Origin of the sequence: Xanthobacter variabilis (genome assembly GCF_043831965.2) — a bacterium.
Taxonomy (GTDB): Bacteria; Pseudomonadota; Alphaproteobacteria; order Rhizobiales; family Xanthobacteraceae; genus Xanthobacter.
Genome location: NZ_CM195533.1, coordinates 1,639,896 through 1,755,238 on the forward strand (window position 1 = coordinate 1,639,896; position 115,343 = coordinate 1,755,238).

Annotated in this window: 95 protein-coding genes and 1 tRNA gene (2 of these 96 cut by a window edge); 39 read left to right on the plus strand and 57 right to left on the minus strand. The window is 68.4% G+C overall.

From position 1 onward, the window contains the following. Positions 1-1,134, minus strand: partial view of an oligosaccharide flippase family protein gene (locus V5F26_RS07190; RefSeq protein WP_234051620.1) — the 5' portion only. Its footprint begins 183 nt before the window's first position; the window shows 1,134 of its 1,317 coding nt (coding positions 1-1,134); it begins with the start codon at positions 1,132-1,134; its stop codon lies off the left edge, out of view. Positions 1,135-1,423: 289 nt separating this feature from the next. Between V5F26_RS07190 and V5F26_RS07195 the strand changes: the two genes are divergently transcribed. Beyond that, entirely contained in the window at positions 1,424-1,798 is a 375-nt protein-coding gene (locus V5F26_RS07195; protein WP_394055129.1) for a hypothetical protein, read from the plus strand. Positions 1,799-2,374: 576 nt separating this feature from the next. On the opposite strand, the gene V5F26_RS07200 is transcribed toward V5F26_RS07195, so the two are convergent. From V5F26_RS07200 to V5F26_RS07225, 6 genes are all read right to left on the minus strand, one after another. Continuing rightward, entirely contained in the window at positions 2,375-2,620 is a 246-nt protein-coding gene (locus V5F26_RS07200; protein ID WP_234051618.1) for a hypothetical protein, read from the minus strand. A gap of 479 nt (positions 2,621-3,099) precedes the next feature. Further along, positions 3,100-3,885: a succinate dehydrogenase iron-sulfur subunit gene (locus V5F26_RS07205; RefSeq protein WP_234051617.1), complete on the minus strand. Its 786-nt coding sequence runs from the start codon at positions 3,883-3,885 to the stop codon at positions 3,100-3,102. Between the two features lie 110 nt (positions 3,886-3,995). Then, a complete protein-coding gene (sdhA, locus tag V5F26_RS07210; RefSeq protein ID WP_394055125.1) occupies positions 3,996-5,831 on the minus strand; it encodes a succinate dehydrogenase flavoprotein subunit in 1,836 nt (611 codons plus the stop codon). Positions 5,832-5,834: 3 nt separating this feature from the next. Next, positions 5,835-6,233: a succinate dehydrogenase, hydrophobic membrane anchor protein gene (gene sdhD / locus V5F26_RS07215; protein ID WP_234051615.1), complete on the minus strand. Its 399-nt coding sequence runs from the start codon at positions 6,231-6,233 to the stop codon at positions 5,835-5,837. A gap of 11 nt (positions 6,234-6,244) precedes the next feature. Beyond that, the gene (sdhC, locus tag V5F26_RS07220; RefSeq protein ID WP_394947028.1) at positions 6,245-6,646 is read right to left on the minus strand and encodes a succinate dehydrogenase, cytochrome b556 subunit; all 402 of its coding nucleotides are present in this window, start codon (positions 6,644-6,646) and stop codon (positions 6,245-6,247) included. Positions 6,647-7,095: 449 nt separating this feature from the next. Next, entirely contained in the window at positions 7,096-7,785 is a 690-nt protein-coding gene (locus V5F26_RS07225; RefSeq protein ID WP_234051613.1) for an OmpW/AlkL family protein, read from the minus strand. A gap of 341 nt (positions 7,786-8,126) precedes the next feature. Between V5F26_RS07225 and V5F26_RS07230 the strand changes: the two genes are divergently transcribed. Continuing rightward, positions 8,127-9,128: an extracellular catalytic domain type 1 short-chain-length polyhydroxyalkanoate depolymerase gene (locus tag V5F26_RS07230; protein ID WP_394947029.1), complete on the plus strand. Its 1,002-nt coding sequence runs from the start codon at positions 8,127-8,129 to the stop codon at positions 9,126-9,128. Here V5F26_RS07230 and V5F26_RS07235 read toward each other — a convergent pair. Continuing rightward, the gene (locus V5F26_RS07235) at positions 9,104-10,153 is read right to left on the minus strand and encodes a MaoC family dehydratase (protein ID WP_234051611.1); all 1,050 of its coding nucleotides are present in this window, start codon (positions 10,151-10,153) and stop codon (positions 9,104-9,106) included. The genes V5F26_RS07230 and V5F26_RS07235 overlap by 25 nt on opposite strands. Before the next feature lie 202 nt (positions 10,154-10,355). On the opposite strand from V5F26_RS07235, the gene V5F26_RS07240 reads away from it, so the two are divergent. After that, a complete protein-coding gene (locus V5F26_RS07240; protein WP_394947030.1) occupies positions 10,356-11,252 on the plus strand; it encodes a cation diffusion facilitator family transporter in 897 nt (298 codons plus the stop codon). A gap of 126 nt (positions 11,253-11,378) precedes the next feature. Here the strand turns inward: V5F26_RS07240 and V5F26_RS07245 are convergent, their stop codons facing one another. The 11 genes from V5F26_RS07245 to smc all read right to left on the minus strand — a co-directional run bounded on the left by V5F26_RS07245 (position 11,379) and on the right by smc (position 22,263). After that, the gene (locus V5F26_RS07245) at positions 11,379-11,582 is read right to left on the minus strand and encodes a DUF1737 domain-containing protein (RefSeq protein ID WP_234051609.1); all 204 of its coding nucleotides are present in this window, start codon (positions 11,580-11,582) and stop codon (positions 11,379-11,381) included. Between the two features lie 36 nt (positions 11,583-11,618). Next, positions 11,619-12,308 carry a DJ-1/PfpI family protein gene (locus tag V5F26_RS07250; protein ID WP_394947031.1) on the minus strand — a complete coding sequence of 230 codons (690 nt, stop codon included), beginning with the start codon at positions 12,306-12,308 and terminating at the stop codon, positions 11,619-11,621. Between the two features lie 5 nt (positions 12,309-12,313). Then, on the minus strand, positions 12,314-13,192 hold the full coding sequence (locus V5F26_RS07255) for an HpcH/HpaI aldolase/citrate lyase family protein (RefSeq protein WP_394947032.1): 879 nt from the start codon (positions 13,190-13,192) through the stop codon (positions 12,314-12,316). Positions 13,193-13,937: 745 nt separating this feature from the next. After that, positions 13,938-15,101 (minus strand): SGNH/GDSL hydrolase family protein, encoded by a 1,164-nt coding sequence (locus V5F26_RS07260; protein WP_394947033.1) that lies wholly within the window; start codon positions 15,099-15,101, stop codon positions 13,938-13,940. A gap of 78 nt (positions 15,102-15,179) precedes the next feature. Further along, the gene (locus tag V5F26_RS07265; protein ID WP_394055115.1) at positions 15,180-15,314 is read right to left on the minus strand and encodes a hypothetical protein; all 135 of its coding nucleotides are present in this window, start codon (positions 15,312-15,314) and stop codon (positions 15,180-15,182) included. Continuing rightward, positions 15,314-15,805: a F0F1 ATP synthase subunit B family protein gene (locus tag V5F26_RS07270; protein WP_234051605.1), complete on the minus strand. Its 492-nt coding sequence runs from the start codon at positions 15,803-15,805 to the stop codon at positions 15,314-15,316. Before V5F26_RS07270 ends, V5F26_RS07265 begins: the two co-directional genes overlap by 1 nt. A 223-nt stretch (positions 15,806-16,028) precedes the next feature. After that, on the minus strand, positions 16,029-16,745 hold the full coding sequence (locus tag V5F26_RS07275; RefSeq protein WP_370640680.1) for a F0F1 ATP synthase subunit B: 717 nt from the start codon (positions 16,743-16,745) through the stop codon (positions 16,029-16,031). A 77-nt stretch (positions 16,746-16,822) separates the two neighbouring features. Beyond that, positions 16,823-17,050 carry a F0F1 ATP synthase subunit C gene (locus tag V5F26_RS07280; protein WP_234051604.1) on the minus strand — a complete coding sequence of 76 codons (228 nt, stop codon included), beginning with the start codon at positions 17,048-17,050 and terminating at the stop codon, positions 16,823-16,825. A gap of 75 nt (positions 17,051-17,125) precedes the next feature. After that, positions 17,126-17,878, minus strand: a complete 753-nt coding sequence (locus V5F26_RS07285; RefSeq protein ID WP_234051603.1) for a F0F1 ATP synthase subunit A — start codon at positions 17,876-17,878, stop codon at positions 17,126-17,128. 273 nt (positions 17,879-18,151) lie between these two features. Next, a complete protein-coding gene (locus V5F26_RS07290; RefSeq protein ID WP_234051602.1) occupies positions 18,152-18,541 on the minus strand; it encodes an AtpZ/AtpI family protein in 390 nt (129 codons plus the stop codon). 269 nt (positions 18,542-18,810) lie between these two features. Further along, positions 18,811-22,263 carry a chromosome segregation protein SMC gene (smc, locus tag V5F26_RS07295; protein WP_394947034.1) on the minus strand — a complete coding sequence of 1,151 codons (3,453 nt, stop codon included), beginning with the start codon at positions 22,261-22,263 and terminating at the stop codon, positions 18,811-18,813. A 537-nt stretch (positions 22,264-22,800) separates the two neighbouring features. On the opposite strand from smc, the gene V5F26_RS07300 reads away from it, so the two are divergent. The 5 genes from V5F26_RS07300 to V5F26_RS07320 all read left to right on the plus strand — a co-directional run bounded on the left by V5F26_RS07300 (position 22,801) and on the right by V5F26_RS07320 (position 27,567). Continuing rightward, complete coding sequence (locus V5F26_RS07300; RefSeq protein WP_394947035.1) at positions 22,801-24,600, plus strand: acetolactate synthase 3 large subunit; 1,800 nt, start codon at positions 22,801-22,803, stop codon at positions 24,598-24,600. Positions 24,601-24,690: 90 nt separating this feature from the next. Beyond that, positions 24,691-25,206, plus strand: a complete 516-nt coding sequence (gene ilvN, locus V5F26_RS07305; RefSeq protein WP_234051599.1) for an acetolactate synthase small subunit — start codon at positions 24,691-24,693, stop codon at positions 25,204-25,206. A gap of 97 nt (positions 25,207-25,303) precedes the next feature. Next, the gene (gene ilvC, locus V5F26_RS07310; RefSeq protein WP_234051598.1) at positions 25,304-26,323 is read left to right on the plus strand and encodes a ketol-acid reductoisomerase; all 1,020 of its coding nucleotides are present in this window, start codon (positions 25,304-25,306) and stop codon (positions 26,321-26,323) included. Positions 26,324-26,719: 396 nt separating this feature from the next. Continuing rightward, positions 26,720-27,202 (plus strand): flavodoxin FldA, encoded by a 483-nt coding sequence (fldA, locus tag V5F26_RS07315; RefSeq protein WP_394055107.1) that lies wholly within the window; start codon positions 26,720-26,722, stop codon positions 27,200-27,202. Continuing rightward, positions 27,181-27,567, plus strand: coding sequence for a DUF2023 family protein (locus V5F26_RS07320; RefSeq protein ID WP_234051596.1), 387 nt, complete (start codon positions 27,181-27,183; stop codon positions 27,565-27,567). Before fldA ends, V5F26_RS07320 begins: the two co-directional genes overlap by 22 nt. Positions 27,568-27,682: 115 nt before the next feature. Here V5F26_RS07320 and V5F26_RS07325 read toward each other — a convergent pair whose 3' ends face one another. After that, positions 27,683-28,042 (minus strand): hypothetical protein, encoded by a 360-nt coding sequence (locus tag V5F26_RS07325; RefSeq protein ID WP_234051595.1) that lies wholly within the window; start codon positions 28,040-28,042, stop codon positions 27,683-27,685. 226 nt (positions 28,043-28,268) lie between these two features. On the opposite strand from V5F26_RS07325, the gene V5F26_RS07330 reads away from it, so the two are divergent. From V5F26_RS07330 to V5F26_RS07340, 3 genes are all read left to right on the plus strand, one after another. After that, on the plus strand, positions 28,269-29,018 hold the full coding sequence (locus V5F26_RS07330; RefSeq protein ID WP_234051594.1) for a transaldolase family protein: 750 nt from the start codon (positions 28,269-28,271) through the stop codon (positions 29,016-29,018). Positions 29,019-29,245: 227 nt separating this feature from the next. Beyond that, a complete protein-coding gene (locus V5F26_RS07335; protein ID WP_394055102.1) occupies positions 29,246-30,340 on the plus strand; it encodes a Ppx/GppA phosphatase family protein in 1,095 nt (364 codons plus the stop codon). Continuing rightward, positions 30,337-31,104: an RlmE family RNA methyltransferase gene (locus V5F26_RS07340; protein ID WP_394947036.1), complete on the plus strand. Its 768-nt coding sequence runs from the start codon at positions 30,337-30,339 to the stop codon at positions 31,102-31,104. Before V5F26_RS07335 ends, V5F26_RS07340 begins: the two co-directional genes overlap by 4 nt. 353 nt (positions 31,105-31,457) lie before the next feature. Here V5F26_RS07340 and V5F26_RS07345 read toward each other — a convergent pair whose 3' ends face one another. Next, positions 31,458-32,894, minus strand: coding sequence for an MFS transporter (locus V5F26_RS07345; RefSeq protein ID WP_394055098.1), 1,437 nt, complete (start codon positions 32,892-32,894; stop codon positions 31,458-31,460). Between the two features lie 298 nt (positions 32,895-33,192). Between V5F26_RS07345 and V5F26_RS07350 the strand changes: the two genes are divergently transcribed. Further along, the gene (locus tag V5F26_RS07350) at positions 33,193-33,441 is read left to right on the plus strand and encodes a hypothetical protein (RefSeq protein ID WP_234051590.1); all 249 of its coding nucleotides are present in this window, start codon (positions 33,193-33,195) and stop codon (positions 33,439-33,441) included. A gap of 342 nt (positions 33,442-33,783) precedes the next feature. On the opposite strand, the gene V5F26_RS07355 is transcribed toward V5F26_RS07350, so the two are convergent. From V5F26_RS07355 to uvrC, 5 genes are all read right to left on the minus strand, one after another. Further along, complete coding sequence (locus V5F26_RS07355; RefSeq protein WP_234051589.1) at positions 33,784-34,332, minus strand: hypothetical protein; 549 nt, start codon at positions 34,330-34,332, stop codon at positions 33,784-33,786. 335 nt (positions 34,333-34,667) lie between these two features. Further along, on the minus strand, positions 34,668-35,162 hold the full coding sequence (locus V5F26_RS07360; RefSeq protein ID WP_234051588.1) for a molybdenum cofactor biosynthesis protein MoaE: 495 nt from the start codon (positions 35,160-35,162) through the stop codon (positions 34,668-34,670). Positions 35,163-35,165: 3 nt separating this feature from the next. Then, positions 35,166-35,417 carry a molybdopterin converting factor subunit 1 gene (gene moaD, locus V5F26_RS07365; protein ID WP_234051587.1) on the minus strand — a complete coding sequence of 84 codons (252 nt, stop codon included), beginning with the start codon at positions 35,415-35,417 and terminating at the stop codon, positions 35,166-35,168. Continuing rightward, a complete protein-coding gene (gene pgsA, locus V5F26_RS07370) occupies positions 35,414-36,040 on the minus strand; it encodes a CDP-diacylglycerol--glycerol-3-phosphate 3-phosphatidyltransferase (protein ID WP_234051586.1) in 627 nt (208 codons plus the stop codon). Before pgsA ends, moaD begins: the two co-directional genes overlap by 4 nt. A 93-nt stretch (positions 36,041-36,133) precedes the next feature. Next, a complete protein-coding gene (gene uvrC, locus V5F26_RS07375; RefSeq protein WP_394947037.1) occupies positions 36,134-38,359 on the minus strand; it encodes an excinuclease ABC subunit UvrC in 2,226 nt (741 codons plus the stop codon). A 763-nt stretch (positions 38,360-39,122) separates the two neighbouring features. Between uvrC and V5F26_RS07380 the strand changes: the two genes are divergently transcribed. Continuing rightward, positions 39,123-39,821, plus strand: a complete 699-nt coding sequence (locus tag V5F26_RS07380) for an outer membrane protein (RefSeq protein WP_394055093.1) — start codon at positions 39,123-39,125, stop codon at positions 39,819-39,821. A 292-nt stretch (positions 39,822-40,113) separates the two neighbouring features. Here V5F26_RS07380 and panD read toward each other — a convergent pair whose 3' ends face one another. Continuing rightward, the gene (panD, locus tag V5F26_RS07385) at positions 40,114-40,569 is read right to left on the minus strand and encodes an aspartate 1-decarboxylase (protein ID WP_234051583.1); all 456 of its coding nucleotides are present in this window, start codon (positions 40,567-40,569) and stop codon (positions 40,114-40,116) included. Positions 40,570-40,869: 300 nt separating this feature from the next. Between panD and V5F26_RS07390 the strand changes: the two genes are divergently transcribed. The 9 genes from V5F26_RS07390 to V5F26_RS07430 all read left to right on the plus strand — a co-directional run bounded on the left by V5F26_RS07390 (position 40,870) and on the right by V5F26_RS07430 (position 54,548). Further along, positions 40,870-41,850, plus strand: coding sequence for a Gfo/Idh/MocA family oxidoreductase (locus V5F26_RS07390; protein ID WP_394055089.1), 981 nt, complete (start codon positions 40,870-40,872; stop codon positions 41,848-41,850). A 50-nt stretch (positions 41,851-41,900) separates the two neighbouring features. Further along, positions 41,901-43,049, plus strand: coding sequence for a DegT/DnrJ/EryC1/StrS family aminotransferase (locus V5F26_RS07395; RefSeq protein ID WP_394947038.1), 1,149 nt, complete (start codon positions 41,901-41,903; stop codon positions 43,047-43,049). A 170-nt stretch (positions 43,050-43,219) separates the two neighbouring features. Further along, positions 43,220-44,770: a murein biosynthesis integral membrane protein MurJ gene (gene murJ / locus V5F26_RS07400; protein ID WP_394947039.1), complete on the plus strand. Its 1,551-nt coding sequence runs from the start codon at positions 43,220-43,222 to the stop codon at positions 44,768-44,770. Between the two features lie 265 nt (positions 44,771-45,035). Next, entirely contained in the window at positions 45,036-46,310 is a 1,275-nt protein-coding gene (locus tag V5F26_RS07405) for an efflux RND transporter periplasmic adaptor subunit (protein ID WP_394947040.1), read from the plus strand. Between the two features lie 12 nt (positions 46,311-46,322). Then, positions 46,323-49,502, plus strand: a complete 3,180-nt coding sequence (locus tag V5F26_RS07410; protein ID WP_394055083.1) for an efflux RND transporter permease subunit — start codon at positions 46,323-46,325, stop codon at positions 49,500-49,502. A 1,323-nt stretch (positions 49,503-50,825) separates the two neighbouring features. Further along, positions 50,826-51,425: a TetR/AcrR family transcriptional regulator gene (locus V5F26_RS07415; RefSeq protein WP_394947041.1), complete on the plus strand. Its 600-nt coding sequence runs from the start codon at positions 50,826-50,828 to the stop codon at positions 51,423-51,425. Beyond that, a complete protein-coding gene (locus tag V5F26_RS07420) occupies positions 51,425-52,405 on the plus strand; it encodes an HlyD family secretion protein (protein ID WP_394947042.1) in 981 nt (326 codons plus the stop codon). The genes V5F26_RS07415 and V5F26_RS07420 overlap by 1 nt, the downstream gene beginning before the upstream one ends. Further along, the gene (locus V5F26_RS07425; protein ID WP_394947043.1) at positions 52,402-53,388 is read left to right on the plus strand and encodes an ABC transporter ATP-binding protein; all 987 of its coding nucleotides are present in this window, start codon (positions 52,402-52,404) and stop codon (positions 53,386-53,388) included. The genes V5F26_RS07420 and V5F26_RS07425 overlap by 4 nt, the downstream gene beginning before the upstream one ends. Then, positions 53,385-54,548, plus strand: a complete 1,164-nt coding sequence (locus V5F26_RS07430; protein ID WP_394947044.1) for an ABC transporter permease — start codon at positions 53,385-53,387, stop codon at positions 54,546-54,548. Before V5F26_RS07425 ends, V5F26_RS07430 begins: the two co-directional genes overlap by 4 nt. A gap of 96 nt (positions 54,549-54,644) precedes the next feature. Here V5F26_RS07430 and V5F26_RS07435 read toward each other — a convergent pair whose 3' ends face one another. After that, a complete protein-coding gene (locus tag V5F26_RS07435) occupies positions 54,645-55,181 on the minus strand; it encodes a L,D-transpeptidase family protein (RefSeq protein ID WP_394947045.1) in 537 nt (178 codons plus the stop codon). A gap of 117 nt (positions 55,182-55,298) precedes the next feature. On the opposite strand from V5F26_RS07435, the gene V5F26_RS07440 reads away from it, so the two are divergent. Continuing rightward, positions 55,299-55,985, plus strand: coding sequence for a response regulator transcription factor (locus V5F26_RS07440; protein WP_234051573.1), 687 nt, complete (start codon positions 55,299-55,301; stop codon positions 55,983-55,985). Positions 55,986-56,215: 230 nt separating this feature from the next. Next, positions 56,216-56,722 carry a Crp/Fnr family transcriptional regulator gene (locus tag V5F26_RS07445; protein WP_394947046.1) on the plus strand — a complete coding sequence of 169 codons (507 nt, stop codon included), beginning with the start codon at positions 56,216-56,218 and terminating at the stop codon, positions 56,720-56,722. Positions 56,723-56,839: 117 nt separating this feature from the next. Here the strand turns inward: V5F26_RS07445 and V5F26_RS07450 are convergent, their stop codons facing one another. From V5F26_RS07450 to V5F26_RS07490, 9 genes are all read right to left on the minus strand, one after another. Next, complete coding sequence (locus tag V5F26_RS07450) at positions 56,840-57,661, minus strand: exodeoxyribonuclease III (protein ID WP_394055072.1); 822 nt, start codon at positions 57,659-57,661, stop codon at positions 56,840-56,842. Between the two features lie 140 nt (positions 57,662-57,801). Then, complete coding sequence (locus tag V5F26_RS07455; RefSeq protein WP_394947047.1) at positions 57,802-58,302, minus strand: GNAT family N-acetyltransferase; 501 nt, start codon at positions 58,300-58,302, stop codon at positions 57,802-57,804. Position 58,303: 1 nt separating this feature from the next. Then, on the minus strand, positions 58,304-58,567 hold the full coding sequence (locus V5F26_RS07460) for a YjhX family toxin (RefSeq protein ID WP_394055068.1): 264 nt from the start codon (positions 58,565-58,567) through the stop codon (positions 58,304-58,306). Positions 58,568-58,788: 221 nt separating this feature from the next. After that, positions 58,789-59,499, minus strand: a complete 711-nt coding sequence (locus V5F26_RS07465; RefSeq protein ID WP_234051568.1) for a L,D-transpeptidase — start codon at positions 59,497-59,499, stop codon at positions 58,789-58,791. 194 nt (positions 59,500-59,693) lie between these two features. Continuing rightward, a complete protein-coding gene (locus tag V5F26_RS07470; RefSeq protein WP_394055065.1) occupies positions 59,694-60,527 on the minus strand; it encodes a LolA family protein in 834 nt (277 codons plus the stop codon). 259 nt (positions 60,528-60,786) lie between these two features. Then, a complete protein-coding gene (locus tag V5F26_RS07475) occupies positions 60,787-63,234 on the minus strand; it encodes a DNA translocase FtsK (RefSeq protein WP_445329473.1) in 2,448 nt (815 codons plus the stop codon). Between the two features lie 60 nt (positions 63,235-63,294). Further along, positions 63,295-64,536: an aminotransferase class I/II-fold pyridoxal phosphate-dependent enzyme gene (locus V5F26_RS07480; protein ID WP_394947048.1), complete on the minus strand. Its 1,242-nt coding sequence runs from the start codon at positions 64,534-64,536 to the stop codon at positions 63,295-63,297. Positions 64,537-65,252: 716 nt separating this feature from the next. Then, positions 65,253-66,206, minus strand: coding sequence for a bifunctional riboflavin kinase/FAD synthetase (locus tag V5F26_RS07485; RefSeq protein WP_394055061.1), 954 nt, complete (start codon positions 66,204-66,206; stop codon positions 65,253-65,255). Between the two features lie 183 nt (positions 66,207-66,389). Further along, a complete protein-coding gene (locus V5F26_RS07490; RefSeq protein ID WP_394947049.1) occupies positions 66,390-67,286 on the minus strand; it encodes a TIGR01459 family HAD-type hydrolase in 897 nt (298 codons plus the stop codon). 252 nt (positions 67,287-67,538) lie between these two features. Between V5F26_RS07490 and V5F26_RS07495 the strand changes: the two genes are divergently transcribed. From V5F26_RS07495 to V5F26_RS07505, 3 genes are all read left to right on the plus strand, one after another. Further along, positions 67,539-67,613, plus strand: a tRNA-Gly gene (locus tag V5F26_RS07495). Positions 67,614-68,667: 1,054 nt separating this feature from the next. Then, the gene (locus V5F26_RS07500) at positions 68,668-78,936 is read left to right on the plus strand and encodes an autotransporter outer membrane beta-barrel domain-containing protein (RefSeq protein ID WP_394947050.1); all 10,269 of its coding nucleotides are present in this window, start codon (positions 68,668-68,670) and stop codon (positions 78,934-78,936) included. Positions 78,937-79,096: 160 nt separating this feature from the next. Further along, a complete protein-coding gene (locus tag V5F26_RS07505) occupies positions 79,097-79,270 on the plus strand; it encodes a hypothetical protein (RefSeq protein WP_394947051.1) in 174 nt (57 codons plus the stop codon). Between the two features lie 3 nt (positions 79,271-79,273). Here the strand turns inward: V5F26_RS07505 and V5F26_RS07510 are convergent, their stop codons facing one another. Beyond that, positions 79,274-80,185, minus strand: a complete 912-nt coding sequence (locus V5F26_RS07510) for a LysR family transcriptional regulator (RefSeq protein WP_394947052.1) — start codon at positions 80,183-80,185, stop codon at positions 79,274-79,276. A gap of 225 nt (positions 80,186-80,410) precedes the next feature. Here V5F26_RS07510 and V5F26_RS07515 point away from each other — a divergent pair, with 225 nt between their 5' ends. The 4 genes from V5F26_RS07515 (at position 80,411) to V5F26_RS07530 (ending at position 84,131) form a co-directional block, all read left to right on the plus strand. Beyond that, positions 80,411-80,713 carry a DUF485 domain-containing protein gene (locus V5F26_RS07515; RefSeq protein WP_234051561.1) on the plus strand — a complete coding sequence of 101 codons (303 nt, stop codon included), beginning with the start codon at positions 80,411-80,413 and terminating at the stop codon, positions 80,711-80,713. After that, on the plus strand, positions 80,710-82,212 hold the full coding sequence (locus V5F26_RS07520; RefSeq protein ID WP_394055052.1) for a sodium:solute symporter family transporter: 1,503 nt from the start codon (positions 80,710-80,712) through the stop codon (positions 82,210-82,212). The genes V5F26_RS07515 and V5F26_RS07520 overlap by 4 nt, the downstream gene beginning before the upstream one ends. A gap of 100 nt (positions 82,213-82,312) precedes the next feature. Continuing rightward, positions 82,313-83,797, plus strand: coding sequence for a CoA transferase (locus V5F26_RS07525; protein WP_394947053.1), 1,485 nt, complete (start codon positions 82,313-82,315; stop codon positions 83,795-83,797). A gap of 199 nt (positions 83,798-83,996) precedes the next feature. Continuing rightward, positions 83,997-84,131, plus strand: coding sequence for a hypothetical protein (locus V5F26_RS07530; RefSeq protein WP_394947054.1), 135 nt, complete (start codon positions 83,997-83,999; stop codon positions 84,129-84,131). A 367-nt stretch (positions 84,132-84,498) separates the two neighbouring features. Here the strand turns inward: V5F26_RS07530 and V5F26_RS07535 are convergent, their stop codons facing one another. Both V5F26_RS07535 and V5F26_RS07540 read right to left on the minus strand, forming a co-directional pair. Beyond that, a complete protein-coding gene (locus tag V5F26_RS07535) occupies positions 84,499-85,332 on the minus strand; it encodes an amino acid kinase family protein (RefSeq protein WP_234051558.1) in 834 nt (277 codons plus the stop codon). Positions 85,333-85,343: 11 nt separating this feature from the next. Next, positions 85,344-86,156, minus strand: a complete 813-nt coding sequence (locus V5F26_RS07540; RefSeq protein WP_234051557.1) for an amino acid kinase family protein — start codon at positions 86,154-86,156, stop codon at positions 85,344-85,346. A gap of 427 nt (positions 86,157-86,583) precedes the next feature. Between V5F26_RS07540 and V5F26_RS07545 the strand changes: the two genes are divergently transcribed. Next, positions 86,584-87,093, plus strand: coding sequence for a MarR family winged helix-turn-helix transcriptional regulator (locus V5F26_RS07545; protein ID WP_394055048.1), 510 nt, complete (start codon positions 86,584-86,586; stop codon positions 87,091-87,093). A gap of 52 nt (positions 87,094-87,145) precedes the next feature. Here the strand turns inward: V5F26_RS07545 and V5F26_RS07550 are convergent, their stop codons facing one another. Beyond that, complete coding sequence (locus tag V5F26_RS07550) at positions 87,146-88,768, minus strand: gamma-glutamyltransferase family protein (protein WP_394947055.1); 1,623 nt, start codon at positions 88,766-88,768, stop codon at positions 87,146-87,148. Positions 88,769-88,799: 31 nt separating this feature from the next. Further along, positions 88,800-89,504: a TetR/AcrR family transcriptional regulator gene (locus V5F26_RS07555; protein ID WP_394947056.1), complete on the minus strand. Its 705-nt coding sequence runs from the start codon at positions 89,502-89,504 to the stop codon at positions 88,800-88,802. Positions 89,505-89,650: 146 nt separating this feature from the next. Here V5F26_RS07555 and V5F26_RS07560 point away from each other — a divergent pair, with 146 nt between their 5' ends. Beyond that, positions 89,651-90,880, plus strand: coding sequence for an amidase (locus V5F26_RS07560; RefSeq protein WP_394947057.1), 1,230 nt, complete (start codon positions 89,651-89,653; stop codon positions 90,878-90,880). Between the two features lie 77 nt (positions 90,881-90,957). Here V5F26_RS07560 and V5F26_RS07565 read toward each other — a convergent pair whose 3' ends face one another. After that, a complete protein-coding gene (locus V5F26_RS07565) occupies positions 90,958-92,034 on the minus strand; it encodes a 3-hydroxyacyl-CoA dehydrogenase NAD-binding domain-containing protein (protein WP_234051552.1) in 1,077 nt (358 codons plus the stop codon). A gap of 222 nt (positions 92,035-92,256) precedes the next feature. Here V5F26_RS07565 and V5F26_RS07570 point away from each other — a divergent pair, with 222 nt between their 5' ends. Both V5F26_RS07570 and V5F26_RS07575 read left to right on the plus strand, forming a co-directional pair. Continuing rightward, on the plus strand, positions 92,257-93,255 hold the full coding sequence (locus V5F26_RS07570; protein WP_394947058.1) for an Lnb N-terminal periplasmic domain-containing protein: 999 nt from the start codon (positions 92,257-92,259) through the stop codon (positions 93,253-93,255). 80 nt (positions 93,256-93,335) lie between these two features. Beyond that, the gene (locus V5F26_RS07575; protein WP_394947059.1) at positions 93,336-94,358 is read left to right on the plus strand and encodes a hypothetical protein; all 1,023 of its coding nucleotides are present in this window, start codon (positions 93,336-93,338) and stop codon (positions 94,356-94,358) included. A gap of 235 nt (positions 94,359-94,593) precedes the next feature. Here the strand turns inward: V5F26_RS07575 and V5F26_RS07580 are convergent, their stop codons facing one another. The 3 genes from V5F26_RS07580 to V5F26_RS07590 all read right to left on the minus strand — a co-directional run bounded on the left by V5F26_RS07580 (position 94,594) and on the right by V5F26_RS07590 (position 99,760). Then, positions 94,594-95,100 carry an acetone carboxylase subunit gamma gene (locus V5F26_RS07580; protein ID WP_394055037.1) on the minus strand — a complete coding sequence of 169 codons (507 nt, stop codon included), beginning with the start codon at positions 95,098-95,100 and terminating at the stop codon, positions 94,594-94,596. A gap of 80 nt (positions 95,101-95,180) precedes the next feature. After that, positions 95,181-97,511 carry a hydantoinase B/oxoprolinase family protein gene (locus V5F26_RS07585; RefSeq protein ID WP_234051548.1) on the minus strand — a complete coding sequence of 777 codons (2,331 nt, stop codon included), beginning with the start codon at positions 97,509-97,511 and terminating at the stop codon, positions 95,181-95,183. A gap of 95 nt (positions 97,512-97,606) precedes the next feature. After that, complete coding sequence (locus tag V5F26_RS07590; RefSeq protein WP_234051547.1) at positions 97,607-99,760, minus strand: hydantoinase/oxoprolinase family protein; 2,154 nt, start codon at positions 99,758-99,760, stop codon at positions 97,607-97,609. A 432-nt stretch (positions 99,761-100,192) separates the two neighbouring features. Between V5F26_RS07590 and V5F26_RS07595 the strand changes: the two genes are divergently transcribed. The 3 genes from V5F26_RS07595 to V5F26_RS07605 all read left to right on the plus strand — a co-directional run bounded on the left by V5F26_RS07595 (position 100,193) and on the right by V5F26_RS07605 (position 104,017). Beyond that, positions 100,193-102,172: a sigma-54-dependent Fis family transcriptional regulator gene (locus V5F26_RS07595; RefSeq protein WP_394947060.1), complete on the plus strand. Its 1,980-nt coding sequence runs from the start codon at positions 100,193-100,195 to the stop codon at positions 102,170-102,172. Positions 102,173-102,424: 252 nt separating this feature from the next. After that, positions 102,425-102,985, plus strand: a complete 561-nt coding sequence (locus V5F26_RS07600; RefSeq protein WP_394055032.1) for a glutathione peroxidase — start codon at positions 102,425-102,427, stop codon at positions 102,983-102,985. Positions 102,986-103,315: 330 nt separating this feature from the next. Then, entirely contained in the window at positions 103,316-104,017 is a 702-nt protein-coding gene (locus V5F26_RS07605; protein WP_394947061.1) for an adenosylcobinamide amidohydrolase, read from the plus strand. A gap of 72 nt (positions 104,018-104,089) precedes the next feature. Here the strand turns inward: V5F26_RS07605 and V5F26_RS07610 are convergent, their stop codons facing one another. Next, positions 104,090-104,779, minus strand: a complete 690-nt coding sequence (locus V5F26_RS07610) for a fumarylacetoacetate hydrolase family protein (protein WP_234051544.1) — start codon at positions 104,777-104,779, stop codon at positions 104,090-104,092. A 245-nt stretch (positions 104,780-105,024) separates the two neighbouring features. Here V5F26_RS07610 and V5F26_RS07615 point away from each other — a divergent pair, with 245 nt between their 5' ends. Next, the gene (locus tag V5F26_RS07615; RefSeq protein ID WP_394947062.1) at positions 105,025-106,008 is read left to right on the plus strand and encodes an LLM class flavin-dependent oxidoreductase; all 984 of its coding nucleotides are present in this window, start codon (positions 105,025-105,027) and stop codon (positions 106,006-106,008) included. 24 nt (positions 106,009-106,032) lie between these two features. Here V5F26_RS07615 and V5F26_RS07620 read toward each other — a convergent pair whose 3' ends face one another. The 10 genes from V5F26_RS07620 to V5F26_RS07665 all read right to left on the minus strand — a co-directional run. After that, positions 106,033-106,728 (minus strand): hypothetical protein, encoded by a 696-nt coding sequence (locus V5F26_RS07620; RefSeq protein ID WP_394947063.1) that lies wholly within the window; start codon positions 106,726-106,728, stop codon positions 106,033-106,035. Next, entirely contained in the window at positions 106,725-107,312 is a 588-nt protein-coding gene (gene gspM, locus V5F26_RS07625) for a type II secretion system protein GspM (RefSeq protein ID WP_394947064.1), read from the minus strand. The genes V5F26_RS07620 and gspM overlap by 4 nt, the downstream gene beginning before the upstream one ends. Beyond that, on the minus strand, positions 107,309-108,391 hold the full coding sequence (locus V5F26_RS07630) for a PilN domain-containing protein (RefSeq protein WP_394947065.1): 1,083 nt from the start codon (positions 108,389-108,391) through the stop codon (positions 107,309-107,311). The genes gspM and V5F26_RS07630 overlap by 4 nt, the downstream gene beginning before the upstream one ends. Beyond that, positions 108,388-109,272 carry a type II secretion system minor pseudopilin gene (locus V5F26_RS07635; RefSeq protein ID WP_394947066.1) on the minus strand — a complete coding sequence of 295 codons (885 nt, stop codon included), beginning with the start codon at positions 109,270-109,272 and terminating at the stop codon, positions 108,388-108,390. The genes V5F26_RS07630 and V5F26_RS07635 overlap by 4 nt, the downstream gene beginning before the upstream one ends. Then, on the minus strand, positions 109,269-109,961 hold the full coding sequence (locus V5F26_RS07640) for a type II secretion system protein GspJ (protein ID WP_394947067.1): 693 nt from the start codon (positions 109,959-109,961) through the stop codon (positions 109,269-109,271). The genes V5F26_RS07635 and V5F26_RS07640 overlap by 4 nt, the downstream gene beginning before the upstream one ends. Before the next feature lie 922 nt (positions 109,962-110,883). After that, the gene (locus tag V5F26_RS07645) at positions 110,884-111,333 is read right to left on the minus strand and encodes a PulJ/GspJ family protein (RefSeq protein ID WP_394055017.1); all 450 of its coding nucleotides are present in this window, start codon (positions 111,331-111,333) and stop codon (positions 110,884-110,886) included. A gap of 220 nt (positions 111,334-111,553) precedes the next feature. After that, a complete protein-coding gene (locus V5F26_RS07650; RefSeq protein ID WP_394055015.1) occupies positions 111,554-112,060 on the minus strand; it encodes a prepilin-type N-terminal cleavage/methylation domain-containing protein in 507 nt (168 codons plus the stop codon). Between the two features lie 75 nt (positions 112,061-112,135). Continuing rightward, the gene (gene gspG, locus V5F26_RS07655; protein WP_234051535.1) at positions 112,136-112,609 is read right to left on the minus strand and encodes a type II secretion system major pseudopilin GspG; all 474 of its coding nucleotides are present in this window, start codon (positions 112,607-112,609) and stop codon (positions 112,136-112,138) included. A gap of 5 nt (positions 112,610-112,614) precedes the next feature. After that, positions 112,615-113,844, minus strand: a complete 1,230-nt coding sequence (locus V5F26_RS07660; RefSeq protein ID WP_394947068.1) for a type II secretion system F family protein — start codon at positions 113,842-113,844, stop codon at positions 112,615-112,617. 2 nt (positions 113,845-113,846) lie between these two features. Next, positions 113,847-115,343, minus strand: partial view of a GspE/PulE family protein gene (locus V5F26_RS07665; RefSeq protein WP_394055011.1) — the 3' portion only. Its footprint extends 168 nt past the window's final position; the window shows 1,497 of its 1,665 coding nt (coding positions 169-1,665); its start codon lies off the right edge, out of view; it ends in the stop codon at positions 113,847-113,849.

Consider the following 115,343-nt stretch of genomic DNA (forward strand, 5'->3'; position numbering starts at 1 on the left):
CGTCATGGCCAGCATCACGTCCTGCGTGGGCAGCAGGCAGTTGATGAGCTGGCCGATGGCCATGATCATGAGCGCCGGCGCCGCCATCTCGAAGCCGGGGCCGATGAGATGCAGCAGCCAGGTGGGGGCCAGCAGCATGATCGCGATGGCCGGCACGCCACAGGCCGCGATGGCAAGGCGCGCGCGCCGATTGAGCGCCCGCAGCTGGTCCCAGTCACCCACACGGTGGGCCGCGGCGAAGGAGGGCGCGGCGATGGTGGAGATGGCGATGATCACCACCCAGATCAGCACGGTGATTCGGCTGGCCACGCTGAACGCGCCCACGGCGGCAGCGGAGGCGTAGGCCGCCAGCACCATGGTGGGGATGGAGTTCAGTGCCGCCTGCACATTCTCGACGATGGCCAGTGGCCAGGCGGTGCGCCAAAGGGCGGGCATGCCCTCCACGGCGCGCGAGGGCGCTGCGGGCGGTATCGTGTTGCGCGCCTCGCGCGAGCGCAGCTTCGCCCGCTCGCCCACCAGCAGGCCGAAGCCCAGGGCGGCACTGGCGATGTTGGCGAACGCGAAGGCATAGAGGATGCCGTGCAGGGTATGGATGCCGATGGCCAGCGCGCCGAAGGTGAGCACGGGCCAAAGGCCGTTCTGCACGAACTGGCCCGCCACCCCGCGCTGAAACCCCGTGAGCGCGTGGGCCGAGAAGATGCACAGGGTCTGCGGCAGAATGGATGCGGCCGAGATCATCAGCGGCACCGTCAGCTCATGTTCCTTGAAGACGTAGGTGGCGAGCGGCTCGGCCGCCAGAACGGTGGCGATGCTGACGGCGAGGCCCCCCGCCGTCACCCACAAGGTGCCCTGCAGCAGCGCCTTGCGGGCCTCCACCGTGCGCCCCACGGCAAGCTCGGCGGCGATATGGCGCATCACCGCCTTCTCGAAGCCGCCCCGGGCGACGGTTGCCGCCGCGCTGACCCAGGTATTGCACAGAAAGAACAGGCCCGCTTCGAACACGCCCAGAATGCGGGCGGTGAGCATATAAAGGCCGAGCTTGCCCACTAGCTCCAGCCCGCGCACCACGAGCGCGGCACCGAAGGCCCATTGGGACACGATCAGGCGGAGGATGGGCTGGAGCTGGAGCTTCATGCGGCTCTTGGAAGGCGCGATGCGCTGAAATAGGGTTTGCGCGCGTCGGCATCGGATGACGCCGCGCGCGGGCGGAATTCACGCAAGGCGGGCCGGCGATGACGGTTGCGCGGCAGGCCGGTGGAATGCTGGCGGACGAGCCGGCCCGTTCCCCCCTCGGGGCATGGGCATGGCGAATGAGGCAGAGAGGTTTCGAGAAATGACGCGCACGCGGAAAGACCTCCGGGCCGTGGGCGAGCCTTTGTCCATGAAGCACGGGCGTGGCCGTTTCGCAAGGGTGTGCGGTGGTTTGGCTGCGTTGGCCATGGTGGCGGGAGCCTCGCCCGCCGCTGCGCAGCTGCAGATCCTCGACCTCAATGACCTGCCGATGCAGCGGAACCTGACCCCGATGAACCGGCTGTTGCCGACCGACCCGCACGTGGTGATCCGCGCCTATCTGGCGAAGGCGCTGCCCAGCCTATGGTGGGGCAAGGAGAGCGAATACAGTACCGGGCGCATCGCGGTGGAGATCCACATTCCCGATGGCTGGCAGGGCAATCCGACCACGGCCATGATGCGGCTGTGCCCGCAGCCCAACGACAATCTGTGGCGCATCTACCGGGAAATCGAAATGCGCCCGTTCTACCAGAAGAAATTCTGGTCGAGCTGGACATGCCGCCTCTGAGGGCGCCCGGCAATTGCGCCACGTGTGGGGCTGTCGGAGCTGCAAGAGCGGGAGTGCGGGGGGAGAGTGCCTCGTGTAGTCGCGAGGCCCCTTGGGGCCGGAATGCGCCCGATCGCGCGGAATTGGCGTGCGGCCCTGACGCGAAAGGCTATCCCCCGAGCTCACAGAGGCGTCGCTGTCCCTAGTACGTCTGCTGAAGCCGTCTTCGCTCTGCGCGCCGCTCGGCCTGGCGCGTGCGTGTGAGATGGGCGAGTTCTTCGATGAGCTACACGCGCGAGAGGAGGGGCCACGGGGCACAAAGCGGCATGGGGAAGACCCTCACAACGTGCCCGGATACACAGGCTTCTTCAGTCGCGCGCCGGCTCCCTCAGCTGCAGGTCACACCCGCGCCTCTCGTCATAGTCGCCGAGCGGAACGAAGTCGAATTCATTGACGATCTTCGTCACGTCGACGTTCACGCGCCGTCGAAGCCGGCCTGCAGAATGAAGGGCCTTTGATTGCGCTGCACTACGTCCCGGCGCTGCGCACGCGCAACGGGACACTCGCTGATCACCAGGGGGCGGCGGGAAAACGCGATCAGGAAACGAACTGATCGCCGAGGCCATCCTCAGCCGGCTGAGCCTGAACCACGCGTCCCTGATAGGCGCGATCAAACCCGAACACCAAAGCGGTGACGGCAAAGGCAAAGAAGATCAGCGTGCTGGTGGTGCTGAAGGTGATGAGAAGGCCCGCAAACAGCTCGAAGCTGCGCTCCGGATGGGTCGCGATGAAGGGCACGACAAGCGCCAGCAGAGCGATGATGATGGACATACGGCGCAACATGGCACTTCTCCAATACGGGCGGCCAGTTCCCCCGGTTGCCACCTCCTCGCTTTTACCATGCGGGAGCCGCCATTGAAAGCGCGATCGCAACCTTTAAGCGGTCTTGCCAGATCGCTCACGGCGCTCGTGGCAGAGCGCGTCCGCCGAGTGGCCATTGGGCTCAGCCGGGTGGCACGGGACGCGGCTTAGGGCGCGGGCATTCGCTGCCGGGGGGAGTTATGGTCTGTGGGGAGCGATGCTGGCCGCCACATGCGGCGACGCGTGGTCGGCGTCTGCGCCCTGAAGCGCGTCCGACGGGTGTCCAGCAGGCTGCGGCACGGTATCCGCTTGGCTGAGCCTACACGTGGACCGCGGCGAGGGCGCATCGCGCTCCGCGTCGACATCCGTGCGCGTTCCGGGGAGAGGGAGGTGGCGTTTCGCTACGAGCGGGCACGCAGAAACAAGAACGGCACGAACGAGGTTCGTGCCGTTCTGATTTTTCAGATGTGGCGCTCGACCATCATCTTCTTCACTTCAGCGATGGCCTTGGCCGGGTTGAGGCTCTTCGGACACGCCTGAGCGCAGTTCATGATGGTATGGCAGCGATACAACCGGAAGGGATCTTCCAGGTTGTCGAGGCGGGCGCCGGTGCGCTCGTCGCGGCTGTCCTTCAGCCAGCGGGTGGCCTGGAGCAGGGCCGCCGGGCCGAGATAGCGGTCACCGTTCCACCAATAGCTGGGGCAGGAGGTGGAGCAGCAGGCGCACAGAATGCACTCATAAAGGCCGTCGAGCTGCTCGCGGTCTTCCTTGGACTGGCGCCATTCCTTTTCAGGAGCAGCGGTGTCCGTCTGCAGCCAGGGCTCGATGGAGGCGTGCTGCGCATAGAAACGGGTGAGGTCGGGAACGAGATCCTTCACCACCGGCATATGCGGCAGCGGATAGACGTTCACGACGCCCTTCACCAAGACCTCGTCCATGCCCTTCGTGCAGGCGAGGGTGTTGGTGCCACCGATGTTCATGGCGCACGAGCCGCACACACCTTCGCGGCAGGAGCGGCGGAAGGTCAGGGTCGGGTCGATCTTGTTCTTGATGTAGATCAGGCCATCAAGAACCATCGGGCCGCAGTCTTCGCGGTCGACATAATAGGTGTCGATGCGCGGGTTGCGACCGTCATCCGGGTTCCAGCGATAGATGCGGAACTCGGTCAGTTTCTTGGCGCCGGCCGGCTTCGGCCACACCTTGCCCGTCGTGATCTGGGAGTTTTTCGGGAGAGTGAACTCAGCCATGGGACGTCCTGGATCGCTGGAGCGGTGGTCGTTTGAAGCCGGACCGCCCGCAGGAATTCTGGCCATGGCCGCGCGCGTCGCTCACGCCGCGCGCGGTCGAGGAAGTGGCGTCAGTACACGCGCTTGCGCGGCTCAATGTACTGGATGTCGTTGGTCAGCGTGTAGGTGTGCACCGGACGATCGTCCAGTCGCACCGCGCCCGTCTTCGAGTCGAAGTAAGCGAGGGTGTGCTTCATCCAGTTCGCGTCGTCGCGGTCGGGATAATCCTCGCGGGCATGGGCGCCACGGCTTTCCTTGCGGTTGGCCGCGCTTTCCATGGTCACCACCGCCTGGCCGATCAGGTTCTCGAACTCCAGGGTCTCCATGAGATCCGAGTTCCAGATCAGGCCGCGATCGGACACGCCGATGTCGCTCGCGTGATCGAACACTTCATGGATGAGGGTCTTGCCCTCTTCCAGAACCTCGCCGGTGCGGAACACCGCGCAGTTGTTCTGCATCACCTTCTGCATCTTGAGGCGCAGCTCGGCGGTGGGGGTGGACCCCTTCGCGTAGCGGGCGGCGTCAAGGCGCGAGAGCGCGAGCTCGGCGCTGTTTTCCGGCAGGGGGTTATGCTTCTCACCGGGCTTCACCAACTCGGCGGCCCGCAGACCGGCCGCGCGGCCGAACACCACAAGGTCGATGAGCGAGTTGGAGCCGAGGCGGTTGGCGCCGTGCACGGACACGCAGGCCGCTTCGCCGATGGCCATCAGGCCCGGCACCACGGTGTCGGGGTCACCCTTGCGCTTGTCCAGCACCTCGCCGAAGTAGTTCGTCGGGATGCCGCCCATGTTGTAATGCACGGTGGGCAGGATCGGGATCGGCTCGCGGGTCACGTCCACGCCGGCGAAGATCCGGGCGCTCTCCGAGATGCCGGGCAGGCGCTCGTGGAGAATGGCCGGGTCGAGGTGGTCGAGGTGCAGGAAGGCGTGGTCCTTGTTCTTGCCGACGCCACGGCCTTCGCGGATCTCCATGGTGATGGAGCGCGAAACCACGTCGCGGGACGCAAGGTCCTTCGCCGAGGGGGCATAGCGCTCCATGAAGCGCTCGCCTTCGGAATTGGTGAGGTAGCCACCCTCGCCGCGGGCACCCTCGGTGATGAGGCAGCCCGAGCCATAGATGCCGGTCGGGTGGAACTGCACGAATTCCATGTCCTGCAGGGGCAGGCCGGCGCGCAGCACCATGCCGCCGCCGTCGCCGGTGCAGGTATGGGCCGAGGTGGCGGAGAAGTAGGCGCGGCCATAGCCACCCGTGGCGAGCACGGTGAGGTGCGCGCGGAAGCGGTGAATGGTGCCGTCATCGAGCTTCAGGGCCACCACGCCGCGGCACTTGCCTTCCTCATCCATGATGAGGTCGATGGCGAAGTATTCGACGAAGAACTCGGCCTTGTGCTTCAGCGCTGCGCCGTAAAGCGTGTGCAGCATGGCGTGGCCGGTGCGGTCGGCGGCGGCGCAGGTGCGCTGGGCGGTGCCCTTGCCGAAGTGCGTGGTCATGCCGCCGAACGGGCGCTGGTAGATCTTGCCATCCTCAGTGCGGGAGAAGGGCACGCCCCAATGCTCCAGCTCGTAGACGGCGGCCGGCGCGTTACGCACCAGGTATTCGATGGCGTCCTGGTCACCCAGCCAGTCCGACCCCTTGACGGTGTCGTACATGTGCCATTCCCACCGGTCGTCTCCCATGTTGCCGAGGGAGGCGGCGACGCCACCCTGGGCGGCGACGGTGTGAGAACGGGTGGGGAAGACCTTGGTGATGCAGGCGGTGCGCAGGCCGGCTTCAGAGCAGCCCACCACGGCGCGCAGGCCCGCGCCACCGGCACCCACGACCAGCACGTCATAGGTGTGGTCTTCGATGGGATAGGCAGCGCCGAGCTTCGAAGGCGCGGCTGCCTCGTTGGTTGCTGTATCGGCCATGTGTCAGCCTCCCAGGCTGATCTTGAGCACGGCGAAGGCGCCGGCGAGAGCGATCGCGATGGTGAAGAAGGTGTTGGCGATGATGAGCGCCACCTTCAAGCCTTCGGTGTGCACGTAGTCCTCGATCACCACCTGCATGCCAAGGCGCATGTGGACGGTCACCGAGAGGAGGGTGAGCAGAATGATCACCGCCACCAAAGGCTGACCGAGCACCGCGCGGGTTTCCGCGTAGCTTGCGCCGGCAAGCCGGATGACGATGACGATGAAGGCGATCATCAGCAGCAGGTTGGCAAGGCCAGTGACCCGCTGCAGGAAGAAATGCTCGGTGCCGGTGTGGGAGGCGCCGAGGCCGCGCACGCGACCGAGGGGGGTGCGCATGGGGGTATGGGTGGGGTTGCTCATGTGCGCTGTCCTCAGCCCTTGACCGCGAGACCGATGATCCACAGCACGATGGTGAGGGTCACCGAGCCAGCCAGCGTCGCCTTGGCGAGCAGCATGCGCTCCTGCGGCCCGAAGGCGTGGATGAAGTCCCAGATGAAGTGGCGCACGCCACCGAGGGCGTGGTGCAGCATCGCCCAGGTGAAGCCGAACAGCACCAGAAGGCCGATGAAGGAACCCGCCAGCCAGCTGTAGGCGGCGAAGGCGGATGGGGTCGACGCCGCAGCGAGCAGCCACCACACGAACAGCACCATGCCGAAATAGAGGCCGATGCCCGTGATGCGGTGCACGATGGACATCACCATCGTGAACAGCGGGCGGTAGATTTGCAGGTGAGGCGAAAGCGGGCGCTCGACGCGCGAAGGACTATCGGCCATGGGCCTCCTCCAAAAATTGACCGATCAGGTATCTCAATCGTGACCAGTTCGCAACGATTCCAAAGCGGAAAGGTTGCGGTTTAATGCTCGGATGGTGGCGGCGGCGCAATTGGCCCTAGGTTGGATCGGGCCTTGGCCGTCGCCATTTTCGGTGTCGCGGTGGGACATGGCCGCCGGGCGGCGATGGGGCGACAGCTTGTCCTTACACCCATATGCGCACCCTTGTATCCCGAAAACGCTTCACTTTTTGTCTCGCATCGCAGCATGCGGACCGGCTCCGCGAGGGGGAGGGGCGGGACGGCCGGCGCGGGTGCGCCGGAGGGCCTCGCTCGCGCCCCTGCTACGCTTCGACGCACCCTGAGCTAGCGCCCGTGAGAGCCCGGTGGGGAAACAAAAACGGCGCCGGAGAGGCTCCGGCGCCGTTTCGTATTCAGCAGATCCGTCTGGGATCAGAAGCGATAGGTCACACCACCGCCGATCAGCCAGGGGTTCAGGTCGGCGCGGCCGGTGACCGTGGCGCCCGAGCCGGCGACCTGGAGAACGAAGTCGGGTTCCATGAAGATCTTCTTCACGTCGACGTTCACGCCCCAATGCTTGTCGAACATCCAGTCGAAGCCGGCCTGCAGAGCGAAGCCCCAGGCGTCGTTGACGTCGATGGAGGAGAAGGCGGAGTTCTTCACGTCCTGGTTATAGAAGAACGTGTAGTTCACGCCGGCGCCGATATAGGGCTTGAACGGGCCGAAATCGGTGAAGTGATACTGCAGGGTCAGGGTGGGGGGAAGGATCCACACCTTGGCGATGTCATTGAGGCTCGACAGGGAGCCCTGGCCGGTGATCGTGGAGCGGGTGGTGCCCAGGATCAATTCGGCGGCGATGTTCTTCGTGAAGAAGTAGGTGATGTCGAGCTCGGGGATGACCGAGTCGGAGTAGCTGAGGTCGGCGAAGGGGTCGCCGGTGACCACGCCGCCGTTCTCCGGCTTCACCCACAGGGCGCGGATGCGGATCATCCAGGGGCTCAGGGCCTCTTCAACAGCCGGCGCCTTGTAGACGGGCGTCGAGAGATCCGCGGCCACGGCCTTGCCGGCCACCAGTGCGCCGAACGCCGCCGCGAGCGCAACCCCCAAACCGAACTTGTTCATCCCCCAACTCCCGCAGATGTGAATTTTTCGTGAGATAGACATCACGCCGTGGCCACAGAATAGGATTGATTCAGATCAAGTCCATCGTGCTTGTCGGAAGACCTGTGATAATCAGGCCACAGTGCGGCCCCGCGCGCGCCCCATTTCTGGCTGAATGGAGGCGCCTGGACGATTCGGGGGCGCCGTCCCGTTTCCCTTTGGTTTCAAGGATTTTACCTGGCATGGTATCGGTGGTGGTGGGCTTGTTTCGGGCGCTCTGTGGGAGCTGTGGCGGTGGTGTGCGTCGCGCAATTTCACTCGCGGGGTGGTGCGCGAAAGCCACAGTCGTTATAGGCGCCACAATGCTCGCATTGGTATCCCTTGCCGGAGCGGCGCCGAATCGTCAGCAGATTGAGGTGGGCCAGGAGACGCGCACCTATCTCGTATCCAATCCCGCGGGGGTGGCTGGACCGGCGCCCGTGGTGATCGCGCTGCATGGCGCGATGCAGACGCCGCAGAGCTTTCGCGCCTATTTCGGGCTGGATGCGGCGGCGGCCGCGAACGGCTTCGTGGCCGTGTATCCGCAGGGCGAGGGGAAGGTGTGGAATGACAGCCGCCCGGCTGCCATGCGGCTGAAGGCGGTGCTGCGGCCGGGTGATGACGCCGCGTTCCTGGTGGCCCTGGTAGCGAAGCTGGTGGCGGATGGGGTGGCGGATCCGGCCCGCATTTACCTGACGGGCATCTCCAATGGCGGCTTCATGGTGGAGCGCATGGCCTGCGAGCATGCGGACCTGTTCGCGGCCTATTCGGTGATCATGGCCACAACCCCGGCCAATGCGCGGGAGGAGTGCCGGCCGGCGCGACCGGTGCCGATGCTTTTCATCCACGGTACGGCCGACACGGTCATCACCTATAACGGGTTCTGGACGCCCATGGGCGCGACCCTTTCCGCGCCCGACAGCGCGGCCTTCTTCGCGCGGCTCAATGGCTGCGGGGATCCGGTCAAGCGCGCATTGCCGGATGTCGATCCGCTCGACGGCACGACGGTGACGGAGCGCACCTGGCAGGGCTGCCGCGATGGCGCCACCGTGACACTGCTGAGCGTGGAAGGGGGCGGCCACCAGTCGCCGGCTCGGGTGGAGACGCGGCCGGATCTGGCCACGCCGTTCCTGGGCCTGCGCAACCACGACATCGACGCGGGCGAGGAGGTGTGGCGCTTCATGTCGGCTTACACCCTCGCCCCGGCGCTGCCGGAACAGGGCATGGGGGCGGCCCCGCCCGCCGCCGCGCCGCGCAAGCCCAAGCGGGCCGCGGCTTCGCCGGAGAGCGGGGCGGAGCGTCAGCGCGGGATCAGCACCCAGTAGTCGAGATCGAGGATCACGCTCGGGTCGTACTCGTCGCCGGTCTTGTACGGGAAGTCGGCGGTGGGGCGATCCTTGGTGGCCACGGTGCGCACGCGCAGGGCGCCCACATCCTCGCGCCCCGGCAAGGGTTGGGCGTCGAGGATTTCGCTCCAGGCGTGCACGGTGAGGCCGGCGAACAGCGGCGCCACGTGGCGTCCGCCATTGATGGCGGCCACATGGAAGGCATTGGCCAGGCCGTTGAACGACAGGGACCGCGCCAGCGAGATGACGTGACCGCCATAGATGAGGCGGCGGCCGAAGCGGCCCTGGCCCTCGGTGAACTGGTTGAAATGCACCTTTGCCGTGTTCTGGTAGAGGCGGGTGGCCAGCATGTGCTCGGCCTCTTCCACCGTCATGCCGTCCACATGATCGATGCGCTCGCCCACCTCATAGTCGCCGAAGCGGGCCTTGCTGCCGGAAAGGTCGTCATTCCAGCCTTCGAGATCCAGCACCGGCACCGCGCTGCCGAGGGCGTCGGGCGCCAGGGCGGAGGGCAGCTTGGGCACCACGGGCTCGGGCGCGGGGGAGGCGGGATCGGCCTTGCGCACCATCACCCAGCGCACATAGTCGAGCACTTCCACACCGTCCTGGTTGAAGCCGGTGGAGCGCACATAGACCACGCCGCTCTGCTTGTTGGAGTTTTCCTTGAGGCCGATGACCTCGGAGACGGCGGTCAGGGTGTCGCCCGGATACACCGGAGCGAGGAAGCGCCCGCCCGCATAGCCCAGATTGGCCACGGCATTGAGCGAGATGTCGGGCACGGTCTTGCCGAACACCACATGGAAGGTGAGCAGATCGTCCACCGGCGCGCGGGCATAGCCGATATCCTGGGCGAAGCTGTCGGCCGACTGCACCGCGAAGCGCGTCCCGTAAAGGGCGCTGTAGAGGCTCACATCGCCCACGGTCACTGTGCGCGGCGTGGCGTGGCGGATCACCTGGCCGACTTTGAAATCCTCGAAGTAATTGCCCTTGTTGGTCTTGCTCATCATGCTCCCCCAGGGGTGGTGGCGCATGTTGGCAGACGGGGCGGGAGGCTGGCAACCGCGCCGAGCGCCGCCACGGCTGATCCGCGCGCTCGTCCTCAGCATTCGCCCTGGGCATACGGCCGGTGGTGTCTCAGCGCGCTCTGGGTGCTTGACGAACGGCCCCGCGACGGTCCTGATGCCGGCCACCAACGGAGGACATGCGGTGTCGGGATCGGCGAGCCAGAAACTGTCGTTCCAGGCCATGATTTTCACGGCCTGCCTGTTTCCCTTCTACATCCTGGCGGCGACGCTCACCAATTCCTCGGCCATCCTGTCGGATCTTTTGGCCACGTCCTTCGATCTTACGGCGCTCACGGCCTGCTGGCTGGTGCTGCGCATCGCCCACAAGGCCAATACGGGCAAATACGCCTATGGCCTGGGCAAGCTCGAAAACCTCGCCGAGCTCATGATCGCTCTGCTGCAGAGCGCGCTCGTCGTCATCGCCGGCACGCAGGCCGTGTCTCGCATCATCCATCCCGAGGGGGTGAGCGGGGCGGAATTCGGCCTCTTCGTCACGGCGGCGGCGGTCGCGGGCAATGTGGTGCTGAACCGAAAGGCGCTGCGGCTGGCGCAGGAAACCAAGTCGCCGGTGCTCGCGGCCCAGGCGCGGGTGCACCTGGTTTCGGCCATTTCCTCGGGCGCGGTGTTCATCGTCACCGTCATCACCTCGCTCTTCAACGATATCTACTGGATCTACTATCTCGATCCCATGGCATCGTTCGTGGTGATCGGCTTCATGGTCTACAACATCTTGGCCATGCTCACCAATTCGGTGGGCTCCCTGCTCGATCAGGCGATCGGCGAGGCGGGCCAGCTGCGCATCCTGAAGGTGCTCACCTCCCATTTCGACGATTTCTCGGAGCTGGGGGACATCCGCACCCGGCAGTTCGGCGGCAAGATGTTCGTCGAGCTGCATCTGGGCTTCGACGATGCCTGGACCGTGGGCGAGACGCGCGCCGTGGTGGCCCGCCTGATGGCGGCGGTGAAGGCCTCCTTCCTGGAGGCGGGCGACGAGGTGGAAGTGGCCGTGGTGCTGATGCCGGGGCCGGCTACGGCCTAAGAACAGCTGAGGGCGGGCCAGGGTGCGGGCCATTTGGCGTGCCCCCCTTGGCGAGGCAGGCAAGCGCCCTTTTGAGGGCGCCCCCAGGCAGGCAAGCGCCCTTTGGGGGCGCCGCCGAGACCGGTGTCAGTAGTCGGAGAGCTTCACGTCCTCGCTCCACTCGCCGGGAACTTCCTTCACGATCGCCTGGCCGCAGATCACGCGGCCTTTCTGCTGATCGAAGGTGAGGGTGGGCGCGCCATGGAGCTGCCAGCCCTTGTTGAGGGCCGCCGTGACGCGATTGCAGAAGGACGTGTCGTCGGGTCCGGTGAGGTAGCGATAGAGCTTCATGGGCACTGCCGGGGTTGGCGTGGAGGGGATGCCGGGTCAGGCCGGCGGGATGAGGCCGAGCCGCGCGCCCACCTCGCGGGCCACCGCCTCGCGGCGGGCCTGGAAGGCGGCCGTGCGTGCGCGCACCTCGTCCACGAGGCGGGGCTCGGTGCCCGCCGGTGGAAAGGGCGGCGCGGGGTCGTATTCCATGGCGAGGGCGATGCGCCGCGCCTCGTCTTCCCCCGCGATCTGCCCGGCGAGCGTCAGCGCGAAATCGATGCCGGAGGTGACCCCGGCGCCGGTGATGCGGTTGCGGTCGACAACCACCCGCTCGGCCACCGGCTCTGCGCCCAGCAGCGCAAGCTGGGGCAGGGAGAGCCAGTGGCAGGTGGCGCGGTAGCCCTTCAGCAGTCCCGCCGCGCCCAGCAGCAGCGAGCCGGTGCACACGGAGGTGATGAAACGCGCGCTCTGCGCCATGCGGCGTAGGAAATCGAGCGTTTCGACATCCTCCATCAGATCGAGTTGGCCGGGGCCGCCGGGTACGAACAGCAGGTCGCACTCCGACAGCCCGCCGAACGCCACGGTGGGCATGATCCTGAGGCCGGAGGCATCCTCCACCGGCTTGCGCCATTTCTTCCACGCCAGCTCGATCTTCACCCCTTCGAGGCGGCTCAGCACCTCGAACGGGCCGGTGAGATCGAGCTGCGTCATGCGCGGATAGACGACCATGACCACACGCAGCGTCATGGCGCTCAACCCCGCGCGGCGATGGCGTCGGCCACGGCAACGGTGCGCTTGGCCATCTCTGCGTGCAGCAGCTCCACCATGCGGCCGTCCAGGGTGATGACGCCCTTGCCCGCGTTCTCCGGTAGCGCGAACGCGGCGATGATGGCGCGGGCGCGGGCCACCTCCGCCTCTGGCGGTGAGAAGGCGCGGTTGCACGGCTCGATCTGGCTCGGGTGAATGAGCGTCTTGCCGTCCATGCCGAACGACACGCCCTGGGCGCATTCGGCATCAAAGCCTTCGGTGTCCTGGTAGGCGTTCCACACGCCGTCGAGCACTTCCACGCCATAAGCCCGGGCGGCGGCCACCACCAGCGTCAGCCACGCCACCATGGGCGCGCGGCCGGGCACCAAGGCGGCACGGGTTTCCTTGGCAAGGTCGTTGGTGCCGAGCACGAACACCGCGAGGCGGGTTACGGGATCCTTGGCGCAGGCGGCGATGGCCTTGATGTCCAGGATGGCGAGGGGGGTCTCGATCATGGCCCAGACCCGCGTGGTCTGCGGCACGCCGAGCGCCTCCAGCCGCCGGCCGACGGTCATGAGCTGCTCGACGCTCTGCACCTTGGGCACCAGGATGGCATCGGGCGTGGCGCTGGCGGCGGCATCGAGATCGTCCGAGCCCCATGGGGTGTCGAGGCCGTTGATGCGGATCACCACCTCGCGGGGCCCGAATCCGCCTGCCTTAACGGTTTCGACGATTCGGCCGCGAGCCTCCACCTTGGCGTCGGGGGCCACCGCGTCCTCGAGATCGAGAATCACGGCGTCGGCCGGCAGGGTGCGCGCCTTCTCCAGGGCGCGGGCATTGGAGCCCGGCATATAGAGAACGCTGCGGCGCGGGCGAATGGTCATGGATGAGCTCCCAGTTGAACGCAGTGCGAACTTAAGGCGTCGCGCCCGCGGCGGGAAGCGTCCTGCGGGGCGCAGCTCCGGGTCTCGAAGCGCACGCCCAAAGCGGGCGCGCACAGCGCGCAGTCCATCGTGGCACGGGGCGCCCGAGGGCCGCCGGCCGGGGAGGTCGCGCCATCGGGCCGCGGGTAGGTGATCTGGCAATGCGCGATTTCCCGCGCTGCGGCATCACGGCGTCAGGCTGCATCCCCGGGGCAGGGACGTGTTCGCCCACGCGGACTGCCCCGGCGCGCAAGGTCGCCTGCCGCGTCCGTTGCGTCGGCCGCTCGTGGCCCATCGCTTCGCCCCTGGGTCCGAACACGACATGGTTGCCGGCAGTGAGGCGCGCGACGTGGCCCGAGGAAAGGTGGCTGCGTCGGGCCACAGGGGCACTCAGCGGGGAAGATGGAACCTGCCGCGAGCGCTGCCCGAGCTGACGAAATGCCGCCCTTACCCTCCTGCCGCGACGCGGAAAAATCCAGAGCACGGAGATCGCGCTCCTGCGCGATGAGCGCCGGAAAGGGCGTGCGGTGCGCGGCAAGATATGGGCGGGATCTCGTCCGGCCAGCAGCGAGAAAACGCCGCTGCTGATACCGGCGGCTGGCAGGCGCCACGCCCGGAGGGAAGTGGCGCGGATTCCCGTTCGGCGGGAGACCGCAGGTGCCGCACGCGCCAAACGCACGCCGGAAGGGGGCCTTCGTTGGTGGGGCTACTTCTGCACTGGTGCCGGCAGCTCGGCTGAAGGGGGCGGCCAGGAGAAGTCGTCAGCGCGCCCACGGACGGCGGGCGGGGAGATGCCGTCCTTCAGCGCGCGGGGCCCGCCTGGAACAGAGGCGCTGGGCTGGGCCACCACAGGCAACGGCTTTGCGTCCGCCCTGGCCGGAGCACCGGCGAGGCTCAGCGCCGGCTGCGCATTGTCGGGCGAGGCACTGGGCTTGGCGGGATCCTCCAGAAGGCGATTGAGATCCTTCTGAACGAAGAATGCCAACTTGCGCCCGCCTGCCCGCGTGAAGCGCACCCCATCATTGAGGCGCAGGCGCCGCCGCTGGCCGTCCACCGCGGGGCCGGTGACCAGATACTTGCCATCTTCTTCCACGAACCCGTCCCAGACGCTGACGAAGGGCAGGCCCGCACGGGCGGCGCGCGCGCGCAGGATTTCATTCAGCCGCTCGTAATCGGCGGAAACGCTGGAATTGGCCACGGGGGCGATGCCGACGACGATCACGCGGCCGGCCTTATCGCGCAGGAACGCAAGAACCTCATCCACGCGGCGGCTATAGAGTTCGATCCAGCGGTCGGTCAGAGGCTCCAGCAGGAGCTCACCGTCCTTGATGGGCTTCAGGTCCTCCGCCCCCAGAGCGAGGACGGTGACATTGGGGCGTCCGTTGGCGATGGCGGGGGGAGACTTGGCGATCCAATCCACGGGGGTGGACAGGAAGCCACTGTCGTCCACCGTGTATTCAACGATGGCGAGCCGGCCGCGATCGGGCACATAGGCATCGGCGAGGCCCTGCGCGAGCTGACCGCCCATGCGGTCGCCGAGCACGAGGGCGAATTGGCTGGGCGGCTGCCGCTTGTTCTGGGTTGCGGCGTCCGCGCTCGCATAGACGGTGCCTTCAGGCTCCGGTGGCGGCTCGCGCTTTTTCGGAGCAGCGGGGGCCTGCGGAACCGGCTCAACCTGCCGCTGCTGCGGCCCAAAGCCGGGCCACCACCCATTATTGCGGTTGTTCCGCGGGGCCTGGGGCACGGGCGCCGGCGGGCGCAGGAAGAAGAAAAGGTCGGGCTGAGCCCGAGCCGGCGCCGGCACAATGACCAGGCCAAGGGCGACGGCAAAAAGGGCAAGCAGGTGCGGCAGCAGGCCTCGGGCAGACATGCGGCGAGCCAACCTAGACCCGCTTTCAAACAGGGCTGGGAACAGGGCAAAGGAAAGGGCAGCAACCATCCGCATGTATCAGGTGTCGCTCAGGCTGGCGGCGATTTCAAGGAGTCCCGCGCGTGCGGATGCGCCCTTGAAACGAACAAAGCCGCCCGGGATGCGGGCGGCTTTGAGATGCGTGACTGAAACAGGTGACGGCTGCGCTGCCATCAGTTGAGCTTGGACTTGACCTCTGACAGCGCATTGGTCACCAGCCGCTCGGCGGCGGCGCCCTTGGCTGCAGCGCTCAGCAAGCCTTCGGCTGCGCGGCTGGCGGTGTCTGCGGCGATGGCCCGAACATCGGCAATGGCCTGCTTCTCGGCCTGGGCGATCTTTTCTTCCGCCATCTTGGTGCGGCGGGAAACGAAGTCCTCAAGCTTGGTCTTGGCCTCTGCGGCGAGACGCTCGGCTTCCGCCTTGGCGGCGGTGACGATCGATTCGGCCTCGGCCTCGGCCTCGCGCTGCTTGCGCTTGAACTCGGCCACGAGTTTCTGCGCCTCTTCCTTCAGCCGGCGGGCTTCCTCGAGCTCGGCTGCGATGCGGGCACCGCGCTTGTCGAGAGCCGCGGTAAGCGAACGATGCGCGCCCGCATAGATCAGGATGCCCACGAACACCAGGAAGGCGATGGCGACCCAGAGTTCCGCCAGTTCCATCTCGTGCATGTCACGGTCCTCAAATTGGTCGGAACCTGGCTGTCGCGCCCTTCGGCGGCGGTCCCCCGATTCTCACACCTGGGTTCTTTAGTGTCTCACCTTCCTCCGCCTGCCGAGACGAAATGTGCGCGGCGCGAAGGAAGGTGTCGTTGGTACGCGATGCGTTTGCCATTTGGCATCCGCGTTACTCCGAAACGAAAGCCGATCGGAGCGGTAATTCAGCCGGCGACGGTCAGGCGGCGGTCCGCGCGGCAAGCGCGGAATCAACGGCCTTCTCAACGTCAGCACGCGGAGCGGAGCTGCCGATGAGCGTGGACACGATGGTGTCCGCAGTGTCGACGGCGATGCCGCGGACGTGGCTCATGGCGTCGGTCTTGGTGGTGGCGATGCGCTGTTCCGCGGCGACCAGCTTGGCAGCGAGGTCGGCTTCGAGTGCCTTGCGATTAGCATCCGAATCAGCCGCAAGCCGATTACGGGTTTCCCCGGCGATGGCATTGGCCTTGGCGCGCGCCTCGGTCAGAGCCTTCTCGTAGGCGGTCTGCGCGGCGTGGCTCTCGGCCTTGTGCTTGTTGGCTTCCTCGAGATCGTCGGCGATGCGGTCGTGACGCTCTTCAAGGATGCGGCCGATGCGCGGCAGGGTCACGCGGCTCATCAGCAGATAGAGAATGCCGAAGGTGATCGCCAGCCAGAGAAGCTGGGACGGAAAGGTCGTGGCATCGAACGGGGGAAACTTCACCGCGTGCGCGTCCACGGGATTGTGCTCGGCCGCGCCGTTGGCATGCTCGCCAGCGGCGGCGTGGCCGGAAACGGGCTTGGCGGGCGCCGCCGCCTTGTCCGCCGGAGCCGCGGTTTCAGCATGCGCGACCTGCGGAGCAAGGGCGAGGGGGGCGGCCATGAGGCACGCACCGGTCATCGCCACCGCGACAGTCAACTTCCACGTCTTCATCATGGCTGGCCCGCCTGACTTGAACTTAAGCCAAAAGCCCCGCGCGATGGCGCGCGAGGCTCTTTTTCAGCAAACCTCGATCAGGCCACGAAGAGCAGAACGAGGGCCACGACCAGCGAGAAGATGCCGAGACCTTCCGCGAGGGCCGCGCCGATGAAGGCGCGAGCGAACTGGCCATCGGCGGCCGACGGGTTGCGCAGCGCACCCGAGAGGAAGTTGCCGAAGATGTTACCGACGCCGACGCCGGCGAGACCCATGCCGAGGCAGGCGAGGCCGGCACCGACGAACTTTCCAGCTTCCGCTTCCATTGGACTGCTCCTTGAGAACCTGTTGGATTAACGAAACGGGTGGGAACTTGCTCGCGAACGCTTACGCGGCCCCGGTCAGTGACCGGGGTGGATGGCGTCGTTGAGGTAGATGGAGGTGAGCACCGCGAACACGTAGGCCTGCAGCACAGCCACCAGCAGCTCGAGCGCGGTGAGCGCCACGATCATGAAGAAGGGCAGCGTGGCGCCGAACCAGCCCACGACACCCGCCGAAGCAAGGCCCACCACGAAGAAGGCGAAGACCTTGAGCGCGATGTGGCCCGCCAGCATGTTCGCGAAAAGACGAAGCGAGAGGCTGATGGGCCGCGACAGGAAGGACACCACCTCGATCACCACCAGGAACGGCAGCAGGAAGGCCGGCACGCCCGAGGGCACGAACAGGTGGAGGAAGTGGGTGCCGTGCTTGAAGAAGCCGTAGACGATCACGGTGCCGATCACCAGCAGCGCCAGAGCGGCGGTGACGATGAGGTGGGCGGTGACGGTGAAGGTGTAGGGGATGAGCCCCACCAGATTGGCCACCAGCACGAAGGTGAAGAGCGTGAACACGAAGGGGAAGAACACCATCCCCTGGCTGCCCGCCGAATCACGAACCATCTTGGCGATGAATTCGTAGCTCATCTCCGCCACTGACTGCGCCCGGCCCGGCACCAGGGTGCGGCCACGGGTGGCATAGGTGAGGAAGAAGAAGATGATGGCCACGATGCCGAACATGAACACGGCGGCGTTGGTGAAAGAGAACTGCACGCCGCTGATGTTCAGCAGGTCCACAAAGCGCTTGATCTCGAACTGATGGATCGGATCGACGGTCATCCGAACGCGCCCCCTGCCACGCGGCGCGAGCGCCGCAATTTTAAGACAAGCGGCGCGAGCGCCGCAATTCCAAGCCACGCGGCGCGAGCGCCGCAATTCCAAGCCACGCGGCGCGAGCGCCGCAATTTCAACTCCACGACGTGTCCGCCGTGGCCAATACCCGGCGGCCGAAGCCGCCTTCAAGAACGCTGCGGCCGGGGCCGCCTTAAAAACCCGCCGGCGGCCGCGACCGCCTGCCGTTCCCCCTGAATCCGAGCCGCCGCAACGGGCGCATCAGGACTTCGGGCGGTGGCGCGAGGGGCCTTCGCCCGCCGCGCGCATCATGTTCAGCACCCCGGCGCCGAAGCCGATCAGGGTGAAGACGATCAGTCCCCAGGGGGCGATCGCCAAAAACGTGTCGATCCCGTAGCCGATGGCCGCTCCCACCAGCACACCCGACACAAATTCCGCGCCCAGGCGGAAAGCGAGAGCCACGCCCGAGCGGGATGAGGTGTCGCTGGCGCCCTTGGGCGCAGGGACTTCCCGCTTCGAGCGCGCCTGGCTCAACGAAGTGTCGAGCTGCTCCAGCCGCGCGCCGAGCTCGGAATCGTCGGAACCGGGCGCCTGCGACTTGCCAGCGGCCCGGTGGCGCTCTCCAGAGGGAGAATGTTCAGGCTCAGACATGGCGCAAACCTCGGCTCCGGGGCGAAGCGGACGCTCCACCCCTCGAAACCGGGCCGCACCATAGTTGTGTCAAAATTGGGTGTCAAGGCACACGCAAAGTGACTTAAGTCTATGAAAATACGAATTAAAAATAAGGCTGCGACAACGTGGAATGCCCCTTTTTGCGCGCTGTGCGACGTCGCGGCAACAGGGGGGTAGGCGGGCACGCTGCCTGTTTGGTGTGCCGCAAGGGCCTTTGCGCGGTGCGCGGGTGTGGTTTGCGCGGCGTTTCAGCTTGCTTCGCGCAGGCGTTCGGCGCTCTGGAGATCCACCGAAACCAGGCGGGAGATGCCGCGCTCGGCCATGGTGACGCCGAACAGGCGATTCTGGTGCGCCATGGTGATGGGGTTGTGGGTGATGGTGAGGAAGCGCGTGTCGGTGCGGCGCGTCATTTCCTCAAGCAGGGTGCAGAAGCGCTCCACATTGGCGTCGTCCAGGGGTGCGTCCACCTCGTCCAGCACGCAGATGGGCGCCGGATTGGTGAGAAAGACGGCGAAGATGAGCGCCATGGCGGTCAGCGCCTGTTCGCCGCCGGAGAGCAAGGAGAGCGTCTGGGGCTTCTTGCCGGGCGGGCGGGCGATGATGTCGAGGCCGGCTTCCAGGGGGTCCTCGGCGTCGGTCAGCACAAGGTCGGCCTCGCCGCCGCCGAACAGGGTGTCGAACAGCGATTTGAAATGGGCGTTCACCACGGTGAATGACGCCTGAAGCCGTTCGCGAGCCTCGCGGTTGAGGCTCTGTATGGCGCCGCGCAGGCGCTTGATGGCCTCGATCAAGTCGTCGCGCTCGGTGGTGAGGGAGGTGTGGCGGGCCTCCGCCTCCTCCAGCTCCAGGTCGGCGCGCAGGTTCACGGCGCCCAGGCGGTCACGGTCGCGCTTGGCCCGCTCCAGAATCGCCTCGATGGGACCAGGGTCGGGAAGATTTTGGTCATCGGTGATGCCGGCCTGGGTGCGGGCCACGTCCGGCGGGCCTTCCAGGGCCTCGAAAATCTCACGTTCCATATCGTCGCGGCGCTGGCGGGCGGCGTCCAGCCGGGCTTCGGCGCGGGCGGCTTCCGCGCGCGACTGGGACATGGCCTCCAGCGCGTCGCGGGCGGCCTTTTCGGCGGCGGCCAACGCGGCCTCTCCTTCGGCCAGCCGGTCGGCGGCGGCGCGGCGGGCGGCTTCGGCTTCCTCGAGGCCGGTCATCAGGGCGCGGCGCTGGCGGATGATTTCCGAGGGGGCGTCCTCGATCTCCGCCAGTTCGGCGTGGGCCTCTTCGGCCCGGGCCTCGATGGCGGCGAGGCGCTCGCCCGCGCCCCCGGCGCGCTGTTGCCAGGAGCGGCGCTCGCCGGCAATGGCCTCCAGGCGCTTCATGCGGGCGGCACTGTCGCGGCGCACCGCGTCGGCGGCGGCGCGGGCCTCGGCCAAGGCGGCGCGGCGCTCGCCGGCCTCGGCGCGGGCGCGCGCCAGCTCGGCTTCCAGAACCTGGGGCATGTCGAGGGCGGCAAGCTCCCCCTGCACGTCTTCCATGTGTGCCTCGGCCTCCTCGCGCACGGCGGCAAGGCGGGCACGGGCCTCGGCGATGGCGGCGAGGCGGGCCATGTGCTGGGCGGCCTTGCGCTCGGCGGCCTCCAGAACCGCGCGGGCGGTCTCGGCGGCGCGCTGGGCGGTGCGGCGGGCCTCGCGCGCCTGGGCCTCGGCGGCGGCGGCCAGGCGCAGCTCACCTTCACGGTCCGCGAGGCTCGCGCGGATCTCCTCCGCGGCCTCGTGGGCGGCGGCGGCCTCCTGCTCGATGTCGGCGAGGCGGTTGCGCTCGGCCAGGCGCCGGGCGGCGGCGGTGGGCGCATCGGCGGCGGCCACCATGCCGTCCCACCGCCACAGGTCGCCGGCGCGGGAGACAAGGCGCTGTCCCGGCTTCAGCAGAACAGCCAGGCGCGGCCCCTCGGCCGGCTCCACAATGCCCACCTGGGCCAGGCGCCGGGCCAAAGCGGGAGCCCCGGTCACGTGCCGCGACAGGGGCGCGGCTCCCTGCGGCAGCGGCGGGTCCGCCGGGTCCATCTCCACGCCAGCCCAGCGGGCGGGGGCCTCCGGCGCCACCGGCAGGTCGAGGTCATCGCCCAAGGCGGCGCCGAGGGCGGTCTCATAGCCCTTGGCGACGGACAGCAGATCGACCACGGGCGGAAAGCGGTGATCGGTGGACTGCAGCAGCTTGGCCAGGGTGCGGGCTTCCGCATCCAGCCGGCCGAAGTGCTTTTCCGCCTCGTTCACCGCCGGGCGCAGCTCCTCCACCGCGCGGCGGGCAGCGGTGTGGGCGGCCTCGGCGGCCAGGGTCGTTTCCTCAGCCTCGGCCAGGCTCTCGCGGGCGATTTCCGCATTGAGGCGGATGTCGTCCAAGGCGGCGGTGCCGGCCTCGCGGTTCAGCCGGCCTTCCTCCGCCTCCACCGAGGCACGCTCGGCGGCATTGCGCAGCAGCCGGTCACGGATCTCCTTGGCGGTCTGCTCCAGGCTGGCGCGGCGGGCGCCGAGATCGGCGAAATGGGTGGTCTTTTCCTGGAGGAGCTGCTCGGCCTCCTCCAGCAGGGCGGCGGCTTCCTCCTGCCGGTCGGCGGCCAGCGCCGAGAGCTCGGCGGCCTCTTCCTGCTCGGCCAGCAGGTTTTCCGCCTCCAGGTCCAGGCGCTCCAGCACCCCTTCGGCATCGGCGGACAGGGATTTTTCGCGCTCCAGGTCCTGGGCGAGCTGAACCAGGCGCCGTTCCAGCTCCTGCCGGCGGGCGGCAAGGCGCGCTTCCTCCTTGTCCAGCGCCTCGCGGGCGTGGGTCAGGCGCTGCAGGGCGGCGGCGGCTTCGGCCTCGTTCTGGCGCAATGGCGGCAGCGCATGGGCGGCGAGGGCCTGAAGCCGGGCGGATTCCGATTGCACGCGCGTCAGTTCGGCCCCGTCGCGCTGGGAGGCGGAAAGCGCCCGCTCGGCCTCGGCCAAAGCGGTTGTCACCTCGCGCCAGCGCAGCCACATCAAGGTGGCCTCGCATTGGCGGATCTCCGCGGCCAGGGCCTTGTAACGCTGGGTCTGGCGCGACTGGCGGCGCAGGCTGTCCACCTGGGACGCCATCTGGGTGATGACGTCCTCGACGCGGGCAAGGTTCTGCTCGGCGCCCTTCAGGCGGTTTTCCGCTTCGTGCCGGCGGGCATGGAGGCCGGCGACGCCGGCGGCCTCCTCCAGGATGCGGCGGCGGGCATTGGGCTTGGCGCCCACGATCTCGCCGATCTGCCCCTGCCGCACCAAAGCCGGTGAGCGGGCGCCGGTGGAGGCATCGGCGAACAACAGATGCACGTCGCGGGCGCGCACGTCCCGCCCATTGATGCGATAGGCCGAGCCGGATCCGCGCTCGATGCGGCGCGCCACTTCCAGCTCGTCCCACTCATTGAAGGCGGCGGGGGCGGTGCGGTCCGAATTGTCGAGCTGCAGCGCCACCTCGGCCATGTTGCGCGCCGGCCGGCCGGTGGTGCCGGAGAAGATCACGTCGTCCATGTCCTGGGCGCGCATGGCCTTGTGGGAGCTCTCGCCCATCACCCAGCGCAGGGCTTCAACCAGGTTCGACTTGCCACACCCGTTCGGGCCCACCACGCCTGTCAGGCCGGGCTCGATGACGAGTTCGGTGGGCTCGACGAAGGTCTTGAAGCCCACAAGTCGCAGGCGGTTGAACTTCATGGGGGCCGGAGGCGGTCCGATGCAACGGGGTGGAGCCGGAATGCTGCTTCCGGCGTCAATCCCTCAAAAAGGATCTCGGCAAGAGGTGTGCCAGCGCTTTCGCGCCGCGTCAAACAGGGAGCGGACCAAGCCGCGCTCCGGTTTGCGGCGGGGCGCTTTTCGCGGGCGATGCGGGCGGGCGCGATCAATGCTTGACGCCTTGCGCGACGGTCGGTAATTTCGCGCAACTTTTGAAAGGGCCTGCGTGACCATGCGCAACATCGTTATTCTTCTCGTATCCGGGGGCGCCACGATCGGTCCAGCCTGAGAAGGCTGTTTCGAACGGACGTGGCGCGTGACGAGGGGCCCTTGGGGCCCCTTCGTCGTTTCTGAACCGCCGCGTTCCTTCGGTTCGCGGCTCGGCCGGCGCGGAGCCTGAACGATTTCAGCCCGCGCGGCCATCGATGCCGAGGCGGGATGCGTTCGCATCCTGGTGCCTCGATCCGATGCGATGACAGCCAGATTTGCGGCGCCTCCGCGCCAGGGAGTTCCAACGCCATGACCACTGCGACCGCCTCCGCGGCCACCGCCACCCCCACCGGCACCAAGATGACCGGCGCCGAAATGGTCATCAGGGCCTTCGCCGACCAGGGCGTGGCGCATATTTTCGGCTATCCGGGCGGCGCCGTTCTGCCCATCTATGATGCGCTGTTCCTTCAGGACCAGATCGAGCACATCCTCGTGCGGCACGAGCAGGCGGCCGTGCATGCGGCGGAAGGCTATGCCCGCTCCTCGGGCAAGGTGGGCGTCGTGCTCGTCACTTCCGGCCCCGGCGCCACCAATGCGGTGACCGGCCTTGCCGACGCGCTGATGGATTCCATCCCGATCGTCTGCATTTCCGGGCAGGTGGCCACTCACCTCATCGGCAATGACGCCTTTCAGGAGTGCGACACGGTCGGCATCACCCGGCCGTGCACCAAGCACAATTACCTCGTCCGCGACGTGAATGACCTCGCGCGCGTGCTGCATGAGGCCTTCTACGTGGCGCAGAACGGGCGCCCGGGCCCGGTGGTCGTCGACATTCCCAAGGATGTGCAGTTCGCCACCGGCACCTATGTCGGCCGCGAGAACATCCAGCACAAGACCTACCGTCCGAAGCTGGAGGCCGAGGACGCGCAGATCAGCGCGGCGGTGGAGATGATCGCCTCCGCCAAGAAGCCCATCTTCTACACCGGCGGCGGCGTCATCAATTCCGGTCCGGAGGCGAGCCGCCTGCTGCGCGCCTTCGCCCGCGAGACCGGCGTGCCGGTGACCTCCACCCTCATGGGCCTCGGCGCCTTCCCGGCGTCCGACCCGCAGTGGCTGGGCATGCTGGGCATGCACGGCACCTATGAGGCCAATCTCGCCATGCATGATTGCGATGTCATGGTGTGCATCGGCGCGCGCTTCGACGACCGCATCACCGGGCGGCTGGATGCGTTCGCGCCCGATTCCAAGAAGATCCACATCGACATCGACCCGTCCTCCATCAACAAGAACGTGAAGGTGGACCTGCCCATCGTCGGCGACGTGGCCAGGGTGCTCGGCGCCATGAGCCGCGCCTGGGCGGCCAAGGGTCTTTCGACCGACAAGGCGGCGCTGACGGCGTGGTGGGCGCAGATCGACCGCTGGCGTTCGCGCCAGTGCCTCGCCTACCGGGCCTCCGACACCATCATCAAGCCGCAATACGCCATTGAGCGGCTCTACAATGCGGTGAAGGACAAGGACGTCTACATCACCACCGAGGTGGGCCAGCACCAGATGTGGGCGGCGCAGTTCTGCCACTTCGAGGAGCCGAACCGCTGGCTGACCTCCGGCGGCCTCGGCACCATGGGCTATGGCCTGCCGGCCGCCATCGGCGCGCAGAAGGCCCATCCCGGCGCGCTGGTGGTGGACATCGCCGGTGAAGCCTCGATCCAGATGAACATGCAGGAAATGTCCACCGCCATGCAGTTCGACCTGCCGGTGAAGGTGTTCATCCTGAACAACAAGTATATGGGCATGGTGCGCCAGTGGCAGGAGCTGCTCCATGGCGGGCGCTACTCCCACTCCTATTCGGAGGCGCTGCCCGATTTCGTGAAGCTGGCGGACGCCTTCGGCGGCGTCGGCATCCGCTGCGACAAGCCGGCCGACCTCGACGCGGCCATTCAGGAGATGATCTCGGTGAAGCGGCCGGTGATTTTCGACTGCATCGTGGACCAGCAGGAAAACTGCTTCCCCATGATCCCCTCGGGCCGCGCCCATAACGAGATGATCCTCGGCGACATGGCCGTGGATCTCGACGAAGCCATCACCGACGAAGGCAAGATGCTGGTGTGACCGGGGCTTCCCGGTCCTCTCGTCCCGCCATTCCGGCCCTCCCCCCGTGCGGGGGAGGGGTTCCCGCCGACCCCATCTTTCGAGCCATCCATGCCTGAAGCTCAAGAGCGCATCGAGCGCCATACCCTCTCGGTCCTGGTGGACAACGAGCCGGGCGTGCTCGCGCGCGTTATCGGCCTGTTTTCCGGCCGCGGCTACAATATCGACAGCCTCACCGTGTCCGAGGTGAGCGCGGAGAGCCATCTTTCGCGCATCACCATCGTCACCACCGGCACGCCCATGGTGATCGAGCAGATCCGTAACCAGCTGGACCGTCTGGTGCCCGTGCACCGGGTGCAGGACCTCACCGTTGAGGGCCATTACCTGGAGCGCGAGCTGGCCATGGTGAAGGTGCGCGGCACCGGCGAGGCCCGCTCGGAGGCATTGCGCCTGGCGGAAGCCTTCCGCGCCCGCGTCATCGACGCCACCCGCGAGAGCTTCGTGTTCGAGATCACCGGCAAGAGCGACAAGATCGACCAGTTCGCCCACCTCATGGAGCCGCTCGGCCTGGTGGAAGTGGCGCGCACCGGCGTGGTTGCCATCTCGCGCGGGCCCACCGCTCTCTGATCTGGCCGCCAGGCCTGTTCCCTTTGGCCGCGATCCGGTGCAAGACGCCGGCGCGGCCCGCCGCCACTCAAGGACAAACGCCCACAAGGAGACACTGATGCGCGTTTATTACGATCGCGACGCCGACCTGAACCTGATCAAGGGCAAGAAGGTCGCCGTCATCGGCTATGGCAGCCAGGGCCATGCCCACGCGCTGAACATGCGCGATTCGGGCGTGAAGGATGTGGTGATTGCCCTGCGTCCCGGCTCCGCCACCGCCAAGAAGGCCGAGGCCGAGGGCTTCAAGGTGCTCTCCCCCGCCGAGGCCGCCAAGTGGGCCGACGTGGTGATGATGCTCACCCCTGACGAGCTGCAGGGCGACATCTATCGCGACAGCCTTCATGACAACATGAAGGAAGGCGCGGCGCTGTTCTTCGCCCACGGCCTGAACATCCACTTCAACCTGATCGAGGCGCGCAAGGATCTCGACGTGCTCATGGCCGCCCCCAAGGGCCCCGGCCACACCGTGCGCGGCGAATACCTCAAGGGCGGCGGCGTGCCGACCCTCATCGCCATCGCCCAGGACGCCACCGGCAACGCCCATGACCTGGCGCTCTCTTACGCCTCCGCCATCGGCGGCGGCCGCGCCGGCATCATCGAGACCACCTTCAAGGAAGAGTGCGAGACCGACCTGTTCGGCGAGCAGGCGGTGCTCTGCGGTGGCACGGTGGAGCTGATCCGCGCGGGCTTCGAGACTCTGGTGGAAGCCGGCTACGCCCCCGAAATGGCCTATTTCGAGTGCCTGCACGAGATGAAGCTGATCGTCGACCTCATCTATGAGGGCGGCATCGCCAACATGAACTACTCCATCTCCAACACCGCGGAATATGGCGAATACGTCACCGGCCCGCGCATCATCACCCCCGAGACCAAGGCGGAGATGAAGCGCGTGCTGACCGACATCCAGTCCGGTAAGTTCACCCGCGACTGGATGCTGGAGAACAAGGTCAACCAGACCTCGTTCAAGGCCACCCGCGCCCGCGTGAACGCCCACCCCATCGAGGAAGTGGGCGAGAAGCTGCGCGGCATGATGCCCTGGATCAAGGCCAAGGCCCTGGTGGACAAGAGCAAGAACTGAGGTTTTCAGCCGGCGGCTTCGTGCCGCCCGCCTCATGCGCGACCCCGGATCGGCGCCCGCCGGTCCGGGGTTTTTTGTGTCTGCGGCGGGGGGAGATGCACGGGCCCGCCGCAAGGCGTCACGCGCCGCTGGGTGGGAGATTGCGGCCTGTCGGCTGCCCAACTTAAATCAGAATAACTCAAAACAAAATTTGAATTTAAAATTGCTCTCGAAAATGCAGTGTTTCGAATGTGCTGCAAATAACATATCTTTTTCTTTGACACAATTCGGTGTTGTCCTATCTTGAGGGTGCTTGCGGCGCGCATCTAGATTTCATGCGCTGAAAGTCGGGCGTCTGCCCACCTTGCGACGTCCTTTGTTTTTGATTTTGAACAATTCAATAAAGAGACACGACCCATGAATGTTACCGTCATCTTCGGATCGGACGGCGGCGCGACCAAGGGTGTCGCCTCCAAGATTTCCAAGAAGTGTCAGGGCCGCAGTGTCGACATTAAAAGCGCCACCAAGGCCGATTTCGAGAATTGCGATCTGCTGATCCTCGGTTCTCCCACCTATGGCGACGGTACGTTGCAGACGGATTGGGAGGACAACATAGACAAGCTTCGCGAGGCGAAGCTTCAGGGCAAGAAAGTTGCGCTGTTCGGCACCGGAGACCAGGCGACCTATCCTGACTCCTTCGTGGACGCCATGGGTATTCTTTATGATGAGGTGACCGAGCTGGGCGCCGTGGTGGTGGGCTTCACCGACACCGCTGGCTACGACTATTCCACCTCCACCGCCGAGCGCGACGGACAGTTCGTGGGCCTCGCCCTCGATCAGGACGGCCAGTCTGGCATGACGGAGAAGCGGGTCACGGCATGGCTCAGCAAGCTGGTGTAGACCCGGTCGCGCTCCGGCTCTTCCACCACCACCTCTATGAATATGGTCGTGGGGTGCGGGGCCTGTTCCTGATGACCCTGGGACTCCTGGAGTCCGCCCCCGTCGTCGCGAAACTTCGCGGCGACGGGATCGACCACTTCGTGCAGCGGGTGGGCGCGTCCAAGGTGAATGTGTTCTTCGGCCGGGAGGCCTATGTGGCGGTGGCGCGCAGCTTCGTCACCAAGCCACTCAACCTCCTGAGCCCGGAGGAAGACTTCATGCTCGGCACCCTGCTGGGCTACGACCGGGAGCAGCAGTGCCGACGCTTCCTGGACAAGATCGCGGCCGAGGCGGCCCGCTGCCCGCTCGCCATCGCCGCCGAATGATCGCTTCGGCGGTGATCTCTTCAGGGTGATCGCCGGCGCGACCGTCTCGCGCCGGGCCGTCAGGGGGCGCGCGACAGCACGTGGCTTCGGCCCGGCCTGAAGGCGCGGCTGCGAATCAGACGGCGGTGTCTGAGTAGCGCGTGGCCAGCGGCAGCGAGGCCGTGGCCAGGAAGGAGCGGTAGCGCCGGCGGGCATCCATGGCGGTGCCATTGTCCGAAATGGCGGCTTCCTGCAGCTCCGCGAGCGCCCAGGGATTGGGCTCCACCGGCAGCGCCACGATTTCCGGCGCGTTGTGGGATGTGATCTCGATGATATCGTGCGCGGTCAGGGCCTGCAGCGCGTGGGCCGCGAGCTGGCGCTGATAGGCGCGGCGCTCCGGCGCGATGTCTTCCCAGGCTTCCAGAAGCGGATAGCGGGTGCGCGAAAAGGCGTGCATCGCCTGCGCCATACGCTCCACCATGTCCGCTGCGATCATCCTGTCACCCTCATGACCTTACGATCCGTTTGGACCCCAAGGTGCCCTGAAGGCGTTTCATGATCGTTGCGAAGCAGGATGATTTTGCCGCATGGTCAATGAAACATGAATGCGCCAACAGGCTCCACACCCGATCGCGTGAGCGCGGTCGCGTGGGATGGTGCCACGGCGGGGCGGCGCCCATAAGGGCGGTGACAATGTGGGCGGCGACAATGGGAGTGCGCAAATGCCGGTGACCCTCGACATGCTCAAGGTGAAGCTGTTCACCGATGGGGCGGACAAGGCCCAGATCGTGGAAATGGCCCGCCACGGGCACATTGCCGGCTTCACGACCAACCCCTCGCTGCTGCGCAAGGCCGGCGTCACCGATTACGAGGCCCACGCCCGCGCCCTGGTGGAGGCCGTTCCCGACCGGCACCTGTCGTTCGAGGTGATCGCCGACGATCTGCCCACCATGCGCCGTCAGGCGGGGCTGATCGCCAGCTGGGGCGCCAATGTCTATGTGAAGCTGCCGGCCTGCACCACCAGCGGCGAAACCCTCGCCCCCCTGGTGCGCGAGCTGTCGCAGGAAGGGGTGAAGGTGAACCTCACCGCCGTGTTCGACCTGCCGCAGGTGGAAGAGGGCGTGGCGGCCCTGGCCGGCGGCGCGCCGGCCTGCATCTCGGTGTTCGCCGGCCGGCTCGCCGACATGGGCCTGGATTACGTGCCGGCGGTGGCACGGGCGGTGGAGCTCTCCCGCGCCACCCCCAACGTCGAGGTCATCTGGGCCTCCACCCGCGAGGTGTGGAACGTGATCGAGGCCGATCGCATGGGCTGCCACATCATCACCGCCCCGGCCGATGTGCTGAAAAAGCTGCCGGAGCTGGGTACCCGCACCGCCGCGGAACTCTCCCTCGGCGCAGTGAAGGCGTTCCGCGCCGATGTGGAGGCGGCCGGCCTTTCCCTCTCCATCCCCGACCGAAACGCGGCCGCATAGCCGGCCGCCATTGCGCCGCCGGGAGGCGCTGTTAGACTTGGGCCCAAGGCGCAGCCGGGGTGTGACGCGCACACCGGGCTTGAGCGCATTTTCCGCCTTTTGGCGAGGGCATGGACATGAGGGACGAGACGCACGGGTCCGCGTCGGGCTCGGAGCCGTCTCCCCGATCTGGGAGCGAGAGGCGTGGCCCACGGCCGCCCCTCGCGCCACGGGGACCGGAGCGACCGGTGCCGCCGGACGAGGCGGTATACGCCGCCGTCGATCTCGGCACGAACAATTGCCGCCTGCTGGTGGCGCGCCCCACATCCCGCAGCTTTCGCGTGGTGGATGCCTTTTCCCGCATCGTTCGCCTGGGCGAGGGGCTGACCGCTTCCGGCCGGCTGGGTGATTCGGCCATGGAGCGCGCTGGCGCCGCGCTCGAGGTGTGCGCCGCGAAGATGGTCCAGCGGGGCGTCACCCGCGCCCGGGTCATCGCCACCGAGGCGTGCCGCGCCGCCGTCAATGGCGAGGATTTCTGCGCCCGCGTGCGCGAGCGCACGGGCCTCGACCTGGAAGTGGTGGATCGCCGGACCGAGGCGGGCCTTGCCGCCGCCGGCTGCGCGCCACTGGTGGATCCCCACAGCGACGGGGCGGTGCTGTTCGACATTGGCGGCGGCTCTACCGAGGTGGTGTGGCTCGGCCGCCGGTCTGCGGGTGATGATGGCCCGCCGCGGGCGCGCATCCGCGCCTGGATCTCAATGCCGGTGGGTGTGGTGTCGCTGTCCGAGCGCCACGGCGGCGTGCGGGTTTCACCCGATGTGTTCCGCCACATGGTGGCGGAGGTGCGCGGCATGCTGGAGGGGGTGCGCGAGAGCTGGGGCCTGCGTCCGCCCCATCGCATGCACCTGCTCGGCACCTCGGGCACAGTGACGACGGTGGCGGGCATCCATCTCGGTCTGGACCGCTACGACCGAACCCGGGTGGACGGCACCTGGCTCAGCGACACCAGCATCGCCGATGTGGTGGACCGGCTGATGGGCATGTCGTTCGAGGAGCGGGTGGCCAATCCTTGCATCGGCGCCCAGCGGGCGGATCTGGTGCTGGCGGGCTGCGCCATCATGGAGGCGGTGCGCGAGGTGTTTCCGGCGGAGCGCCTGCGCGTGGCCGATCGTGGTTTGAGGGAAGGCATGCTGGTTCAATTGATGCGGGCCGATGGGGCCTGGAGGCGGCACCGCCGCGCCGAAGGGGGCGCGGCGCCAGCCGATGCCCCCGCGCCGGGCGGGCATGGCCGCGTGCGGGGCGGCGGCGATCGCGCCGCGCGCAGAAAGGATGCACGGCCGTGAGCACCCCCACCCATGGCCCGGACGGCCGCCCCCTGAAGGTGCGTGTGAAGACCGCGCGCGGCCGCACCACCTCGTCCCAGAAATGGCTGCAGCGCCAGCTCAACGACCCCTATGTGGCCCGCGCCAAGCGGGAGGGCTGGCGCTCGCGCGCCGCCTTCAAGCTCATCGAGATGGATGAGAAGGCCAAGCTGCTCAAGAAGGGCATGCGCATCGTCGATCTCGGCGCGGCGCCCGGCGGCTGGAGCCAGGTGGCGGCACGCAAGATCGGGCTCGATGCGGGGCACGGTAAGATCGTCGGCATCGATCTGTTGGAGATGGAGCCCATCGCCGGCGTCCATTTTGAGCAGATGGACTTTTTGGCCCCCGACGCGCCCGAGCGCCTGCTCGCCATGCTGGACGGGCCGGCGGACCTGGTGATGTCGGACATGGCGGCCAACGCCACCGGCCACAAGAAGACCGACCATCTGAAGATCGTGGCGCTGGTGGAGCTGGCGGCGGACTTCGCCCGGCAGGTTCTGGCTCCCGGCGGCGCCTTCCTCGCCAAGGTGCTGCAAGGCGGCACGGAGGGGGCGCTGCTGGCCGACCTGAAGCGCGACTTCGCCCAGGTCCGCCATGTGAAGCCGGCCGCCAGCCGCGCCGATTCGGCCGAGCTTTACGTGCTCGCCACCGGCTATCGCGGCAAGGGCGTGGCCGAGGAAGGTGGCGACGAGCAGGGTGGGGACGAGCAGCGCGAGGCTGAGGAGAGCGGGCACCTGGCTGACTGAGGGCGGACGCTGCGGGTCGCCTGATCACCGCCACGGAAGGCGCGCGCGGATGCACGGTCCATCGGTCGGCCCGGGCGGGAGCTGTTGCGGCTGGGCCGCCTCCGGCCGGGGCGGACGGACTTGGCAGCCGGACTTGGCAGCCGGCCTGGGCAGCCCTCTGGTCTCCGGTCCGCGTTACGCATGGGTGCGGTGGTTTCCGTGTGGAGCGGGACGCGGTCCAGTTAACGGAAATACGAAAACAACGGGCGAGGCCGCCTCAGCGTTTCCATGACAAGCTGAAATATGCCGCGCCCGCGGCTCGCCGCCCAGGGGGAGCCGCGGGGCAGGCTTCGGGCATGCCTGGGCTGGCCGGCTCAGTGCTGCTCCACCTGGCTGCGCGGATCGGGCAGGTTGGGCCGCTTGGCGCGCAGCTCGGTGCCGGCATTCTTCGGCAACAGCATGAAGTGGAACACGCTGAGGGCGCTCACCACAGCTACCACCAGGAAGGCCACGTTGAAGTCCTGCTGGGTGACGTGGACCTGCTCCTGCCCGCCGCGCATCATTTCCAGCACCAGTCCGGCAAGGGCGACGCCGGTGGAGAGCGAGACCTGTTGCGCCACGCTGGCAAACGAGGTGGCGCGGCTCATTTCCTGGTCCTGCACCTCGGCATAGCTCAGGGCATTGAGGGCGGTGAACTGGAGCGAGCGCAGGAAGCCGCCGAGCAGCAGCAGCGCCACGATGAGCCAATAGGGCGTGCCGGAGGTGAAGAAGGCGCACACGGCGATGAAGCCCGAAGACACCACCGCGTTCACCGTCAGCACCCGCTTGTAGCCCAGAGCGTCCAGGATGCGCGCCGCCGTCATCTTCATGACGATGGCGCCCGCCGACGCCGAGAAGGTGATGAGCCCCGAGGAGAACGGCGACAGGCCATAGACCAGCTGCAGCAGCAGCGGCAGCAGGAAGGGCAGGGCGCCGATGCCGATGCGGAACAGCGAGCCCCCCACCACGCAGGCGCGGAAGGTGGGGTAGCGCATCAGCTTCAGGTCGAGCACCGCATGGGGCGTGTGGTGGGCATGGTGGACATAGGCGGCAAGCGAGATGGCGCCGATGCCCAGCACCGTCAGCACCACCCACAGCGGCACCAGCTCCTGCCCCAGCACGGCGAAGCCGAAGACCACGCCCGCCAGGCCGACACCGGAGAGCACCAGCCCTTTCAGGTCCAGGGGCGGCACATCCTCGGCGCGCACGTTCTCGATGAAGCGGGTGGCCAGGAACACGCCCAGCACGCCGATGGGCACATTGATGAAGAAGACCAGCCGCCAGTTGAAATAGGTGGTGATGAAGCCGCCCAAAGGCGGTCCGATCACCGGCCCCAGCAAGGCGGGAATGGTGAGCCAGGCCAAGGCCGAGACCAGCTCGGACTTCGGCACCGCGCGCAGGATGACGAGCCGGCCCACCGGCACCATCATGGCTCCGCCCAGGCCCTGGATGATGCGGTACAGCACGAAATCCGCCAGCGAGGTGGACAGCCCGCACAGCACCGAGCCCAGGGTGAAGATGACGATGGCGGAGCGGAAAACCGTGCGCGCGCCGTAACGATCCGCCGCCCAGCCGCTGGCGGGAATGAAGACCGCCAGGGAGAGCAGGTAGGAGGTCAGCGCCAGTTTCAGCGCCACCGGGTCCTCATGCAGATCGGCGGCGATGGCGGGCAGGGATGTGGAAATGACGGTCGCGTCCACCTGTTCCATGAACAGGGCGCAGGCGACGATCAGGGGAATGAGAACCTGCGGGGGCAGAACGAGGCGCGGCACGGGGGCATCCTGACGGCGTGCCGCTTCTTTAAGTCACTTTGCCCGAGGGATGAAGAGGCCATGGGGCCGGCCCCTGCGGCAGGGGGCGAGACCGAAGTCGCGTGCCGGCTGCCAAATCGCTCGGCCGAAGCCCGTGGTGGGGGCCCTGAGATGGCCGGGCGAAGGAAGGCCGGCGCGGCACGCGCGAATTTGCCGGGTCGCCGCCCTAGGGGGACGCTTGCAGCGCCGACGATGCCGCCCATATGCGCAGAATGGAAATGTGTCGCGCCCATGGGGCGAGGGCGGAGGTGCGAACCCGATGATCTATATTCTCGCCGCCCTGCTGCCGCCGCTGGGGCTGTTGCTGAACGGCCAGCCGATCTCGGCCGTGGTCAACCTCGTCATGATCGTGCCCTGCGTGCTGCTGGGGCTGGTGTTCGCGCCGTTTCTGCTGCTGCCGTCCGCCCATGCGGTGATTTCGGTGCACATGAAGCGCAATGACCGCTGGCAGCGCCGCATGCTGGAGGCCATCGCCAAGCGCGACGCCCCTCCCGGCGGGCAGCCCTGAGGCGAGTCGCGCGGGGGCTTCTCAGCGATTGGGGCAAGAGGGGTACGAGAGCGCTACAGGGGCAAGGGGGTCCAAGGATGCGCGATGCGCGCCCGAAAGGTGCGCTGTGGACATTCTCGTCCTGGTCGGGTTGAGACCCGAGGCGCGACGTGTCCCGATGGCGTCGGCGGCCTGTGCGCGTGTTCCGGTTTCCACTTCGCTCGGAAACGCTTGAGGCCAAAGGGCCGAGCGCCGTGAGGGCGGCCCTGTCGCGTCCGGCGTGGAAGGTCGGGCCTGAGCCCCACACACGCCCAAAAGGCAACGCCACGCGCCCGAGGGCGCATGGCGCAGGGTTTTACGGACTCAGAAGAAGCGGCGGCCGCCTTCTTCGTCCTGACCGGGCTCGCGGGTCAGACGCGGCGCCTCATCGCGCCGGATGAAATCCGAAAAAGGGTCGCGAGCGTCCTCCCGGGCGCTGGCAGGGGCAACTTCGAGGGTCTGGGGACGGGCGACGGGAGCGGCGGCCGGGCGGGCATTGGTGACCGGAACCGCGCGGCTCGAATCGGTGGTGCGCGAGGCCTTCGCGTCCAGCCACGGCAGCGGGAACGGGGAGGCGATGAAGGCCACGCCGTCTTCCTGCTCCCAGGCGATCATGTAGACTTCCTCGTCCACGGGCATGCCGGGCAGCGAGAACATCTGCGGCGCCTCGCGCGCCGATCCGGTCCAGCCCAGGGAATGGGCGAGCTGGAAAGCCTCGTCCAGGAAGCTGCTCAGGGCCGCCAGGCGGTCGGCGCGCAGGTTCTGGATGAAATCCACGTCCAGCAGGCGGCGGAGATAGGTCTCCACGCTGTCCCCCGCGGCCCATTGGGCACCGGTGGCGAACTGGTACACATATACGCGCGGGTTTTCCATCACTCAGCTCCACCCCACAAGGACATCGTCGACCCCAGCGTGCCCACTTCTCCTTCGGATGCGGATGACGATTGGGTCTGGCCGAGTTTCTTGTACCGTCTTGTCGAGCGTTTTCAAAGAGACAGCCGGTGGATCGCCTGTTCGGAGGGGGCCCGGGCGGCTTTGGCGGTAGGTTTCAGCCCTTCGCGCAAATGATTGAGATCAAACTGTTTTTATGGAGATGGTAGGTATCGGGGCAGGTCGTTAACCACTTGTTTACGAAACCGCCCGGGCCGGTGGAGAACACCCCTGAGGGCCCGTTCACCGCGTTCTCGGAGGTGGCATGGGACGCCTGGTCAGCGCTCGCCGGCCTTGGCGGGGTCGTTCCAGCGCGCGGCCGCGTCGTCGTCGGAGCTCTTCGCCGCCACCCACCCGCCGGTCGCGGCCGCGCCGCGCTCCTCCTTCTTCCAGAAGGGCGCGCCGGTCTTCAGCCAGTCCATCAGGAATTCGGCGGCGGCGAAGGCGGCGGCGCGGTGGGCGGAAGCGGTGGCCACCATCACGATGGGCGCGCCGGGCACGATGCGGCCGAAGCGGTGGATGATGACCGCGCCCTGGAGAGGCCAGCGCCGGCGGGCTTCCTCGAGGTGGCGGGTGATTTCCTCCTCCGCCATGCCGGGATAGTGCTCCAGCACCAAGGCGGTCAGCGGTGCCTCGCCGGCGTCAGCCCGGCACAGGCCGGTGAAGGTCACCAGCGCGCCCACATCCGTGCGGCCGCTGCTGAGCCGGGCGGCTTCGGCCGGGGCATCGAAGGGCTCGGCCTGTACCCGCACCTCGAAGATGTCGCCGGCCATGGCTCAGCCTCCGGTCATGGGCGGGAAGAAGGCCACCTCGCGCGCGCCGGCAATGGGCGCGTCGGGCTTCACATGGCGCCGGTCGAGGGCGGCGCGGACCACCTTGGGGTCGGTGAAGGCAGCGGCGTGGGCCTCGTCGCGCGCCGCCAGCCAGCGGGCGAGATCGGCCACGCTCACCACCGCGGCCGGCGGATCGAGCTCTTCCTCGGCAACGCCCACCCGCTCGCGCAGCCAGGCGAAATAGAGGATCCTCACCGCTCGTCCTCCACCAGATGGCGCGCGCCGGCGCGGAAATAATCATAGCCCGTGTAGAGGGTGAGCACGGCCGAGATCCACAGCAGCGTCAGCCCCGCCAGATTGATGCCGGGCAGCAGCCGCTCGCCGGCCTGGCCGGTGATGAGCACGCCCACGGCCACCAGCTGCACCGTGGTCTTCCACTTGGCGAGCCGCGACACGGGCACGGATACGCGCAGCTCCGCCAGGAACTCGCGCAGGCCGGAGACCAGGATCTCCCGGCACAGGATCACGATGGCGGCCCACAGCGACCAGCCCCGGATGGTGCCGTCTGAGGCCAGCATCAGCAGGCAGGTGGAGACCAGAAGCTTGTCGGCGATGGGATCGAGCATGCGGCCGATGGCCGATTGCTGCTGCCAGGCGCGGGCGAGGTAGCCGTCGAAGAAATCGGTGATGGCGGCGGCGATGTAGAGCGCCAGCGCCACCCAGCGCAGCCACAGGCCGCCATGCAGGATGTCCGACCAGAACAGGCAGGCGGCCACCAGCGGCACCGCCACGCAGCGCGAATAGGTGAGCAGGTTGGGCACGGAAAGGGCATGCCCCCGGCCGGGGGAGGGGGAAGGGCGCGTTGCGGCGTCGGCCATGCTTGTCACTTCGCAGAGGCGATAGGGGGTCGCGGACCCCCCTTCTTATTCCGCCGGGAGCGGAGGGGAAACCCGCTTGTGGCGGCCGGCGGCTCAGGCCGGCGGCTTCTCGTGGAAATAATCATAGACCGCCTTGGCGGTGGCGGCATTGATTCCGGCCACTTGTTCCAGGTCCGCGAGGGAGGCGCGCTCGATGGCCTTCAGGGTGCCAAAATGGCGCAGCAGCGCGCGTTTGCGGGTGGGGCCCACCCCCGCAATGGCCTGCAGCCCGGCTTCCGTGATGTCCTTCTTGCGCCGCGCGCGATGGGAGCCGATGGCGAATCGGTGGGCCTCGTCCCGCAGGCGCTGGATGAAATAAAGTACCGGGTCGCGCGGCTCCATGCGGAACGGCGGATGGCCGGGAATGAAGAACTGCTCGCGCCCCGCTTCGCGGTCGAGCCCTTTGGCGATGCCCACCAGCGGCACCTCGGTGATGCCCAGTTCGTCCAGCACCTCGCGCGCCACATTGAGCTGGCCCAGGCCGCCGTCGATCAGCACCAGGTCCGGCCAGGGCGAAGCGCCCTCGGCATCGGGCAAGGGGCTGTCGGTGTCGGGGAGCTCGGCGTCCGGCAGCTCGGTGTCGGGCGGCTCGGTATCGGGGGTGTCGACTTCCGGCAAATCGGGCTGGTCCGCCAATGGCTCCGGAGCGGTCGCCGCCGTCACCTCGGCTGGCTCCTCCTCGGCGCCAGGGCGCGGGGCTTCCTTCAGCAGGCGGGAGAAGCGCCGGCGCAGCACCTCGCGCATCATGCCGAAATCGTCGCCGGGGACGATGTCCGTCGATTTGATGTTGAACTTGCGGTACTGCGATTTGCGGAACCCCTCGGGCCCCGCCACGATCATGCCGCCCACCGCATTGGTGCCCATGATGTGGGAATTGTCGTAGACCTCGATGCGCTGCGGCGTGCGGGGCAGGTCGAAGGCCTTTGCCACCCCCTCCAGCAGCCGGGCCTGGGTGGCGGTTTCGGCCAAAGTGCGGCCCAGCGCCTCGCGCGCGTTCTGAAGGGCGTGGTCCACAAGATCGCGCTTCTCGCCCCGCTGGGGCACGGCGATTTCCACCTTGAACCCGGCCTTTTCGGACAGCGCCTCGGCGATCAGCGCCTGTTCCTCCACCTTGTGGGACAGAAGGATGAGGCGCGGGGCCGGTTTGTCCTCATAGAATTGCGAGAGGAAGGCGCCCAACACCTCCGATTCGTCCAGGGAGCGGTCGGCGCGGGGATAATAAGCGCGGTTACCCCAGTTCTGCCCGGTGCGGAAGAAGAACACCTCGATGCAGGTGGCCCCGCCCTCCTGGTGGCAGGCGAACACGTCGGCCTCCTCCACCGAGCGGGGATTGATGCCCTGGCTGCCCTGCACGGCCGAGAGGGCGGCGAGACGGTCACGCAGGCGCGCGGCGCGCTCGAACTCCAGCACCTCGGCCGCCTGCTCCATCTCCTTGGCCAGCTCTTCCTTGATGGCGCGGGAGCGGCCGGAGAGGAAGGCCTTCGCCTCGCGCACCAATTGGGCGTAATCGGCGGGCGCGATCTCGCCGGTGCAGGGGCCGGCGCACCGCTTGATCTGGTGCAGCAGGCAGGGGCGCGAGCGGTTTTCGAAATAGCTGTCGGAGCACGAGCGCAGCAGGAAGGCGCGCTCCAGTGCATTGATGGTGCGATCCACTGCCCACACGCTGGCGAAGGGGCCGTAATAGTCTCCCGGCCGGTTGCGCGCGCCGCGATGCTTGGTGATCTGCGGGGCATCATGGTCGGCGGTGATGAGAATATAGGGAAATGACTTGTCGTCGCGCAGCAGAACATTGAAGCGCGGCTTCAATTGCTTGATGAGGTTCGCTTCCAGCAGCAGCGCTTCCGGCTCGGTGCGGGTGGATACGAACTCCATGGAATGGGTGGCCGCGATCATCCGCGCGATGCGGTTGGTGTGGCCCACGGGGCGGGTATAGCTGAGCACCCGTTTCTTGATGCTCTTGGCCTTGCCCACATAGAGCACCGTGCCGTCCGCCCCCAGCATGCGGTAGACGCCGGGCCCCGCGGGCGCGAGCTTCACCGCCCGCACGATGGCGGCGCGGCCAAACGCAAGCGTCGCCTCGGCCGGGGCTTCCGCTTCATCCGTCAGCTCGATGAGCGGGATCTCAGCCGGCTCCGCCTCCGGACCCGCCGGCGGCTGCTCGCCTTGCGCCGCCGCGTCGCGGGGCGCGGCCGTCACGCTTCTGTTCGGCCCGCCGGGGATGGCGGGTGCGGCGTCAGAAAGCTGGAGTTCGGGTGGGTCCTTGGGGCGTCTGCCGGTCATGGGCGCAACTTAGATCATTTCCCCATTCCGCGGAAACGGGGAAATGATCTAATTTGTTGACTTAACGCGCTTTCTCCACGCGCGCTGGGAGCCCTTCCACCCGAATGCGCTTGCGCCAATCGCAGGTCGCAGGGGCCTTGCGGCAGCCACCGCACTCTTAAGCAGCGGTCAACCATTCGAGCGCAAAAGCGACGCCCGAATGCGGCCTGGCGGTCGTGGGCTGTAAAAATATACATATAAATCAATCGCGTATGGGATTTACCCCGCGTTCAGCATAGGTGGTGGGAGTTGGGGGTTTGCCCGATTTGGTCAGCTTTCGGCGCTCAAATTGAGGGCGAAACCAGCAGCCCGCTGTCGTCTTGCACTCGGGTGGGCGCGACAGGTTGCAGGGGCAGGGTGTGGGTTGAGTATCCGGAGGTAATTACGCTTCGGAATATCGCATTCACGCCTTTTGTCTCTGGCTGTGCAGCCTGTGGACAGAATATTACCTTCCAAAGTTTCAACTATCTGTTCAGTTTTCGGGCGCATTGGAAGGTATCGCAAATAAGGCGCAACTGTGGTCATGCCCATGTTGGGCCTTGTTTGACAGAGTGGCGGCTGAGTGTTGTAAGGAACGGGAAACGTTTTGCCACATCTCAGCCGTTTTTGATTTATCCGGTGTGGCGCAATCGCTACAGACGTGCGCGGCTCCGGTCTGTATGAAGTCTCCCATGGTCGGCCGTCGCTTTCGGGCGAGCCGAAATGAAGCAAGAAGGTATTCGTCATGTTGAAGCGTGCCCTCCTCGGCGTGTCCGCCCTGGCTCTCCTGGCTGGCTCCGCCTCTGCCGCTGATCTCTCCGGCCGCTATGCTTATCCCGTGAAGGCCGCCGTGGTCCCCGTGCCGATGTTCTCCTGGACGGGCTTCTATATCGGCGGCAACGTGGGCTGGGGCTGGGCCGACAACGCCTTCGACTACACCACCGGCGGCTTCTCCTACGGCTATGACGTGGGCAATTCCAACGGTGTGTTTGGTGGTCTGCAGGCCGGCTACAACTTCCAGTTCGCCAACAATGTGGTGCTCGGCGCCGAGGCGGATCTGGAATTCTCCGACATCAGCAACAGCAACCTGCTGCTGGGCGGCCCGGTGGGCGGCAACATGGTGTCCAGCAAGGTGGACAATTTCGGCACCATCCGCGGCCGCGTGGGCTATGCCTTCGACCGGTTCCTGCCCTACTTCACGGGCGGCGCGGCCTGGGCCAACACCTCTCTCGACGCCCCGTGGGGCCTCAGCCAGAACAGCACCCGCTGGGGCTGGACCATCGGCGGCGGCGCGGAATACGCGATCACCAACAACTGGACCGTCAAGGCCGAGTATCTCTATCTCGACTACGGCAACAAGAACGTCACCTACATCAACGGCGACACCGCCACGAGCGGCCTGAACATGAACACTGTGAAGGCCGGCGTGAACTACAAGTTCTGATCGCCGCGCATCTGAAAAAAGGGGGCTCTCCGGCCAGTGCCGGGGAGCCCCTTTGCTTTGGGCGTCGCTGCCGTTTTGATGGGTCGCGGCACGCACCGCGATGCCGCCGCCGGCGTCGTCCTTAGTGAGCACCCCCCAAAGTGAGCCCCCCAAAGTGAGCCCTCAAGTGAGCCCCCCAAAGTGAGCCCTCAAGTGAGCCCCCTAAGTGGGTGCTCAGGTGGGGGCTTCAGGGCCCCGCTCTGGCGCCGCGCGAGCCTGGGCTCGTGGCATGCGCGGCCCACGCGCCCTAGCGTCAGCCGCGCGGGGCGCTGCGCAGGGGAATGGGCTGGGCGGTGCCGCTCTCGTCACGGATGGAGAAGCGGTAGCGGCCGTCCGCCTCGCGCTCAACCTCGTAGACGAGCCGGCCGGTAACGCGGTTTTCCCGGTCGAAGGTGAGCACGCGCGGCTTCAGGGCCGGGATCTCCTCCTCGCTCACATAGACCGAGTTGCAGATGATGACCTCGTCGCCGGGCTGGCAGGTGCGGGCGGCGGCGCCATTGAGCACGCAGCAGCGCGAGCCGCGCTCGCCCAGGATGACATAGGTGGAGATGCGCGCGCCGGAGTTGCGGTTCCAGATCTCCACGAATTCCATCGGCAGAATGCCGGCTTCCTCGCAATGGTCAGGGTCGAGGGTGATGGAGCCGTGATAGTTGAGGTCGGCTCCGGTGACGGTGATGCCGTGAAGCTTACCGGCGACAATCTTGCGCATGGGGGATCCTGCCCGTTTTTCGCGATGCTGCATCGCGCGTGGCGCGTCCCTTAATCTCATGGCGGCCGGGAGGGAAGTGTTCGCCCCTCCGGCGCACGTTGAAGCGGGCGGCCGTGCGCGGGATTTCAAGCCTTTCCAGCCTCTTGCCGGCCTGTGCCCGCCGCAACGTCAGGAGGGGCGCCGGTAACACGGGGACGCAATTGTTGAACGCGGCTGGGGGGACACTTTCGCCGCTTGCCTCGCTTCTTCCTCGATTGTCGTGCTAGGAGCCGGCACCGTGAACAAGAAATGAGGGCTGTCATGGCTCATCCGGCTGCGCCCGAGCGCGCCCTTCGCGTCGGTGTCACGGGCATCGGCATTATGGGTTCCAACCACGCACGCGTGCTCTCCGAGCTGCCGGGCGCTGAACTGGTGGCGGTGGCCGATCCAGACCAGGCCCAGGCCGAGCGCGTCGCCAGCTTCCTGGGCTGCAAGGCGGTCGACAGCCATAAGGCGCTGCTCGATCTCGGCCTCGATGCGGTGATCGTGGCCGCCCCCACCCACCTGCACCATCCGGTGGCCCTGGACGTCATCGGCGCCGGCTGCGCGGTGCTGGTGGAAAAGCCCATCGCCTCCACGGCGGAGGAGGGGCGCGAGATCGTCGAGGCGGCGCGCGAGAAGGGCGTCACCCTCATGGTCGGCCATGTGGAGCGCTTCAATCCGGCCGTGCGCGCGGTGAAGGAGGCCATTCGCGGTGAGGACATCCTCTCGGTGGCCTTCACGCGCGTTGGTCCGTTCCCGCCGCGCATGTCCAATGTGGGCGTGGTGATCGACCTTGCCGTGCACGACATCGACCTCATCCGCTGGCTGACCGATTCGGAAATCATCGAGGTGCAGCCGCAGACCTCCGCGGCGCTGGCGGCGCGGGAGGATATCGCGCTCCTGCAGTTCCGCACCGCTTCCGGCGTGCTGGCGCACATCAACACCAACTGGCTCACCCCCTTCAAGGCGCGCACGGTGCATGTGGCGACCGCCAAGAAGTATGTGATCGGCGATCTGCTCACCCGTCAGGTGACCGAGCATTTCGACTACCGGCCGGACGGTTCCTATTCCACCCGCCACCTGCCGGTGGCTTATGCGGAGCCCCTGCGCGCGGAGCTGGAGAACTTCCTGACCGCCGTGCGCACCGGCCGCACGCCGGAAGTGACCGGCGAGCAGGGCGTGGCGAGCCTCGACATTGCCATTTCCTGCCTCGCCGAGCACGGACCGGCCCAACCGGCCCAGCGCCGCGCCATCGGCTGATTCGCTTTCCTCCCGGGTTTCCCGCCCGGCTTCATTCCAGGACTTGGCTCATGACGTCTCCCGCGACCGCCGCGCCCATCGCCTTCATCGACCTTGCAGCGCAGCGCGCCCGCATCGGCCGGACGATCGATGACGCGGTTCAGGCGGTGCTTTCCTCCTGCCGCTTCATCAATGGGCCGCAGGTGGGTGAGCTCGAACAGAAGCTGGCGGCGTTCGCCGGCTCGAAATATGCGGTCAGCTGCTCCTCGGGCACCGACGCGCTGGCGCTCATCCTCATGGCCTGGGGCGTGAAGGCGGGCGACGCGGTGTTCTGCCCGGCCTTCACCTTCTGCGCCACCGCCGAGGTGGTGCCGTGGGTGGGCGCCACCCCCGTGTTCGTCGATGTGAAGGAAGACACCTTCAACATGGACCCGGAGAGCCTGGAAGCCGCCATCGCCGTGGCGGTGGAGCAGGGGCTCACCCCCAAGGCGGTGATTCCGGTGGACCTGTTCGGCCAGCCGGCGGACTATGATGCCATCCTGCCCATCGCGGAAAAGCACGGCCTGAAGGTGCTGTGCGACACTGCCCAGGGCTTCGGCGGCACCTGGAACAACAGGCGCACCGGCTCCATCGGCGATGCCACCGCCACCTCCTTTTTCCCCGCCAAGCCGCTGGGCTGCTACGGCGACGGTGGTGCCATCTTCACCGACAGCGAGGAGCTGGTGACCATCCTCAAGAGCCTGCGCGAGCATGGCCAGGGGGTGGACAAGTACCAGAACGTGCGCATCGGCATGACGGCGCGCCTCGACACCATCCAGGCGGCGGTGCTGCTGGAGAAGCTGGCCATCTTCGAGGAAGAGATTGCCGCGCGCGACAAGGTGGCCCGCCGCTACAACGCGCTTTTGAAGGACGTGGCCACTGTGCCGGCGGTGGACCCGCGCGCCACCTCCGTTTGGGCGCAATACACCCTGCGGCTTCAGCCCGGCGTGCGTGACGGCCTGGCTGAGAAGCTGAAGGCGGACGGCGTGCCGACGGCGGTCTATTATCGCCTGCCCATGCACCTGCAGCCGGCCTATCGCCACTATCCGGCGGCGGGCGCCATCCTGCCCGTGTGCGAGGCGCTGGCGGAGGAAGTCATCTCCCTGCCTATGCACGCTTATCTCGACGAGGCGACGCAGGATCGCATCATCGCCGCCGTGCGCCGGGGCCTCGGCGCCTGAGGGCTTTCGCGGGTTTTGAGCCGGATATGATAGCGGTGATGGCGCCCTCAGGGGCGCCATTGTCGTTGAGGGGCAGGGTTTTTGACGCGCGCGCGCCGGGCGCGGCGCTGGCGCCGGGGCCCGTGACCGGCTAGCTTCCGCTCCGCATTTCTCACGGCGCGCCGGGCCCCATGTTTCGCTCCATTCTCTCTGTCGGCGGCTTCACGCTGCTCTCGCGCCTTGCCGGCTTCATCCGCGATGTGGTCATGGCCGCGGTGCTGGGCGCGGGGCCGGTGGCGGACGCCTTCCTGGTGGCGTTCCGCCTGCCGAATCATTTTCGTGCCATCTTCGCGGAAGGGGCCTTCAACGCCGCCTTCGTGCCCACTTACGCCCGGCTGAGGGAGCAGAGCGGGGTGCCTGCGGCGCGGCAGTTCGCGGACGAGATCCTCACCGCCATGATGCTGGTGCATGGCGTGCTGCTGGCGCTGGCCCTGGGCTTCACCCCACAATTCGTGAGCCTGCTGGCGCCGGGCCTCGCGCTCGATGGCGAGCGTTTCGACCTGGCGGTGACGCTTACGCGCATCACCTTTCCCTATCTGGCGCTGATCTCAGTGGCGACGCTGGTTTCCGGCGCCCTCAACGCGTCCGAGCGGTTCGCGGTGGCGGCGGCGGCACCCATTCTGCTCAACATCTGCATGGTGAGCACGCTGCTGGCGGCGGCCCTGTTTCCCACCGCCGGCCATGCGGCGGCATGGGGCGTGCTCATTTCCGGCGTGGCGCAGCTGTTCGTGGTGGGGCTGGATGCCGAGCGTCACGGCATCGGCCTGCGATTCGGCCGGCCCAAGATGGATTCGGGCACGCGCCAGTTCCTGAAGGCCCTGGGGCCGGCCATCATCGGCTCGGCGGGGGTGCAGATCGCGCTGTTCGCGGACACCATCATCGCCACCTTCCTGCCCATCGGCGCGCTTTCGGCCCTGTATTACGCGGACCGCATCAACCAGCTTCCCATCGGCGTGGTGGGCATAGCGGTGGGCACGGTGCTGCTGCCGGAAATGGCGCGCCGGCTTGCCGTGAAGGACGATGAGGGGGCCGCCCATGCCCAGGCGCGCTGCATCGAGCTGGCGACCCTGCTCGGCATTCCCTTCGTCGCGGCTGCGTTGGTGGTGCCGGACCTGACCATGCGCGCATTGTTCGCCCGCGGCGCCTTCACCGCGGCGGACGCGGCGGACGCGGCGGCGACTCTGCGCGCCTACGGCTTCGGCCTGTTGGCGTTCGTGGTGGTGCGGGCGTTCATCGCGCCCTTCCATGCACGCGGCGACACGCGCACCCCCATGATCGCCTCGCTGACGGCGGTGGCGCTCAATGTGGCGCTGAAATTTGCGCTGATGGGCACGCTGGCCCAGGTGGGCCTTGCCTTCGCCACGGCGGTGGGGGGCTGGATCAATGTGAGCCTCCTCATCGTATTCGCGCGGCGGCGGGGATTCCCGCTGGGGGATGACGCGCTCGGCGGGCATCTGGCGCGGCTGGGCGCGGTGCTGGTGGTGGTGGCTGCGGCGCTGTGGGGCACACAGGCCTTGGCTGCCTGGCTGCTGCCGCCGAACCTTCCCGCTCGCGCAGAAGTGATGCTGGCCCTGGTCGTGCTCGGCGGAGGCGCCGTCTACGCCGCTGCTGTCGTGCTGCTGCTGGGCCGGCGCTTCCTGGCGGGGGTGATGGGCCGACGCCTGCCGGCGCTTCCGATCTGAGGCGGATTGGCCGGATTTCGGCGCGGACGGCGGCGCTGCGGCAGCGTTGCCAGAAAGTCACGGCTTACCGTTCGTCGTGTCCCAAGGTCGGGTGGAAAGGGGTTTTCGGCAAGTCAGCCGTTTTGCATCGCAGCGGCTTGTGCTATCGGAACGCCTCTCATTCCGGTTTCGGCTCGTCGGTTGCGGGAAGTGCCGAACCCTTCGCCCCAAATCCCTTGACGGGAATTTTCGCGGATCACCAAGGATCCGCCAGGAGCCGGATTTGATGACGCATTCCATGCGCTCAAGCCTTTTCTATGCGCCCGCCGCTCTCGCCCTGCTGCTCGCGGGGTGCGGCGAGCAGGCCGCCGCGCCTTCTGGCCCGCCGCCGGCGCCGCCGGTGACGGTGGCTCACCCCACCACCCGCACCGTTACCGACCAGGACGAATATGTGGGCCGCTTCGTCGCCATCGACGAGGTGAACGTGCGCGCCCGCGTGTCCGGTTACCTGGATGCGATCCACTTCAAGGACGGCCAGGCGGTGAAGCAGGGCGACCTGCTGTTCACCATCGACCAGCGCCCCTTCAAGATCGCCCTGCAGCAGGCGCAGGCCAATCTGGCCCAGGCCCAGGCCAATCTGGACTTCACCAAGACCGATCTGGAGCGCGCCCGCACCCTGCTGGAGGACCGCAACTCCACGGCCATTTCCAAGCAGACCTTCGACCAGCGCACCCAGGCCGAGCGCACCGCCGCCGCCACCGTGCAGTCCCAGGAAGCGGCCGTGCGGTCCGCGCAGCTCGATCTCGACTTCACCGAGATCAAGGCGCCGGTTTCCGGCCAGATCGGCGATCGGCGGGTCTCGGTGGGCAACTATGTGACCGGCGGCACGGGCGGCACGCCCACCCTGCTCGCGATCATCGTCTCCACCGATCCCATCCGCTTCGAGTTCACCATGGACGAGGCCACTCTGCTGCGCATCCAGCGCCGCAAGGCCGACATCAAGGGTGAGCCGGTGGCGCTGAAGCTCATTGACGACAAGGGCTTCGTGCACCAGGGCAAGATGGACTTCATGAACAACGTGATCGACCGCGAGACGGGCACCATCCGTGGCCGTGCCGTGTTCGATAATCCCAACGGCCTGTTCCGTCCCGGCATGTTCGCCCGGCTGCGGCTCAACTCGTCCGACCCGCATGAGGTCGTCGTGGTGCCGGACATGGCGGTGGGCACCGAACAGGTGAAGAAGTTCGTTTATGTGGTGGGCCCGGACAACAAGGTGAGCCAGCGCTTCGTCACCCTCGGCTCGCTGTCTGGCGACCAGCGCGTGGTCCTGGAAGGGCTGACGCCCCAGGACACGGTGGTGGTGAACGGCCTGATGCGCGTGCGCCCGGGCGTGACCGTGACCCCGCAGATGGCCGAGGCCCCCAAGGCTGATGCGCCCAAGGCTGATGCGCCCAAGGCTGACGCTGCGAAGCCGGAGCCCGCGAAGACCGAACCGGCCAAGCCTGACGCTGCGAAGTCCGACGCTGCAAAGCCTGCCGCCGATTCCGCGACCTCGAAGTGAGGGGACGCATCCATGCGCTTTTCCCACTTCTTCATTGATCGCCCGATCTTCGCGTCGGTGGTCTCCACCATCGTCATCATCCTGGGCGCGGTGTCTTATCTGCGCCTGCCGGTGGCGCAGTATCCCGAGATCGCCCCGCCGGTGATCACGGTCACGGGCCAGTATCCCGGCGCCTCCGCCGAGACGGTGGCCGACACCGTGGTCGCGCCCATCGAGCAGCAGATCAACGGTGTGGAGCACATGCTCTACATCTCGTCCAACTCCACGGCGGACGGCCGCTTCTCGATCCAGGTGACGTTCGACCTCGGCACCGATCTCGACACCGCTCAGGTGCAGGTCCAGAACCGCGTGGCCATCGCCGAGCCGCGGCTTCCCGCCGAGGTGCAGCAGGTGGGCGTGGTCACCGCCAAGTCATCGCCAGACATGCTGCTGGTGGTGAACCTGTATTCGCCCGACGGTTCGCGTGATCCGCTGTTCATGTCGAACTTCGCCAACATCCAGATCAAGGATGTTCTTTCGCGTATCGACGGTGTCGGCTCCATCACGGTGTTCGGCTCGCGCGAATATGCAATGCAGATCTGGATCGATCCGGACCGCCTGTCGCAGCTCAACATCACCTCCAACGACGTGGTGGCGGCGCTGAAGGCGCAGAACGTGCAGGTGGCCTCGGGCATTCTGAATTCGCCGCCGGTGCCGAAGCAGAACGCCTTCCAGATCGCCGTGCGCACGCTGGGGCGCCTGTCGACGCCGGAGGAATTCGGCCAGATCGTCATCAAGCAGACCGAGCAGGCCCTGGTGCGGCTGAAGGATGTGGGCCGGGTGGAGATCTCCGCCCAGGACTACGCCTCCACCTCGTTCCTGGACCGCTATCCCTCCATCGGTCTCGGTATTTTCCAGCGCCCGGGCTCCAACGCGCTCGCCACCGGCAACGCGCTGGTGGAGGAGATGAAGCGCATCCGCAAGACCTTCCCGGAAGGTCTCGAATACGGCATCTACTACAACCCCACCGAGTTTATTCAGCAGTCCGTGGACGCGGTGGTGCACACCATCGGCGAGGCCATCATCCTGGTGGTGGTGGTGGTGATCCTGTTCCTGCAGACCTGGCGGGCGGCGATCATCCCCATCCTCGCCATCCCGATCTCGCTGGTGGGCACATTCTTCGTCATGGCGCTGTTCGGCTTCTCGCTGAACAACCTGTCGCTGTTCGGCCTGGTGCTCGCCATCGGCATCGTGGTGGATGACGCGATCGTGGTGGTGGAGAATGTGGAGCGAAACATCGCGGCCGGGCTCTCCCCGCGCGATGCGGCCTACAAGACCATGGACGAGGTGGGCGGCGCGCTGGTCGCCATCTCGCTGGTGCTGTCCTCGGTGTTCGTACCCACGGCCTTCATCACCGGCATTTCAGGCGCCTTCTACCAGCAGTTCGCGCTCACCATCGCGGGGTCCACGCTGATCTCGCTGTTGGTGTCGCTGACGCTCTCGCCCGCCATGTGCGCGCTGCTCCTGAAGCCGCACAGGGAGGGGCACGAGCATCACGCCTGGTATGCGCGGCCCGTGATCGGCTTCTTCCGCATCTTCAACCGCGGATTCGAGGGGCTGGGCAACGGCTATGCCTGGATGACCTCGCGCCTGGTGCGCGTGGTGGCCCTGGTGCTGATCGTTTATGCGGGCATCGTCGCCTTCGGCGGCTACCTGTTCACGACCACGCCGCAGGGCTTCATTCCCCAGCAGGACCGCAGCTACCTGATCGTCGTCGCGCAGTTGCCGCCGGGTGCCTCCATGGAGCGCACGGAAGCGGTGATGAAGCGTGCCGGTGACCTCGTGCTCGGCACGCCGGGCGTGGCGCGGATCGTGAACATCGTCGGCTTCTCGGGCGCCACTTTCACCAACGCCCCCAATGCCGGCGCCATGTTCGTGATCCTGGAGCCGTTCTCGGTGCGCGGGGGCGATCCCAGCCGCTCGGCCGGGGCGATCCAGAAGCAGCTGTTCGGCAAGATGGCTTCCATCCAGGAAGCGCAGATGATCGTGGTTGCGCCGCCGCCCGTGCAGGGCATCGGCAATGCCGGCGGCTTCCGCATGATGGTGGAGGATCGCGACGGCGCCGGGCTGCTGGCCCTGCGCAACGCCACCTACGCCATGATGGGCGCGGCCGCCCAGACGCCGGGGCTGCAGCAGGTCTACACCCTGTTCGAAACCTCGACGCCGCAGCTCTATCTCGACATCGACCGCGAGAAGGCGCAGCTGCTGAAGGTCAACGTGAACGAGGTGTTCACCGCGCTCCAGACCTTCATCGGCTCCACTTATGTGAACGACTTCAACATGTTCGGCCGCACCTTCCGGGTGCAGGCGCAGGCCGATGCGCCGTTCCGCATGGAGCCGAAGGACGTGCTCGCCATCCGCGTGCGCACGGCTAATGGGGATACGGTGCCGCTCGGCTCGTTCACGACCGTGCGCGACATTTCCGGCCCCTATCGCGTGCCGCGCTACAACCTCTATCCGGCGGCGGAGCTCGACGGCTCGCCGGCGCCGGGCTACTCGCAGGGCCAGGCCATGAAGATCATGGAAGGCCTCGCCCAGAAGATCCTGCCCCAGGGCTTTGCCTATGAGTGGACGGGCATCGCCTTCCAGCAGGAGCGGGCGGGCAACACCGCCATCTTCGCCTTCGCGCTGGGTGTGGTGTTCGTGTTCCTGGTGCTGGCGGCGCAGTATGAGAGCCTGACCCTGCCGCTGGCGGTCATTCTCATCGTGCCCATGTGCCTGGTGGCGGCGCTTATCGGCGTCATCATGCGGGGCATGGACAACAACATCCTCACCCAGGTGGGCTTCATCGTGCTCATCGGCCTCGCGGCCAAGAACGCCATCCTGATCGTCGAGTTCGCCAAGCAGCTCGAGGACGATGGCCATGGCCGGCGCGAGGCTGCGGTGGAGGCGGCGCGGCTGCGTTTGCGGCCCATCATCATGACCTCGCTCGCCTTCATCCTGGGCGTGGTGCCGCTGGTGTGGGCCGTGGGCGCCGGCGCCGAGCTGCGCCAGGCCCTGGGCACGGCGGTGTTCTCGGGCATGATCGGCGTGACGCTGTTCGGCCTCGTGTTCACGCCGGTGTTCTACGTGTTCGCACGCTGGCTCGCGAGCTTCCGAGGGCACGGCGCCAAGGGCGCGCCACCGCCGCAGCACCCCGCCGCGGCGGAGTGAGGGCCACCAAGCCAAGATCTTCTGGGGCCGGATGCGTGAGGCGCGTCCGGCCCCAGTTGCATTTGGGGGGCCACGCGATGCCGCTGCCCGGCCCTCACCCTGGACCATGCCCGGCGACGCGAAGGCACTGGCATCTTGAGCTGAAGCCTCCGCGTGGCGCGCGGCGGCTGCGCCCGAATGCTTCGGGGCCGTCGGCAGCCAGGGGGAGGGCGGTGCCGTTTCATCGCAGGGCCGTGGCAGAGGCATGAAGCTGTTCCGGGCTCACCGCGCGCCGTCTCCCGCGCCGGGCCTTTCGCTACAGGGGCAGGTAGTGGCGGGATGGCTGTGACTGCCGTCTGTTGTCGAAACGGCGCGGCTGGCGATGCTGTCGCCGAGTTTCGCAGCGGGCGTCGCGGCGCGGGGATTGGCGGCCGGCCTTGAGCGGGTCGGCCGTCGGCGCAATGGGAGCAGGTCGCGGCTCAGGTGGGTCGAACCCCGTGCGGCAGGGGGCCAGCCCAATCGTCCCTCGGCCCGCTTCAGCCGTTGCTGCTCTAACGATGGCCGGGGTTCTCGGACCTGCGGCCGGAAGCGCTCCCGCTGGATGGGGGGCGGGAGAGGGGCGGGGGCAAATGCTGCGAAGCGCACGATGGGGCGACAGGCAGGCCATTGGAATGCCGCGAAGCACCGGCGCCCGGAGTGACGGCCCGGCCCGCCTTTGCTCCTCCGCAGTTGGGGATGTCCGAGCACTCTGCCACCGCGTGATTCCGGAACGCTTTTGGTGTCGGACGGATGCCAGCACAACGGCCGTCGCTCACAGCGCAGCCTCCTTTTCCAATTGCGGGGGAAGCGGGGCTGCGGGAGCGAATACGGGGTGAGCCGGCCGCTCCCGAAAACGATTGCACCTTCAAGCTTTCCCGCTGAATGGCGGCGGCTGCCCTCGCCTCTGGCTCTCGAAGGGAGAGGCCAGGAGCAGAGAGAAGACTGAACGCGGCTTGCGACTGCGAGTGTCTTGAGCCGCCATTGCATATGGGGCCTGCGCGGCGGCGCGAACCAATCGAAGAGGGGCCTTTCCTGCCCGGGGCGGGTGCTGCGGCCCCACCCGCGTTCGGATCCGGCCAGATTTCGACGGGTTCCACAGCGCGAAGCTGTGTCACGCTCCCTCTGTCTGGTATATGACTGACGGGTCAGTCATGGTGCGGGATCGGCAGGGGCATGGCCAGGAACGAGACATCGTCCGAGGAGAAGAGGCCGGCGGGACGCCAAGCAGGGCTGGAGGGGCCGCGCCTGCCGGTGGCCGGCGCACGAGAAAGCGCTGTGCTCTCACCGCGGCGCCGTGCGGCCCCCATGGCCCGCGAGGCGCGCCGCCGGGCCATTCTTGATGCGGCCCTGGTGGAGTTCACGACCCATGGCTTCGCCCACACCAAGCTCGATCAGGTGGCGCGCCGGGCGGGTGTCGCCAAGGGCACCCTTTATCTCTACTTCACCGACAAGGACGCTCTGTTCCGGGCCCTGGTGGAGGCGAATATCACGTCCGTTCTCTCCGATGCCGGCAGCCTCGTCGCCCATTTCCCCGGAACCACGGCCGAGCTGCTTGAAGGTTTGTTGGGCCTGATGGCGGATCGCGTGCTGGAAGGGCCGGCGGCCCCCCTGGTGCGCCTGATGCTTGCGGAAGGCGCGCGCTTTCCCGAGCTTGCCGCGTTCTATCACCGCGAGGTCGTCTCACGCGGCCTCGCGCTCATCCGCCAGGTGGCCCAGCGCGGCCTCGATCGGGGCGAGCTGAAGAGCGACCTGGCCCTTCGTTTTCCGCAGCTTGTGGTGGCGCCGGCCATCCTGGCGGTAGTGTGGAACGGGCTGTTCGCGACGCTCGATCCGCTCGACACGCGGGCGTTGCTGGCGGCCCACCGAGATCTTCTGCTGGCGGGACTGGGCGGGGGAGGCAGCTGATGCGCCAATGGCTTCATTCCGTGTCCCGGCGCGCGCGCGTCGCTCCGCTCGCATTCGCTGCGCTTCTCATCGCCGGCTGCGATGGCGGCGCACAGCGCAGCTTCTCCGGCTATATCGAGGGCGATCTCATCTTCATCGGGCCGAACGAGCCGGGCCGCGTCCGCGCCCTTGCCGTCAAGGAGGGCGATGCCGTCTCGAAGGGCGAGGTGCTGGCCACGGTGGAGGATGACCTTCAGGTGGCGGACCTCGACAGCGCCAAGGCCCGGTTGCGCGAGGCGGAAGCGCGCCTGGCCAATGCCCAGGCGCCACTGCAGCGGCCCGAGGAGATCGCGGTGCTGGAGGCGGCGGAGCGGCGCGCCTCGGCGGCGCTCGACCTCTCGCGCATCGAGCTTTCCCGCCAGAAGGACTTGGTGCCCAAGGGCGCGTCCTCGCAGGCCAATCTCGACAACGCCCAGCATGCGTTCGAGCAGAACCAGGCCGCCTTTGATGAGGCGCGCCGGCGCATCGCGGCCGCCCGCATCGCCTCGCGCACCCAGGAGATCGAGGCGGCGGAGGGCACCGCGCACGCGGCCCGGGCGGCGGTGGCCGCCGCCGAGGTGCGCCTTGAGCGGCGCACTCTGAAGGCCCCCGCCGCGGGCGCGATCCAGACCGTCTATTATCGCGTGGGCGAACTGGTGCCCGAGGGGCGCCCGGTGGTTTCGCTGCTGCCGCCGGGCCTCGTGAAGATCCGCTTCTTCGTGCCGGAGGAGGTGCTGCCGAAGGTGTCGGCGGGCCAGAGCGTTACCGTCTCCTGCGATGGCTGCCCGCCCATCACCGGCAAGGTGAGCTTCATTTCCGCGTCGGCGGAATATACCCCGCCGGTGATCTACAGCCGGGAGGAGCGGGCCAAGCTCGTCTATCTCATCGAGGCGCGGCCGGATGAACCGGCCCGTGCCCGGCCGGGCCAGCCGGTCACCGTCAGCCTTGGCGGCGCGCCATGATGGAGGCCGCCGCCAGCGCGCGGACGGAGCCGCCGCCCGATGTCGCCATCTCTGTGGAGGGGCTCTCCAAGAGTTTCAGCGGCCACATGGTGGTGGACCACCTCACCATGCGTGTGATGCGCGGCCAGATCTACGGCTTCCTTGGCCCCAACGGCTCGGGCAAGACCACCACCATCCGCATGCTGTGCGGCCTGCTTACCCCCGATTCCGGGGAGGGCACCTGCCTTGGCATGAACATCCGCACCGAGGCGCGGAAGATCCGCGAGCGGGTGGGCTACATGACGCAGCGCTTCTCCCTCTATCAGGACCTCTCGGTGCGGGAGAATCTGGAGTTCGTCGCCCGCGTCTATGGCGTGCCGCAGCCGGAGAAGGCGGCCACCGCCGCGCTGGAGCGGCTGGGCCTTGCCGGGCGCGGCAAGCAGCTTGCGGGCTCGCTCTCGGGCGGGTGGAAGCAGCGCCTCGCGCTGGGCGCCTGCATCCTGCCCAGCCCCGATCTGCTGTTGCTGGATGAGCCCACGGCGGGCGTCGACCCGAAGGCGCGGCGCGAATTCTGGGCGCAGATCCACGATCTGGCGGCCGATGGGCTCACTGTTCTGGTCTCCACCCATTACATGGACGAAGCCGAGCGCTGCCACGAGATCGCGTACATCGCCTATGGCAAGCTGCTGGCGCAGGGCACGGTGGCCAACGTCATCGCGGCCTCGGGCCTCAGCACCTGGACCGTGGAGGTGACAGGGGTGGAGGGGCATGCGGCCGGCCAGCTCGTCTCGTCCCTCTCGCGCAGCCTGAGCGCGCGGCCGGGAGTGGACATGGTGGCGCCCTTCGGCACCCAGCTTCACATTTCCGGCCGCGACGCGGTGGCGCTGGAGGCGGCCATCGCGTCCTTCCGGGGTGACCCCAGGCTCGTCTTCCGCAAGGATGCGCCGACGCTGGAGGATGTGTTCATCGACCTCATGGGCCGGTCCAAGGACGATCTGCGATGAGCGCCCCCGACCGCGCCCACCCCCACGGGCCCGTGGCGCGCGCTTTGGGCGTGGTGCGGCGCATCTCGGCGATGATCGTGAAGGAGTTCATCCAGCTGCGGCGCGACCGGGTGACCTTCGCTACCATGATCATGATCCCGCTGCTGCAGCTCATTTTATTCGGCTATGCCATCAACACCACGCCGCGCCATCTGCCCACGGCGGTGTTCGCCCATGAAAACAACGAGATCAGCCGCGCCATCCTCGCCGCCTTGCGCAACACCGCCTTCTTCGCCTTCGTGCGCGAGGTGCAGAGCGCGGATGAGGCCGAGCACCTGATCCGAGCAGGCGACGTGCTGTTCTTCGTGGAGATCCCCGCCGGCTTCGAGCGCAGCCTCAGGCGGGGGGAGAAACCCCAGCTGCTGGTGGCGGCCGATGCCACCGATCCGGTGGGCTCGGCCAATGCACTGGCGGCGCTCTCCGGCGTGGTGGGCACTGCCCTTGCCCGTGAGCGGTTCGTGGACGCGGCGGGCGCGGCGGCGTTCGAGATTGTGCAGCACCGGCGCTACAATCCGGCCGGCACCAGCCAGCTGAACATCGTGCCCGGCCTGCTCGGCACCATCCTCACCATGACCATGCTCATCTTCACCGCCCTCTCGGTGACGCGGGAGATCGAGCGCGGCACCATGGAAAGCCTGCTGTCCATGCCCATCCACCCGGTGGAGATCATGCTGGGCAAGATCGTGCCCTATGTGGCGGTGGGCATCCTGCAGGCGGTGCTTATCCTGTCGGCGGGCATGATTTTGTTCGGCGTGCCGGTGGAGGGCTCGCCCTGGATGCTGGCGGCGGCGACCCTGCTCTTCATCACAACCAACCTCTCCATCGGCTACACCTTCTCGACCCTGGCGCAGAACCAGCTCCAGGCGGTGCAGATGTCCTTCATGTTCTTCTTGCCGAGCATCCTATTGTCCGGCTTCATGTTTCCGTTTTCGGGCATGCCCCTGTGGGCGCAATGGGTGGGGGAGGTGCTGCCCCTCACCCATTTCCTGCGCATGGTCCGCGGCATCCTGCTGAAGGGCTCGGATTTCGCAGATCTCAGGGGGGACGCGGCAGCCCTGTTCGCCCTGATGCTGGTGGCCATGGGCATCGCCGTCGCCCGCTTCCGCCAGACCCTGGATTGACCGGCTCCGCCAATGGCCCGTGAGCCGCCCTCATGGGCTTTCGCTCAAGCCCGCGCGGAGACGCTCGGCGCCGGTTTGGCACCGGGGCCGCGGGTTTCACGCGTGAATGAGGATCTCGGCGCCGGGCGTCAGGCGGGCCAGCAGCCGGCGCATGTCCGACCGCCGCAGCGCCACGCAGCCCTCGGTGGCCGCAAATCCCGGCCGGGCGAGATGGATGAACACCGCCGAGCCCCGGCCCATGATGCGCGGGCGCGTGTTGTGGTTCAGCACCAGGACCAGGTCATAGACGGCATCGTCCCGCCACAGCCGCTCGTGGGAGGCGGGAAAGGGCAGCCGCACCGGGCGGTTATAGAGCCGATGGCCGCTCGCGTCGCACCAGCCATCGCCGCGGCCGATGGGCCGGCAGGGTAAAGCGGTGCGCGGGCGCGGACCGGCATCGGGGCGATAGAGCAAACCGAGGACGCGCCAGCGCCCGGCCGGCGTGCGGCCGTCTCCCTCGCGCTTGTCGGGGCTGATTCCCGAGCGGCCGATGGCCACGCGCATGGCGCGCTCGCCGGCCTTCAGCACCCCCTCATGGCGGTGCCCGGGGCGGCGGTGGACGTGCAAGAGGGAGATGCCCACAGGATGTTCCATGCGACGACCCAGCCTGTTACCGCTCGCTGTTGATTCTGTTATGGGAAAATTTGCACCGCGCCTGAGCCGTGCTGTACTTGCACCATGAGCGTGTCCGCAAGGGCACAGGAGGATTCGATGGCGAATGCGTGGAAGATCCTGGTGGTGGAGGACGACCCGGAGCTGCGCGATGCCCTGATCGAGCAGCTTGCCCTCCAGGAAGAGTTCGAACCCGTTCCGGCCGACTCGGCCGCCGCCGCCATCGAGGCGGCAAAGAACGGCGCGGTGGACCTCGTCATCATGGATGTGGGCCTGCCGGACATGGACGGCCGCGACGCGGTGCGGCAGATCCGCCGCAATGGCTTCAAGGCGCCCATCATCATGCTCACCGGGCATGACAGCGACAGCGACACCATCATGGGGCTGGACGCCGGCGCCAATGATTATGTCACCAAGCCCTTCCGCTTCTCGGTGCTGCTGGCGCGGCTGCGCGCGCAGATGCGCTCCCACGAGGCGAGCGAGGACGCGGTGTTCGCCATCGGGCCATATTCCTTCCGGCCGGGGGCCAAGCTGCTGCTCACCGAGCGCGGCTCGAAGATCCGCCTGACCGAGAAGGAAACCGCCATCCTGCGCTATCTCTACCGGGCCGGAAAGACGCCGGTGCCGCGCGAGACGCTGCTGCAGGAAGTGTGGGGCTACAATTCCGGCGTCACCACCCACACACTGGAAACGCACATCTACCGCCTCAGGCAGAAGATCGAGCCTGATCCGGCCAATCCGACCCTGCTCGCCACCCAGGCGGGCGGCTACAAGCTGGTGCCCTGAGGCGGCGGGCGCATTTTCGAGGAAGGGGGCTGGCGCCTCGCGTCCGGAAATGCGCCGTCGCACGGACCTGGAGCGTGGTTCGCGCGTGAAGGCGGGCGGAGCGCGCGAGGGTGACCCCATGGGCATGGGTTCGCGCGAAGAGAGTGCGTCGACGCGGAAGCCCGGGGTGTGCCCCGATGCGCGCGGAACGTGCTCCAGGGCCGCCGCGCCGGCCGCGAGGAGGACCGCCCGTGGACCGGGAAGACGAGCTGGATAACGTGCCGGAAGAGGATGTCGCGCTGCTGCGCGCCATCTCCACTTTCTCAGCGCTGGACGACACCGTTCTGGCGCATCTGGTGGCGGCGGGCCAGCGGGTGGCGCTGGCGGAGGGCGCGACCCTGTTCCATGCCGGGGAGACCGCCGATTGCGGCTATGTGCTGCTGAGCGGGCGCATGGAGCTGTCCGACATCCGCCGCGACGGCGTGCGCCGGGCGGTGATGGCGGTGGAGCCGGGCGCCCTCATCGGCGAGATTGCCCTTGTGGCGCCCACCCCGCGCCCCGCGACCGCGGTGGCGGTGGAGCCGTGCGAGCTTCTGCGCATTGCCCGGGCGGATTTCATTCTGACGCTGGAGCGCCATCCCCGGGCCGCGGCGAAGCTGCGCCGCGCCATTGCCAAGCGCCTGGAGCAGACCATGCGGGCGCTCGACGGCGTGCGTGCCGAGTTGGAGCGCTCCCGCCCGGCTCCCCGCCGCCGCTGAGGCAACCCGCCGGCGCGTGACGCGCCGGGCCTTCCCCGTTTTACGGAATTTGCCGAACAGCCAGCCGGTTGGGCCGGCATGGTTGCGTCACGCGCGCCGCTCGAACACCCTGTGACCTCAGGCGAAGGTGAGGGCGACGGGCACGTGGTCGGAGGGCTTTTCCCAGCCGCGCGCATCCTTCAGCACGGTCATGGCGGTGGCGTGGGGCGCCAGAGTGGGGCTGGACCAGACATGGTCGAGCCGGCGGCCGCGATCATTCACCGTGTAGTTGGGCGAACGATAGCTCCACCAGGTGAACAGCTTGTCTTCCGGCGGCACGAAGCGGCGCATGGTGTCCACCCAGCGGCCGGCGGCCTGCCAGCGCGCCATGCGCTCCACCTCGACGGGGGTGTGGCTGACCACGCTGAGCAGCTGCTTATGGCTCCACACATCACTTTCCAGGGGCGCGATATTGAGGTCGCCGACCAGCACCGCGTGGCGGTCTTCAGCGGTCGCATCGGCCAAAAGCTGCGGCCAGGCCGTGACCTCGTCCAGGAAAGCGAGCTTGTGGGCGAACTTGGGGTTCAGCTCCGGGTCCGGCACGTCGCCACCCGCGGGCACGTAGAAGTTGTGGATGGTGATGGGCTTGCCGAGCCCATGCTCGGGCGCCAGCGTCACCGCCACGTGGCGGGCATCCCCCTTGCCGCAGAATTCCTGGCGCGTGACCTCAGCGAACGGCCGGCGCGAGAAGGTGGCCACCCCGTGCCAGCCCTTCTGCCCGTGCAGGGCGATATGCTCAAAACCCAGGTCGCGGATGGCGGCGAGGGGGAACTTATCGTCCTGGCACTTGGTTTCCTGCAGGCACAGGACATCCGGCTTCAGCGCGGCGACGGCCTCGCGCAGAATATCGAGCCGGATACGGACGGAATTGATGTTCCAGGTGGCGATGGTGAGGGACAAGGCAGCAACGGCTTGAAAAATGGCAGGGAAGCTTAGGGGTAGAGCAGGCGAGGCGAGGGCGCAAGGGTGGAGCCCGAGCCTGATGCGGGGCGGCGATGAATGGCCGGGCGGCATCCCTTGAGTTGCCGCCCGGCTTTGCGTCACTCCTGCTGGTGCAGGCCGAATGCGGGATGATGAAAGAGCTCCCCGCGCGGCTCAGCGCCGTCGAAGGGCAGCGCCTGAACCACCTCGGGCGGGCAGCCTGCTACTCCCAGGCCGGGAAAGGCGCGGAAGCCGAAGCGACCATAATAAGCGGGGTCGCCCACCAGCGCCGCGCCCCGGCAGGTCTGGCGCAAGCGGCGGAGGGCCTCCGCCATCAGGGCCGAACCGATCCCCTGGCGGTGTCGGGACGGCAGGACGACCAGCGGGCCGATCAGCCCCCAGCCGTCGTGCGCGCCGATCCGTGCCGCCGAGGCGGCCAGATAGCCGATGACGGCTCCCTGGTCCTCGGCCACCAACGAGAGGGTGAGCGCGCCCTCCGCGCGGAGCCTCTCGACGATGCCGGCCTCAGTCCCGGTGGCCTGTGGAAGCAGCCGGAGGGCTTCGGTGACAAGCTGGCTGATGGCCGGGATATCTCCGGCCGCTTCGTTGCGGATCAGCATGTCATGCCCCCTGATTGTCCAGTTGGGCGCGAACAAAGGTGCGGCCGCGTTTCGAGATGCGATACGGGCGGCCTGATCGCGACTCGATCAGCCGCTTCCGGCGCAGCCGCTTGAAGACCTCAAGGTCGAAGTCAGCCAGCACCATTCCCTCGCGCGTGACACAGGTCACGGACGTGATCTTGGGGCCGTCGTCGCGCGCGTGCAGAATGCCGCCGCCAAGCGCCAGCACGTGCAGCGCACGTTGTTCATGTCGTGAAATGTTCATGGATGTCTCGTGTGACAGACGTGAAAAAACATCCCGGTGCGCGTGCACCCGGCGGTTTCCAGTTCACGCGGCTCTCTGAGATTCAGAGAGCCTCTTCACACAAGCTCTGACATCCACGCTCCATCGAACGGGCCGCACCCGTGGGCGCCACCCGTGTCGGTAATATAGGAAACACACGTGTTCGGAACAAGCCCGTCCGTGACGGGCGCTCCCACCCGCCGCTATGCCGGCAGCACGACCACTTTGGTCTTCACCGGGGTGCGGGAATACAGGTCAATCATGTCCTGACTCAGGAGGCCCACGCAGCCGCTGGTGACGCCGGTGCCGATCGATTCCGGGTCGCTCGTGGCGTAGATGGTGTAGAGCGTGTAATTGCCGTTCTGGTACAGGTAAAGCGTGCGCGCGCCCAATGGGTTATCGAGGCCGCCGGGCATGCCGCCGGCATATTTGGCGGCTTCCGGCTGGCGCTTGATCATTTCCTTGGGCGGGGTCCAGGTCGCCCATTCGCCCTTGCGGCCCACATAGGCGTCGCCGCTCCACAGGAAGCCGGAACGGCCCACATTGGCGCCGTAGCGCGTGGCGTATCCGTCTTCCTCGATGCGGTAGACGTAGTAATTGCCGGGATCCACGATGATCGTGCCGGGCGCTTCCTTGCTTTCATAGCGCACGGTGCGACGGTAATACTTGGGGTTGACCTTGCTGACATCCACCCCGGGAATGGGGAACTTCTCGGTGGGGACAGGTCCGTAAAGCTTCTCCGCCTCGGCGACGCTCATGCCGTCCAGGCCCGCGCAGCCGGAAAGCCCCAGCGCGCCGAGGCCGATGGCTGAGCCGAACAGAAACGACCGGCGGCTCAAAGCCCCCGAGCGGAGCCCGTGCTCAGCAGCCGCGTGATCCTCGCCAGCCGCGGCATTCCCACGTTCCATGATCATGATCCGGCAGTTTCCCATGTCCAGTCGCCCGGTGAGACGATGCTCCGGCATACACCCGCCAAACGACTTGTCGAGCGGAGATTGCCGCCACATGGCGCCGCTGGCAAGCGCGGCCGGCGCGTCACACGCTGGATATGGTATTTTAGTGCCGTTTGACCTCTGGGGAACTGGCGGGGCCGCCGCCAGCGCGCGCCTTACTGCAGCATCCGCTCGAAATTGATGACGAACAGGCGCGGGTCAGGGCGCTTGTTCACGTCCGCCTTGTTCAGGGTCACCTGGGTGTCATAGCCCTGGGGGTCGGTGACCACCCACTGCTTCAGGGCCGAGGTCTTGGCGTCGAACAGGATCAGCAGGCGGTAGGTGCCCAGCATGGGCACCTGGTGCTGCATGGTGACCGTGATGAAGCGGTCGTCCTGGAAGATGCCGGTCACGTTCGGATCGTTGGCGAGGTCCACCCGCTCCGCCAGCAGAAAGCGCAGGGGCGTCTGGTCCAGAGGGGTCACGTCCTGGGTGTTCAGGCTGCGATCGCGCACCGCCACGGACTGGCCGTTGGCGATCAGTTCCACCGGGCTCGGCGGGTCATATTCAAAGCGCACGCGGCCGGGCTTCTGCATGTAGAAGTCGCCGGTGCGGCGCGTGCCGTCGGGGTCCGTCTGGGTGAAGGTGCCCGTCATGGACTGCACGGAATTATAGTAATTGGTGATGCGCGCCACGGTGGCCGGGCTCGCCCGCCCATCGGGCAGCGCGGGCGTTGGCGCGGCGGCGGGTGCGGTCGGTCGCACCTCGGCTGTGGTGGTGTTCTTGTAGGGCGCGTTCGGGCGGCGCGGGGGCAGCGGGGCCGAGGGCTGGCCCGCCGCGGGGGCCGAAGCGCTGGAATTGCTGCCGCCATCCAGGGGCCCGCCCCACAGCGAGCCGGGCGGCAAGGTGCCTTGGGCGCAGCCGGCGGTGGGCGCCGCCAGCGCCAGGGACGCCGCCAGCCAGAGGCTTGCTGCCATCACACGCGGGACAAAGAAACGGCTCGGCATCATTCACGGTCTCTGAAAGAGGGCGGCACCTGGGGCAGCATCTGTCCGGAAAGCCGGGTGCGCACCGGGCCGAATCCCGGAGCCGGCTGGCACAGACGCTGCAGCATAGCCCCTAGCGGCAGCCTATGGCGATCCTGTGGCCCGGTGGTCACAGATGCAAGAGCGATGGTGGGAGCGAGGCGCGTTGCCGCCTTTGCCCGCCCGGCGTCCGCGACCGTCGCGCGGCCAAAAGCGGCGTGGCGGGCGGCGGAAGCGCCGGGGCTCATTCCGCCGCTTCCTCCGGCAGCAGGATCTCGCGCTTGCCCGCATGGTTGGGGGCGCCCACGAGCCCCTCATTCTCCATGCGTTCCACCAGGGAGGCGGCGCGGTTATAGCCGATCTGCAGGCGGCGCTGGATGTAGGAGGTGGAGCACTTGCGATCGCGCATCACCACCGAAACGGCCTGGGAGTAGAGATCCTGCCCCTCCTCGCCGAATCCGCCCTTGTCGAACACCGCGCCGTCCTCGTCGTCCTCGTCCGGCTCGGCGGTCACGGCCTCGATGTAAGCGGGCACGCCCTGGGCCTTGAGGTGCTTCACCACGTCCTCAACCTCCTGGTCGGACACGAAGGGCCCATGCACGCGGCGGGTGCGCCCGCCGGCGGCCATGTAGAGCATGTCGCCCTGGCCGAGCAGCTGCTCGGCGCCCTGCTCGCCCAGGATGGTGCGGCTGTCGATCTTCGAGGTCACCTGGAACGAGATGCGGGTGGGGAAGTTCGCCTTGATGGTGCCGGTGATGACGTCCACGGACGGGCGCTGGGTGGCCATGACCAGATGGATGCCGGCGGCGCGGGCCATCTGGGCGAGGCGCTGGATGGCACCCTCGATTTCCTTGCCCGCCACCATCATCAGGTCGGCCATCTCGTCCACCACCACGACGATGTAGGGCAGGGCATCCAGGTTGAGCTCCTCGCGCTCATAGATGGCCTCGCCGGTGTCGTGGTCGAAGCCGGTCTGCACGGTGCGGGAGACGGTTTCGCCCTTTTCGGCGGCCTCGCGCACCCGGGCGTTGAAGCCGTCAATGTTGCGCACGCCGAGCTTGGACATCTTCTTGTAGCGGTCTTCCATCTCCTTCACCGCCCACTTCAGGGCCACCACCGCCTTCTTGGGGTCGGTGACAACCGGGCAGAGCAGATGGGGGATGCCGTCATAGACCGACAATTCCAGCATCTTGGGGTCGATCATGATGAGGCGGCACTGCTCCGGCTTCAGCCGGTAGAGCAGCGAGAGGATCATGGTGTTGATGGCCACCGACTTGCCAGACCCGGTGGTGCCCGCCACCAGCAGATGCGGCATGCGCGCGAGGTCCACGATCACCGGATCGCCGCCGATGGTCTTGCCCAGGCTGATGGCCAGCTTGTGGCCGGAATCGCCGAAGTCCTTGGTGGCCAGCAGGTCGCGCAACAGCACCTTGTCGCGCTTGTCGTTGGGCAGCTCGATGCCGATCGCGTTGCGGCCCGGCACCACCGCCACACGGGCCGAAACCGCGCTCATGGAGCGGGCGATGTCGTCGGCGAGGCCGATGACGCGGGAGGACTTGATGCCGGGCGCGGGCTCCAGCTCGTACAGGGTCACCACCGGGCCGGGGCGCACGTCCACAATCTCGCCGCGCACGCCGAAATCCTTCAGCGTGGCTTCGAGCAGGGCGGCGGTTTCCTTCAGCGCCTCGGGGGTGAGGGCGGGGGCCTTGCTGGCCGCGGGCGGGGCCAGAAGATCGAGCGGCGGGAACTGGTAGTGGCCCTTGCGGCCGGCCTGCTTGCGGGCCCCGCGGCGGCGCCGGGTGGTGGCGCTTTCGGCGATCAGCTCCGCATCCTCTTCCAGCTCGGCCTCCTCGCCGCCCCGGTGCGGCGCCTCGCCGCCCAGCCCGCTCATGCGCGGTTCCACGCGCTGGTCGGAGCTGTCGCGCTCGCGCGGGTCGCGGGCCAGGCCCGAGGGCGCCAGCGCGGCCAGATTGTGGGAGCCGAGCACGCGGGCCTTCAGCGAAAGCATGGTGTGGGTGAGCGCGCCCAGGGACACGGAGGTGCCGTCGTCCTCGTCTTCGTCATCCTCGTCCGCGTCATCGTCGTCGGACAGGGCGTCCGCGGGCTTGAGCGGCGTGCGCCGCCCGCCGGCGAAGGCGAGGAAGAGCGCGCACGCCCCAACTACGCCGCCGATGGCGCCCACCAGCGTCTGGCCGACGGGTTCCACCATGCCGGTGCCGAACAAGCCCGCGATGCGGCCGAACAGGTCGCCGATCACGCCGCCAAGGCCGGTGGTGGTGGGCCACGTGCCCAGCCGGGGCACGGCGCTGAGAAAGGCGCAGGCCCCCACCACGCCCACCGCCCAGGCGGTGATGCGCAGCTTGGCGCGGCCGAAGGGCCGATGGGTCATGAGCCGCCAGCCCCAGTAGACGAGGGGCAGCACGATGGCGAGACAGGCGAGCCCGAACAGCTGCATCAGCAGGTCGGCCAGGATCGCGCCGGGCCGGCCCAGAATGTTGTGAACCGCCGAGTCGGTGGCGTTGGAGAAGCTCGGGTCGGAAGCGGACCAGGTGACGAGCGCGGCGGTGGCGAGCACGCCGGCAATGGCGAGCCCCACGCCGATGATCTCGCGGCTGCGCCGCTTCACCCCCTGCCGCAGCACTTCGGGGATGAGGTCGAGGCGCGCCGTCTGCGGCTGCATGCGCGTATGCATGACCGCATCTGCGGAGCGGCGGGCGGTGCTGGAGGTCGCGGGCATGGGCGCAGATCTCCTTCAGTCCGATCCGGCGGCGAGGCCGGCGACGAGGCGCTTCAGCACCTCTTCCGAGGTGGGAATGTCATGGACCAGCGCAACGCGCAGCCAGTCCTCGGCCGGGTTGGTGCCGGAAAGATCACGGCGGGCGAGGTAGCCGCCGGGCACCGTGCGCAGCCCCTGTTCGCGCCACAGCCGCAACGCCGCCGCTTCGCCTCCGGTGTGCTCCGCTCCCCGCAGGTGGGAAGCATCCAGCCACAGGAAGAAGCCGCCGCCGGGCCGTGAATAGCCGAAGCGATCGCCAATGATGGTGTCGGCGAGATCGAATTTCGCACGGTAGAGATCGCGGGAATGGGCCACGTGGGCCTCATCCTCCAGCGCGGCCACGGCCACCGCCTGCAGCGGCTCGGGCACCTGCGGCGCCGCCACCCAGCGGAAGGCCAGGAATTCCTTGAGGAAGGCGGCATCTCCGGCGCAGAAGCCGCAGCGCAGTCCGGGCAGGGAAGAGCGCTTGGACAGGGAGTTGAAGGCGATGGCCCCGGTAAAGTCGCCCTGGGCCACCTCCAGGATGCCGGCCGGCTTTTCCGCGCCGAGATAGATCTCGGAATAGCACTCGTCGGAAAACAGGAAGGCCCCGTGGCGCCGCGCCAGTTCCAGCGCCCGTTCGAGATAGGCGGTGGAGGCGATGGCCCCTTGCGGATTGGCGGGGGAGGCGAGGTAGATGGCCACCGTGCGGTCGAGCAAAGCGGGGTCGAGGGCGTCGAGGTCTGGCAGCCAGCCGCTGGCGGCGGTGGTGGGCAGCACCACGGCCTCGCAGCCGGCCGCCTCCGCGCCGGCGGCATAGGCGGCATAGAATGGATTGGGCAGCAGCATGGCCGGCTTCTGCCCGGGCCCCAGCTTGCGCGGGGCCGCCAGGCGCTGCGCCACGATGGCGGCGGAGAACAGCCCCTCGCGGGAGCCGTTGAGGGCCAGCACCTCGCGATCCGCGTCCAGCGGCCGGGCGAGGGCATAGCGCCGCTCCAGCCAGCGGGCGGCGGCGGCGCGGAAGGTGGGGGTACCCTCGGCTCGGGGATAGCGGCCAAAACCGGCGAGGTTGCCGGCCAGCACCGGCCCCACGAAATCGGGCATGGTGTGCTGCGGCTCGCCCACCGCGGCGCTCAGTGGCGCGCGACCAGGCTCGATGCCGGCGAGAAGCTCCGCCAGGCGGATGAAGGGCGAGCGGCGGTCCTCCACGGAGGCCGGCGCGGGAACGGGGGCGGGCAAGATGGGCAGCCTCGGCGCACGATCGACGATGATTGCGGCCACTGTGCGCCCAATACGGTTAAGGTGCGGCTAATCGCTCGGCGCCGTGCGAAAGCAGATCACAGGCGGCGGGGCGCGTCGTGCGTGATCTCAAGACTGCGCGATATCAACGTGTTAGCGCATTCCTACAGCTGTGTTGCGGGCGCCTTGCCTGGGCCGGGATCCTTCGTCCGATGCTGAGCCTCCGCGGGTGGGAGGGCGCGTCCGGGTGAAGAGCTCCCGGAACGACTCGGTCGCGGCGGGTGCCGCGAAGGTGGAGCGGCGCAAGACCTGGATACCCAAGGCTCCGGATACCTAAGGCTCCGGATACCCAAGGCTCCGGATACCCAAGGCTCCGGATACCCAAGGCCCGGATAGCCAAGGCCCCGGATACCGAAGGGCCCAGGTCGGATCGACATTTAAGAGGCATGGTTTGCCGGGGCCTCGTTCCCTCTCCCGCTTGCGGGGAAGGGCGAGGGATAGGCCAGCCCCGCTTTGGCCTGCCTTAGGGGCGCCGAGACCGGAGATTCAAGACTTCTGAGATTTTCGAGGCGTTGCCCTTCGCCGCGCCGCCGGGGCCATCTTTCCAGCGTCTTGCCCACCCCAGCCCTCCCGCCGCAACCGGGAGAAGGGGCTGCGCCATGAGGAGCACGGTCGTGGGACATCAGCCGCGCCACGCGCGCTGGACGTCGATCCGCCTAGACCTTGGCCAGCACCTCACGGGCGCGGCGGGCGTCCTCGACGATCTGGGCCACCAGGGCGTCGATGCCGTCGAATTTCAGCTCCGGCCGCAGATAGGCGTGGAACTCCACTTCGATGCGCTGGCCGTAGAGATCGCCGGTAAAGTCGAAGATGTGCACCTCCAGCAGGGGGGCGCCATTGTCGAAGGTGGGGCGGCGGCCGAAATTGGCCACCCCGTCATGACGCTGCCCGTCGGAGGTGGTGATCCGCACCGCATAGATGCCGAAGGCGAGCTCGATATTGCCGGGCAGCGCCAGATTCGCGGTGGGAAAGCCGATGGTCCGTCCGCGCTTGTCGCCATGGCGCACCTCGGCATTCACCGAGAAGGGGCGGCCCAGCATGTGGGCGGCATGGCCCACCTGGCCGGCGGCCAGCGCCTTGCGGATGGCGGTGGAGGAAATGGGGTCGTCCTCGTCGCGCATGGGGTCCACCACCGTCACGTCGAAGCCGTGCCGCCGCCCCGCGCCTTCGAGAAAGGCGGGAGAGCCGGCGCGCGCCCGGCCGAAATGGAAATCAAACCCCACCGAAATGCCGCTGACCCCGTAACGCCCCACCAGGATGTCGCGCACGAAGGCTTCCGGCTCCATGGTGGCAAGGGCGTGGTCGAACGGCAGCACGATGGCGCCGGCAAGGCCCGTCGCCTCGATCTGCCGCAGTTTGCTCGCTTCCGGCGTCAGGCGGAAGGGCGCGGTCTGCGGGCTGAAGAAGCTGCGCGGATGCGGCTCGAAGGTGAGCGCGAGCGCCGCCACGCCCTTGGCCTGCGCCATGGCCAGCGCGGTCTCGAACACGGCGCGATGGCCCCTGTGGACCCCATCGAAATTGCCGATGGCGAGCACCGGGTGCGACAGGCTGTCCGGGAGCCGATCCGGCCCCCGCAGGACGAGGAAGGCGTGAGAGGGGGAAACAGGCATCGGCGGCGTGCGAACCCTCGGCGGCGTGGGAACCCGATGTGGGCGGAACACTGTTTTAGCGGCCCTGCGGCGTCTCCGGCCACACAGCCTTTCGGACCATGGCGCCCCTGACGACCGCAGGCTCTAGGCACAGGCGGGCAGGCCCGTCAAGGGAAGCCTGCGCCGGCCGGCGCTTGCGCGGCCTCACCAGGCAAGGCGTGGCATCACCCCGCGCGGGTGGGCATGGCCTTCGAACAAGGCGGCGAGCGAGGCGGTGTCCGGCACCGCGCCATCCACGGCCTTCAGCTCCGCCGCATGGATGCCGCCGGCGATGAAGAGGCTGTCGAAGCCGGCCCCGTTGGCGCCCGCGATATCGGTGCGCAGCGCATCGCCGATGCCCAGCACGCGGGCCTTGTCCACCGGCCCCTTGCGCAGCTTCTCCGCCAAGGCAAGGGCGGTTTCGTAGATGGGCAGATAGGGCTTGCCGCAATAGACGGTTTCGCCGCCAAGATCCTCATAGGCCTTGGCGATGGCGCCGGCGCAATAGACCAGCCGGTCGCCGCGCTCCACCACCAGATCGGGATTGGCGCAGATAAAGGGCAGATCGCGCGCCTTCATCTCGCTGAGCATGCCGGCGTAATCGTCCGGCGTTTCCACATTGTCGTCGAACAGGCCGGTGCAGACCACCACATCGGCGCTCTCCAGCTGGCTCAGCACCACGTCGAGCCCGTCATAGGTGCTGAGGTCCCGCTCGGGGCCCAGATGGAACACGCTGGCCTTGCCGCGCGCCGACAGCAGGGCGCGGGTGACATCGCCGGAGGTGATGATGCCGTCATAGCTGGTGCGCGGCACGCCGAAGCCGTCCAGCATGGTGACGATGGCGCTGTTGGGCCGCGGCGCATTGGAAACCAGGATCACGCTGGCGCCACCCGCCCGCGCGCGGCCGAGCGCCGCGCAGGCTGCGGGAAAGGCATGCACGCCATTATGCACGACGCCCCACACGTCGCAGAGAATGATGTCGTACTCTCCGGCGAATGTGGAAAGCCCGGCAATAAGGGGGGGCGCGCCGACCGGGTTCGCCGCCGGGATGCCTTCAGCCATGCCAACGTCTCCTTTTGTGCGGCGCACAGGTGCCACGGGTGGCGCCCGATCACAAGAGCCAAGGGCGAGGGACGCGCCCGCCCCGCAAGCAATGCGGGCTGCGCCGGGGACAGGATGCGGCTGCGCGGCTACGGACGGAAGCGCGGACGGAGCGCGATGGCGCCACCATTGGCGTGGGTCCACGAAGCGTGTGGGCAAATGCGGCTTGGCACTTGCTGAGAGGCGGGAGCCTTGTCTATGGTGCGCTTCGATGCGGGCGTAGTTCAGTGGTAGAACGACAGCTTCCCAAGCTGTATGTCGTGGGTTCGATTCCCATCGCCCGCTCCAATTTCGCGAGCTGTGACAATGGCTTGTCGGATTGCCGTCGAGCGGAACGGCGGGTGTCGCGTTTCTCGCGTGCGTTGACGGACTTGCTCCGCTTCTCCTTGCGAATGCCGCAGCCTTGCGGCTCTTCCCGATGGTTTCATGTCGATAGCGCGCCGTTGTCGAAGCTTCGGTGTGGCCTGTCGTGGGGTGGACCGCGGCGAGATCAGCGTCCGCTTCGCAGATGCCGATATCGGCGCCTCCCACCGTGAGGGGTTCCCGTTCGCCGATCACGTCGCTTTGGCGCGCGGTCGTTTCGAACTGGACTGCCGCGCCGGGCATCAGCGCGCCGCCCCGTTCCTGCCATCGGGAAAGGCCTGGCCGGTGATGGAGAGGGGCCCGCTTGAAGGCCTTCCTGGAACGATCCTTGGCGCTGCCTTTCATGGCGGATCTCGCCAGTGGTTGCCGATTTGGGCGGGCTGGCCGAGGCTCGGAGCATCCCTTGCGACAAAACGTGTGCCGGTAACGTTGCTGGCTACCGGCATGCCAGCTCCGCACACCGATGCGACCGCGCGTAAAGCCATGCGAGGGCGTGGCTACATCATTCTTGACCAACCTTCACGGGGCGGCCCCGCCGCGCCTTGCCCCAGGTGGGGATCTCTTTGCGGGCTTCGTCGGTGGCGGAAGGCTCCATGCGAAAGTCATGAAATACATGCCCGCGGGTCCGGGCGGAGAATTGCCTGCCCATGCGTCCCCTGGCCGCTCTGCGAGCAAGGCGTGGCCTCCATATACATTTCGGAAGGCCAGTTAGTGTCCCGACTAAATAATATAATTTCATCATAAAATTACGCATATAGTCCGTAAATATAAAGTATACTGACATTTAATTTCCAGTGGTGCCCGCGGTGCTCGTTTTCGCGCATGTTTCGTTGCGTCTGGACGCTGGGGCATCGGGTTAAAAATCGGCATCGCCCCGCCGCGCTGTTCCGGCCTAGCTTCTAAAATCGAGGGGCTGCGTATTGTTGGGCTGGCAAGTCGTGCCTGCGGCATTTTGCGTGGCAAAAGGCGTGGGGCGGTCATGTCGCGCAAGAGCTTGTCGAACACTGCCGCGGATGGGCTCAACGGGCTCGCGGTTCTGGCGAGTGTCGTGCCTCTCGCCCTGGCGTCGAGCGGCCTGTCCGCCTACGCCCAGACCAGCAACGTCACGGTCGGCCCGAACTACTACATTCCCAAGGACGAGGCACAGGGCTCGGGCGGGAGTGCGGGATATAATTGTCCGGACAGCAACGGCCTCTACGCAAATGTCGGCGGCGGGCATTCGGGCTCGGCGGGCCCGAACATCACGGAAACCTATACGAACGATCTCTCCGCCGGCGGCAGCTATGACGGTACATTTGCCCTGATCGGCAGCACCGGCGGGTCCGGCGGCACCGGTGGCCACAGCAATTGCACCGGCGGCAATTCCGGCGAGGTCAATGGCGGCAATGGCGCCGGTGGCGAGCCGGGCGGCACCGTGACGATCACCACCAAAGGTGGCTCGGGCAACGCCTTCTCCGGCAGCGGCATCATCGTCTACAGCCACGGCGGCCAGGCCGGCAATGGCGGTAATACGGAGTCCATGAACGGCTGGGGCGGTTCGGGCGGCACGGGTGGCGACGGCGGCACGGCGCAGCTGACCAATTCCGTGTCCATCACCACCACCCAAACCGGAGCGGTGGGCATCGCCGTCCTAAGCGCGGGCGGGAATGGGGGCGCCGGCGGCGATGGCGATGGCAGCGGCAAGGGCGGCAATGGCGGCTGGGGCGGCGTGGGCGGCGCGGCCATTCTCGACAACACCGCCGCCATCACCGCCCAGGATGCCATCGTCATCTATGCCGAGAGTGTCGGCGGCTATGGCGCCAATGCGGGCAGCGGCGGCAGCGGCTATTGGATCTTCGGCGGCGGCGGCAGCAGCGGCTCCGGCGGCTATGGCGCCAGCGCGGGCACGGTCACGGTCACCAATTCCGGCGCGCTCACCTCCAATGGCGCGGGCTCGCGCGGCATCGAGGCCCAATCCGCGGGTGGCGGCGGCGGCGATGCTGGCATTTCCTATGGCCTGAACGCCTTGGGCGGCACGGGCGGCCCGGGCGGAAGCGGCAGCGCCGTCTCGGTGACCAATTCCGGGTTCATCAACCTCACCAATGCATCGTCCATCGGCATCGCCGCCCAATCCATCGGCGGGGCCGGCGGAACGGGTGGGCTCGCCTTCAGTGACGGCGTCACGGGCGTCCTGCTCGGCGGCACGGATACGGGCGGCGATGGCGGCGGCGGCGGCGATGCCGGCACGGTGGGGGTGATCAATAGCGGCGTGATCTGCACCGGCAATGCCTGCAGCACCAGCACCCCGCCCTCCAGCAGCGCCGGCAGCGCCTTCGGCATCCAGGCCCAGTCCATCGCCGGCGGCGGCGGTACCGGCGGCTTCGGCATTGCGAGCTCCGTCGTGGGCAGCTCGATCGCGGTGGGCGGGGCGGGTGGCAATGGCGGCGATGCGGATTCCGTCTTCGTCTCCAACTCGGCTTCGATTTCCACGCTGGAAGTGAATTCCGCCGGCATTCTCGCCCAGTCCATCGGCGGCGGTGGCGGCGCGGCCGGCGGCGCGGTCTCGCTGGCGCTGTCGGCGGTCGCGGCGGTGGCCATCAGCCATGGCGGCTCGGGTGGAAACGGCGGCGACGGCGGGGCGATCGCTGTGAACTGCACCAGCGTGTCCGGCCTGCTGGCGACCTCCGGCAATGCGGGCACCTGCGCGGGGACCTCGTCGGCCTATTTCCAAAGCTCGCTCCTGTCCGGCGTCACCATCTCCACCGGCGGGGCGGTCTCTCCCGGCATCATCGCCCAGTCCATTGGCGGTGGCGGTGGTGAGGGCGGCTATGCGGCGTCCCTGTCGGGCAGCGCGGGCGGGGCGGTGGCCCTGTCGTTTGGCGGCTCGGGCGGCTCCGGCGGCGCGGGCGGCATCATCTACGGCGGCACCAACGGCACCAACATCACCACCCTGGGTGATGATTCCATCGGGCTTCTCGCCCAGTCCATCGGCGGCGGCGGCGGCTCGGGCGGCGCCAGCTTCTCGGGCGATGTGGCGTACGCCGTTTCGATCACCACCAGCATCGGCGGATCGGGCGGCGCGAGCGGTGACGGCAATGTGGTCATCGCGGAAAATCCCGGCGGCGTCATCACCACGAGTGGGGTCCGGGCCCACGGCATCCTGGCCCAGTCCATCGGCGGGGGTGGCGGTTCGGGCGGATCGAGCATTTCGGGGGGCGGCAGCGTTGCGATTGGCGTCGGCCTCTCCATCGGCGGATCGGGCGGCGCCGGCGGGTCCGCGAACACCGTCATTCTCTACAATGAAAGCAATCTGTTTGGCTCGGGCCTGGGCACCGGCGCCATCACCACAACGGGCTTCGGGGCGAGCGCGCTGGTGGCCCAGTCCATCGGCGGCGGTGGCGGCGTGGGCGGCTACAGCATCGATGGGGACGTGGCCCTGTCGGCGACGGCCGCGGCGTCCATCGGCGGCAGTGGCGGCAGCGGATATGACGGTGGCAGCGTCACCATCTACAATTGGGGAGCGCTGGCCACTTATGGCGGCGGCGCCCCGGTGGTCCTGGCGCAGTCCATCGGCGGCGGTGGTGGCGCGGGCGGCTTTGCAGCCAGTGGCGACGCGAGTCTGGAGGGGACGGTGGATTTCTCCATCGGCGGCAGCGGCGGCACGGGCGCTTCCGCCGGCGCGGTGACCGTCTACAATTACAATTCCATCAGCGCGCCAAGCACGGTAACCGAGACCACGACGTCGCAAGTCGCCACCACCACCTATGAAACCGAGGAGGTTTGGGTGGGGTCGCATACCATTGAGGTCTGCAACTCATCCGGATGTTACCTGGAGGAAGAGCCGATCTATGAACCGATGACGGTGGCGGTCACCACTTATTCCACCGTCACCACAACCAACTACGTGGCGACTGATGTGTCCGTCTATGGCAATACGCCGGGCATCCTGGCGCAGTCCATCGGCGGCGGTGGTGGTGCGGGCGGCTTCGTCGTCGGGGGCTCCTTGTCGGGAGCGTATGACGCGAGTGTGGAAATGGGCGGCGGCGGAGGGACGGGCGGCGCGGCCGGCGCGGTCACCCTCTATGATGATGCCAGTGTGACAGTCTCTGGCCCCATGTCGAGTGGTCTCATCGCCCAGTCCCTCGGCGGGGCGGGCGGCGCGGGCGGGCTTGCTGTGGGCGTCGGGCTGGGAGCCGGGGTCGCGGCCAATGTCGCCATCGGCGGCGGCGGGGCTAGCGGTGGCACGGCCAGCACCGTAACGGTGACGCAGACCGGCGGGGCGGTCTCCACCACGGGCACCCAGTCCGCCGGCATTCTGGCGCAGTCCGTCGGCGGATCGGGCGGATCGGGTGGCTGGGACGTGGGCGGCGCACTGGCCGGCGGCGCATCGGCAGCTGTCGCTCTCGGTGGTGAGGGCGGCAGCGGAGGGACCGCGGGTAGCGTCACCGTCACTCAGGACAGCAGCTCACCCATCACCACGAGCGGCCTGCTCTCGCCCGGCATCATCGCCCAATCCATCGGAGGGTCGGGCGGCAATGGCGGCTTCAGCGCCGCGGCGGCGGGCTCCATCGTGTTTGCGGCGGATGTCAGCCTCGCGGGCAATGGCGGCTCCGGCGGCGGCTCCGGCACGGTGACGGTGACGTCAAATGCGGCTGTCACCACCGGCGCAGACCAATCCATCGGAATTCTCGCCCAATCCATCGGCGGCAATGGCGGCAATGGCGGCTTGGCCATCGGCGGCAGCGGCTCCACGGGCGGCGGCGATGCCAAGGTGTCGGTGGGCGGCGCGGCGGCCACGGGCGGCAGCGGCGGCTCGGGCCAGACGGCGGGCGCGGTGAGCGTTTATGCCACCGACATCAATACCGATGGCTACCTTGCTCCCGCCATCCTGGCCCAGTCCATCGGCGGGGCCGGCGGCAATGGCGGATCGAGCCGCGTGTTCAGCCTGTCCGGCACGCCGGATGAGACCGATGGCATGGCGGCGAGCGTCGCCATCGGCGGCAGCGGCGCTTCGGGCGGCAATGGCGCGGGGGTTCAGGTGGTGCAGGCCGGCTCCATCCTCACCGGCTATTCGGGCATCGTGAACGACCAGTCGGCGGGCATCATCGCCCAATCCATCGGCGGTTCGGGCGGCAATGGCGGCTCGGCCGACGCAAACGCCGTCGCCAGCACCGCCTCGGTGGCGGTGGCCATCGGCGGCGGCGGCGCGGAGGGCGGGACCGGCGGCACCGTCAGCGTCGCGTCCAATGAAAGCGTCACGTCCGGCCAGATCACCACAACCGGCGCCCATTCGAGCGCGATCATCGCCCAATCCATCGGCGGGGGTGGCGGCAATGGCGGCTGGTCGCAGGCGAGCGCCTCCAGCAATGATTATGCGGCCGGCATCGCTATCGGCGGCTTCGGCGATGGCGGCGGGGCCGGTGGCGCGGTGAGCGTGAGCAGCGGCGGCGTCCTCGCCACCTATGGCCTCCTTTCCTATGGCATCCTGGCCCAGTCCATCGGCGGCGGCGGCGGCAATGGCGGCGCGGCTTCCAGCACCAGCGATGCGGGCGAGGGCCAGGAGCTCCAGGGGGGCGTGACCTCCGTGGCGGGAGCCGGAGCCGGGCAGGCCGCCAGCAATGTGAGCTCGGCGGTGTCGGGCAGCTCCAGCAGCGCACCGGAAAGCAGCGATGACGGCGCGGTCTCGGGCATTGCCGCGTCGGTTACATTGGGGGGCTTCGGCGGGGCCGGTGGCGACGGCGCCACGGTGACCATCTCCTCCATCTCTTCCATTTACACCTTCGGGGACCAGTCCTCCGCCATCCTGGCCCAGTCCATCGGCGGCGGCGGCGGCAATGGCGGCTCGGCTGCCAGCAACGCCAATGGCGATTCCTACGCCGCCTCCTTCAGCCTGGGCGGAGGGGCCGGCAATGGCGGCTCCGGCGGCACGGTCAGCGTCGACGTTACCGGCTATTTCGCGACCACCGGCATGGGGTCCGCGGGCATCTTCGCCCAATCGGTGGGCGGTGGCGGCGGCAATGGCGGGTCGTCTTCCAGCACCGCGAGCAGCGGTGGACAGGCCGCGATCGCCATGAGTCTCGGCGGCACGGGCGGAAGCGGCGGCGATGGCGGCACGGTGGACGTCACCGTGGGCAGCTCCGGGGTCGCCTATGTCAATACGCTGGGCGCGAACGCGGCGGGCATCTTCGCGCAGTCGGTGGGCGGCGGCGGCGGCAATGGCGGCTCCAGCTTCGCCAGCTCCAGCGTCACCCCGTCGAGCGGATCTTCCAACTCCGCCTCCAGTTCCACCGGCAGCCTCTCCGGCTCCGCCAGCGGCGACGAGACCTCCTCGGCCGCCGGCCAGCAGGGGGACAAAGGCGGCAGCCAGGCCGGATCGGACGGCGGCTATTCCCTCGCCATGGGCCTCGGCGGCAGCGGCGGCACCGGAGGGGCCGGCGGCGCGGTGAGCGTGACCAACGCTGACATCATCGTCACGGGCGTCGACCTCACGGGCACCACCACCAGCCTCTCGAGCGCCAATTCGCCGGCCATTTTCGCGCAATCGGTGGGGGGCGGCGGCGGCAATGGTGGGTCCAGCACCGTCAATTCCTCCGCCAGCGAAAGCAGCCTGTCCCTCTCCATCGGCGGCTCGGGATCGGGCGCGGGCGCCGGTGGCGGCGTGAGCGTCACCAGCCAGGGCACGCTCTACACGGCGGGCGACAATTCGAGCGCGGTCTTCGCCCAATCGGTGGGCGGTGGCGGCGGATCGGGCGGCGCCTCCTCCAGCACGTCGGGGTCCGGCGGCACGGCCTCCCTTGCGCTGGGCCTGGGCGGCAGCGGCGCGGGAGGCGGCGACGGCGGCACTGTGACCGTCACCCTCAACACGCCCGACAGCTATTCCGGCGTACCGCTCGGTATCACCACCCTGGGAGACGCCTCCTATGGCGTCTTCGCCCAGTCCATCGGCGGCGGCGGCGGATCAGGTGGAGCCTTCACCGGCGCGGCCACGGCGGGCAGCGGATCGGGTGATGCCAGCGCATCGGCCTCCTCCTCCGGCACTTCGTCTTCCGCATCGAGCGGCGTAGCGCTGGCCATGGGGCTTGGCGGCTCCGGGGGCGCGGGCGGATCGGGTGGAGACGTCTCCGTGACCTCCGCTACCAGCATCCTCACCCAGGGCATGCACGCCACCGGCATTCTCGCCCAGTCCGTGGGCGGGGGTGGCGGCACCGGCGGCGCGGTCACCACCAATGCCAATAGCGGTACTTACGCCCTCTCCTTCGGGCTCGGGGGCACGGGCGGAACGGGGGGCACCGGCGGCGGCGTGAGCGTGGACAGCGAGGCGGCGATCACCACCTCCGGTCTCCAGGCGTATGGCATTCTCGCCCAGTCCGTGGGCGGCGGCGGTGGCCTTGCGGGGGCCGCCAACTCGACCACGGCGGCTGGCGGCGACGCCAACATCGCCCTGGCCTTCGGCGGCTCCGGCGGCAGCGGGCAGACGGGCGGGAGCGTCAGCGTGTCGGCCACGGCGGCGCTCGTGACGTCCGGCGCGGGCGCCACGGCGATCCTCGCCCAGTCCATCGGCGGCGGTGGCGGCGCGGGGGGCTCCTCCACCTCCAGCGCCTCGAGCGGCAACATCGCTGCCGGCCTGGGCCTCGGGGGATCGGGCGGCACCGGCAATGACGGCGGCTCGGTCTCCGCCAGCGGCTGGGCGGCCATCACCACCACCGGCGCGAACGCGGCGGGCATCATCGCCCAGTCGGTGGGTGGCGGCGGCGGCCTCGGCGGCTCGTCGACCTCGGGCGCGGGTGGCGGCGGGGATGTGACCACCTCGCTCGCTCTGGGCGGCACCGGAGGCGCGGCGGGCGACGGCGGAGCGGTCTCGCTGACCTACGACAATTATTACAGCGTCATCCAGCTTTCCAGCGCCGGCGCATTCGCCCATGGCCTCGTGGCCCAGTCGGTGGGCGGCGGTGGCGGCATCGGCGGCAGTTCCAATGGCAGCGCGACTGGATCTGGCGATGTCACCGCCACCTTCGCCCTTGGCGGGGCAGGGAGTTCGGGCGGCGATGGCGGGCAGGTGGATGTCTCCACCGACTCGGCCCAGGTCTTCACCGCCGGCACGGGCGCCATCGGCCTCCTGGTGCAATCCATCGGCGGCGGTGGCGGGGCCGGCGGCAGCAGCGACGTGATGGCCTCCGCCTCGTCCGATAGCGGCTCCGCCAGCTATGCGGCCGGCATCGCCCTCGGGGGCAGTGGCAGTGGCGGCGGCGCCGGTGGCGTGGTGAGCGTTCAGAACTGGATGTCCACATCCACCTCGGGCGCGCTGGCCCCGGCGGTGCTGGCGCAGTCCATCGCCGGGGGCGGCGGACTGGCCTCGGGATCGGCCGAAATCACCGGCAGCGCCGCCACCAGCAGCATCACCCTTTCCCTCGGCGGCTCCAGCGGCCTCGGCGGCACCGCGGGCAATGTGACGCTCGACAATTACGGCTCCGTCACCGCCTTGGGCCTTGCCTCCCTGGGTGTGGTGGCGCAGTCCATCTCCGGTGGCGGCGGCCTGGCTGGCGTCCTCGTCAGCGGCGATGGCTCCACCGTCGTCACGACCGATGGCTCGATCACTCTGGGCGCGACGGGCTCCGGCAGCGCCGACGCTGGCACGGTGAGCCTGCTGACGGGCAACAATGTCAGCACCGCCAGCAAGTGGGCCGTGGCCATCGTTGCTCAATCCATCGCGGGCGGCGGCGGTGTCGCGGCTCGTGTCATGGATGATGTCTCCAGCAGCAGCAGTTCCGGCACCGTCACCCTCGGCGGCAGCGCCGGCGGTAATGGCGGCGCAGTGAGCGCCTCCATGATCAACGGCTGGAACACCACCACCACCAGCGAATACGCTCACGGCATTGTCGCTCAATCCATCGGCGGCGGTGGCGGCATGGTCCTCGCCAAAGCGCAGACCTTGACCCTGGGCGGCAGTGGCGGAGGCGATGGCGGCAGCGTCACCGTTTCCACCGCAGGGACCATAGCCACGGCCGGCTCCACCGCGCTCGGCATCATCGCGCAGAGCATCGGCGGCGGTGGCGGCATCGGCGTGGCGTCCAACAGCGTGGTCTTCAACGGCGGCAGCACTTCCGGCGACGGCGGCACGGTCGATGTCACCGTGGGCGGAGCCATTCTGACTTCCGGCACCAATGCGGTGGGCGTGCTCGCCCAATCCATCGGCGGCGGGGGCGGCGCAGCCTTGGCCGACAACGAGACACTGACCAGCAACACGCCGTCCGGCAGCGGCGCCGGTGGCGCGGTGACGGTGAACATCAACGCGGCCGTCGCCACCACCGGCAAGGGCGCGACGGGTGTCATTGCCCAATCGGCCAGCAATGGCGGCGGGCTGGTGATGAACGGCACCACCATGGAGCTGGTGAACGGTTCCACCTCCAGCTCGGGCAAGGTGACGGTGAACGTCAATACGGGCGGCTCGGTGACCGTCACCGGCTCTGGCGCCAGCGGCATCCTGGCCCAGGGCAATGGCGATCCGATCATCACCATCGCGTCGGGCGCCTCGGTCGTGGGGGGGGCCGGCGGCACCGCCATCACCAGCGACGGCCTTGAGACCTACATCACCAATCTCGGCGCGCTCGGCACCGTGGACGGCGCCGGTGGGCTGGCCATCCGCACCAACACGGGCTTTGCCGAGATCTCCAATGGCGGCGTGCTGATCGGCGACCTTGCCCTGGCCGCAGGGGCCGCGAACCTGGTGACGAACCTCGCCTCCGGCACCATCCTGGCCGGCAGCGCGCTGGATCTGGGCGGAACCGGCCTGCTGGTGAATGCCGGCACCCTGGCCCGTGGTCTGGCGAGCGTCGGCACCACCCTCATCAATGGCGACTTCCAGCAGAAGGCCGGCGGCACGCTGGTGGTGCGCATGGATCAGGATGCCATCCAGGCGGACAGCTATGTGGTGACCGGCTCGGCCCAATTGTCCGGCACCGTGCGCGGCGCGCTGATGGACCCGGCCCATGCGCGGCCGGGCCGTTTCTCCGCCGCCTTCTTCTCCGCCCAAGGCGGGATCGACCTTGACGCGCTCTCGGTGGCGGGCAACACGGCCATCTTGAGCTACAGCCTCCAGCCGGCCGGCGGCGACCTTGCTTTGGGCGCCGCCGTCGATTTCACCCCCGCCGGCCTCTCCGAACGCGGCCAGCTCACGGGCGCGCTGATCGGCGCCATTCAGAACCGAGGGTCCTCGCCCTTGTTCGAGAGCATCGTCCCCGCTTTGCTCGATGTGCCCGACGCGGCGAGCCTGAGCGGCGCCTATGACATCGTCGCCGGCAATGCGGCCTCGCTGGTGCCCATGGCGATGATGAACGCCACGGCAGCCAGCCTTTTCGCCGTGACCGGGGAAATCGATCGCTGGCGCACCGGAAGTGGCGTCGGGGTCGCCCCCATCGCACAGCAGGGCGAGGGCGCGGCGGCGTTCGGCCGGGGCTTCTGGTTCGCGCCCATGGGCACGGCCACCTGGGGCGGCGGCATTTCCGGCAGCACGGTGGGGGCCACCATGGGGCTCGACGGGGAGCTGCCGGATGCACCGCTGCTGCTTGGCGGCGCGCTGAACTATTCCTTCACCAGCCTGGACGCGTCCGATGACGGCGCCAGCACCAGCACGAACTACGGCAATCTCAGCCTCTACGGTGCCTATGTGGCCGGGCCGGCCTATGTCTCTGCCACCGCCGCATTGGGATATGGCCACACCTCCATGGGCCGAAACCTGAACGGCCTGGGCCTCGCTCTATCCACGGATTCCGGTTTTGACGGCACCATTCTGGGCGGGCGGCTGGAGGTGGGCTCTGCCTTCGCCATTCCCGGCAGCGCGGCCAAGGTCACGCCGTTTGCGGCGTTCCAGCCCATGCAGCTGTGGCAGGGTTCGGCCGCCGAGCTGTTCGCGACCCGGGGACCCGGGCTGAGCTATGACGCCACCTCCATCACCGCGCTGCCGCTCTATCTGGGCACGCAGCTCGATGCCCGCTGGACGCTGGATGACGGGCGCACCCTGACCCCCTTCCTGCGGTTGTCGTGGATGCATGACTTCAGTCCGGATCGGGATGTGCCGCGCAGCTTCTCCGAGCTGCCGGGCTTTTCCTTCGCCAGCAACGCTCTGCCCACGGTGAGCGACGCTGCGGACATTCACGCGGGCATCGAGCTTGCCGCCGGCGCGGGCCTGTCGTTCACCGCCGCCTTCGATGCCCAATTGGCGCAGGGCTACAACAGTGCCGGCGCCAGCGGCGCATTGCGCATCCGCTGGTAGAAGCGACGGATGCGCCGTTCAGCCCCCCGGCCGCGGGTGGGCGAGGGCGATACAAGGTGGCATCGATCTGCCCTTTCGTCGCGCGGCAACCGGGCGGGGCGCTCCCCGGGGTGTGCCCAGCGAAGCGGAGCCGGCGCGGGACGCGTGTAAAAGCAAAAGGGTGGATCATCTCCCCGGCGGTTATCTGCACCTTGCGGAACATCTGCTCGTCGTGCCGCGACGGTGTGACATGCCGGTGGTTGAAGATTGCTGGGGCGTGGTCGAGCTGTTCGGTTTCGCGGCTGCTGATCCATCGATGCATGACCGCCAAGGTTGCGCCGCGCAGGGGGCTTGAACCTCAGAGCGAAGAGGCTGCGGCGCCGTTGCCCGCTTCCGGCGCGCCGCCGGCCGATAGCTTCGCCACATCCAGAAAGGCTGTGAGCGCGGGCGAGACGTAGACCTGTGCCCGCCGGATGAAGAGCGTTTCCACCTTTGCCTCGTCCTCTGGCAGGGGCAGGAGGGAGACGGCGTGCCTGCGCGCCTGGGCGGCGGCGAGGTCGACCGGCAGCAGCGTCAGCCCCATGCCGGCGGAGACGCAGGCCAGGATGGCGTCGAGGCTGCCATATTCGAGGGTGCGCGCCACGGCGATGTTCCGGCGCGCCAGGAGCTGCTCCAGGCGCTGGCGATAGGAGCAGCCGCGACGGAAAACGAAGATGTTCGCCTGTCCGCGATCCGCGAAGAGATCGAGCGTGCGCACATCCGGTCCCGCCACCACGGTGAGCTCTTCCTCAAACGCCCGGCGGGCGACAAGGCGGGGGTGAGCCACCGGCCCGCAGACATAGGCGCCCTCCAGCTCCTGTTGCAGCACCAGCTCCGTCAGCTCGGCGGTGGTGCCGGTGCGCAGGGTCAGGTCCACATCCGGATAAAGGCCGGAGAAGCTCACCAGGCGGTCGCTGAGGCGGAGCGCCATGGTGGTTTCCATGGCGCCGATCAGCAGCGGCCCGCGCGGCCGGTCGGACGCGGTCACGGACAGGCGCGCCTCGCGCAGCAGGCGTCCCACCTCCGCTGCGAAGGGCAGAAGCCGCTCGCCCGCCGAGGTGAGCTTCACGCCCCGCGAATGCCGCTCGAACAGGATGACGCCGAGGTCGGCCTCCAGCTTCTTGATGCGGCTGGTGACGTTGGACTGGGCGGTGTTCAGCCGCGTCGCCGCCCCGCCGATGGACGCTTCACGGCTCACGGCGAGGAAAAATTCGAGGTCGGCGCTCTGCATCAGGCATCTCATTTTCAGATGACTAAGATCAAATCAAAGCATTTTCCGAATGTCAAAGCCGTTGCTAGCCTCGAAAATGATCAGGGGAAAATCTGATCATAAATGAGGCAGTCGGCGGCCGGACCCGTTCCCAACCGCGGCGCCGCATTCCGTGACGCGCATGCCTTCCGCTTCGGAGGACGGCTGCGGCGCGCGCGTCGGCCTTCCAAAGACGGGAACAAAAACATGACCTTCCAGACCACCCCACAGCACGCGTCCCCCGGGGGGAGCGCAGCGCTCGGCCTTTCCGCCACCGCCATTCTCAGCGGCTTCTATCTCGCCTTCACCGCGCTGTGTGCCTTCGCGCCGGAGCTGCTGGCCGCGCCGGTCCTGCCCGGCGGGTCCTTCAACTGGGCGTTCGCCCTCGGGCTTGGGGTGATCGGCCTCGGCTTCGTGCTGACCGTGGGCTATGCGGTGGCCGCAAACCGGCGGGAAGACGCCGCGTTCGCCCGGCGCTCCCTGCTCTCGGCGGAAGGGGCGGCGCGATGAATATGCTCGCCATCGGGTGCTTTCTCGCCATCGTGGCGCTGTCGCTCGCCATCACCTGGTGGGCGGCGCGCAACACCAAGGGCACCAACGATTTCTATGCCGCGGGCGGCAATGTCACGAGCCTGCAAAATGGCCTTGCCCTTGCCGGCGACGCGCTCTCCGCCGGCGCCTTTCTCGGCCTTACGGGGCTGATCTTCGCCAGGGGTTTTGACGGCTACATCTATGCCATCGGCTATTCCACGGGCATGCCCATCGTGGTGTTCCTGCTGGCGGAGCGACTGCGGCAGCTGGGCAAGTTCACCTTCTCGGACGTGGTGAGCCTCAATCTCGACGAAACGCCCATGCGCATCTTCGGCGCGGTGGCCTCGCTGGTGGTGATCGCCTTCTACCTGATCGCCCAGATCGTCGGCGCCGGTGCCCTCATCGAGCTGCTGTTCGGCATCGACTTCAAGGTGGCGGTGACGCTCGTGGGCGCATTGATGATCTGCTACGTCATGTTCGGCGGCATGATGGCGACCACCTGGGTGCAGATCGTGAAGGCCTGCCTCATGCTGGCCGGTGGCGCGCTGATCGCGGTGCTGGTGCTGCAGCGGTTCGGCTTCGACCTGTCGGCCCTGCTCAAGGGGGCTGCCTCGGCCCATGCGCGGGGCGCCGGCGTACTGGCACCGGAGGCCGCTTCCCGGTCGCCTTTCTCGGCCCTGTCCCTGGCGCTCGCGCTCATGTTCGGCACGGCCGGGCTGCCGCATATCCTGATGCGCTTCTTCACCGTCCCCGATGCCCGCGCCGCCCGCAATTCGGTGGTGTGGGGAACGGCCTTCATCAGCACCTTCTACGCCGCCACCGCGATTTTCGGCCTTGGCGCCATCGTGATCCTGTCTGGTGATGCCTCCGCCGTCGGCGCGGATGGCAAGGTTATCGGTGGTGTCAACATGGTGGCCATTCACCTCGCCCGCATCCTGGGCGGCGACGTGATGCTGGGGCTGGTTTCGGCGGTCGCCTTCGCCACCATCCTGGCGGTGGTGGCGGGGCTGACGCTGGCCGGGGCCTCCGCCGTGAGCCACGACCTCTACGCCCGGGTGGTCCTGAAGGGTCGCGTGGACGAGGCGCGGGAGCTGAAGATCTCGCGCATGGCCACGGTCGCGCTCGGCCTCTTGGCCATCGCGCTCGGCATCGCCTTCCAGGGGCAGAACGTTGCCTACATGATCTCGCTGGCCTTCGCCATCGCCTGCTCGTCCACCTTCCCCGTGCTGGTGCTGTCCATCTATTGGCGCGGACTGACGACGCGCGGCGCCATCGCCGGCGGCAGCATCGGGCTGCTGGCGGCCGTCGGGCTCACCATTCTGGGTCCCTCCATGTGGGTGAAGGTGTTCGGCTTCGCCGCGCCGGTGGTGAGCCTGGATCCGCCCACCCTAATCTCAATGCCGCTGGCCTTCTTCACCTGCTGGCTGGTCTCGGTGGCGGAACGGCGGGGCGCCCGCGCGCTGCCGGACGCCGCCTAATCCGCGCGGCCGGGCAACCGGCCCGGGGTGCTCCTTCCGCACATCTGGCGGGCGCGGCCCATCTGGTCGCGCCCGTCCTCGAAAAGGCAATCAGGACCCAATGACCAAGATCAATCCGCAAGCCCTCAACACGTTCCGCGAGCTGATGGAGATCCGCTCCGGCCCCGCTTTGTCCGCCAACGAGGTGACCCTCACCGGCCGCGATCCGTTCTACGCCACGCCGTTCCGCATCGGCGAGGTGACAGCGGCGGTGCTCGCCGCCCGTGGGGTCGCGGCCAATGACCTCTGGGAGCTGCGCACCGGACGCCGCCAGGCCATTGCCGTGGACGCCCGCGCCGCGGCGGCCACCTCCCTTTCCGGTGGCGAGGAAACCCTGCTGAAGGGCGAGGACGGCCAATACCGCTCCATTCCGGCTTCCGCCGCCATGAAGCACATGGTGGCGCTCACCCAGCCCTGGGCCACGGCCGATGGCGGCTGGCTCCTGCCGCACACCAATCTGCCCCATCTCGAACGCCGGGTGCTGCACGTGCTCGCCTGCAACAGCACGGTGCAGGATGTGGCCACGGCGGTGGGGCGGTGGGGCGCCGATCAGCTGGAGGAGGCCCTTGCCGCCGCCGGCGCCTGCGGCGGCAAGGTGCGCACTCCCGAGGAATGGCTGTCCCATCCCCACGGCGCCTATCTCGCCGCGCGGCCCGTGGTCGAAATCACCAAGGTGGCCGACAGCGCACCGGAACCGCTGCCGGCGGGCGGCGATGCGCCCTTGGCGGGGCTGCGCGTGCTCGACCTCACCCGTATCCTCGCCGGCCCGACCGCCGGGCTCAGCCTGGTGGAGCATGGCGCCGAGGTGCTCATGGTGACGGCGCCGGAACTGCCGCAGGTGCCCGCCTTCGTGCGCGACACCAGCCATGGCAAGCGCAGCGCCTTCCTGAATTTCACCCGACCCGAGGAGGCGGCCCGCCTGCGCGAGCTCGCGCGCACCGCCGACGTGTTCATTGACGGTTATCGGCCCGGCCGCCTGGCCGCCCATGGCTTCGGCTTCGAACAGCTCATGGCGCTGCGGCCGGGGCTGATCCATGTCTCGGTGAACTGCTTTGGCTCCGGTGGTCCGTTTGCCGATCGGGCCGGATGGGACCAGGTGGCGCAGGCCGTCACGGGGATCTGCCACACCCAGGGCGAGCTGAGCGGGGCCGGGCGGCCGGAGCTGACGCCGGTCTTCATGTGCGATTTCATCACCGGCTTCCTCGGCGCCTACGGGGCCATGCTGGCCCTTGCCCGCCGCGCCCGCGAAGGGGGCAGCTACCGGGTGCAGGTGTCCTTGTGCCAGTCGGCCATGCTGCTCCAGCGCGAAGGGCTGGTGGCCGACTTCGCCGACGCCTCCGGCCACCTGTCGCCGCAAGAGTTCGAAGCCCTTTCGGTGCGCGTCGACGGCACCAGCTATGGTGATCTGAAGACGCTCGGCCCGGTGCTGCGGATGTCGGAAACACCATGCGGCTGGCCCCGCCCGACGCCCCGCCTCGGCAGTGATCGTCCCGAATGGCCGCACTGCGACGGGCCCATCCTCAGGACCGCACAGGCCATGCGCTAAGGCCTGTCGACCTTCCGTGCGTGTGGCGCGGCTTATCTCACATCACCACCGTGTTCCTCATGGCGCGGCTCCCTCTCCCGCTTGCGGGGGAGGGCTGGGGCAAAAGGTTGGGAAGGTGGCCCCGGCGGCGCGGCGAAGGGCAACGCCGCGAAAATCTCAAAAGTCCTGAATCTCCAGCCTCTGTGCCACTGAGGCCGTCGTGGTGCAGGCGGTTCTGGCCCAGGTGGTTCTGGCCCAGGTGGTTCTGGCCCAGGTGGTTCTGGCCCAGGCGGTCCTGCCCTCCCTTAACCGCAAGCGGGAGCGGGAACGAGCCCGCGGCAAACCGCGCCTCTGAAATGTCGTTCGGAGCTAGGTGTTGAGGCTCAAGGCGCACGGGTCGGAGCGCGAGGGCGCTGGCGCGGTGATGGGGATGGCAATGCCGCGCGGCCCTGCTCACGGCGTGTGGCTCCGCTCCTCGCGCGTGGCGAAGAGGTTCTCCCCTGCGTGGCGCGGAGGCGTCCTGTCGTCCGGATGGGAGGGAACGTGACGCGCTGAGCCCTGCCGCCCGCGTGGGAGAGGGGGCGATGTCACCCAAGGCGTTCGCGCGGTGTCGGTGGATCGGCGGCTTGGGCGCCGTCACCGTTCCAGAACGCAGCATGCCGCGCCCGCGCATCAGGCGGGTGCGGCATGCTCGGCAAGGCCGGCCGGTCAGGCCCGGCAGCTCACGCCCGGCGGGCGCCGGTGTGGATGATGGTGCCCACGTGCTCGCCGCGCAGGGCGGCGGTGAGGCGGCCGGGAACGAGGCCGTTCACCACCTGCACCCGGTCGATGCGGCGGGCATTGCCCATGATGTCCAGCAAGGCGCGATCGAAGGGCAGGGTGCCGGTGGCCTTCGAGAGCTCGGCGGAAGTGGTCTCCGAGATCAGGTGGGCCTTGTCGGCGTCCGGGCCCTTGGGGTCGGCGGTGTACACGCCGTCCACGTCCTCGACGATGGTGAGCCCTGCCGCGCCGAGGGCATCGGCGAGCAGGAACGCACCGGAGTCAGCCCGATGGGTCGGGATGCGCGAGCTCGGGAACTCGTAGTGGTGGTAGGGCGGGAAGGCGCTACCCACCACGGCGCGCGCCGCGGCCAGATGGATCGGCAGCTGGCTGGCGATGGTGGGGTGCTCCACATAGGAGACGCCATCGGGCGCGAGCAGCGCGGCCAGGATATGGCCATTCTGCCCCGCCTCGCTCGCCGCCAGCGGCGACAGCGAACCCACCGGCAGGCCGAGGTCGAGGCCGATGGTGTAGAGGTGGCGGGCGCGGATGCCGGCGCCGGTGAGGATCAGCAGGCGGTGCTCCGGCAGCAGCTTGCGCAGCTCATCGACGATGGGAAGGATCGCCTCCGGACCGCGGTCCATGATGGAGCGGCCGCCGATTTTCACCACCTGCAGCCAGGGCAGGAGGCTGATGGGGCGCACATCCGCCACCGGATGAACCAGCTGGCCGTCGAGAAGGGTCTGGGTCGCGAGCGGCGAGGCGACGTGCTTGATGCTGTTGTTGAGTTCGCTCATGGCCTGGCTCCTCAGCTCGCGGTGATGATGGTGCCGACGTGCTCGCCGGCCAGGGCGCGGGTGAGGTTTCCGGGCACGAGGCCGTTCACCACCTGCACCTGCTTGATGTGACGGGCCTGCTTCAGCAGATCCAGCACCGGGAACTCGAGGATGGAGTCGTGCAGGCCGCGCGCCTTCATCTCGTCGACCGAGATCTTGGGAATGAAGGTGGCATCCTTGGAGGTCTTCGGATTGGCCGTGAACAGGCCGTCCTCGTCCTTCACATAGATCATCGCCTTGCAGCCGAACTGCTCAGCCAGAAGGAAGCAGCCCGCGTCGGTGCGGTAGGGCGGGATGACGCCTTCCGCCGAGGGGCGGATCCACAGCGAATAGGGGGGCATGCCGCTGAAGATCACGGCATTCACTTCCTCGATGGCCAGCGGCACGGCAGACATGCCGGCCCCGCTCACGGAGGAGATGCCATACTTGGCCATCAGCTGGCCGAGCATCTCGGCATTCTGGTTCGCGACCGAGGAGCCGAGCTGCGCCAGGACACCGGCCGGCAGGTTGAGCTCGGCGGCGATGGAATAGAGGTGGCGGGCGCGGGTGCCGGCGCCGGTGCCGATCAGCATCTTGTGCTGCTTGCGGGCGGCGACGATCTCATCGACCAGCGGATAGACGGCTGCGCGGCCGCGATCCATCACGCTCTGGCCGCCGATCTTGATCACGGTCGCGTCCGGGAGAATGCGATAGTCCGAAGCGGTTTCGGCAGCCGCCAGGAGCTGGGCGTCGGTGAGCGAGCGCTCCATGAGAAGCGTCTCGAGCTCGCTTGTCGTGTTGGCCATGTGATGCCTTTCACTGCTGGGTTCTATTTGTTTTCTTTGTTGGGTCAGCTGGATACCGACCGGCCCTGTGTCCGGCAATATGCGGGAACGGTGCATCTTTTACAGCGGCCGGAAAATAAGACGGGAAACGCAAGAGAAGCGCGCGTTCCACCGGTGACGCGGAAGCTGTATCCGTCGACTCACAGGAACGTGACCCCGGGGCGTGGGGTCCGCGGGTCCATCCCGCCAGGGTTTTCAAGGGTTTTTCACGGCGTCAGCTCGGCTGTCATGGGCGCGCCGCCGTGGCGGGGATGACGCGTGGTCCGCGTCCTTCGGCATTGCGGCGCGGGCGCGATCCTGGCAAGTCCTGTCGAGGCATGCTGTCACGGCGTTCCGGCGTGGCGCGGGAAAGGGGGCCGGCGCGGTCCGCAGGTGGGGAGGAAACGAGATGGCACCGTCCAGGAAGAAGGAGGCAGCTCCTTCACCCGCAGAGGTTGCGCCCGAGGCGGCGTGGCCCCTGTTCGACCGGCCGGGTTTCCTGGCCCGGCGCGTGCACCAGATCCATGTCAGCCTGTTCGCCGAGCTGTGCGCACCATTCGGGGTGACGCCCGTTCAGTATTCCCTGCTGTCGGCCCTGGCCGATCGCGAGGCGGCGGACCAGACCACCCTGTCGCGCCTGGTCGCCCTCGATCGCACCACCACCACCGGGGCGCTGAAGCGGCTGGAGGCGCGCGGGCTGGTGCTGCGCGGCACCTCGCCGACCGATCGCCGCTCGCAGAGCTGCTCGCTCACGCAGGAAGGGCGCGCTTTGCTGGAGCAGATGGAGGCGGCAGCCCGCCAGGCCCATGCCGCCACCGTGGAGATGCTGAGCCCCGAGGAGACGCGCCAGCTCATCGGCGCCATGAAGAAGATCGTCGCCGCCCACGCCGCCCGTCAGGTGAAATTCGAGCTCGGCTGATCTCGGGCGGGGACCGCGGTCCCGCCCGAGGCCCGTGGCCGTCGCGGGGGGGCTAGAACGCCGCCGCCGCGCCGTCGCGGCGGGGGTCGCTGGCGGCCGCATAGCCTTCCACCGCCGGATTGCCCATGCGCCAGATGAACTGGCCGGCGCCGAAGTCGTGATAGGGGTCGGCGTTCACCGTCAGCTTGTGCCCGCGCGCGGCCAGCTCGTCGCGGGTGGCCTGGGGCATGGCGGCTTCCATGTCGAGGGCGAGGCCGGCATTGAAGCGCCAGCGCGGCGCGTCGCAGGCCGCCTGTGGATTCTGGCTGAAATCGAGCATCCGCACCAGGGTCTGCACATGGCCCTGGGGCTGCATGTTGGCCCCCACCACGCCGAAGCTCATCACCGGCGCGCCATCCTTGGTGAGGAAGGCGGGGATGATGGTGTGGAACGGCCGCTTGCCCGGCGCCACCGCATTGGGGCTCGCCGGGTCGAGGGAGAAGCCGTGGCCCCGGTTCTGCAGCGAGAGGCCCCATTCGGGCAGCACCACGCCGGAGCCGAAACCGTTGAAATTGCTCTGGATGAAGCTCACCATCATGCCGCTGGCGTCGGCCGCCGTGAGGTAGATGGTGCCGCCCTTCACGGGATTGCCCGGCGCGAAGGGCTGGGCGCGCTTCATGTCGATGAGGCGGGCGCGGGACTGAAGGTAAGCGGGGTCCAGCATGTCGTCCGCCGACACGCGCATGTGCGTGGGATCGGCCACATGGTGGTAGACATCCGCGAAGGCCAGCTTGATGGCCTCGATCATCAGGTGATGGGCGTCCGCGCCATCGGGGTCGAGGCTGGCGATGTCGAAATGGGAGAGCATGCCCAGCGCCATCAGCGCCGTGATGCCCTGGCCGTTCGGCGGGATCTCGTGCAGCGTGTGGCCGCGATAGTTCTGGGCGATGGGCGTGACCCATTCCGGCGCGTAGGCCGCAAGGTCGGCCGCGGTGATGGCGGCGCCCGCGGCCTTGGCGGCGGCCCCGAGGGCCTCGGCGATCTCGCCGCGATAGAAGGCCTCGCCCTTGGTGTTGGCGATGGCCGTGAGGGCGCGCGCGGCCCCTGGCATGCGGAACAGCTCACCGGCGCGTGGCGCGCGCCCCGACGGCAGCAGGGTCTCCGCGAAGCCTTGCTGGCGCACGAGGTCCGCCAGCGCCGTCGCCATCTCCCATTTGACCGCATCAATGGGGGGAACCAGATAGCCGCGCTCGGCAATCTCGATGGCGGGTTCCAGCAGGTCCGCGAAGGACAGGCGCCCGTAGCGCTCGGAGAGGGCCACCCAGCCACCCACCGCGCCGGGAACGGTCACCGCGTCCCATCCGCGCTGGGGCGGGCGCTTGGCATCGGCGCCGTAGCGGGCGCGGAAATAGTCGATGCTCCAGCCCTGCGGCGCGCGGCCAGAGGCGTTGAGGCCCTGCAGCTTCTGGCCATCCCACAGAATGCAGAAGGCATCCGAGCCGAGGCCGTTATTGCACGGCTCGAGCACCGTCATGGCGGCCGCCGCGGCGATGGCGGCATCCACCGCATTGCCGCCCTTCCACATCATGCGCAGGCCCGCCTGCGAGGCCAGCGGGTGGGAGGCGGACACCACATTGTTGCCGAACAGCGGCAGGCGGCGGGAGGCGTAACCGGCGGTCCAGTCGAAACGGGTCATCTCAGCTCCGGGCGGGTTGAAGGGGAAGGGCTCACGGCTGGCGCACGCGCGGCGCGGCGGCTGGCGCGGGAGCTGTGAGATAGCGCAGCACCACCTCCACCACCTGGGCGCGGCGGCGGGCCAGCCAGTCCGGGTCCGAAAGATCGAAGCCGAACAGGGCGGAGAGGGTGTCGCGCTGGGCGACATGGGTGATGGAGAGCGACAGGATGGTGAGGTAGAGCTCGGCCGCCGCCGGATGGGTGGTGAACACCCCTTCGCGGACGCCGCGCGCCACCAGCTGCCCGATGGCGTCCAGCAGCGGCTGAACCGAGCTGGCGAGTTGTGGCAACTGGCGGGCGAAGGGGGCGCCGGCCATGTTCTCGTTGCGGATGATAGCGACGAAATCAGGCGTGTCGCGCAGATAGTCGAAGGTGAATTCCACCAGCCGCCGCACCCCCTCCAGCGGCGGCAGCGCGGCGAGGTCGAGGCCCTGCTCCAGCCCGCGCAGATGGGCATAGGTGGCCTCCAGCGCGGCGCGGTAGAGCCCCTCCTTGTCGCCGAAATACCGGTAGATCATCTGCACATTGGTGTCCGCCGCGCGGGCGATGCGCTCCACCCGTGCGCCGGCAAAGCCCTCACGCGCAAAGTCGGTGCGGGCGGCGGCCAGGATGCGCGCGCGGGTCGCCGCCGCATCGCGCTTGCGGGCGGGCGGGGCGGGGCGCGCCTCCGTCATCTCGGCGGCAGGGGGCAGGGACACGCTTCGGGCTTTCGTCGCGAACGGAAAAAGGCTCTCTCGACATATATACAAAAATTTACTTACATGTCATCCGCCATCGCGCCACCTTTGTCGCGGTGGCGGCCGCCCAGCGGCGGCCCGCCGTTCCTCCTGCCCCAGGTTTTGCCATGTCCGGTTTCCGTTCCCCCGTCAGCCTTCCTTTGCCCCCCGCCTGGGTTCTGCAGGCGGAGAGGGTCGGGGCCTTCCTGCCCGGGCCGCGGATGGAGATCGCCGGGGCGGCGGAGGGGCCGCTTTCGGGCCTCGTCTTCGCGGTGAAGGACGTGCTGGACGTGGCCGGCGTGGTCACCGGCAACGGCCATCCCGATTGGGCCCGCACCCATGAGCCGGCCCGCGCCCATGCGGCGGCGGTGGCCCGTGCCCTCGCGGCCGGCGCAACCATGGTGGGCAAGACTATTTCCGATGAGCTCGCTTATTCGCTCACCGGCGAAAACGTGCATTACGGCACGCCGCTCAACAGCGCCGCGCCGCAGCGGGTGCCGGGCGGCTCATCCAGCGGCTCGGCGGCGGCCGTGGCGGCGGGCCTGGTGGATTTCGCCTTGGGCTCGGATTGCGGCGGCTCGGTGCGGGTGCCGTCCAGCTATTGCGGAATCATGGGCATGCGGCCCACCCATGGGGCCGTTCCGGCGGCGGGTATCGCCCCGTTCGCGCCCAGCTTTGATTGCGTGGGCTGGTTCGCGCGGGATCCGCAGGTGTTCGCGGCGGTGGGCGCGGTGCTGCTGGACGCCCAAGCACCGGCGCCGCGGCCTTCCCGCCTGCTGCTGGCCACCGATGCCTTCGCCATGGTGGACGATGCGGTGCGCGCCGCGCTCGCCCCCGCCGTGGCGCGGGTGGAAGCGGCGGTGGCCCCGGCCGAAAGCGTGGTGCTGGCGCCCGAGGGGCTCGCCGGCTGGTCGTCCGCGTTCCGGGCGCTGCAGGCGGCGGAGATTTGGCAGAGCGTGGGCGGTTGGATCGAGGCGGTGCGGCCCCAGTTCGGCCCGGGCGTGGCCGAGCGCTTCGCCGCCGCCGCGGTTCTCAACCCCGCCGAGGTGGAGGCGGCCCGCCCCGTGCGCGAGGCGGTGATCGGGCGCACCAGCGCCCTGCTCGCTGAAGGTACCGTCCTGGTCCTGCCCACCACGCCGCGCTGCGCGCCGCTGAAGGGCTCGGCCGCCGCCGATACGGAGGTGACCTATCGCCACCTGGCCATGAACCTGCTGTGCACGGCGGGGCTCGCCGGCCTGCCGCAGGTTTCCCTGCCGCTGGCTGAGGTGGATGGCGCGCCCATCGGCCTCTCGCTCGTGGGGCGGCGCGGCAGCGACATGGAACTGGTGGAACTGGCCGCCGCCATCTGCGCCGGCTAAGGCGAGCGGGGCGCGCGGAAAGCCCGCGCCCCGCCGGGTGGCCCCCCATGGGAACGGGTCCCATGGGGGAAGAGGGATCAGCGCTCGGCGGAGGGGTCGCCCTCGATGTCCTCGGCGGGCGTCTGGCGGGTCACCGAAACCGGGTCGCTGCCGGGGAAGGTTTCCTCCAGGGCTTCGTCCAGCCGCTTGTCGGCGGCCGCCGCCTCGGCGCCGGCGCTGGAAGCTGCGCGCATGGTGATGATGCCGGTGAGCAGGTTGTCACGCCACTGCGCCAGCTCGGTCATGGAGCGGCCGTCGGCCTCGGCGTTCACGCCTTCCACCAGCTTCTTCTGCAGCGCCTCGGTCATGTCGGGGGTGCCGAGGTCGGCCCACCAGCTTTCCACCGCCGGCAGCAGATGCTCCATGAAGTGGGCGAGGCCACCCTGGCCGCCGCCCAGGTTGAAGGTCATGTGCGGGCCCATGAGCGCCCAGCGCAGGCCCGGCCCCTCGCTCACCGCGGCATCGATATCGGCCACCGAGGCCACGCCCTCCTGCACCAGATAGATGGCCTCGCGCCACAGGGCCGCCTGCAGGCGATTGGCCACATGGCCCGTGACTTCCTTGTGGATCTCGATGGGGTGCTTGCCGATGGCCTTGTAGAAGGCCATGGCGGCGTCGATGGCCTCGCGGCTGGCCTTCTTGCCGCCCACCACCTCCACCAGGGGGATCAGGTGGGGCGGGTTGAAGGGATGGCCGATGACGCAGCGCTCGGGGAAGCGGCAGCCTTCAGAGAAGCGGGTGACCAGCAGGCCCGACGAGGAGGAGGCGATCACCACTTCCTTGGGGAGCACGGCATCGATGAGGGGCAGGAGCTTGCGCTTCACCTCATAGCGCTCGGGCGCGTTCTCCTGGACGAAATCGACACCCTCCACCGCCTTCACCGGATCGGGCTCGAAGCGCCAGACCTTGGGGTCGCCCTTGGCGGTGCCGAGGGCCTGAAGCACCGGCCAGGCGCGGTCGATGAGCTGCTGGGTGTGCTCCTGCGCGCCGGGGGCGGGGTCGCTCACCACCACCTCGAGGCCGTGCGCCAGGAAATGCGCCGCCCAGCTCGCACCGATGGTGCCCGCACCAATGACGGCGACGCGACGGACGGGGGTGTGGACGGCTTGCGACATGGCAACACTCCTTGCACGCTGTTGAATGGGCCGATGGAAGGGGCCCAACCGGACCGCGCCCCGCGGGGCGCGTCAAGGCCGGGTCTACGCCAGGACGCGCCCGGCGTCGATGGCCCCTGAAGAGGTAGCGCGCGGCGCCCCGCATGCCGGCTGCGCCCACTCTTCCCCGCCCGCCTTCGTGATAAGAGGGCGTGGTTGTGCAGCGGCGGAATGCGGGACGGAATGGGCGAGGCGAGGGGGCAGATGCGGGCGGCGTGGCGAACCGCGGGGCGGCTTCTCGCCTGCGGGCTGGTGGCGCTGGCGGCGTTGCTGCTCGGCGCGTGGACGGCCACGGCCCTGTGGTACCAGGCCGGAATGGGGTGGCGCGCGCCGCTGATGGGGCTGGCGCTGCTCGCCGCCTTCGCCCTTGCTCAGCTGAGTTTTCTGCGGCCGGGCCGGGCGCTGGCGGCGCTGCTGCTGGGGCTGGTGGCGGTGGGGCTGTGGTGGTCTTCCATCGCTCCGTCCAACCATCGCGACTGGGACCCCGACGTGGCGCGCGGCGTGACCGCGGATGTCGAAGGCAGCCGCGTAACCTTGCACAATGTCCGTGATTTCCAGTGGCGCACGGAAAATGACGCCGCGCCCCGCTGGCAAACGCTCACTTTCGATCTGGACCAGCTCGACCGTGTGGATGTCTATTCTTCCGTCTGGGCAAGCCCCGCCATCGCCCACACCTTGGTGGGCTTCGGCTTTTCCGATGGGCAATATGTGGTGTTCTCGGCCGAGATCCGCCGCGAGCGGGGCGAGAAGTTCTCGGAAATCGGTGGCTTCTTCAAGCAGTTCGAGCTGGTGCTGATCGCCGCGACGCCGGGCGACATCATCCATCTGCGCACCGATGCGCGTGGCGAGCGCGTCTCCCGCTATCCCCTGAGGTTGACGCCGGCCCAGATGCGGGCTGCCTTTCTCATCTTCGCGAACAAGGGGAACATGCTGGCGGAGCATCCGCAATTCTACCAGACCATCACCACCAACTGCACCACCGTGGTGTTTCAACTGGCGCGGCTGGTGGAGCCGGGCATGCCCTTCGACTGGCGCATCCTCGCCTCGGGCTATCTGCCCGGCTATCTCTACGATCACCGCCTGATCGCCACCGACATCCCGCTGGCGGAGGTGGAGCGCAAGGCCGTGCTGGCGCCCGGCGCCACCCCATGGAACGCGATCGCGCCCGCCCCCCGCCATTGACAGGGCATGGCGCATCCCCTGGTATGGTCTTCAACTACCATCCAGGCCAGAGGCAGGCCCCGGTTTGCGAGGACGCGGACATGCGCTTTTCCCCTCTCCACGCGGCCCGTCTGGTTTTGGCCGCCTTGTCTATGGCGGCGGGCCTTGCTGTGTGCACGGTGCCGGCGCGGGCGCAGGCGGCCTTGCCGCTCTTCAACAAAGAGGGGCACGCCATCATCGCCAATCTGGTGGATATCGAGGTGGCGGGCGGCCCGCCGGCCCGGGTGACCTTCGATACCGGCTCCACGGGCCTGCGCATCCTGGAAAGCCATGTGGGGCCGAATGTGCGCCGGACCGACCAGCCGATGCGCGAGGTCTATGGCGACGGGACCGAGCTCCAGGGCTATCTGGGCTATGCGCAGGTGGCCTTCCGCACCATTGGCGCCCCGACCTTGCGCACCGTCGGCGAAGTGCCGGTCCATGTGGTGACGCAGATCACCTGCTTGGAGGCCAAGCCTCATTGTCCGGGGCTGGTGAAGGATACAGTGGGGGTGATGGGGGTGCGTTTCGACAGGAAGGGAGCGGGCATGCTCAGCCCGTTGCGCTTCCTGCCCGGCGCGCTGGGCAACGGCTTCGTGGTGGATGTGGCGCGTGAGGATCCGCGGGTGCTGATCGGGCTGGACGATCAAGCCATGCGCGGCTTTCGCTTCGCCCGCCTGCGCCCAACCGATCCTGCCGCTACGGAAGATGGGAAGCTGCCGCTCTGGATCGCGGACAGCATCCAGGCCTGCTTCTCGGTGGAGGGAGGCGCACCCGCCTGCGGGCCGGTGATCTTCGACACCGGCGGCAGCGCCATGGACATCAATCTGGACGCCATTTCCCCCGAGCTCCTGGAGGGCGATTTCGTGCGTGCCGGTGCGCGGGTCGACATGGAGGTGCCGGACACCTTCCGCCTTGGCTTCCACTCGGAAGGGCACCATGACGTGCGCATCCGCCCCGGGCACGGCGCCAATTCCGGCGAGCGCTTCTTCCGCCACTATGTGGTGGCCTTTGATGGGGAAAATGGCCGCATCGGCTTCCTGCCGCGCTCTCCGGAAGGGGCGGCGGCGTGGGAGCGGCGCTGAAACGCCACTCCCTTGGGCGCGCGGTGGGGCAGGCCGGTTCGCGCTCTGGAGCCCACCCCGCTCGCCCCCGCTCGCGGAACCTGCTCCATGGAGCCTTCAGGCACCGCAGGCGTCTGAAGGCGGGGGCGTTGACACGTCCTCGTGACATGAACCGGGTTCATCGTTCCCGAAAACGCTCACGTCTTGCCCCCGGCCGATCACCGGGGGCCGACAGGGATCGCGCAGGCCCGCGGCCTCAGCCGTCCACCCGCTCAGGCACCGGCAGGCCGAGCCATTCGGAATAGAAGGCGTCGATGTCCGGCTCGAAGTCGCGGATCACCGGATACCAGGGCGTGGGGGCCTCCACGTCGTGGAGGGTGCCGCATTCGCCGCAGAAATATTCGCGGATCACCTGCCAGGTGGGCGTCGGCGCCATCAGGCGGGGATAGATCTCCTCCATCTTCTGCGGCGTGTCGCGCACGTGAATACGGGCGTGGAGCTTCCAATTGTCCTGCCAGCCGCAGAAATCATGGCCGCACTCGCAGCGCACGGTCCATTTCTTGGAAACCTTCTGCTGCACGATGTAGAGCTTGGGGCCCAGGGGTAGGATGATCTTGTCATCCCACGGCACGCGCTCCTGCAAAATCTCCACATAAGTGGCGAAGCGCTCCGGGTCTTTCGGGGTGGACAGCATCTGGTGCAGGGTATCGGGATCGATCTTGCCTTCCACCAGGTCTTCGATCTTGGCGCGGGTATAGGCCATCTGAGTGTTCCTCCCATTGATCTTGAACTTTGAGAAAAAGGTGGGCGGCAGCGGGGACGGGCCGCCGCCCAGTTGGAGGGTCACTCCTCCACGAGCTGCACGGTGTGCACGTCCGGCAGTTCGGAAAGGTCCATGGAGTAGCGCGAGCCATAGGTGGGCACGCCGATTTCCTCTTCGGGCAGGGTCCAGCTCTCAGGCAGGGTCCAGAAGCTGCGGAAGTGCTGCTCGAACTTCGGTCCCAGCTTGAAGGAGGCGGAGAACATCTGCCGCACCTGGGTGGAGGCGTCCTTGGCGAGGATCTTCTCGCGCTCGCCCTTCATCCATTCGGTGGTCGGCACCGACTTGGCGATGCGGTCCTTGCGCATCTGCGCGCGGGCCGCCTCGGTGGCGGGCAGGTCCGCCACATAGAGGCCATCGGCCCCCTTCTTCACCACCACGCCATAGACATCGCCGGCGAGGCGCTCGAGCACGTAGCCGCCATTGATGTCGTCGGCCACGCTCGCCGGCTCGCGATCCAGCGGGTCGCCGAAGCCGGGTCCGCCGCGCATGGTGTTGAGATAAAGGTCGTAGTCCGCGAACATCTCCTCGGTGGTGATGGCCTGCTTGTCGCGCTTGATCTGCGCCTTGGGCAGCATGGCATCCCAGGTGGGGTTCTCGGGGTCCACGTCGCCGCCCAGCGGAATGTCGGCGCCGGAGGCGATCAGCTCCTTCAGGTCCGTCTTGTGGGCGGCGAAGCGATAGCCGGAGGCGGCGGGGTAGCCGCCCATCAGCCCCCAATCGGAGGAGATGTGGCCGTTGCCCATGAAGAACATGGTCCAGTCCTTGGCGTTCCAGACCATGCGCAGGCTCTCGAAGCCGCAGCCGCCGCGATACTTGCCGGAGCCGCCCGAGGACGCCTTGATCTGCCGGCCGAGATAGACCAGCGGCTCGGCCAGCTCCCAGATCTCCATGTCGCCCATGTCGCCTTCCGGGTTCCAGATGGCGGCGGCGTGGGAAAGGCCGTCCTGCACCGCGGTGGCGCCGGTGCCGTTGGCCGCGCACTCGAACGAGTTCACGGCATGGATCTCGTCATACTGGTTGAAGCCGCCGCCCTGGAGCCAGTTTGAAGTATTGGCGTTGCCGGCGTTGACCTCCTCCAGATATCCGCGCCCGAAATAGGAGCGCGAGAGGCCGCGCCACAGGGCCGTCCAGGCCGAGACCAGGAAGTGCCAGGAATAGGAGAAGGCGACACGGCGGTCGTCCGGGTTCATCCAGGTGCCCTTGGGCAGGCGGAACTCGGTGCCATAGGCGGCGCCGTCATTGATCATCTCGGAGGGGATGAGGGTTTGCGTCATCATCACCCAGATGCCCGAGGTGAAGCTCACCTGGTGGGCGTTGTAGGTGTGCCAGCCCCACCGGCTCGCGCCCTCGAAATCCAGCCGCCATGTGCCGTCCTTGCGGATGGTCATCTCGCACGGGGCGTGCATGATGGTGTCGAGCTTGGCGAAGTCGGAGGGCACCCGCACGTCCTCATGGGCGTAGGGCACGTCCACGAAGCCCACCTGGCGATAGGTGCCGGGAATGGTCATGGCCTTGATGCGGGCTTGCAGGCCCAGGCGGCCGTGCTCCACCGCCTCATAGGCGAACTTCCAATAAGCCTCGATGCCCTCTTCCGAAATCACCTCTTCCACCAGCTTGCGGATCATGTGGCAGCCGGCGACGCGGGTGCGCTCGTCCAGCATCCAGTAGCGGGTGGTGCGCACCATGCGCTGGCTTTCGTGCAGCCAGTCGCGGAACAGTTCGTCATTGGCGCCGATCTTGCGGCAGGTGACCGAATAGCCATCGCCGAAGCGCTGCACCTGGCCGGTGGACATGGAGCCCGGACCCACCGAGCCGGTGTCGATGACGTGGGTGACGCCGCCCACCCAGCCGATCAGCTCCCCTTCCCAGAAGATGGGGACGATGGTGTGGATGTCGCAGGGGTGGACGTTGCCGATGAGGGCGTCGTTGTTGCAGAAAATGTCCTTGTCGTTGACGCCTGGATTGGCCTCCCAATTGTTCTCGATCATGTATTTGATGGCCGCACCCATGGTTCCCACATGGATGATGATGCCGGTGGAGGTGAGAATGCTGTCACCCGCCGCGTTGTAGAGGGTGAAGCACAGCTCGCCCTCCTGCTCCACGATGGGGGAGGCGGCAATCTTCTTGGCCGTCTCGCGCGCATCCACCACGCCGGCCCGCAGGCGGGAGAACAGCTTGTTGTAGAGGATGGGTTCGGCCTCGCGCAGCTCCAGCTTGGTGAGGCCGGCATAATGGCCCGAGGCCTTGGTGGCCGCCATGAGCCGGTCGCGATGCTCCTTCAGCGTCTCGCCGCCGCGCACGACGCCGCGGGCCGCGCCCTGAAGGCTCTTCTGGTTCACACTGACGTTCATGATCGAATTCCTTGGGTTGTTTCCATCGACGGGTCTTTTCGCGCGCGCCGCGGCTGGCTGACCGCGACGCGCCGTGCCCTCACATTGGCTTGGCCTCACACCTCCTTGAGGTGGAACAGGCGGTGGCCGTCGAGCCAGGTCTCGAAGCCGTCGGGCACCACGAAGGTGGTGGCATCGGATTCGATGATGGCGGGGCCGGTGACGCGGTTGCCCGGGCGCAGGGCTTCCATCTTGTAGAGCTGCGCATCCACCCACTTCTTCTTGCGATAAAACTTGCGGGTGCCCACCTTTGCTTGCTCTGGCGGGGTCTCGCCTTCCTCAGGCTCCTTGGGAATGCGGGGCTTGGGGATGGGCACCGTGCCGCGCATGATGGCGCCGGTCACCGAATAGCCCAGCTCCGGAGAGCGGGCGGAGGCGGCATAGACGCGGCCATAGGTGGCGTTGAAGGCTTCGGTGGCGGCATCCCAGTCGGCGGCGGTGCTGGCGCTGGGAATGGGGCTCTCGATCTCCAGGTCGTTGAGCTGCCCGCGATACTGCATGCGGTAGCCGGGCTGCAGCTTCACCTGGTCGGGCGAGTAGCCGTTCAGCTTGAACTCTTCCAGCACGTTGTGGGTCAGCTCCTCCCACGCCGCCTGCAGCGTCTGCGCGGCCTTCACCTTGTCGGCCTCGGGTGCGTCCGGCGGCATGTTGATGTCGAGGGACTTGTCGTAGCGATACTCGAAATCCGCCGCCGCGCAGCCGAAGGCCGAGAAGCCGGCCGCCCAGGCGGGCACGATCACGTCCTCGAAGCCCAGGCCCTCCGTATAGCCATAGGTATGCACGGGGCCCGCGCCGCCATAGGAGAAGCACACGAAGCTCGCGGGCGAGTAACCCTTGCCCGAGATCATGGAGCGCAGGTAATCGCGAAGATCACTGTCCAGCAGCTCGATGACGCCGGCGGCCGCATCCTCAACGGAGAGGCCCAGCGGATCGGCGATCTGCACCTTGATGGCATCCACCGCGCGCTGGCGGTCGAGTTTCACGGCGCCGCCCAGGAAGTTGTCCGGGTTGAGATAGCCGAGCACCACGTGGCAATCGGAGATGGACACCGTCTCGATGCCCGAATCCTTCCAGCACACGCCCACCCGGTAGCCGGCGGAATCCGGGCCGAGCTTGATGGCCTTGGTGTAGGGATCGAGCCGGATGAAGGAGCCCGCGCCCGCGCCCACCGAATCCATGGCCACCAACGGCAAAGAGAGCACCAGCCGGGCCATGTCCGGATCGTTCTTGATGGTCATCTCGCCCTGGGTGATGAGCGCCACGTCGAACGAGGTGCCGCCGATGTCCGAGCAGGCAATGTTCTTGTAGCCCAGCACCTCGCCCAGATACTTGGCGCCGATCACCCCGCCGATGGGGCCGGACACGATGGTGCGCGCCAGCTCCTTCGCCTTCCAGGAGATGGTGCCGCCATGGGTCGCCATCACGCGGAAGTCAAACTTGGTGCCGCGCTCCTTGAAGGCGCTGGAGATCTTGTTCAGCGTCTGGCGCGAGGGTTCGGCGGCGTAGCCTTCCAGGATGGTGGTGTTGGTGCGGTGGGTTTCCTTGCGCACCGGATAGTAATCGGCCGAGGCGAAGACTGGGATCGACTTGCCGCTCTTGGCCACTTCCTCGATGACGATGTCGCGCACGCGGCGCTCATTCTTCGGGTTCTTGTAGGAGTGGAGCAGCGAGATGACGATGCCTTCCACATCGTTGGCGATCAGCTCGCGGGCCGCCTTGCGGGCGGTGTCCTCGCGCAGGGGGATCACCTCGGTCCCCATCATGTCCGTGCGCTCGGTCACGCCGCGGGTGAGCTGGCGGGGAACCAGCGGCGGGTCGAAGCGGTGGGTGTTGAGGTGGATGCGGTCCTCATAGGCATAGCCGAGATGGCTCTGCACCGCGCGGCCCATGCGGTGGAAGTCCTCCATGCCGCCATTGACGATGAGGCCGCATTTCAGCCCCTTGCGCTGCACCACGCGATTGAGCATGGCGGTGCCGGAATAGACGCCGGTCTGGAGCTGGGCGAGGGCATCGTGCAGCGACATGCCCCAATTGGCGAGGCCGTCCTCGGACGAGGCGATGAGGCCGATGGATTCGTTCTGGGGCGTGGACTGGGCCTTGCCGACGACGAAGTCGCCGCTCGCATCCACGAAGAACGTATCCGTCATGGTGCCGCCGGCATCGATGCCGAGCACCTGGACGTTACGCAGGTTTCCAACGGGCACGTTCACGAGGTGTCCTCCCTGTATCAGGCCGGCCTCGTTCGAGGGCCGGTTCACGGGGGAAGGCCTCGCGAAAGACATGCCAGCCGTGCCAGCTGCGGGCAATTGTCCCTTTTTCAATGGTTTGACATGGCAGGTCAGCCTCATTTCCATTTCTGAACTGTCCGAAACTCGGACATCTGTCGTCCGAACATCAGCGATCGGACAGGAAGCACTTGCGAACAGGTCCGAGTGGACTTGTGTTCCCGCCGCTCCTGGGCCTATCCTTCGACCAAAGTCGATCGACGCGCGGCGCAAGCCGGGCGGACAGAATTCGACGGTGAAGGGAGAAACCGCCGTCTCAAGGGCGGAGCTGAGGCTCGGGAAACGCCCTCGCTGACGGCCAACGGCTCAAGGTGCCGCGCCGGGACCCGCGCGCCCGAGGCCGGGAGGGCATTGCCGGTGACAGTCAGCACCATCGCCATTACGACGTCCGGCGTTTCGTGCGCGTCCTCCACGCCGACGGCGCAGGAGCTGAAGCGGGCCTGGGAGAGTTTTCATCAGGAAGGGGTGGCCTCGCCCGCCGTGCGGCCGGCGGTGATCGCCTCCTGGCAGCGTTCGCGCGCGCACCGCATCGCCGCCAGCCGGGCCGAGGCGCCCCTGGTGAGCGAGGCCGAGCTGCATCGCCGGCGCCAGCAGAATCTGCGCCTTGTCCATGCCGGCCGCCCCGCTATGGACGAGGCCCGCGCGTTGCTCGCCGACGCCCATTCCATGCTCATCCTCACCGACCCCTCTGGCACCATATTGGAGACCGAGGGCGATGCCCGCGCGGTGGATACCGGCCTTGCAGTGAAGCTCCAGCGGGGCGGGGTGTGGCAGGAGGCGGAAATCGGCACCAACGCCATCGGCACCGCGCTCGCCGCCGGCAAGCCGGTGCAGATCCACGGCGACGAGCATTTCTGCGCGGCGGTGCAGCGCTGGACCTGCGCTGCCGCACCGGTGCGCCACCCCACCGAGAATAATGTGCTGGGCGCGGTGGATATTTCCGGCTCCACCGACACCTTCAACCCGCAGAACCTCGCCCACGCGGTGGCCCTCGCCCACCAGATCGAGGCGGTTCTGGCCCGGCGCATCGCGCTGGAGCAGGACCTGGTGCTGCGCCACTTCCTCAACAAGCGCTCCTTGTGGCTGAGCGAGGAGGTGATTGCCTTCAGCCGCACCGGCGCGCTCATCTTCTCCACCGACCGGGCGCTGAAGGAGCTGGTGCGCCGCAACGACACGGTGCTGGCCGGCGGCCGCCTGATGCCGGTGCGCGAGAGCGACCCCAGCGAATGGGTGCAGCGCATGGGTGAGCTTCTGCCCGGCGCCAGCCTGGAAATCGTGCGCGAGGAGGGGGAGGAGATCGGCGGCGTGGTGGTGCTGCACGCCCCCCGGCGCCTGCGCACCAGCGGGCGGGAAGCGCCCCATCTGGCTTCGCCGGAGGCGCCCACGGGCTTCGAGGACATCATCGGCGAGAGCCCCGCCCTCATCGCCGCCCGTGAGAAGGCGCGGCGCATGGCGGAAAGCGGCGTTCCGGTGCTGCTGGAAGGCGAGACGGGCGTGGGCAAGGAAGTCTTCGCCCGCGCCATCCACGGGGCGCGGCTGCCGTGCGGGCCGTTCGTTCCGGTCAATTGCGGCGGGCTCCCGCGCGATCTCATCGCCAGCGAGCTGTTCGGCTACGAGAAGGGGGCCTTCACCGGCGCCGATGCCGGCGGGCGCGCCGGCAAGGTGGAGGCGGCCAATGGCGGGCTGCTCTGCCTCGACGAGATCGGCGAGATGCCGCTGGAGCTGCAATCCTATCTGCTGCGGGTGCTGGAGGACGGCGTTGTGTATCGCGTGGGCGGGCACGCGGCGCGGCGGGTCGAGCTGCGGCTCGTCTCCATGACCAATCGCGACCTTTCGGCGGAGGTGTCGGCCGGGCGCTTCCGGCGCGATCTCTATTACCGCATCGCAGCGCTGCGACTCGCCATTCCGCCGCTGCGGGAGCGGGGTGATGATATCCTGTTGCTGATGGAGCATTACGCCCGCCGCTCCGCCCTTGCCGCCGGGCGCCCCACGCCCCGCTTTTCCGGCCCGGTGCGCGACGCTCTCAAGGCCCACGCCTGGCCCGGCAATGTGCGCGAACTGCGCAACGTGGCTGACATGCTGGTGGCCATGACCGACCCTGCCCGCCCCATCGAGCTGGACGACCTGCCGGCGGACATTCGCGGCCCGGGCGCCATGCCCGTGGATGAAGGCAACGATCTCAAGTCACTGGAGCGCTCGGCCATCCTGGCGGCGGTGGAGGCGAGCGGCGGCAATCTCTCAAAGGCGGCCAAGAGCCTCGGCATCGCCCGCTCCACCCTTTATCTGCGCCTCGCCGCCTGGGAGCGGGACAGCGCCCCGCGCGAGCGACGGCAGTGAGGCACGCGAGTGGGCGCTTTTCCGCCGGCCCAATGCCTTGCGCGGGGAAAGCGGCTACGCGTTCTCAGCCGCGAACTGTCTCGATTTTCGCAAAAACGCCACTGGGCTTGAACGCCTTTGAGCGAAGTGGCAACCCGCCCCGCGTGAAGGAATGCCTGAACCCAATGATTTAGAACGTTTCCTCGATTCCGTGACACCCGGAAATGCTCTAGGCTCCGCGCCACAGCATGGCCAGCATTCAGGAGGCGGCTCGTGTCGCAGGAACTCTCCCCTTCTTCGCTTTACGACATTCCGCTGAAGCGCATCGACGGCACGCCCGCCACCCTTGGGGCCTATCGCGGCAAGGTGCTGCTGATCGTGAACGTGGCGTCCAAATGCGGCCTGACCGCGCAATATGAAGGCCTGCAGAAGCTCTATGACGCCCGCCATGGGGAGGGGCTGGAGATCTTGGGCTTTCCCGCCAATGATTTCGGCGCCCAGGAGCCGGGCACGGAAGCGGAGATCGCCTCCTTCTGCAGCCTGAATTACGGTGTTTCCTTCCCCATGTTCGCGAAAATCTCGGTGCTGGGCGCGGAGCGGCACCCGCTCTACACGGCGCTGGAGGCGGCCCAGCCGGAGGCCGAGGGCGCCGCCGGCATGCGCGAGCGGCTCGCCAAGCGCGGCCTGACGCGCGATTCCGGGGCGGATGTGCTGTGGAATTTCGAGAAGTTCGTGGTGGGGCGGGACGGCGCCGTGGTGGCGCGCTTCTCCCCCGATGTCACGCCGGATGACCCCCGCCTCGCCAAGGCGCTGGACGCCGCCTTGGCTTCGTGACGCCCTGAGCAGGGCGGGTGCGCGCGAGCGTGCGGGTGCGGTCCGAACCTGCCCACAGCGTGCTACCCCACCTCGCCAAAGGTGCTGGACGAGGCCTTGGGCTCGCGAGGCCCTGAGCTGCGCGGGGGGCGAGCGGGTGTGCGTGCGCCATTTGGGCCACCGACCGCGGTACTTCCCGCCGGTTCGCGCGTCGGTAGACAGGCGCGCGCGGCCTGTGCATGGTGCGCGCCCCTCCAACGGTCGCGCCATTCCCGTGATTTCTTACCGCTCCCATAGCCTTCCATCGGCCGTCCACCTCGCCGCGTTTGATGCGACGCGCGGAGGGCGCCCATGCGCATGATGGCCGCCCATCCGCCCCTGTTTGTCGTGGAGCCGGCGCGGCCGTTGCTGGTGGCGCGCTTCGCGACGCCTCAGCGCATGGTGTCGTGGTCCATCACCCGGCCGGGTTTCGTGACCGCGCGGACGGTGGCGTGGCTGGAGGTGCGCAACCGCGATCTCACTGCCGATCTCGACGTGCTCTCCTGGTTCAGGGGCCGGCTCGACGCCGCCGGCCTCGGCGAGGCGGTGGGGCTGCTGACGTCGCGCAATGTGGATCACCACCACGGGGCGCAGTGCACGGTGGAGGGGGTGACGGCCGCCTGCCTCGTCACGCTGGGGCTCAACAATGGGGAGCGTGTGGGCGCGCGCTTCTCGCCCGAGGCGGCCGCGCATCTGTCCGCCGGCACGGTGAACATGCTGGCGGCGGTGGACGTGCCCCTGAGCGATGCGGCTTTGCTGGAGGCCTCCTCCATCGTGGTGCAGGCGCGCACGCGTGCCATTCTGGAGGCCGATTTCCGCCGCGAGGGCGCCGCAGAGCCGGTTTCCGGCACCGGCACCGACTGCGTGGTGATGAGCGCCCCCGCCAGCGGCGAGGGCCTGCCCTATGCTGGCCTGCACACGGCGGTGGGCGAGGCCGTGGGCGCGGCGGCCTTGGTCGCTACCCGGGAGGCTGTCGCCACCTGGCTCGCGGATCCGGGCCGGTTCGTGACCTGAAGGGGCTGAGCCGCGTCACAGGCCCCGGTTCCGGACCGTAGCCTGTGACGCGCGTGCCCTCATGGCCTCGCGTCAGGCGAAGCGGACATCCAGCGTGCCGACGCCCTCAACACCGCCTTCCAGATGATCCCCACGGGAAATGTGGCCTACGCCCGCCGGCGTGCCGGTGAAGATGAGATCGCCGGGGGCGAGGCGGAACAAGGTGGAGAGGGTGGCGATCACTTCCGGCACCTTCCAGATCATCTGGTTGAGGTCGCCCTGCTGCTTCAGCGCGCCGTTCACATTGAGGAAGATGCGGCCGCTCGCGGGATGGCCGATGCGGCTCGCCGGCACCAGGGCCGAGCACGGGGCGGCATCCTCGAACGCCTTGGCCGGCTCCCAGGAGCGGCCCATCTTCTTCAGTTCGGCCTGGATATCCCGGCGGGTGAGGTCGAGGCCGACCGCATAGCCATACACGTGGTCGAGCGCCGAGCTGGCGGGAATGTCGCTGCCGCCGGACTTCAGCGCCACCACCAGCTCGATTTCGTGGTGCAGGTCCTCTGTGCCCTTGGGATAGGCGGCGGTGGCGCCGTTGGGCACCAGCGTGTCCGGGTTCTTCTGGAAGAAGAAGGGCGGCTCCTTATTGGGGTCGTGGCCCATCTCGATGGCGTGGTCGGCATAGTTGCGCCCGACGCAATAGATGCGGTGAACCGGGAAGACGGTGCTCTCGCCCACCACCGGCAAGGTGGGGATGGGCAGCGGGGGGAAGACGTATTCGGTCATCGCAAGCTCCGGGCAAAGCAGGATCGCTCCTGATTAGGGTGTTCGGCAGCCGGAGAAAAGACATCCCGGCCCCGTGCGCGCCATTTCACACGCGGGGGCTGCGACCATGCGGGACAATGACTCCCGCGCTATATTCATATAGATATAGCATGCGGGCATTTGCCCCGCGATGTGCACACGGCCTACGGCGCGGCGGCCGGTTTCCTCCCGGTGCCGCGCCGCCTTTTTCGCGTCTGGAGCCCGCCATGCAGTTCGGCCTTTTCTGCACCTATGAAAATCCGCGGCACGACTATGTGTCCGCTTATGCCGAGCAGACCGAGCTGGTGCGCCTGGTGGAGGATCTGGGTTTCGAGGAGGCGTGGGTCGCCGAGCACCATTTCAACCCCGGCGCGGCCAGCCCTTCCTGCCTTGCGCTCCTGGCCTATCTGGCCGGGCAGACGAGCCGCATCCGGCTCGGTTCCGCCGCCGTGCTGCTGCCGTTCCGCGAACCCATTTCGGTGGCGGAGGACGTGGCCGCGGTGGACATCCTCTCCGGCGGGCGGCTCAATCTCGGAGTGGCGAAGGGCGGGCCGTTTCCGGTGCAGAACAAGCATTTCCACACCGCGAAGGAGACCTCCCGCGCCAAGACGCTGGAGGCGCTCACCGTCATCGAGAAGCTGCTTTATGAGCCGTCCGTGACCTTCAAGGGTGATTTCTTCGATCTCGACGGGGTGGAGCTGGTGCCCCGGCCGGTGCAATCCCCCATCCCCACCTTCTTCGCCACCGCGACCGGCGAGGCGCTGGAGCTGGCCGCCGCGCGCGGCTACGGCGTGATGGCGGCGCCGCCCTTTCCCCTGGACGGCGCGCGCGAGAGTCTGCGCATCTACCGGCAGGCCGCGCCCGCGGCGGACCCCCGCTTCACCCTCATCCGCTTCTACCATGTGGCCGCCACCCGCGAGCAGGCGGTGGCGGAAGCGCAGGCCTTCCTGCGGCCGTTCGTGGAACGCATGCAGGCCACCACCCAGCAGGCCCAGCCGAACTGGACGCCCTGGTTCGCCCTCGACCGGATGATTGCCGATTCCCTGGTGGGCACGGTGGATGATGTCGAGGCCAAGCTGGCCGCCTTCGCGACCGATCTCGCCCCTCGCACAGTGCTGCTGAAGCCCCTGTGTCCGGATTTCGCCAAGCGCCGGGCCGATATCGAACTGTTCGCGAAGGTCATCCGCCCCAACTGGCGCAGCGCCGCCTGAGGCATCGTCCCTAAGATCGTTCTCTCAGTTCTCGGGAGACGGCGCCCCGTCCTCGGGGTTGGCCTCCGGGTCCGCGGGCGCGGGCTCTTCCGGTGCATCGGGGGCGGGCGGCTCCTCGGCTTCGTTCGGGGCCGGGGGCTCCTCGGCGTCCGCGGGCTCGGAGGGGCTGTCGGTGGCGGGTTCCCCGTCATGCAGGGTCGCACCCTCTTCCCGCTCGGGAAGGGTGAGGGTGGCATCGACCCCATCCTTGCTCAGCGTGACGCCGCGCGCCTGCACGGACTGAAGGGTCCAGCCTTCATGCTGCTCCCCGGTGCGAAGGCGGAAAACGTGGTCCGATTGCGCCTCCTGGAAGAGCGCGAAGCCCTGGTCCGGCCCCGTGACCGTGCCCACCAGATGCAGGTCGGGTGGCCCCTCGGGCGCGCTTTCGCTGCTCGGCACTTCCGGCTCCTCGGGCGGCGGCTCGCTGGCCTGCGCGTCCGGCGGGGGGCGCCGGGAGGGGGAGAAAATGGGCCGCTCGCGCGTGGCTGAGAGGGTGGACAGGGGAATGGACCAGAGTGGGTTGCCGGTCGGCGCGCCAGGCGCCACGCCGGGTCGCGCGGGCAAGCCGAGGTCGACGCGTGCCGGCGCCCCCGTGTCGTTCGCCAGTGCCGGGCACGCCATGGCGGAGGCAAGGAGCATCGCCGCGGGCAGGCGCCCCGCGAGCCATCGCAGCCTTCTCATGGTGTCCCCCGCCATTGGCCATAGACGGTCAGCGTCACCAGCAGGCGCTGGGGGGCGTCCTCGCTCGCGGCGCGCTGGCCCTGCGGGTGCACCGCCAGCTGGCCGACAAACAGGAACGGCAGGCCCGATTCAAGATCGTAGAGCAGCTTTTGCAGGTCGGCCTGGGCAATGGAGAGGCTGGCCTCGACGGCGATGAAGTCCGGACCAAACGGCGTGTCGCGCAGCTCCACCTGGGATGAGGTGATCTGCCCGCCCGCGTCCGCCACGGCGCGGGACAGGCGCTGCATCAGGCCGGCTCCGGCGATGGTCACGGTGGGGCCGTCCAGGAAAGGGGAGCCGTTCGCCTGCCCGGTTCCGGGCGCGCCCAGGGGCGTGCGGCGGGCCTGCAGCTGGGCCAGCGTTTCGCCCGCTTCGTCGACGGCAGCGCGGCGGTCTGTCAGGTCCAGCAGCGCCTCGGCGGTGGCCAGCAGCAGAAGCAGCACGAGCCCGACATAGGCCAGGCTGGCGAGCAGCGGACGCAGGGCCAGCGCGCGCCCGTTGGCCGCGCCCTTGTGCGTCGTGGCGTTGGTCCCCTCCACCTTCATGGGGCGGCTCCCGCTTTGCTGGCGTCGGGCGGGGCGCTGTGGGGCACGATGCGGGCTTCGATGTCGAAGCGTTCGCCATGGCCGTGGGGCAGGGGTGTGGTGGGGGCGACGAAGGTCGCGCCCGTGAAGTGGCCGGATTGCTCCAGGAGCCGCACCAGCCCGGCCGGCGCGGCGGAGACCCCGGCAATGCGCGCCCGGTCCTCGCTGATCTGCAGGTCGGTGACGTAGGTGTCGTCCGGCAGCACGCGCGACAGGTCCTCCAGGGTGAGGGTTGTGATGGGCGCCTCGCGCTTGCGCCGTTCGAGGGCACGCAGGGCCGGGCCATCGGCCCCCAGCCCGTCACGCGCGGCCAGCAGCAGGCGCCGCGTGGCGGCGGTGCTCTGCTCGATGCCGGCCAGCTCCTCATTCAGGCTGCGCACGACGAAATCGGAGATGACCAGCGTGGCGGCGGCCAGCAGCGCCGTGCCCGCCAGCAGCCCCATCAGTACCTTGCGGATGCGCCCCGCCTCGAAGGGCGCGCCGTCGTGCTGCTCCAGCAAGCGCACGGGCGTGGGGCCGGTCGCCTCCTCCAGGGATGCGACGATGGAGATGGGGCCCACCGCCAGCCCCCGCAGCTGCGAGAGGAGGGGCGCGATGGCGCCGCGCGGCGTCGCCGCCACCGTCAGGCGAATGCGCTCGCCGGGGGCCTCCTGTGGCGCGGTCCAGCCATAGAGCGCCTCCTCGGCCGTCCAGGGGGTGAGGCGGTCGATCTGCGCCCGCACGATGCCGGGCAGGTAGGGCTCGGCCCCCTTGGGCAGCTCCAGGGGGCGCGCCAGCAGACGCCGCCCGTCGAGGCGGAGTTCCACCGGCTGGTCCTTCAGCCGCGCCGCGATGGCCTGGGGCACATCGGGTCCATCCGGGCCGTCGAGGCGCACGGCCATGGTGGCGCCGTTGGACAGGGCGAGCTGGAACACGCCCCCCGCCGCCTCGGTCAGCCGCAGAGCCTCGCGGTGGCGGGCCCGCGCCAGCAGCTCCGCCACGAAACCGGCGACCGTGTCGAGCCAGGCGGAGAACAGATCCATCAGCCCCGTGAGGGTCATTGCCCGCTCTCCAATCCCCCAGGCTCCGCCGACAAGCGCCCGTGTGCAGGCCCCGGCGCGTCCTCGTCCCAGGCCAGCACGCGATAGGGCACGTCGCCGGCCACGCGGAGCAGGATCACCGCTTCGATGGTCCGCTGTCGTCCGCTATCGAAATCCGCGTGGATTGTCACCCTGACAGCGTCGGAGCGGCCGGGGTCTTGCGGCGGTTCGTCCGTCTTGTCCCCGGCCCGGGCGATGTCGGCGGCGGCCTGCGCCACCGGGCCGGCGATGGCGGCGTTCACCTGCGCCTGGCCGCTGAAAACGGTGACGTGGGGCAGCGCCGCCGCCACCAGCTCCGCCGGCAGGCCAGGGATCAGCCACAGCTCGTCCACATGCACGAAAGGCGCGCCGCGCGGTTCATAGCCGAGCTGGGCTTCGCGATAGAGGGCGGCTTCCGACGGGGGGGATTCCTCCGGGTCGCTCGATCGCCACGCGACGACGTGGCGCGCATCAGCCTCGGCGGCCTTTGGGTCGGCGCCGAGGGCGGTGAACAGGCCGGCCAACAGCTCCAGCGGGGCGACATTGAGGTCGATGCGCGCGGTTTCCTCCACATAGCTCACGGCGACCCGCGCCTTGCCCATGCGAAAGGTGAAGCTGCCGCTCGCCGGCCGCGCGGTCGCCGGCTGGGCCAGCAGCCGGAAGGCGGTGAGCTCCAGCGCCGCGCGCGCCAGGGGGCGGGCGGCGGCCTCCTCCTGCAGCGCCGACGCGTTGCGCGCGGTGGCGGAGACATAGGCCGCATAGGCGCCGGCAAAGGTGGCGAGGGCCACCAGAATCCAGAGGACGGCGACGAGGATGAAGCCATCCTGTCCGTGCGCTCGAAGGATGCGGGCAGGGCGTGTCACGGCGCCTGTCCCTCCGCCGGTGGGGCCGGGCCGAAGTCCGAGGTGCCGGAGCCGTTGCAGATCGGCAGCATGGCGCTGCTGAGGCAGGAGGCCGGCGCTTCCACATGCAGTTCCGCGACGGTGGACACGTTCAGCGGCCGGCCCGTGCGCCCATCGCGCACCACGATGCGCACGGCGCGCGGCAGCTGGTCGACATCGGACCAGGAGCCGCGCCACAATCCGTCCTCCCCGGAATAGGAAAAGTCGATCTGGTAGGGCGCCCGCAACAGCTGAACGGGCGCGCCGAACCGTGGCGCGGCATCGCCGGCGGCGCGGGGCACGTAGGGCGCGGTGCTGCGCGCCAGCCCGCCGCCCTCGGCCGCGAGGCGGACGATTTCGAGGCCCGGCCGTGCATTGGGGCCCAGCGCCGTGCGCACAAAGGTGACAGCGGAGGGGCGACCCGCGAACAGCGGGCGCGGGCGTTCCGTCGTGGCGGGCACGAAGGTGGCCGCGCCGATGTCGGCGGAGATGCGGCGCAAGGCGAGGGCAACCCGCTCCGCATTCTCCACCCGCTCGATGCCGCGCTTCCAATTGGGCAGCCATTGCGCCGTCAGAACGGACAGGCCCGACACCACCAGCGCCGCGAGCACCAGGGCAACCAGCATTTCCACCAGGGTGAAGCCGGCAGAGTGGTGCGCGGGACGGGTCATCGCGCACCACCCATTGCGGCGGCGTGGCGGCATCCATCGATGTCTCCGCCGTCGCCCTGTTTCCAGTTGGGCAGCCCCTGCGCCGTTAGGAGGGAGTGGCCCGACTCCGCCCGCGCGGCGCGCACCGTGGCGAGGCGCCGTTCCACCGCAGCGAAGCTGGCGGGCCGGAGGGAGCGGCTGATCATAGAGCGCCATCCGGTGCGGCGGGCGTGGCGTCGTCCGCCGCTGCCTCCGCCGTCGCGTGGTTTCCAGTTGGGCAGCCGCCCCGCAGTTAGGGTGAACAGCTCCGATACCGGCCCCGCGGCACGCACCAGGGCAACGCGCATTTTGACTGGGGTGGGGCCGACGGGCTGGTGCGGGGGACCGATCATTGAGCGCCATTCGGCGTGGTGGGTTGGGCGTCGTCGGCCAATCTTTCCGCCGTCGCCTTGTTCCCCGATGAGCAGCCAGCGCGCCGCCGGGACGGACAGGCCTGATATCACCCGCGCTATCATCCGCACGGCGGGCACCGGCGCGACGCGCCTTTCCATTGGGGTGCCGCCGGTGGGCTGGCGCGCAGGACCAGTCCTTGTGCGCCATCCGCTGTCCTGGGCGTGGCGGCGCCTGCGGCAGCCTCGTTTCCCAATGGGTAGCCACCGTGCCGGCAGGGCGGGCAGGCCCGATATCACCGACGCGACGCGCACTGTCGCGACGCGCCGTGCCACCGGGGTAAAGCCGGCGGGACGGTGGGCGGGACCGATCATCGCGCGCCATCCGGTGCGCTGGGCGCGTCGTTGGTCTCCCCTTCCGCCGTCGTCTTGTTTCCCGATGGGTAGCCACCGTGCCGGCAGGGGGGGCAGGCCCGATATCACCGACGCAGCGCGCACCGGGGCGATGCGCCTTGCCAACAGGGTGAAGCCGGCGGGTTGGTGCGTGGGAGGGGTCATTGCGCGCCATCCGCCGGGCTCGGTGTGGCGTCGTCGGCGGCATCCCCCTCCGCCGTATCCGCGGCGCCGGTGGGCACGAGGCGCACGGTTTCGATCTCGACGGCGTCGCCGCCGGGGCCGGTGACGCGGATGCGCACATGGCGCGGCAGCCAGGATGCGTCGTCGGGGATCGCGCCCACATCCATCGGGCTCACATCCATGTGCCAGGCGTGACCCGCCACGGCGCCTTCGATGCGCCCGTCACGGAGCCGGGCGCGAGGGGGAATGCCCGCTTCCACCGCCTGGGCGGCGGCCATCAGGGCGGCGCGGCGCTCCAGTGCCCGGGTGGCGCGGGCGTTGCTCCCCATCAGCAGGCCGATGGCGGTGATCACTGCCGCCGTGACCGCCAGCGCCACCAGCACTTCCACCAGGGTGAAGCCCGCCTGCCCGCCGTCGCGTGCGGCCATGGCCGGACCCTTCGCTTCCGGTCGAGACAAAGGCTGGCTCCCACACGCGTTCCAGGCTCCTGGCCCACCCGCTGCCGCACTCGGGGGGTGTAGGGCGGGCGTGATCGCATGGCCGGGCCCGGTGGGCGCGCGGCTGGCGGGGGTGCATGGCCCGGGCGTGGCGGGGTCCGCGCGCATGCGCGGCGCCGACGGGGGGGCACGTCGGGCGTCTGCGGGCCTGTCAGGAGGCGTGGCGCGGGACAATCTCCACCCCTCCCGTCAACCAGTTCACGCGGACCTCGAAGCTGGTGCCGCCGCGGGACAGCGTGACCACGCCGCCGCAGGACATGCCGCTGGGAAAGAACTCGATCCGCGCCTGAACCTCCTGCCCGCCGCACCGGCGGGGCAGAAGCGCCTCAATATGCACATCGGTGGGCAGGCGCAGCAGGCGGCCGGTGGAACCGGAGCGCAGGCGGCCATCCGGGGCGTCCACCAGGGTCGCAACGCGGCGGCCCTGGCGCATGGCGGCGGAGCGATCGGCCTTCAGCACCGCAGCTGCTTCCACCGCCAGGGCCTCCAGCCGCGGACGCGAGGTTCCAAGGGGAATGCGCGGCAGAGCGAGCGCGGCCAGGGCCGCCACGATGATGAGCGCGCACACCACCTCCAGCAGGGTGAAGCCGGCCTCGCCCGCTTGCCTCTCCGGGTCTGGTCCCGCCGCTTCGCGGGGGCCTGTGCGGCGCGCGTCCACCGGCGGTCGCCCGTCAGCTGGCCGGCGTGGGGCGGATGGCGGCGCGCGGCCGCCCGCGTGGCATGTTCCGCCCCATCAGGGTGTTCCGCTTTTGGCGGAGCTGGAGAGGTCGGCGGCGTTGCCGGTGCCGCCCTCCTGGCCATCGGAGCCGCGCGAGACGATCTCGTAGGGCGCGTTGGGGCCGGGGGCGCGATAGAGATAGGGCTTGCCCCACGGGTCCTGGGGCACGGTCGCACCCTTGAGATAGGGGCCGTTCCACGTGCCGACGCCGGCCGGGCGCTGGACCAGGGCATTCAGCCCCTCCGAGGAGGAGGGGTAGCGGCCGGCATCCAGGTAGAACAGATCGAGGGCGCTGGCGAAGCCCTGGATCTGGATTTTCGCGGTCTTCACCTTGGAGTCGCCGAGATAATTGAGCACGCGCGGCCCCACCAGGGCGGTGAGCAGGCCGATGATGGTGATGACCACCAGCAGCTCCACCAGGGTGTAGCCCCCCTCGCCCTGGCGGCGGCGGAGCTTGAGGGCGCGAGCCCGGCGCGGGGCAATCCACATGCTGTTCATCCAATGCTTTGGCTGACCGACAACAATGCGGTCATGACCGAGACGATGAGCCCGCCCACCACCACCGAAATGGTGATGATGGACACGGGGCCGACAATGGCGACGAGACGCGCCAGGGCGCGCTGCAGCTTCTCCTCGTAGAAGTCGGCGATGCGGCCGGACAGCAGGGCGAGCTGGCCCGTCTCCTCCCCCAGGCGCAGCATGCGGATGGCCATGGGCGGCAGCGCCTCGCCGCTGGCGAAGGCATCGGAGAGGCGGCCCCCGTGGCGCACCTTCTCCGCCGCTGCCGACCACACTGCCCCGTCCGGCCCGCTGGCGACCACCTCCACCAGGATTTTCAGCGCCGCCGTCAACGTCACGCCATTGCCGATGAGGATGGAGAGGTTGCGGCAGAACATGGCGGAGCGGCGATAGACGAGAATGGTGCGCACCAGTGGTAGCCGCGCCAGAAGCCCGAGGAGCGCCGCGCGCGCCCTGGCCTGCCGCAGCCCCAGCCACAGCGCCAGCGCCAGCAGCGCGGCGAGGAGGGCCAGCGCGTCGGTGTGGGCCTGAAGGGTGTCGGAGGCATCGAGCAGGAATGCCACCATGGGGTCGAGCTTGGCGCCCATGTCCCGCAGCACGCCGGAGAATTGCGGCAGCACGAACAGGAGGAAGAACACCAGGACGGCGCCCGCGGCCGCCAGGACGAAGGCGGGATATTGCAGCGCTTCCACCACTTTGCGGCGGAGCGCCTCGGCCCGCGCGCGCTCCTGCGCCAGAAGCTCCAGCACCCGGTCCAGAGTGCCGGAGGCCTCGCCCACGCGCACCAGCGCCACATAGACCGGTGGAAACAGGCTCTCCTGGGCGGCCAGGGCCTCGGCGAAGCCCTCGCCGGAGAGCACGGCGGCGCGGATGCGGCGCACCGGCTCGTGCATGCGGCCAAGATCGGCGTCTCCGCCCAGCAGGTCCAGCGCCTCGTCCAGGCGCGCGCCCGCCCGCAGCAGCAAGGCAAGATCGCGGGTGAACAGCGTCACGTCCTGGGCCCGCGGCGTGCCGCCGAACGATGGCAGGCGAAAGCCGGGCCGCGCGCCCGGCCGGCCGGCGCCGCGACCCGCCGGCATGGTCTCCACCGGCACCAGGCCCAGATATTCGATGCGCCGGCGCACCTCCGCCTCGGTGGGGGCGGAAATCTCGCCGCTCACCAGTTGGCCGGCCTGGGTCAGGGCCTTGTAGCTGAAGCTCGCCATGGTCAACGCACGGTGGTCACGCGCAGCACCTCGCTCACCGAGGTGAGGCCGGCGCGGCATTTGGCGATGCCATCGTCGAGCATGGTGGACATGCCGGCGGCGATGGCGGCCCGGTCGAGGGCGCCCGCTCCGGCGCGGTGGTCCATCATCTCGCGAATGTCGTCGTCGAGGGTGAGGATCTCGAACACGCCCAGCCGGCCGCGATAGCCGGCGCCTCCGCAGCGTTCACACCCCTGGGGCTCATAGACGGTCTCGCCCGGCGCGAGGCCGAGCGCGGCGTAGCGCGGATCGGCGGTGGTATCGGCGTGGGACAGGGTGTGGGGGCGCTTGCAGCGCTCGCACAGCTGGCGCACCAGCCGCTGCGCCACCACCGCCCGCAGGGTGGATTTCAGCAGGAAGGCCTCGACCCCGAGGTCGAGCAGGCGCGGCACGGCCGCCGCCGCGGTGTCCGTGTGCAGGGTGGTGAGCACCAGGTGGCCGGTGAGCGCGGCGTGAACGGCGATGTGCGCCGTTTCCGGATCACGCACCTCGCCCACCATGATCACGTCCGGATCCTGGCGCAGGAAGGAGCGCAAGGCGGTGGCGAAGGTGAGGCCGATGGCCGGTTTCACCTGGCTCTGGCACACGCCGCGGATTTCGTATTCCACCGGGTCCTCGATGGTGAGGATCTTGCGCGTGGGCGTGTTGAGCATGGTCAGCACGGTGGCGAGCGTGGTCGTCTTGCCGGAGCCGGTGGGGCCGGTCACCACGATCATGCCGTGGGGCATGGCGATGAGGCGCTCCAGCGTCGCCGCATCGCGCGCGCCGAGGCCCAGCCGATCCACGCTGAGCAGGCCGCGATCCCGCGGGAGCAGGCGGATGACCGCCGTCTCGCCGTGCTGGCTGGGCATGATGGCCACGCGAATGTCGATCTCGGAGCGTCCGAGCTTCAGGCGGGCGGCGCCGTCCTGGGGCAGGCGGCGCTCGGCGATGTCGAGGCCGGACAGGATCTTGACGCGGGAAATGACCGCCTGTGGCAGCACATCGGCGGGAAAGGCCACCTGCCGCAACAGCCCGTCGATGCGCAGGCGCACCTCCAGCGCGCCCCGATAGGGGGCGATATGGATGTCGCTGGCCCGCAGCTCCATCGCCTTTTCCAGCAGGTCGCCGACAGCACGCACCACCGGTGCGCCGCTGGCGAGGTCCCGCAGGCTGTCAATGTCGTCGTCGGCGCGGGGCGCGGAGGCTTCGGCGGCCGGCTCATCGGCCCCCAGGCGTTCGGCCAGCACCGTGGCGATGTCCTCGAACGCGGCCACCACTGGGGTCACGTTCTCCTGAAGCACGATTTCGGCGGCGCGCAGCACGCTGGCGTCCGTGGGGTCGCCCAAGGCGAGCCGCGCGGAACCGTCCGCGGCGCGGAACGGCACGGCGGCCACCTCGCGCAGGAAGCGGGCCGAGAAACGGTCGGCGAGCGATGTGGCGGCCAGCAACTGGGGCAGCTCCATGCGCTCCAGGCCGAA

Coding starts and splice junctions, on each gene's coding strand:
- V5F26_RS07490 (WP_394947049.1), bottom strand. CDS start 67,286: ATGGCTGAAGGCATCCCGGCGGCGAACCCGGTCGGCGCGCCCCCCCTT.
- V5F26_RS07515 (WP_234051561.1), top strand. CDS start 80,411: ATGACCTTCCAGACCACCCCACAGCACGCGTCCCCCGGGGGGAGCGCA.
- V5F26_RS07230 (WP_394947029.1), top strand. CDS start 8,127: ATGCTCGCATTGGTATCCCTTGCCGGAGCGGCGCCGAATCGTCAGCAG.
- V5F26_RS07405 (WP_394947040.1), top strand. CDS start 45,036: ATGACGCATTCCATGCGCTCAAGCCTTTTCTATGCGCCCGCCGCTCTC.
- V5F26_RS07425 (WP_394947043.1), top strand. CDS start 52,402: ATGATGGAGGCCGCCGCCAGCGCGCGGACGGAGCCGCCGCCCGATGTC.
- V5F26_RS07320 (WP_234051596.1), top strand. CDS start 27,181: ATGGCTCAGCAAGCTGGTGTAGACCCGGTCGCGCTCCGGCTCTTCCAC.
- V5F26_RS07580 (WP_394055037.1), bottom strand. CDS start 95,100: ATGGCCTATACCCGCGCCAAGATCGAAGACCTGGTGGAAGGCAAGATC.
- V5F26_RS07255 (WP_394947032.1), bottom strand. CDS start 13,192: ATGACCATTCGCCCGCGCCGCAGCGTTCTCTATATGCCGGGCTCCAAT.
- uvrC (WP_394947037.1), bottom strand. CDS start 38,359: ATGACCGGCAGACGCCCCAAGGACCCACCCGAACTCCAGCTTTCTGAC.
- V5F26_RS07525 (WP_394947053.1), top strand. CDS start 82,313: ATGACCAAGATCAATCCGCAAGCCCTCAACACGTTCCGCGAGCTGATG.
- gspM (WP_394947064.1), bottom strand. CDS start 107,312: ATGAAGGTGGAGGGGACCAACGCCACGACGCACAAGGGCGCGGCCAAC.
- V5F26_RS07640 (WP_394947067.1), bottom strand. CDS start 109,961: ATGACCCGTCCCGCGCACCACTCTGCCGGCTTCACCCTGGTGGAAATG.
- V5F26_RS07540 (WP_234051557.1), bottom strand. CDS start 86,156: ATGGCCAACACGACAAGCGAGCTCGAGACGCTTCTCATGGAGCGCTCG.
- V5F26_RS07410 (WP_394055083.1), top strand. CDS start 46,323: ATGCGCTTTTCCCACTTCTTCATTGATCGCCCGATCTTCGCGTCGGTG.
- V5F26_RS07225 (WP_234051613.1), bottom strand. CDS start 7,785: ATGAACAAGTTCGGTTTGGGGGTTGCGCTCGCGGCGGCGTTCGGCGCA.
- V5F26_RS07510 (WP_394947052.1), bottom strand. CDS start 80,185: ATGCAGAGCGCCGACCTCGAATTTTTCCTCGCCGTGAGCCGTGAAGCG.
- V5F26_RS07290 (WP_234051602.1), bottom strand. CDS start 18,541: ATGTCTGAGCCTGAACATTCTCCCTCTGGAGAGCGCCACCGGGCCGCT.
- V5F26_RS07660 (WP_394947068.1), bottom strand. CDS start 113,844: ATGGCGAGCTTCAGCTACAAGGCCCTGACCCAGGCCGGCCAACTGGTG.
- V5F26_RS07355 (WP_234051589.1), bottom strand. CDS start 34,332: ATGGAAAACCCGCGCGTATATGTGTACCAGTTCGCCACCGGTGCCCAA.
- V5F26_RS07455 (WP_394947047.1), bottom strand. CDS start 58,302: ATGCTGATCCGCAACGAAGCGGCCGGAGATATCCCGGCCATCAGCCAG.
- V5F26_RS07535 (WP_234051558.1), bottom strand. CDS start 85,332: ATGAGCGAACTCAACAACAGCATCAAGCACGTCGCCTCGCCGCTCGCG.
- sdhC (WP_394947028.1), bottom strand. CDS start 6,646: ATGGCCGATAGTCCTTCGCGCGTCGAGCGCCCGCTTTCGCCTCACCTG.
- smc (WP_394947034.1), bottom strand. CDS start 22,263: ATGAAGTTCAACCGCCTGCGACTTGTGGGCTTCAAGACCTTCGTCGAG.
- V5F26_RS07485 (WP_394055061.1), bottom strand. CDS start 66,206: ATGCCTGTTTCCCCCTCTCACGCCTTCCTCGTCCTGCGGGGGCCGGAT.
- ilvN (WP_234051599.1), top strand. CDS start 24,691: ATGCCTGAAGCTCAAGAGCGCATCGAGCGCCATACCCTCTCGGTCCTG.
- V5F26_RS07585 (WP_234051548.1), bottom strand. CDS start 97,511: ATGAACGTCAGTGTGAACCAGAAGAGCCTTCAGGGCGCGGCCCGCGGC.
- V5F26_RS07350 (WP_234051590.1), top strand. CDS start 33,193: ATGATCTATATTCTCGCCGCCCTGCTGCCGCCGCTGGGGCTGTTGCTG.
- V5F26_RS07205 (WP_234051617.1), bottom strand. CDS start 3,885: ATGGCTGAGTTCACTCTCCCGAAAAACTCCCAGATCACGACGGGCAAG.
- V5F26_RS07605 (WP_394947061.1), top strand. CDS start 103,316: ATGCGCATGATGGCCGCCCATCCGCCCCTGTTTGTCGTGGAGCCGGCG.
- V5F26_RS07610 (WP_234051544.1), bottom strand. CDS start 104,779: ATGACCGAATACGTCTTCCCCCCGCTGCCCATCCCCACCTTGCCGGTG.
- V5F26_RS07275 (WP_370640680.1), bottom strand. CDS start 16,745: ATGATGAAGACGTGGAAGTTGACTGTCGCGGTGGCGATGACCGGTGCG.
- V5F26_RS07420 (WP_394947042.1), top strand. CDS start 51,425: ATGCGCCAATGGCTTCATTCCGTGTCCCGGCGCGCGCGCGTCGCTCCG.
- V5F26_RS07285 (WP_234051603.1), bottom strand. CDS start 17,878: ATGACCGTCGATCCGATCCATCAGTTCGAGATCAAGCGCTTTGTGGAC.
- V5F26_RS07500 (WP_394947050.1), top strand. CDS start 68,668: ATGTCGCGCAAGAGCTTGTCGAACACTGCCGCGGATGGGCTCAACGGG.
- V5F26_RS07470 (WP_394055065.1), bottom strand. CDS start 60,527: ATGATGCCGAGCCGTTTCTTTGTCCCGCGTGTGATGGCAGCAAGCCTC.
- V5F26_RS07440 (WP_234051573.1), top strand. CDS start 55,299: ATGGCGAATGCGTGGAAGATCCTGGTGGTGGAGGACGACCCGGAGCTG.
- V5F26_RS07565 (WP_234051552.1), bottom strand. CDS start 92,034: ATGTCGCAAGCCGTCCACACCCCCGTCCGTCGCGTCGCCGTCATTGGT.
- V5F26_RS07280 (WP_234051604.1), bottom strand. CDS start 17,050: ATGGAAGCGGAAGCTGGAAAGTTCGTCGGTGCCGGCCTCGCCTGCCTC.
- V5F26_RS07235 (WP_234051611.1), bottom strand. CDS start 10,153: ATGAGCAAGACCAACAAGGGCAATTACTTCGAGGATTTCAAAGTCGGC.
- V5F26_RS07245 (WP_234051609.1), bottom strand. CDS start 11,582: ATGAAGCTCTATCGCTACCTCACCGGACCCGACGACACGTCCTTCTGC.
- V5F26_RS07430 (WP_394947044.1), top strand. CDS start 53,385: ATGAGCGCCCCCGACCGCGCCCACCCCCACGGGCCCGTGGCGCGCGCT.
- V5F26_RS07630 (WP_394947065.1), bottom strand. CDS start 108,391: ATGACCCTCACGGGGCTGATGGATCTGTTCTCCGCCTGGCTCGACACG.
- ilvC (WP_234051598.1), top strand. CDS start 25,304: ATGCGCGTTTATTACGATCGCGACGCCGACCTGAACCTGATCAAGGGC.
- V5F26_RS07360 (WP_234051588.1), bottom strand. CDS start 35,162: ATGGCCGGCGACATCTTCGAGGTGCGGGTACAGGCCGAGCCCTTCGAT.
- V5F26_RS07415 (WP_394947041.1), top strand. CDS start 50,826: ATGGCCCGCGAGGCGCGCCGCCGGGCCATTCTTGATGCGGCCCTGGTG.
- V5F26_RS07380 (WP_394055093.1), top strand. CDS start 39,123: ATGTTGAAGCGTGCCCTCCTCGGCGTGTCCGCCCTGGCTCTCCTGGCT.
- V5F26_RS07250 (WP_394947031.1), bottom strand. CDS start 12,308: ATGACGCTGCGTGTGGTCATGGTCGTCTATCCGCGCATGACGCAGCTC.
- V5F26_RS07550 (WP_394947055.1), bottom strand. CDS start 88,768: ATGACCCGTTTCGACTGGACCGCCGGTTACGCCTCCCGCCGCCTGCCG.
- V5F26_RS07330 (WP_234051594.1), top strand. CDS start 28,269: ATGCCGGTGACCCTCGACATGCTCAAGGTGAAGCTGTTCACCGATGGG.
- pgsA (WP_234051586.1), bottom strand. CDS start 36,040: ATGGCCGACGCCGCAACGCGCCCTTCCCCCTCCCCCGGCCGGGGGCAT.
- V5F26_RS07465 (WP_234051568.1), bottom strand. CDS start 59,499: ATGATCATGGAACGTGGGAATGCCGCGGCTGGCGAGGATCACGCGGCT.
- V5F26_RS07475 (WP_445329473.1), bottom strand. CDS start 63,234: ATGCATACGCGCATGCAGCCGCAGACGGCGCGCCTCGACCTCATCCCC.
- sdhA (WP_394055125.1), bottom strand. CDS start 5,831: ATGGCCGATACAGCAACCAACGAGGCAGCCGCGCCTTCGAAGCTCGGC.
- V5F26_RS07260 (WP_394947033.1), bottom strand. CDS start 15,101: ATGTCTGCCCGAGGCCTGCTGCCGCACCTGCTTGCCCTTTTTGCCGTC.
- panD (WP_234051583.1), bottom strand. CDS start 40,569: ATGCGCAAGATTGTCGCCGGTAAGCTTCACGGCATCACCGTCACCGGA.
- murJ (WP_394947039.1), top strand. CDS start 43,220: ATGTTTCGCTCCATTCTCTCTGTCGGCGGCTTCACGCTGCTCTCGCGC.
- V5F26_RS07200 (WP_234051618.1), bottom strand. CDS start 2,620: ATGTTGCGCCGTATGTCCATCATCATCGCTCTGCTGGCGCTTGTCGTG.
- V5F26_RS07325 (WP_234051595.1), bottom strand. CDS start 28,042: ATGATCGCAGCGGACATGGTGGAGCGTATGGCGCAGGCGATGCACGCC.
- V5F26_RS07615 (WP_394947062.1), top strand. CDS start 105,025: ATGCAGTTCGGCCTTTTCTGCACCTATGAAAATCCGCGGCACGACTAT.
- V5F26_RS07620 (WP_394947063.1), bottom strand. CDS start 106,728: ATGAGAAGGCTGCGATGGCTCGCGGGGCGCCTGCCCGCGGCGATGCTC.
- V5F26_RS07265 (WP_394055115.1), bottom strand. CDS start 15,314: ATGGCAGCGCAGCCGTCACCTGTTTCAGTCACGCATCTCAAAGCCGCC.
- V5F26_RS07570 (WP_394947058.1), top strand. CDS start 92,257: ATGGGCGAGGCGAGGGGGCAGATGCGGGCGGCGTGGCGAACCGCGGGG.
- V5F26_RS07300 (WP_394947035.1), top strand. CDS start 22,801: ATGACCACTGCGACCGCCTCCGCGGCCACCGCCACCCCCACCGGCACC.
- V5F26_RS07395 (WP_394947038.1), top strand. CDS start 41,901: ATGACGTCTCCCGCGACCGCCGCGCCCATCGCCTTCATCGACCTTGCA.
- V5F26_RS07645 (WP_394055017.1), bottom strand. CDS start 111,333: ATGGCCGCACGCGACGGCGGGCAGGCGGGCTTCACCCTGGTGGAAGTG.
- V5F26_RS07390 (WP_394055089.1), top strand. CDS start 40,870: ATGGCTCATCCGGCTGCGCCCGAGCGCGCCCTTCGCGTCGGTGTCACG.
- V5F26_RS07575 (WP_394947059.1), top strand. CDS start 93,336: ATGCGCTTTTCCCCTCTCCACGCGGCCCGTCTGGTTTTGGCCGCCTTG.
- V5F26_RS07520 (WP_394055052.1), top strand. CDS start 80,710: ATGAATATGCTCGCCATCGGGTGCTTTCTCGCCATCGTGGCGCTGTCG.
- V5F26_RS07435 (WP_394947045.1), bottom strand. CDS start 55,181: ATGGAACATCCTGTGGGCATCTCCCTCTTGCACGTCCACCGCCGCCCC.
- gspG (WP_234051535.1), bottom strand. CDS start 112,609: ATGTGGATTGCCCCGCGCCGGGCTCGCGCCCTCAAGCTCCGCCGCCGC.
- V5F26_RS07560 (WP_394947057.1), top strand. CDS start 89,651: ATGTCCGGTTTCCGTTCCCCCGTCAGCCTTCCTTTGCCCCCCGCCTGG.
- fldA (WP_394055107.1), top strand. CDS start 26,720: ATGAATGTTACCGTCATCTTCGGATCGGACGGCGGCGCGACCAAGGGT.
- V5F26_RS07270 (WP_234051605.1), bottom strand. CDS start 15,805: ATGCACGAGATGGAACTGGCGGAACTCTGGGTCGCCATCGCCTTCCTG.
- sdhD (WP_234051615.1), bottom strand. CDS start 6,233: ATGAGCAACCCCACCCATACCCCCATGCGCACCCCCCTCGGTCGCGTG.
- V5F26_RS07545 (WP_394055048.1), top strand. CDS start 86,584: ATGGCACCGTCCAGGAAGAAGGAGGCAGCTCCTTCACCCGCAGAGGTT.
- V5F26_RS07460 (WP_394055068.1), bottom strand. CDS start 58,567: ATGAACATTTCACGACATGAACAACGTGCGCTGCACGTGCTGGCGCTT.